We start from the raw sequence: 98,350 nt of genomic DNA on the forward strand, positions 1-98,350 counted from the left end.
GCTTTATATATTTGTGAGTAGTTAAAAATCATTTTTGGTATGGCAAAATTACCGGTATTAATGTATCATTCTGTTACTTCTAAAATAGATGAAGCTAAAGGTTTGACTATACATGTGGATAAGTTGGAAAAACAGTTGCTGTATCTAAAAAATAATGGTTATAAAACGCTTCATTTTAAAGATTTAGATCGTTTTAAAACTGCAAAAGATTTACCAAAAAAATCTGTAATTATTACGTTTGACGATGTGTATGTTAATCAATTAGAATTAGCATATCCATTGTTTAAAAAACATAATCTTAAAGCTTGTTTTTATGTGCCTTTTAAATTTGTTGGTAATAAAAATAATTGGGATGAAGGTAAAAAACCAATAATGTCTGTAGCACAATTAAAGCAACTAGATCCATCTATTATCGAGCTTGGTTGGCATAGTTACGGTCATATTAATTACCAATTATCTTCTATAGATACGATAGCGTTAGATTTAAAATCATGTCAAGAATTTATTAAAAGCAATGAATTTGAGTTGTCCAACACTATTGCTTATCCTTACGGAAAATTCCCTAGAAAAAATCCAATAAATAAACAATTTGAAACCTTGTTAAAAGCAAACCATTTAGATTATGGTTTACGCATAGGTAATAGAATTAATAAGTTTCCTTTTAAAAATAAATATCAAGTACAACGATTAGATATAAAAGGAGAAGATACGTTACTAAAGTTTATATGGAAACTTAAAGTAGGTAAGTTGTTTTAAACTATTTAATCCCTTTTTTTAGTAACATTAATTTGGCATATCTAGAAAATACACCGTAAGCGTTAATGCTAGCAACAGCAAGTCCAGGAATACCATCCATAAAACCGCGTCTTAAAATATAACTACTAAAAAAACGATAAAAAGGTTTGAAAGCTAAATGAAAATAAGTTGCTTTCTTACCTTTTTTAAGCATTTGTTCTGCCTGAAACCAAGCATAACTATCTTTTTTACTAATGTAGTGTTCTAGACCTTTGTAAGTAAAATGAAGTACAGGATTTTTAAGTTGACCAATACTACCATCAATAATCAATTTTTCGTGTACTAAACCTTCAAATTTACAATTAGCACGTTTAACTAATCGTAGTACAGAATCGTAATGATGATACAGAAAACGATTCATATAAAAATGCGGAAAGTTTAGCTTGTATCCAGCATGTTTCGGGTTTTTAATAACCTCTAAAATTTCTTGTTTTAAAGCAAAGGGAATACGCTCGTCAGCATCAATAAACAGTACCCATTCACCAGTTGCATATTGTAAGGCAAAGTTTTTTTGATTAGAAAAATTATCAAATTGTCGTTGTACAACGGTGCAATTATTTTTCTTAGCAATATCTACTGTTTTATCAGAGCTAAAAGAATCTACAACAATAATCTCATCAGCAAAACGTACAGAACGCAAAGCTTTTTCTATATAATTTTCCTCGTTAAAGGTAGGAATGATGACGGATAATTTCTTCATTTAAAACAATAAATAAAAGGCAAATTTACGTTTTTATATTCTTCTTAAACAAAACTAAAGCATGCAATATTTTAAATATGTCTATCTTTGCAATTCAATTTGAAACAATACATTAATGAGTGGTTTACCTATATCTGTAATAATTAGTACTTATAACGCTGAAGCTTGGTTAGAAAAAGTTTTAGAAAGCTATAAATATCAAGACTACGATAACTTTGAAGTTATTATAGCAGATGATGGCTCGCGTGAAACAACTAAGCAGTTAATAGATCGTTTTAAAGCAGATTACCCTGTAAATTTACGTCATATTTGGCATGAAGATAAAGGTTATAGACGCCAAGAGTTATTAAATAAGTGTATCATGCTGACAGAGTATGATTATATTTTAATGACGGATGGAGATTGTATTGCTCGTAAAGATTTTGTATCAACTCATGCAAAATATGCAGAGAAAGGCTACTTTCTTTCTGGTGGTTATTTAAAATTAGATATGCCAACAAGTGAAACCATTGAGTTGAAAGATATTGAAAACGAAAATTGTTTTGATACTAAATGGTTAAAAGAAAACGGAAGTGTAAGTTTTAAACAAGCTTTAAAACTAAACGCTAACGGACTTTGGGCAGATTTTTTAGATGCTACAACACCAACAGGAGCAACATTTAACAACTGTAACTCAAGCGCCTGGAAAGAAGATTTGATTGCTATAAATGGTTATGATGAACGTATGCAATATGGTGGACCAGATAGAGAACTAGGAGAACGTTTATTTAATTATGGAATTAAATCTAAACAAATAAGACATAAAGCAATTGTTTTGCACTTAGATCATCCAAGAGGCTACAAAACAAAAGAGTCTTTAGAGCGAAATTTAAAAATTAGAAAAGCAGTTAAAGACGAAAATCGTACTTGGACAGATTACGGTATTGTTAAAAAATAGTATGCCAAAAATCTCTGTAATTATAAGTACTTATAATCAGCCTAAATGGCTGTATAATGTCTTAGTTGGATATAACCAGCAAACCTTTACAGATTTTGAAATTATTATAGCAGATGATGGATCTACGGATAATACAAAAACTGTAGTAGACAATTTTATTAGTAAATCAAACTTAAAAATTAAGCACGTTTGGCAAGAGGATAAAGGCTTTAGAAAAACAACAATTTTAAATAAAGCCATTTTAAAGTCAAATGCAGATTATTTGCTATTTACGGATGGTGATTGTATTCCTAGAAAAGACTTTGTGCAAACACATTATGATTTAAAAAAAGATAATTGCTTTTTATCTGGAGGTTACTTTAAATTACCAAAACACATTTCTGAAATTATTACTGAAAAAGATATCATCAAGCAATCTTGTTTTGATAAAAAATGGTTATTAGATCATGGTTTAAAATCTTCATTTAAGCTAAATAAATTAACTGCAAAAGGAACAAAACAGTTTCTATTAAATAAGTTAACACCAACCAAAGCTACTTGGGATGGTATGAATGCATCAGGTTGGAAAAAAGATATATTAGCTGTTAATGGGTTTGATCAGAGAATGGAATATGGAGGCGAAGATAGAGAGTTAGGAGAACGTTTAGTTAATAAAGGTGTGAAACCTATACAGATAAGATATAGTGCTATATGCGTACATCTTTATCATGAAAGAGGTTATAAAAATGATAAAGCTATAGCTAAAAACTTAGCCATTAGAAAACAGACAAAAACTAAAAAGACAACATGGACAGAGTTTGGTATAAAACAAACTAGTTAACACGGTAAGCACCAACTTTCCAATAGGTTTGTTCTCTATCTGTTTCAACTTTGTTAAAGTCAAGTTTTTCTATACTTGTATTTGCATCAATAATTTCCCAACAATCTAAACCTTCTTTGTAGATAGAAACTACTAGTAATCCATTAGGTTTAAGTTTACTTATAAATCTATTTAGGACTTCTTTTTTTAAGTTATGATGTACGTAATAATAAGCTTCATTAAAAACAATTACATCATAAGTCTTATTTGGATTGTAATTATGGATATCTGCAACTAAACTAGTAGAATTTGGAAGTTGCTTTTGTTTTGCTTTGTCTATAGAGTTCTTAGAGAAGTCTACATTGTAAAAGTGAGAATAAGTATTTTTATCAAACTTTCCGTTTAAAACAGCTTCTCCTGCACCAAGGTCCAGAATAGTAGGATTTTTAGAAGCGTACTTAGAAATAAATTCAACAATTTTTTGATATCTTAAGTCCTCACGATCGTTATTTAGATAATCCCATTTTCCCTTTTTATATTGTCTATTCCATCTGTTTTTTCTTCTCCAGTGATGAAATCGATCTATTAAGCTTAGTTTACTCACTATCTGTAGAGTTTAATTAATTAAAATGTTGCTTTAAAAAAGCATCTAATTTTGGGATGATAATATCTGGCGTTAATTGTTTATAAAGAAAAGCAGGATCTTCTTCAATTTTTTTACGCTGTTCTCTATCTGTAGAAAATAAATCTGGTTTTTCATCTAAAAGATGAATAGATGTATGTTTTTTACCGTCTTCAAAACTTGCCCAATGTTCTTTTAATACATAAGGAGAGAAAATAGTAAATGTTGGTTTGTTTAAAGCTTTTGCAATGTGAACTGTACCACCTTCATTTGCAATTAATAGATTGCATTTATTCATAAGTAACACAAATCCACGGATACTTTTTTCATAAATATCAAAAATAATTTGTTCTTTGTGTTTACATTGATTGTATATAGTTTGCGCATCTTCTTTTTGATGTGGTGCATAGTTAAATAAAGCATATACATCATAATTTTCGGTTACAAAATCTATCAACTTTACGATATAATTATAAGGCATAGATTTTTGTGGTGTACTACCCAAAATACCAAACATGACTATTGGCTTGTTGTATTGGTTAAGCTTATCGTATTGTTCTTCTTTATCTGTTAAAAATATTTTGGGTTCGTAAACAGGGTTTTTAATATCATAAACCGAAGTCACCAAATGTACTCTGTCTTCAATAGATTTTCCGCAAGGTTTAGACTTTTCTTTTAAAAACGAAATATTGTGTGTGTAAAACGGTAAAGGTGGATTTTTTTCTCGTTTTTTAAATCCTATTCTTGTATTTGCACCTGATAATAAAGTAATTACACGACTTTGAAATTTTGCGTAAGGATCTACAACAATATCATACTTTTTACGTCGTACATTAAAAGCAGTTTTAAGAAGTACGGGTATTTTTTTAAGTTCTTTTTCCTTGATTTCAATAATATTATCAATTGCTGGGTTTTGTTCGATAACACCAGTTGTGTAATCGTAAACCATGTAATCTATTACAGAATCAGGAAATACTTTTTTTAAATTTGTAGCAATTAAAGAGGCTAATAGCACATCTCCAATTCTTTTATTTTGAATGATTAAAATCTTCTTCATCTAAATTGGCTTTTGCCTAAGTGCAAAATATAATTTTATCGGCTTTTATTAAAATTTAGTTTAATATATCTTTGATGCAACTTAAAATTAATTAAAATCATACACTGTCATCCAAAATATCAACATTTAAAATCTGAAATTGAAAATTTAATTAAGGATTTTGATAACAAAGGAGAAGCTGTAACTATTGGCCAACGTAATGTTATTAAATCTTTTGAAGTAAACGGTTTAAAGCTAAATATAAAGTCCTTTAAAAAACCAAATGCTTTTAATAGTTTTATTTACAAATGGATACGACCAAGTAAAGCTAAACGGTCTTTTGAATATGCAAGCAGGTTAATAGATTGTGAAATATCAACACCTTTTCCTATTGCCTATATAGAAGAAACATCTGTTTTTGGATTAAAAAATAGCTATTATATAAGTGAGCATATAAATTATGATTTTGAATTTAGAGCATTAATACACAATCCAAAATTCCCTAAAAGAGAAGAAATATTAAAGAAATTTTCAGAATTCACCTTTAAGTTACATCAAAATAATATTAATTTTTTAGATCATTCACCAGGCAATACGTTAGTTGTTAAAACAGAGCAAGGTTATAAATTCTACCTTATAGATTTAAACCGAATGCGTTTTGAAAACATGACCTTTGATAAGCGTATGCATAATTTTAGACGCTTGTGGTTATCTAAAGCAATGATTAAAGTAATTGCAGAAAAGTATTCAGAATTATATAAAAAGCCTTACCAAGAAACCCATGATTTAATGTTAAAGCATAGTATGGCGTTTCAACATAAAATAAACCGAAAAAAATTGCGTAGATCTGGACGTAAAATGCAATTTAAGTCATAATATAAAAAATCCTAAACTTTAAAGTTTAGGATTTTTTATATTCATTTTGCTATGTAACTTTCATTTAAACAGCCACATCATATTCGCGTAACGCATCATTAAGTGATGTTTTTTTATTAGTACTTTCTTTACGCTTACCAATAATTAAAGCGCAAGGTACGTTATAGCTTCCAGCAGCAAACTCTTTAGTATAACTTCCAGGGATTACTACAGAACGTTCTGGTACATAACCTTTCATTTCAACAGGTTTATCACCAGTAACATCAATAATTTTAGTACTCATAGTCAAAACAACATTAGCACCTAAAACCGCTTCTTTACCAACTCTAACACCTTCTACAACAATACATCTACTACCAATAAAAGCACCATCTTCAATAATTACAGGAGCAGCTTGTAAAGGTTCTAAAACACCACCAATACCAACACCACCAGAAAGATGTACGTTTTTACCAATTTGCGCACAACTACCAACAGTAGCCCAAGTATCTACCATAGTACCTTCGTCTACATAAGCGCCAATATTTACATAACTAGGCATTAAAATAGTGCCAGCAGAAATATATGCACCATGACGTGCCACAGCATGAGGTACAACTCTAATTCCTTTTTCTTTATAACCAGTTTTTAAAGGGATTTTATCATGATATTCAAAAATACCAACTTCTAAAGTTTCCATTTTTTGTATCGGGAAATATAAAACAACTGCTTTTTTTACCCATTCGTTAACTTGCCAACCATCTGTAGTAGGTTCAGCAACACGAAGTGTACCTTCATCTAAAAGCGCTATCACTTTTCTAATTGCTTCAATAGTTGATGTCTCGGTTAAAAGCTCTCGGTTATCCCAAGCAGTTTCAATAATTTGTTGTAAATCTTTCATTTTTTGTAATTTCAATTTTTTGGCGAGCCCTAAAGGTCAGGCTTTACGCTATATCTTTTTTTGCCATATATGGCAGCAAAAAAAGGATGTCGCTTCAATCCTTCACGCAAATATAATTCCTATAAATTAAAATATGGCATAATATTTAAGGTGTTAATCTATAAAACCATAAATTTGCATAAAATTTTAAGATGGCTCAAATATTAGCAATAGATTACGGTAAAGTAAGAACAGGATTAGCAGTTACAGACGATATGCAAATTATAGCATCAGGACTAGCTACTGTAGCTACAAAAGAGCTTTTAGATTATTTAAAGACATATACAGAAAAAGAGAATGTAGAACTTTTTTTAGTTGGAGAGCCAAAACAAATGGATAATACAGCTAGCGAAAGCGAAGCTTTAATTAAACCATTTATTTCTAAACTAAGATCTACATTTCCGCACATTCCTATTGAAAGAGTAGACGAGCGTTTTACCTCAAAAATGGCAGCGCAAACCTTAATTGATAGTGGATTAAAGAAAAAACAAAGACAAAACAAATCTTTGTTAGATGAGGTTAGTGCAACTATTATCTTACAAAGTTACCTTTATAATAAATAATAATTTATGATATTACCTATAGTTGCTTACGGCGATCCCGTTTTAAAAAAGCAAGCCAAAGAAATAACAAAAGATTACCCAAATCTTGACACATTAATAGATAACATGTTTGAAACTATGTATGGTGCATACGGTGTTGGTCTTGCAGCACCGCAAATTGGGTTATCAATTAGAGTTTTTATAGTAGATGCATCACCATTTGCAGAAGATGATGATTTGTCAAAAGAAGAGCAAGAACAATTAAAAGCTTTTAAACGTGTTTTTATTAACCCAACTATACTAGAAGAAACTGGAGACGAATGGGCATTTAACGAAGGCTGTCTTAGTATACCAGATGTTAGAGAAGACGTGTTTAGACAACCAAATATAAAAATACAATATCAAGATCAAGATTTTAATACACATACAGAAGAGTTATCAGGTCTTGCAGCACGAGTATTTCAACATGAGTATGACCATATAGAAGGCGTATTATTTACAGATAAATTATCTGCACTTAAAAAACGCTTAATTAAAGGAAAACTAACCAATATTTCTAAAGGAAAAATAAACGTAGATTACCGAATGAAGTTTCCGTTAATGAAAAAGAAACGTTAAACGTTTGGAAAACCCAAAGTAACATTAGATATTTGCGACCCTTAAAAATAAATTTATGGCTTTAGAAAAAGTTTTAGCAATTTCAGGTAAACCTGGATTATACAAATTAGTAACTCAAACAAGAACGGGCTTTATAGCAGAATCTTTAATAGATCAAAAAAGATTATCTATTGGTATACAACAAAATGTAAGTGTATTAAGCGAGATAGCAATATATACTTTAACCGAAGAAGTGCCTTTAGCAGATGTTTTTAGAAAAATAAGCGAAAAAGAAAACGGACAAGAAACAGCTATTAGCCATAAAGACTCTAAAGATAAGTTAGAAGAATACTTCTTTGAAGTATTACCAGATTATGATGAAGATAGAGTATATGTTAGTGATATTAAAAAAGTAATTCAGTGGTATAATTTACTTGTTAAAAATGATCTTTTAAATTTAGAAGAAGAAGTAACAACAAGTGATGAAGAAGAATAATAAACTTGTTTATTAAAATATAAAAAAAATCCAGCCTTAAAGCTGGATTTTTTTGTGCCAATGTTTTACGCAATAATAAATCATTGTACTTTTACCAAAACCCTTTTTTTATGAATAGTAGACCTGATCAATTAAAAGCATTTGACCGTTTGTTAACCATTATGGATGAGTTAAGAGAACAATGTCCATGGGATAAAAAACAAACCATGCAAACATTGCGTCATCTTACTATAGAAGAAACTTACGAACTAGGTGACGCTATTTTGGATAACGATTTAGAAGAAGTAAAAAAGGAACTAGGAGACCTAATGCTTCACTTAGTTTTCTATGCAAAAATAGGAAGTGAAACCAATGATTTTGATATAGCAGATGTACTAAATACTGTTTGCGATAAACTAATACATAGGCATCCGCATATTTATGGAGATGTAAAAGTTGAAAATGAAGAAGACGTAAAACGTAATTGGGAAAACCTTAAATTAAAAGAAGGAAAAAAAAGTGTTTTAGAAGGTGTACCAAAAAGTTTACCAGCGCTTGTTAAAGCAAGTAGAATACAAGATAAAGTTGCAGGTGTTGGTTTTGACTGGGAACAACCAGAGCAAGTTTGGGAAAAAGTAGAAGAGGAGTTATCTGAATTTAAAGAAGAAGTACAAAACGGTAATCAAGACGCTATGGAAGCCGAGTTTGGAGATGTACTTTTTTCTATGGTAAATTATGCACGATTTTTAAAAATTAACCCAGAAAATGCATTAGAAAGGACAAATAAAAAGTTCTCAAAGCGTTTTGTTTATTTGGAAGAAAAAGCAAAATCTTTAAATAAAGAATTAAAAGACATGACTCTTACTGAAATGGATGTTTTTTGGGAAGAAGCCAAGAAACTGCTATAATTTTTCAAAAAAAATAATTTATAAAAAGTCAATTAATACCTAATTAAGGTTTTAACTATTTGATTTGCTTAAAAATATGTTAAAATCAACTTTTTTATAATCTATAAAAATCCAAAACAATAAATGTATCGTATATAATGCATATGACATTTAATCTTACCTTATTATAGAATAAAGTTGATTAATAGCATACATCATATTAGGTGTCATAGAAAATAAAATTATTTCTTGTAAACGAAGAGAAATAATTGGTTAGTTTAGTTAGGAGCCAAAACCCTATTTCCTCTCAGAAATAGGGTTTGGTTTTTTTATTAGAAAATGTTTCCTATAATTTTAATGATTATGAGTAATAGATTAATTAAATACTATATGATTAATCGTTATCTTTAATTAATATAGAGACTTAATTTTTTTAAGTTTAGTTTGCCAAATGTCTAATTCCTCTTTATGCTTTTTTATGTTTTTATGCACTTCTTTTACTAAAGGATTATCAGATTTAACATTAGTAAAAAACTGTAAATTGTTTTCTAGCTGGTTAATTTCTCCTTTTATTTCATCTACTTTTTTCTGAATGTAAAAACGTTCGTTATCAATTACTTTTTGGTTGTCTGTAGATGATAAGTCTTGAAGTTTATTTTCAAACTTAATCATTTCAGCTTCAGATTTGTTTAAATCTAAGTTTTTAAACAAACCATCTAAAACATTATTAAAGTCACCTTCAATATGTTTTTTATTTCTAGGTACGCGACCTATATTTTTCCAATTATTAATTTGTTCTTTTATAGTAGCTAAGTCTTCTTTTTGGTCTCCGGTTAATTTTAACTCTTTAACTTTGGCTAGTAATGCTTCTTTTTCTTTAAAAGCTTGCTCTTCTTCTGCAGATGCTGCATTACGTTGGTCTTTTATTCTATTAAAATAGTGGTTACATGCAGTTTTAAATTGTTTCCAGATTTTGTCGCTGTCCTTTCTTGGTACATGTCCAATTTTTTTCCAATCTGCTTGGATTTTTTTCATTAAAGGTGTAGTTACTTCAAAATCTTCGTTGTTTTTGTTTTCTTCTGCAATTTTAACAAGTTCTTGTTTTTTCTCTAGGTTAACGTATTGTTCCTTTTTTAAGTCTTTGTAGAACTGATTTTTGTTTCTGTTAAAGGTACGAACGGCTTCTTTAAATTTAGCCCATGTTGCTTCGTTAACTTTAATAGGTACTTTTCCTGCTTTAAAAAACTCTTCCCTTAAAGCTTCTACCTCTTTAATTTTATTTTGCCAACCTTTGTGAGTATTTATATTTTCTGAAGAAATTTGAGCAATCTTGTCTATAATAGCTTGTTTGTTTACAAGATTTTGCTCGTATAATTTATCTAAGCTTTTAAAGTATTCTTGTCTATTTTCATTAATTTTCTTTGTAGCTTCTTTAAATCGTTCCCAGATTGGTTCTCTGTGTTCTCTTGCTACAGGACCAAGCTCTTCTTTCCAGATTTTATGAAGGTTTTGAAGTTCTCTAAAGGCTCTGTTTATATTATCGTCTTTAGCTAGTGCTTCTGCTTGCTCTATAATTTTTGTTTTTTGTTCTAAATTATGTTCAAAATCTTTATCTCTTAAATCTCGATCTAAGTGTAATAAATCATAGAAACGTTCTACATTAAAATGGTAGCTGTTCCAAGCGTTATTATATTTATCTCTTGGTATTGGACCAGCATTTCTCCATTGGTCTTGTAAATCTTTAAATGTCTTATATTTAGAACTCATTGAGTCTTCTGCATCTTCGGTAAGTGCTTTTATTTGCTCAATAATTTCTAGCCTATTATTTAAATTTTGCTTTAAGTTTTTTTCTAAATTTTTGTAGTGTGCAGTTAGACGTTGTTTGTAGTCTTTATAAGTGTCTCTAAAGCTACGTTGTAATGGAGAGTTGTATCTAAAGTCCATCTCTACACCGCCATTACTTAAAAACTCTTCTTTCTTTTCTTCAAGTAAGTCATTAAATTGTTTATCAAACTCTTGTTTTAAGGCATTAACATGTTTGTTTATAGCTTGTACTTTTTCGTTTTTTACCAAACGTTCAAGTTCTATAACCAATTGTTCCATGTTTAAAGACTCATAATCTTTTTCTTCAATATTATGTCTGTCTTTATTGCCTTCATCTTCGGCATCTTCTGCGTTAGAGTCTTCAATTTCATTTAAGACTTTATCATCGTCGTTGTTTGAATTGTCTTTTGTTGTTGGTTGTACAGTTTCTTTTTGTTCTTCCGTTCCGTCTGCGTTTTGCAGGTTATCTAGCTCTGACATCTTTAAAATGTTTTAAAATTTAGATTTTAAAGATAGTAACAAGTTGAAAAACTACAAACAAAATTCTAAGCTATGCGCTATTTATTCCATATTTTCCAAGCTTTTTCTGCTTGAAATACCAACATATCGTAACCATTAATGATTTTTGCGCCTTTTAGTTTTCCGTTTTTTAGAAACGTAGTTTCTGAAGGATTATAAATTAAGTCGAACAAAATATGTTTTTTAGAAATGAAATTATAAGGTATGTCTGGAGCGTTATCTATATTGGGATAGGTGCCTACAGGTGTACAATTAATGATTATTTTGTGGTCGTTTATGATGTCTTCTGTTAAATCTAAATACGTATAATCTGCTTTTGTTGAAGATGTTCTTGAAACAAATTTGTATTTAATCCCTAATTTTTTAAGAACAAACGCAATAGCTTTACTTGCGCCACCAGTTCCTAAAATAAGAGCTTTTTTATGTCTTTTTTTAAGATGAGGTTTAAGTGATTTTTTAAAACCATAACAATCGGTATTATAACCCTTTGTTTTTCCTTTTTTTGAGATTTTTATAGTGTTTACAGCTCCAATTTTTTTTGCTTTTTTATCTAAGCTATCCAATTGAGGAATAATTTCTTCTTTATAAGGAATTGTAACGTTTAAACCTTTTATATCTTGATTTAGTACCTCAGTTTTAAATTGATTTATGTTTTCTATATCAAAATTTTCGTAAGATGCATCTTTAATATCTTCATCTTTAAATTTTATTGAAAAATAATTTTGAGAAAATGAATAGGAGATATCTCTACCGATTAATCCAAATCTACGCATTGGCTTGCCTTGTTTTTTGTCCGTAAAACTCTAAAGCTAAAACTATAGCTATACCAATTATTGTAAAAGCAATAGCATAGTAGGTTTCTGGTGTTAGTTCTGGTAAATAACGTTTGTAATTTTCGATGATTTTTTCTCCTCTTGAGTCTAGTACAAAAGTATTATTATTGGTTTTATAAATGGTTTCTTTAAATGGCCAAACGACGCCTAAAGAGCCAACGATAAAGCCAATTATTGATGCGATAGTTACACTTTTATAATGTTTTAAAATATAATTTAATGCGTGAGAAAACGTGACTAATCCAACTATAGAACCAAGCGTAAAAACAGCTAAAACCTTAAGCATTCTTATGCGCTCTAAATTAGATGTAAAGCTAAAGTCTCCGGTTATAATTTCGGTTACAGTGTCATACAAAGCATTAACAGAGTCTACTAATAGTAACACGTAATTACCTAAAAGTATTAAAATAAAGGAACCTGAAAAACCAGGTAAAGTCATACCTGATACACTAATTATCCCGCAAAAAAACACAAATAATAAATTATCATTTTGTGTTGCAGGATCTAAAAAGCTAATACTTAAACCAATAGAAATACCAATAGTTAATGCTATGTATGTTGTAGGTTTCCAGTCTTTAAAATCTTTACTTATATAATAAATAGATCCAATAATCATCCCGAAAAACACGCTCCATACATAAAGCTGATAGTGGGTTATTAGATAGTCTAATATTTTAGAAACACTAAAGTAACTAATTACCATCCCTAAAAATAAGAGACTTAAAAATCTACCATTTATATAATTATAAAATGATTTAAAACGACCATTAAATAGTAGTTTAAACGCTTTTATATTTACTTTTTGAAGAGAATAAATAAACTCTTCATAAAACCCTGCAACAAAAGCAACCACACCACCAGAAACACCAGGCACTTTGTTTGCTGCGCCCATTCCTAAACCTTTAAGAACTAAAAAAATACGATCTTTTAATGTTCTGGTACTTTGCATTATTCTGGTTTGTTTCCTACTTTTTCAAGTATAAAAATAGTTAAAAATCCTACAACCATTAAGCCAATTGCTAGCGGTAGTTGCGCATTGACTTGATTAATTTCGGCGTAATATGAAGGAGAAATACTTTGCTCTATTACCATTTTGTAACTGTCAAAATTCTGAATAGATTTTTGATAGATACCTAATGTTCCAAAGTTTGATACCGTCTCAAAATCAACAATATTTCCTGTGGTATCTTCCATAACCTTTAAGGTTTTTTTGTAAGGCCAAACTTTGTTTAAAGAGCCTAAAATAAAACCAGTTAATAAAGCCAATGTTAGATTATGATAATTTTTAAAAAGCCATTTAAGAACACGACTAAAAGATAAAAGACCAACTACAGCACCAGATGCAAAAAGGGCTATTTTTTTGATATCAAAATCATGAAATGCATCACTTAAAGTCTTGTAAGCACCTAGAATAACTAAAATAAAACTACCAGAAATCCCTGGTAAAATCATAGCACAAATAGCTATAGCACCAGCAATAAAAAGAAAATAAGAATTAGTATTACTAGCTAAGGACGGTAAACCTGTAATGTGAAAAGCTATAACAGCACCAGCAATAAGAGCAATAATAGTAGATGATGACCACTTTTTTATTTGTTTGCCAACAAAGTAAATGCTTGCAATAATTAATCCAAAAAAGAAAGACCAAATAAGTACAGGATGTTCTTCTAAAAGAAATTTAGCCAATCTCATAAAGGAAATAAAGCTAATTATAATGCCTGTTAAAAGCGCTAATAAAAAATTACCGTTTAACTGTTTCCAGAAAGGAAGAATGCCCTCTTTTTTTAAGGTTTTAAATAAAGAAAAGTCTACATTACTTATAGTTGTTACTAGTTCTTCGTAAATACCAGAAATAAATGCTATAGTTCCTCCAGAAACACCAGGTACAGCATCTGCTGCGCCCATTGCAACACCTTTTAAGCTAATAAAAAGATAGTCTTTTAAACGTCTTTGCATCTTTTATGTTTTAAAGCTTCAAAGGTATGTAAAATTAGAAACAAGATTACGTTATTGTACCTTTTTTAACGCCTTTTGAAAAGTAATAGAGTGATATACTTCAGGAAATAGCTCTTCTATAATAAACAAGAATTCTTTATTAAAAGTCATAGCGTTTTTAAGATGATAACTACCTTTTTCAGTTTCTAAAGCTTTATAGTATATACCGGTTAGTCTAAATTCTATTTCGGCGTTTTCTGGATAAAATTCTGTTGCTTGTATTAAATTTAAACTAGCTGCATCTAATTCTCCTATTTGAATAAGTATATCTGTTCTAGACAACCAGGTGTTTAGTTCGTAATTACCTAATTCTATTGCTTTTTTATAACCTTTTTCTGCTTCTTCTAAAAAGTTAAGTCTTTGATTTATTTGGGCATAAAGTTTCCAATAGATTACATTTTCTGCATCAATATTTATTGCTTTATTGATGTAATATAATGCTTTTTGGTAATTATGTTGCTTTAAATAAAATTTAGTAATTGCAATCCAACCTTTATCTAGTAATGGATCTTCTTTTACTGTTTTGTAATAGTATTGTTTTGCTAAATCTAATTTACCTAACTTTTCATAACAACAACCCATTCTTAATAAAGCAAAGCTAGTTGGATCATCAAGTTCTAGTGTAAGTAAATAGTTTTCTATCGCTTCTTTGTAGCGTTTTAATTTTTCTAAAACCTTACCTTTTTCTAAGTAAGCACCTATAAAGCGGTCATCAGAAATTATCGCAAAGTCAAATGCGCTAAGCGCCTTTTTATAATCTTTAATAGAAAAGTATTGTTTGCCTAATTGATGCCATGCAACTTCACAATAAGGATTAGAATTTAAGTATTTATTTAAAAATGTAATTGCTTCTTCATTTTCATTTAAAAAATCAAAGCAGTATATAATATTATATAATGAAGAATAGTCTTCTGGTTGTTCTTCTAAACAACTCATAAAGCTTTGCTTGGCTTTTTCAAAGTCGTCTAAAAGCAAGTATTCCATGCCTATTAAAGCATGTATTTCTGAAACTTCTTCAGAAAAGTTTAATGCTATTTTTAACACTTTGATTGCGTCTTCATGATTGTCTTCTTTAGAAAGAATATTAGCTTTTTGGATGTACACTTCTTCATTAGATGGCTCTAAAACATAAAGTGCATCTAGTAGTTGATTAGCCTCTTTTAATTTGTTTTCAAAAACATAAACTTCAACTTTAAATAATTTTAAATTAGTTGAAGATGGATGTTGTTCTAAACCTAATTTTATTGCTTTTTTTGCAAGAGCAACTTTACCTTGATTTAGGTAATGATGTATAATGTTTTCAAATTCTTCTGAGTCAAAAAACAATACATTATTTGTTTTTAGCATTGACTCAAATTTATTTAGAGAAACATTATTGTTAGGGCTATCTTGACTGAATTCCATAGGTGTTTTTAATTTCCTCGTAATAAATGTAATGTTCTATTGTACTTTTTTTTAACTTTTAGATGATTTGTTTTTAACAAAGTAATGAACAATTACTATTTTAATTGTTTTTTAGTTGAGCTTTAGTCGGTTAGAAGATAACTTTATTACAGTAATTTATTAAGTATGTCAATAATAATGCCACAGCCTTTTTTAAGCTCGTCTTTACTGATTGTTAGTGGCGGTGTTATACGTATGGCTTTTGGTTCAAATAGTAACCAAAATAGAATTAGACCTTGTTTTTGAGCTTCTAAAACTACATGGTTTGTAACCTCTGCAGACTTCGTAATTGCAGCTAACATTAAACCTCGACCACGCACTTCTTTAATTAAAGGATGTTGTAAAAGAAGGTCTTTTACCAATTTTTCTTTTTCTAAAGTTTCTTGCATTAAATTGCTGTTAACTACTTCTTGTAATGTTGCTAAAGCAGAAGCAGCAATTAAAGGGTTACCACCAAAAGTAGTGATGTGTCCCATTTTTGGGTTGTCTTGTAATAGTGACATATGCTTTTTTGAAGCTGTAAAAGCACCAATTGGTAAACCACCACCAAGACCTTTACCGGTAACGACAATATCTGGGATAACATTATAGTTTTCGAAACCAAAAAGTTTACCTGTTCTACCAATACCTGGTTGGATTTCGTCTAAAATTAATAAAGCGCCAACGCTTTGGCATTTTGCTTTTAATTTAGTTAAGTAATTATTAGTTGGCTCTATAAAACCTGCACCACCTTGAATAGTTTCTGCTATAACAGCAGCAGTTTTTTTAGTAATAAAATCTAAGTCCGTTTCACTATTAAAGTTAATATGATGCACATCAGGTATTAATGGTCTAAAAGGTGCTTTTCTTTCTTCATAATTCATTAAACTTAAAGAACCCATTGTATTACCATGATATGCATTTTTCATAGCAATAATTTGACTTCTTCCAGTAACGCGACGTGCTAGTTTTAGTGCACCTTCAATAGCTTCTGTACCAGAATTTACTAAATAAGTTTGTTCTAACGGATCAGGTAAATGGTCTGCTATAAACTGGCATAAATCTACTGCAGGACCTTGAGCATACTCGCCATAAACCATGACATGTAAATATTGATCTGCTTGCTGTTTTATTGCTTCTATAACTTTTGGGTGACAATGCCCTAAAGTACATGCAGATACACCAGCTACAAAGTCTAAATGAGCATTGTTGTTGGTGTCATATATATAACTTCCTTTGGCATGAGAAACTTCCATACCTAAAGGAAATGGCGACGTTTGCGCTTGATATTTAAAGAATAAATCTTTCAATAGTTTAATCCTTTTTTAAATCAGGTATTTTATTTAGTTTTTTGCCCGTTTTTTCTTTTGAAGTGTCTTTTTTGTTTAAAAACTTATTAGGTACGTTTCTTGACGCTTTTGGTTTTTCGTCTTTTTTAATCAAGTTTTTATCTTCGGCTTCTTGATCTGCTTTTTTTACACGACCAATTAAATCGTCGTTAAAAAATTCTTCTTCGTCATTGTAGGGCTCTAAGCCTTTTATTACTGGTAAATTTAATGGTGGATCATCTACAAAAAGGTCTTCTACAGATGCAGGTCGCTCGTCTTCACGCCAATCAAATCCTCTTAGTTTTCTGGCGTTTGCAGGAAAATCTTCTTCGGTGTAAAGTTTTCCGTCAAATTGACGAAGTTTTCTTAGTTCTGTTAATTCTTTATTCTCAAAATACATTTCAATATCAGCAGATTTTGACTTTTCAATACCTATTAATTCGCCATTTTCATTTCTACTATAATTGATAGATTCAGCATTTTTAAGAATATCAACTTGCTTCAGATTATTTTCATCATCAAAAAGACCGATTAATCGCTTTCCAGAAATTTGGTTGTAACCATCGTCACTTAATGTGTCTTTACTGATGACAAATGCATTATAAAATACAATTAAAGAGTCTAGTTTTTCGGTTTTTGGGTTGGATTTAAGATGAATAGTATCTCCAGTCATTTGGTTTTTTACATTCCAAAGAATAGGCTTTCTTGCTGCTGAAAACGCATCGCCTTTATTCATTCTTGCTAAATTGATTAGCTGTGTTAATCCTGTTTTTTGATCTACGTGTACCGAATCTGCTTTACCGCTAATATCTGATTTGTAAATCTTGGCATTATAATAAGCTCTGGTAATACGGTGTTCTGGTTTACCAGTTACCATCAACGTATCTGCATGCATAAATATGCTATCCTTTTCTTGAAGTGTGATCGCTAATGCACGTTTTGTAATAAAAACAGAGTCTTTTGCACGGTAGACTTCGGCATAGTGACCTTTAACAATACTATTGTTTAATGTATCTGTGACTTTAATATTGTTTGTTGCAGAAGCGAAGTTTTTATTACGGTCAAAATACATGCTATCGCCTTCAAAAACACGATTGTCGTAATCTATTCTTGATTTCTTTACAAAGTAACCAGTGTCAGATTCGGTGTCGTAAAAACCGCGTTCACAATAAATTTTACTTGCAGCATCTTCAATAGTTGATGGTCCGTACATATATGCATGACCTGTATCTGTATAGTAATCTAAAATTTTTGTTTTTAAAGTATATTCTGGATTAACAAGCTTAACGCTATCTTGAAATCTATACTTTTTTCTTGGCATAAAATAGCGTCCAATTTTACTGGTAATTGTTCCAGAAGAATCTCTTACAACTTTACCGCCTGTTTTATAATAAGCTTCTTGTTTAGCACGGTTAAAGTATAAAGTGTCTGTAGTTAGAATAGATTGTGGTTCGGTTAAAATAACATCTCCAGAAGCAAATGCTAATTGGGTTTTTCCTGAATATTCTGCGTATTTTGAATTCAGGTTTATGGTGTCGCCTTGAACCATTTTAACATTTCCGTAGGCTTCAACAAAATCTTCTTTTCCGTAAAAAATGGCTTTGTCACAATACATGTCTATACCATCATGGAAAATATGAATTTGTTGTGCATCATTTCTGGTTAATATTTGTGCACCAGGAAATTTTTCTTCGTCTTTTTCTCCAAAACCAGCGTATTTAATCTCAATAGTTTTGCGTTGTGCAGATGCAAAATAAGATATAAAAACTATTAGAAAGAGTAGGAGATATTTTGTTTTTATTGACTTCAATTTTAATGTGTTTGATGCAAAAATAACGATTTAACTTACTTCGTATTATCAATTAGTATTTATTTAAGACTGAAAAACCTGCTAATTAAATTGTTAGCAGGTTTTTAAATCTTTTTTAAAAGAAATTTTTATCTAAAAATAGTTTGTTTTCTGTCTGGTCCAACAGAAACTATTGTAATAGGAATTTCTAATTCTTTTTCTAAAAATGCGATGTATTCATTAAGTTCTTTTGGTAATGTAGAAGCTTCAGACATCTCAGTTAAATCTTCTGCCCAACCTTTAAACTCTGTGTAAACTGGTTCTACATTTTCAGGTTCGATATTGTATGGTAAATGCTTAATCTCTTCACCTTTATATTTATATGCTGTAGCTACTTTTAAAGTTTTAAAACCAGATAAAACATCTGCTTTCATCATCATTAATTGTGTAACGCCATTAACTTGACAAGCATATTTTAATGCTACTAGGTCTAACCAACCACAACGTCTTGGTCTACCTGTAGTGGCTCCAAATTCATGTCCAACGCGAGCCATAGTTGCGCCGTCTTCGTCAAACAATTCTGTTGGGAAAGGTCCAGAACCAACACGTGTTGTGTATGCTTTAAATATACCAAATACTTCTTTTATTTTGTTTGGAGCTACACCTAATCCAGTACAAGCACCTGCAGCAGTGGTATTACTTGAGGTTACAAATGGATATGTTCCAAAATCGATATCTAATAATGATCCTTGAGCACCTTCTGCTAAAATACTTTTCCCAGATTTTTGAGCTTGAAAAACGTACTCTTCAGAATCTATAAATGTTAAGCTTTTTAAAACGTTTACAGCTTCAAAAAACTCGTTTTCTAATTCTTTTAAATCGTATTCTATTTTAGCGTCGTAAAAATCTATCATAGATTCGTGCTTGTCTGCTAAACTACGGTACTTTTCTTGCCAATTATCTAATTCTAAGTCTCCTACACGTAAACCATTACGACCTGTTTTATCCATGTAAGTTGGTCCAATTCCTTTTAAAGTAGAACCTATTTTTGCTTTTCCTTTAGAAGCTTCACTAGCGGCATCTAGTAAGCGATGCGTAGGTAAAATGATGTGCGCTTTACGCGAAATTAATAATGACTTTTTATAATCTACGTCTTGCTCTGCTAACTTGTCCAATTCCTTTTTAAAAATAACAGGATCTATTACAACACCGTTACCAACTAGGTTAGTTGCGTTTTCATGAAATATACCTGAAGGGATTGTGTGTAATACGTGCTTTTTACCATTAAATACTAATGTGTGACCAGCGTTTGGTCCTCCTTGAAAACGCGCAATAATATTATATTTAGAGGTTAAAACGTCAACAATTTTTCCTTTGCCTTCGTCGCCCCATTGTAAACCAAGTAGTAAATCTACTGCCATTATATTTAGTTGTTTTGTGATTTTTTTCGGTTACCGTAAAAGTATAAAGAGTGTTTATTAATTTCTATATCAAACACTTCTTCTATGGTTTTTTTGATTGCTTGAATGCGTGGATCGCAAAATTCTATAACTTCTCCTGTGTCTTGTAAAATAACGTGGTCGTGTTGTTTATCAAAATATGATTTTTCGTAGTGTGCTTGATTTTTTCCAAACTGATGTTTTCTAACCAAACCACAATCTAATAAAAGATCTATAGTATTGTAAAGTGTTGCACGACTAACACGATATTTTTTGTTCTTCATATTTAGATATAAAGATTCGATATCAAAATGCTCATTACTAGAATATATTTCTTGAAGTATAGCATAACGTTCTGGTGTTTTACGGTGCCCTTTTTCTTCTAAAAAAGCTGTAAACACATTTTTAACGATTTCTTGATTTTTTATGTCCGTATTTGCACTCATAATTATCCGACAAATTTACATTTTTTTTGTGGTTAAATGCTATTTTTTGTTGGATTAAAAGATGTGTTATTAATAGTTATTAACAACTTGAAGATTAAATTCTTGATACCTTATCTATACCGTTAATTTTTTTTAGGTTTTCCATTAACTTTTTTAGCAGTGTATTGTTACGAACCACTACATTTATTTTTCCTGAAAACACGCCATCATCACTACTAAAGTTAATGCTTTTCATATTAACGTGCATGTTTGATGAAATGACTTTAGTAATCTCGTTAACTAATCCTAAATTATCGATTCCTGAAAGCTTTATTTGAGCTGCAAATTCGCGTTGAGAAGAGTCTATCCACTTGGCTTGCATAATTCTATATGCATAATTAGCTTGAAGACTAACAGCGTTAGGACATGATTTTTTGTGTACTTTAATACCATCGTTTATGGTTACAAAACCAAAAACAGGATCGCCAGGAATAGGATTGCAGCAGTTTGCAAATTTGTAATCAAGTTTTTCTTCTTCTTTACCAAAGACTAATAAATCATATTTGTGTGTGATTTCGTCTTTATTAATGTCTTCTTGATTAACGGTTTGCTTTCTGTTAATTTTATTTTTTATAAAACTAACTAAAGCATTACTACGTGATGCAGCATATTCTTTTAATGCTTTACTATCTATGTTTCCTGTACCAACGCGATAAAAAAGGTCTAAACTTGTTTTTAGTTTAAAATGATTAACCATTTCGTTAACCGATTTTTCGTTTAGCTCAATTTTAAGTTGTTTTAATTTTCTTCTTAAAATTTCTTTACCTTCTTCACCAATTATCTTAGTGTCTTCTTTTAGAAGTGATTTAATTTTACTTCTTGCTTTACCTGTAGTAGCGTAATCTAGCCAGTTTGGATTTGGTTTAGCATTTTCTGAAGTGATAATTTCTACACGATCACCACTGTTTAAAACGTGGCTTAGTGGGACTAATTTTCCGTTAACTTTTGCGCCTCTTGTTTTGCTACCTACTTCGGTGTGAATGCTAAAAGCAAAGTCTAAAGGTGTTGCGCCTTTAGGAAGTGATTTTAATTCGCCTTTAGGTGTAAAAACAAATATTTCTTTAGAGTATAGGTTTAGTTTGAATTGTTCTACAAAGTCTACTGCATTTGTAGACGCGTTTTCTAAAGCATCTTGTAGACGGTTAATCCACATATCAAGATTATCGTCGTTATCATCTACGTTTTTGTATTTGTAATGAGCGGCGTAACCTTTTTCGGCTATTTCGTTCATACGTTCACTACGAATTTGTACTTCTACCCATCTGCTTTTTGGTCCAACAACGGTTATGTGTAAGGCTTCGTATCCTGTAGATTTTGGTGAAGATATCCAATCGCGTAAGCGTGTTGGGTTTGGTCTAAAGTGATCTGTTACAATAGAGTATATTTTCCAAGCTAAGAATTTTTCGTTATCACGGTCTGATTTATAGATTATTCTTATGGCAAATTTGTCATAAACCTCGTCAAAAGAAACACCTTGTTTATCCATTTTTTTCTTTATTGAAAAAATAGATTTAGGTCGACCTTTTATAATATAGTTTAAACCTTCTTTATCTAAAGATTTTTTTAATAGATCACTAAATTCGTTTATGTATGCATCTTGCTCTTCTTTGCTTTCTTTCATCTTTAATAAGATGCTGTTGTATACTTCTGGTTCTGTATACTTTAAGCCAAGGTCTTCAAGTTCTGTTTTGATGTTATAAAGTCCAATTCTATGCGCTAGAGGTGCATAAATGTAAAGTGTTTCGCTAGCAATTTTTTCTTGCTTGTCTGGACGCATAGAGTCCATAGTTTGCATATTATGCAAACGGTCTGCAATTTTTATGATAATTACCCTAACATCATCATTAAGAGTAAGTAACATTTTTCTAAAATTTTCTGCTTGTAGAGAAACATTCATGTCTTTTTTTAAAGACGAAATTTTGGTTAATCCATCAACAATTCTAGCAACTGTTTCTCCAAACAGATTTTCTATATCTTTTATGCTATAGTTTTCGTTATCTTCTACGACATCATGAAGTAAAGCTGCAGCGATAGATGTAGCGTCTAGACCAATTTCTTGCGCTACAATTTTTGCAACAGCAATAGGATGAAAGATGTAAGCTTCTCCACTTTTACGGCGTTGATCGCTATGTGCTTCTACAGCAACATTAAAAGCTTTTCTAATTAGTTGTTTGTCTTCTTTAGAAAGTGTGCGGTAGCTAACTTTTAAAAGCTCTTTGTAGGCTTTGGCAATTGCTGCATTTTCTTTTTCAATATCAACCTCTGTCATATAACTATAGCCTTATATTATTAAATGAATGAATATTAAAAATACTACAAAATTGTTAATGTACAAGCTGTAATCGTGTAATTTTAATTGAAACTAAATAGCTTTATCCTAGTAAAAAAAATGAAGTTTTATTTTTCTTTATAAACTTCTACTTCTAATCCCATTCCGTAGTTGTTTAAACCAGCTTTTAAAAGGTTAGAATTATTAATGTTTTTTAAGTCGAATAACACCCATTTTCCGTTATTATGAAAGATTCGTTTTACAAAGGTTTGTTTGCTAGCAATCTTGTCTGTAAATGGTAATAAAGGTCTAAATGTTGTAGAAACTCTAACAATACCTCGTTTTGTTTCGACTTCTTTATATTTTTTGTTGGGTAATAATTTTCCGTCTTTATCGGTATATCCTAATACTTGGATAGATACGAAAATACCATTTTTGGGAATTATTATGTTGCTTCCGGTAACGTCTAATTCAAAAATAGGATCTGTATCTTGATTGGCTATGAATAAAATCTTTTCATAAGTTAAAACATCGCCTGGCAAACCTTCATTATTTTCATAAAAATGAACTCTAAAAAGTGTTGAAAATGGTCTTTTTTCGTGTTTGTCTTTATGGCGTTTGTCCCAATTTTTTGCTTCGGTTTTTATAGGAAGTAAAAGTTTTGAAATTCGTTTTGTGTTTGGCGAATTATTTGGGAAATATACAGCAATTTCACTTTCTATTGTTGGTAACCAGCATTTAAAATAATCTTCGTGACCATTAGGTTTTATAGTTATTATTTTAAATTTCCCTTTGGGTTTCGCTGTGACTATAACTTCTTCTAACATTGACGCCTCGTGAGGCAATTTAATGGTGTCTGTTAGTTTGTTAGTAGCAATTTTTTTCTTCTTATATCCTAAAGCCGAAATTATTAAAGTGTCAATACCTTTATAAAGTTTTTCGCTGTAATAAAATTTGCCTTCTTCGTCTGCAAATGTTCCGTAACCATTACCAAAATCTATGGTTGCAAAAGATACAGGTTGATTGTTTAAACTGTCTTTTACAAAGGTTTGGCTAAAGCCTAATTGTATTGAAATTATGCCAATTAAAAATGATAAGTATTTCATCTAAAAAGAATTCTATTTTAATACCAGCGTTTTTTCTTTTGTTTACTACCTTTTCCTTTTCGTCCTTTTTTGTGCTTACTTTTTTTATTAGACGTATGCACTATAGGTTTTGCTTTTGGGTCTAAAGGATATGGATGATCATCTATAACGTCAAGTTGTAAACTAATTAATTGTTGGATGGTTTTAATATAAGATTTTTCGTCTGCACTACAAAATGAATAAGCTACACCAGTTTGTCCAGCACGTGCTGTACGACCAATTCTATGTACATATGTTTCTGGTATATTTGGTAAATCAAAATTGATTACTGCATCCAAACTGTCTATATCTATACCACGTGCAGCAACATCTGTAGCTATTAAAATGTTAACTTCTTTTTTAGTGAATTTATTTAGCGCTTCCTGTCTTGCACTTTGACTTTTGTCACCATGTATACTATCTACTTTATAACCGTTTTTTAGTAGCGTTTGTTCTAATTTACTAACACCAAATTTGGTACGTCTAAATATGATAATGTGTCCTTTTATAGTGTTACGCAGTAAGTGTAAACACAGTTCTATTTTGTTGCGTTTTGGTACGTAGTATAATAATTGTTCTAACTTTTTTGAAGTTGAAGCGTTAGGTGCAACAAGTATACGTTCTGGATTATTTAAAATGGTTTTTGCTAAATCTTCAACTTTATGAGGTATTGTTGCTGAAAATAAAAGTGTTTGTTTTTCGGTAGGACATAGGCGTTCAATTTTTCTTACATCATCAATAAATCCCATGTCTAGCATTAAATCGGCTTCATCTAAAACCAAAACTTCAACTTGATCTAAATGTAAAGCTGTTTGCTTGTGTAAATCTAACAATCTACCTGGTGTAGCAATTAAAATATCTACGCCTTTTTTTAGTATATCTTTTTGAGGCTCTACCGATGTACCACCAAAAACCACAGTTGTTCTTAGGTTGGTATAAGTAGAGTAGGTCTCGAAGTTTTTTGCGATTTGTACAGCTAATTCGCGTGTAGGACTTACAATAAGCGCTTTAATTTTTTTACCGCGTTTTGGTGCGTCTTGTTGATCAAAAAGTAATTGTAAAATTGGTAATGCAAATGCAGCTGTTTTACCAGTACCTGTTTGCGCAGAAACAACAACGTCTTTTTTATCTAAAATAGCAGGTATTGCTTTTTCTTGCACCAAAGTTGGGTTGTCGTAACCAGCATCTGCAACTGCACGACGTAAAGGTTTGTTTAATTGTAAGTCTTTAAATGACATTAAGCTAAATATTTGCTACAAAGGTAGCTAAATTATTTACGATTATTTAGTGACCTTTACAGTATAGGTTGCAACAACATCATCACCAATAGCTAAATGCACATCGTAAAACCCTTTGTGCTTAAATGTGGTTGAAAATGAAACCATTCCGTGGTCTTCTTTTAGGTTGTTTATTTCAAAGTTTACAGGATTAATTCCAACAAACTGCACTAAGGAAACTTTATCAATATCAATAGATTCTAAAGTTTTAAAACTGAAATTTAGATGCTCTCCTTTTTTTAATTTTACATGCATGTTTTGAGGACTAATAGGAAGTGTTTTGTGTTTAAAAGTTTCACTATAAACTAGCGGAGAAGCTGAGTATTCACTATCAATTAAAGTGTTGTTAAGGAGCCATTTTTTATCTTTAGGAATGTGATTTTTGGAAAATAATATAGGCTCGGTTAAAAAATATCCATCATTATAGTCTTTAATAAAAATATTACCTAAAAAATAACCGCTAGACCAAGTAGCATCGCATAAATACCATTTGTTGTTAAGTTTTACTGCATTCCAAGAATGGTTGACAAGCTCTAAACTTTCTACATTTGCGTCAAAACTTCTACCGTAGCCATTAATAATTTCGCAATCAATATTTGCAAAAAAGCAAAGTTGCTTTATTAAATAAGCGTAACCTGTGCACATTGTTTTTTTGTGTTTAAATAGTTTTTTAAAGGCTTTTTTTAAGTAATCGTTATTCCATTGTGTGTAGCTCAAACTATCATTTTTATGTTTTTTTCTTTTGTGTAACACTTTATCGCTTACAGTTAAATCGCCTTTTATATTGGTACTAACCCAAGTGTAAATTGCTCTAAATTTTTCTACATCTGTATCTAATTTATAAGTTAGCTCATGCGCAAGTAGTGGTAAATTATCTAAGTTTTTACCAATGTTGAGTTTTGCAACATTATCTGCAACAGTAAAATCAATAGATTTAAAATCTGAAACTTGCGCAAAAGCAACATTTAAGATTAAAACAGAAATGATAGTAAGTACATTTCTCATAGCTATTAATCCTTTTTAGATTTGTATAATTTTTTTGAAGATACTTTTCCCATCATTATTACAGAACCAACATCCATATTGATATTTAATTGAATAGTTTGGGCTTTGACTTTTCCGTCTATTACCACTTTTTTAGGCTCGTAACCAACGTAGCTTATTTGTAAAATATCACCTTTTTTTAATGGTTGAGGAAACTCAAAATTACCATCAAAGTCTGTTGTTGTCCCAATAGAAGTACCTTCAAGTAAAATAGTTGCAGACGGAAGTGGTAAACCATCTTGGTCTGAAATTGTACCTTTTATGGTTAAGTTGTCTTTTGCAGAAGTGCTTTCAATCGTTTTGTTTTCAGTAGTTTTTACTTGTGCGTTAGTTGTTCCAAATGTGAAAAAAGATAAACACGCTAATCCAATACCAGTTAACCAACTTAATTTACTTCGTTTTATAGGAATTTGATATGTAGTTAATTGTTCGCTTTTAAATCTTCCGCAAGTATTTGCTGTGTTTTTAGTGTTAAAATAGTTAATAATTTCTTGAGAATTCATTTTAGAAAAATCAATAACTTCTTTGGTGCACGTAGCGCAAAATCCGCCTTTTGCAGTTGGTTTAAATTGGTTGAAATTTTCATTACAAGGAGATTTGATGTTTAGTTTAATGGCATTGTTCATAATAATAAGTTTTAATGTTATACATCAAACTTACTTTTATAACACGCTTTTTAAAATGAATATTGAGTAAACCGTACGTTTGGTTTAGTAAACAAGAGTTTTTGTTTAGCGGTTTATTTTTCTACGTTAGGAAGTAAGTAACTTCTGTAAGCACCAATTAACCCAAAAATAGATAGAATTAGAATCACAATTTCTATAGAAAGTAAAGACACAAGTGCGCTTAATCCGCCAGTTACCAATAAAATTAAGCCAATTATTGTATTGCTAACCGAAACATAATCTGTTCTTTGGTTGCCTTTAGCCATATCTACAATATATGTTTTTCTGCCTAATCTAACGCCGCCATGAGCAATACCTAATATAAAAAAGGATAGAGGATAAATCCAGTTTATTGTTCTAATCGTTTCAAAATAACTAATAATTATAAATATTATTATTCCTAAAACTGAAGCAATTAAAACAGCAATAGCCATTACATTTTTACTTGATTTATCGGCTAATTTTCCCCAAAAAGGCGAGCTGATTATTGATGCAATACCTTTTGCGATAATAAATAAGCCTAATAAATAACTTTCTTTACCAACGTACTTTTGTGCTAAAATTACGTAATACGGAGCAGTTAAAGCAGAGCACAGAAGTAGTGATCTAGCAATCACAAAATTTCTAAAATTAGTGTCTGTTTTTAAAAGTTTTAGTTTTGATATAAAATTAGATTTGTCTTTAGAATCTTCGTCTACATCATTAGGAAATTCTTTAATTCTAGAATAAATAATAGCAGAAATTAACCAAGTTAGAGCAGCAAAAAAGATTAAATAACTGTAAAAATCTATGGTTGCATTGCTTTTGGATTTGTACATAATAAGCAAACCAGCAGCTAGAACTAAAACGCCGGAAACAGAAACAGTGTAACCTTTTAGTCGTCCTCTTCGTGTTTTGGGTATGGTTTTACCAATAATATCTTTAGATGTTAAAGAGCTTAAACTTCTAGCCAAACTAAAAACAATTACTGCAAGTATAATTAAATATCCAGCAGTTTCATTTTTAAAATTTAATACGATAATTCCAATAGAAGCAATTGCTAAAAACTGGATTAATGCACCAATAACCCAAAACCATTTTCTTGTAGAATGTTTGTTAATATAAGAAGCAATAAATATTTGCGGTACCATAGATCCAGATTCTCTAATAGGTACAATTAAGCTTATTAAAAAAACAGGAGCGTTAACATAACTCATTAACCAAGTAAGTACAGTTTTAGGATTACTAAGTGTATCACCAAGCTTGGTAAATACATTACTTAGTAAAATAATGAAGTAATTTTTTGGGACGTTTTTGCAAGCGTCCTCAGTAATATCTTTACAGGTTCGTTTTTCTTTTTCGTTATTTAAAAACTTGTAGAGTTTTTCTAACATGAAATAGGTTGGTTTGTCCTCTAAATTACATTATTTTAAATGATATTATGTTAGAAATTTCCTAAATGAAAAAGCCACTTGTTTTAAAGTGGCTTTTATTTTAATTGCTTTTATATAATCTATAAAAAAGTGTTGGTAAGAACATAAAGTTGAAAAGGACAAATCCAACTACGGTAATGATACCAGCAAAAGGCCAATGCATACTTTTAAACATAAGTCCTGTACTTAAAATAAACAAGGCGATAAAGCCTAAAACATAAACTGATTTTTTCATTTTTTGATTGATTTATAATTAATATTAAGATTGATATTTTAAAATGGTGTCTTTATATTTTGTGTAGAAAAATAAAGGTAATGTGATGAAAATTAGAACAGCAAAGCCCGATACCATAATGATGCCCGCAAACGGAAAATGCATTATTTTGAAAATACTTCCTACTGAAATTAAAACCGCTGTAATAAAACCAATAATAAACAAAAACTTAGTTCGGTTTTTAGCCGATTTAAAATATAATTGTGCATTGGTTTCTTTTTGTAATTGATTGATATTTAGATAACCACCAAATTGATTAATTGCATTTTGATAGGCAATATCAAAGTTGGTTTCTTCTGTATTTTCAATATACGTACAGATATGGTCTAAAATATCTTCTTTAAGTGTTTGGTTTTTTAATCCATACAACTGTAAATTTTTATCTATATAGTTAATTTGTTGTTCTGTAAGTATCATTTTAATGTTGGTTTAGGATTAAAAATTAATGATAATGTGTTTATAAAATCATTGATTTGATTGGTTTGCTCGGCAATAACTTGTTTACCGCTATTAGTTACCGAATAATATTTTCTTACACGTTTGCCAATAAATACCTTTTCTGTAGTTAGTACATTATCCTTTTCTAATTTGTGTAAAATAGGATATAATGCGCCTTCAGAAATATCTATTTTTCCCTTGGTAATGTCTTTTACTTTTTGTGTAATCTCATAACCATACATTTTATCGCTTTGGCTTAAAAGCTTTAAAATGATAGGTTTAAGTGTTCCTTTTGTGAGTTCTTTGCTATACATGTTGCTAATATACATATTTTTTAAATACATTTTAATAAAATGTATTTAATTTTTAAAAATAAAAAAACCACTTCGGTTAAGAAGTGGTTTAAAATCTTCTGCAAAAGCAGAAATAATTATTTTATCATATCGTAGCTACGTTTTATAAAGTCGCTAAGTTCTTTTCCTTTTAAAAGTCCTTGCGATAAACGTGCTAAATCTAAACTTTGATTTATTAAGCGTTCTTTATCCTCTTTTGTTTCGGTATTTAAAATGTCGCTAATTAAATTGTGATTAGTGTTTACAATTAAATTATACATTTCTGGCATATTGCCCATACCAAACATACCGCCGCCACCAGTTTGTTGCATCTCTTTCATACGACGCATAAATTCTGGTTGTGTGATCATAAATGGTGTTGCGTTGCTATCCATAGCTTCTAATTGCACCATAAATTTTTCTGAAGGAATCACTTCTTTCAACAACTCGTCCAGCTGTTTTTGTTGGTCTTCGTCTAATTTAGAAATTGTGTTTTCTTCTTTCTGAATTAACTTATCAATATGATCTGCATCTACACGAGCAAATGAGATATTTTCTTTAGAACCTTCTAATTTTTGCATTAAATGCGAAACAATAGGACTATCTAATAAAAGGACTTCGTAACCTTTGTCCTTAGCAGCTTCAATGTAACTGTGTTGCTCATCTTGATTACTAGCATAAAGGATAATTAACTTATCGTCTTTATCGGTTTGTTTTGCTTTTATTGCATTGTAAAGCTCGTCATAAGTATAATACTTACCGTCTACAGTTGGGTATAAGGCAAAAGCTTCTGCTTTTTCGAAGAATTTTTCTTCAGACAACATTCCGTATTCAATAACAATTTTAATGTCATTCCATTTTGCTTCAAAATCTTCACGGTTACTATTAAATAACGACTTTAATTTATCGGCAACTTTACGTGTAATGTAAGAGCTAATTTTTTTAACTGCGCCATCTGCTTGTAAGTAAGAACGAGACACGTTTAAAGGAATGTCTGGACTATCTATAACACCACGTAGCATGGTTAAAAATTCTGGTACAATACCTTCTACATTATCTGTTACAAATACTTGATTTTGATATAGTTGAATTTTATCCTTTTGTATTTGCATATCGTTAGATAACTTAGGGAAATACAAGATTCCTGTTAAGTTAAATGGATAATCTACATTAAGATGAATGTTGAAAAGAGGCTCTTCAAACTGCATTGGATACAACTCACGATAGAAGTTTTTATAGTCGTCTTCTTCTAACTCGGTTGGTTGTTTGGTCCAAGCAGGATTTGGGTTGTTTATAATGTTATCTACTTCTTTTGTAGGAGCAGGATCGTCTTCTTTAGCATCTTCTGGTTTTGGTAAAGTTTCAGTTTTAGTACCAAATTTAATTGGTATTGGCATAAACTTGTTATACTTCACTAAAAGCTCTCTAATTTTACTGTCTTCTAAAAATTCTTCTTCACCTTCAGAAATATGAAGAATAATTTCTGTACCTCTTTCAGTTTTATCGGCTTCTTCTAAAGTGAATTCTGGACTACCATCGCAAATCCAATGTGCTGCAGGCTCGTCTTTAAAAGATTTTGTGATAATTTCAACTTTATCTGCCACCATAAAAGCCGAGTAAAAACCTAGTCCGAAGTGACCGATAATTCCGCTATCCTTAGCGCTGTCTTTGTATTTGTCTAAAAACTCTTCGGCACCAGAAAAAGCAACTTGGTTAATGTATTTTTCTACCTCTTCGGCAGTCATACCTAAACCTTGATCAATGATGTGTAATTTTTTTCCTTCTTTATCAATTTTTACTTCGATAATAGGATTACCATATTCGGTTTTAGCTTCACCAATGCTTGTTAAATGTTTTAATTTAAGCGTAGCATCTGTTGCGTTACTAATAAGCTCACGTAAAAAGATTTCGTGATCGCTGTACAAGAATTTTTTAATTAAAGGGAAAATGTTTTCTACCGAAACGTTAATATTTCCTTTTGCCATAATATTTTGTTTTATGTTTAGTTTCCGCGAAAGCGAAAAAATATTATTATTTATACATGTTGTATTAGACAACAAAAATGCCAATTAAGGTTGTGTGACAATATGACATAAAAAAACCGTTTAATTTAATTAAACGGTTTTTTGTAATTATGTTGTAATGTTATTTTTTGTTTTTTACATGTTTTTCTAACCATTGATCTTGTTCCCAAAGCATGTGCATAATAGATTCTTTAGCTCTATAACCATGACTTTCTTTAGGTAACATTACCAATCTTACAGGTGCGCCTAATCCTTTTAAGGCATTAAAGTAACGTTCGCTTTGTAAAGGATAGGTACCAGAATTGTTATCTGCAACACCATGAATTAGTAATAATGGTGTTTTCATTTTATCGGCATTCATAAAAGGAGACATTGTGTTGTATATTTCTGGCGCTTCCCAATAGCTACGCTCTTCACTTTGAAAACCAAAAGGTGTCAATGTTCTGTTATAAGCACCACTTCTTGCAATTCCTGCAGCAAAAAGGTTAGAATGAGATAGTAAATTTGCTGTCATAAATGCACCATAACTATGTCCGCCAACAGCAACTTTGTTAGGGTCTATATAACCAAGATTATCTACAGCATCTATTGCAGCTTTTGCGTTAGCTACAAGTTGTGTTATAAATGTGTCGTTTGGTTCTTTGTTGCCTTCTCCAACAATTGGGAAAGCAGCATCGTCTAATACAACATAACCTTTAGTAACCCAATAAATAGGTGATCCCCAATATGGGTAAACAAACTCGTTAGGATTTGCTGTACTTTGGGATGCACTTGCTTTATCTTTATACTCTCTTGGATAAGCCCATAAAATCATTGGGTATTTTTCTCCTTCTTTGTAATCTAATGGCAGGTATAATGTACCTTCTAAATCTAAGCCATCATTACGCTTATAATTAATAACGCGCTTATCTACGCTTTCTAAACTTTTAAAAGGATTATCAAAATCTGTAATTGCTGTAAGTTTATTCTTTTTAATATTTCTAATGTAATAATTAGGGTAATCTGTTTTAGACTCTATACGAACAAGGATGTCTCCTTTTTTCATATCAATTGCAAAGTTTAAACTTTCTAATTTATCTGTGTATTTAGATTTATATAAGCGTTTTGTTTTACCAGTCTTAATATTGTACTCGTCTATAAAAGGAAATTGTCCTTCTTTAGAATAACCATCGCCCATTAGATAAAGATTGTCTCCGTTAATGGTTAATGTGTAGCTACCATATTTGTTTTTTGAAGACACAAAATCTCCTGGATCACTGTATACATCTTGATAATTTCTATCAGAAATTATTTTAGCTTCAGCTGTACTAGGATTAAATAAGTAAGTTTTTAAGTTCCTGGTGTTCCACCAATAATCAAAAGCAATAGCAATATTATCATTACCCCATCTAATACCAGAAAAGCGTTGTTTTGTTTTAAGTATTTCTTTTGGTTGACCATTAAAAGGCGCATCTAATTGATACACTACATCTCTGTAGTCTACTTTTACTTCAGGATCACCTTTGTCTAATGCTTCTGCCCAAACTATTGTAGCGGGTTTGTCGCTTCTCCATTGCATACTGCGTTTCCCTGTTCTTGTAGCCATAAAACCTTTTGGTCTTACTTCGTCTAACGGAACATTGTTTACTGTTTTTACAAATTTACCGTTAACATCGTATATGTTGCTTTCGCTTGGAAATCTAGAATAAGTTACTAAATAAGAGAATGGACGTTTAATTTTTGTGACCATTATATAATTTCCATCAGGAGAAAAACTTATACCTCGATACATATCTGCATCTAAAAAATCTGTAATCTCTCCATTTATGGATAGTTTTTTAATTTCAGAACGCGCTAATTGTTCAAAGTTAAACTCGTCATTAGGTGTTTTTAGTAGGTCTTGATAAGTTCTGTTTTGTGCTTTTGCACCATCACTAACAGAAACGGTTGGACCAGAAGGAACAGCTGTAGCAGTATTTATAAGCTCTTTTCGGTCGTTTGGAAGCATTTTTACAAGAAGGTGTTCATTATCTTTAAACCAATTAATTGTACTTCTCATATTAGCGTTAACATTGGCGTTAGAAATTTTATATGCATTAGCGTTTTCTATATTTACAATCCAAACTTCAACTCCTTTAGGTGTTGTATTTAAGCAAGCTATAAGACTTTCGTCAGGAGACCAACTAAAATTAGATAAACGCGCATTGTCTGGTAAGCCTTTAACTTGTTTAGCCTCTTTGTCTTTAACTTGTTTAACTTTTAAATTTGTATAGTAATTGGTACGACTACCAATGTTAGTAACAGGATTAATTCTTAAACCAGCTAATCTTAGTTCGGTTTCAGAGAGTTCTTCAATAGATTTATATTGGTTACGATATAACAGTACCATGTGCTCTCCTTTGCTATCTATTTGTACACCAGGAGCAAGGTCTGCATCTGCTAGTTCTAAAATTTCTTTAGAAGGTTTTTGATACGTTAAGTTTTGTTGTGCATATCCGTTTAGACACACAAAAATAAGTAGTAGTTTAATTAATGATTTTGCCATTTTATTTGAAATTAATTAGGACTTCAAGATACCTAAAAATGAAATTTATGACTTAAAACGATTTGTTAAACTTGTGTGAAAGACTTATTGGTAAAAATGGTTAATTATAGGTTATTTTAATTATAATTTCTTGAAATACTTTAAATTTGTACCATAAATATTAAGTATATGTACAACTCAAAAATTATTGGAATTGGTAAGTATGTGCCAGATAATGTGGTGACTAACCAAGATTTGTCCAAAATAATGGATACTAGCGACGAGTGGATAACAGAGCGCACAGGTATTAAAGAGCGACGTTGGGTCGTAGAAGGTAGCGATGATACTACAGCTACAATGGGTGTAAAAGCAGCAAAACAAGCTATAGAACGCTCTGGTTTAGATAAAGACGATATAGATTTTATCATTTTTGCAACTTTAAGTCCTGATATGTATTTTCCTGGTCCAGGTGTGCAAGTACAACATGCTTTAGATATAAAAACTGTTGGTGCATTAGATGTACGTAATCAATGTTCTGGATTTATTTATGCATTATCTGTTGCAGATAATTTTATAAAAACGGGTATGTATAAAAACATACTTGTAATAGGTAGCGAGTTACATTCTCACGGATTAGATAAAACCACACGAGGAAGAGGTGTTTCTGTTATTTTTGGTGACGGCGCTGGCGCAGTTGTAGTGAGTAGAGAAGAAGATAATAGTAAAGGAATATTATCTACACATTTACATAGTCAAGGTGAACATGCAGAAGAATTAGTGGTAAAAGCACCAGGTATGGGAACACGCTGGGTTACAGATATAATTGCAGATAATGATGAGAATGACGACAGTTATTTTCCGCATATGAATGGTCAATTTGTATTTAAAAATGCAGTTGTACGTTTTAGCGAAGTTATTATGGAAGGCTTGATAAAAAATAATCTTCAAAAGGAAAATATTGACATGTTAATTCCTCATCAAGCTAATTTGAGAATAGCTCAATTTATACAAAAGAAATTTGGCTTGACAGATGATAAAGTGTTTAATAACATTATGCGTTATGGTAACACAACTGCAGCTTCTATACCTTTGGCTTTATGTGAAGCTTGGGAAGAAGGAAAAATTAATGAAGGTGATACGGTAGTCTTAGCTGCTTTTGGAAGCGGATTTACTTGGGGAAGCGCTATTATTAAATGGTAGTTAAAATAATTTTATAACTGAAAAATCCGAAACTTACGTTTCGGATTTTTTTTATAACTAAACTTAACTAACTAAACTTATGTTTTATAGGTTGAGGACTAATTCAAATAAATATAAAACTTTTGGTTTGCTTTGTTTATTATATGACGCTTAAATCATGTTTTTATTACTCTGATTATCAATGTTTAACGATTATTTAACAATGAAGATGTGTTAAACAAAAAAATATCTTAAAAAAATAGTTTTTTAAAATAGAAAACCCAAAGTCGATCAGGCTTTGGGTTTTCCTTTATTTAGCAAATTTACCTTAACACTAACCATCAACTATTAAGTAAACTGCTAAACTTCTAGAAGATTTTACATAAATCCACCACCACCAGACGATTCGTTGTCATCACGTTGTTTACGTTGTAATGCTCGGTATTTTCCACCACCAAATCTATAAGATAGTGCAACGTTCCAAGTGTTACTTTCCCAATTAAATTGTCCAGTAGAAGGATAAGGTGTGTCGGTATCAAACTCAAACCTCATTGTATTAAATATGTCGTTGTAATTAATGCTTAGAGTGGCTCTATTGTTTTCCATAAAAGAGTAGCGTATACCAGTGTTAACAAAATACATAGGTTTTCTTAAAAACTGAACGCCTTGTTCTTCACCACGATACATAGCAAATAAAGACAAGCTCAAGTTTTTAGTAGCTTTAAAGTTGTTAAACATTCTAAAGTTCCAAACTAAATTTTCGACTTCAGTTTTACGTGTTTCAATATCATCAACTGTTGCTGTACTTAAATCGTTAGCATCAATAAATTCTGTAATACCAGTTTGAGACTGAGAATATAAATCAAAACTCGCGTTAAAGTTCCACCATTTTGTTGGTCTATAGTTGCTAGAAAGTTCTATACCGTATGCAGATGTATTATCAAAATTATCATAAGATAAAATAGAGTTACCGGCAGAAATATTTGTTCTGTCAATTGCTACAAATCTATTTATGTTATCTTCAATTATTCTGTAAAACACGCCAGCAGTAATGCTTCCTTTTTTTAATTGTCTTGTATAGTTTGCTTCTGCAGAGTTGGTAAATTGAGGTTGTAATTCAGTATTTCCAAAAGATGAAACTCTTGGTGTGCTCCATTCTCTAATTGGGTTAACTTGTTGTAATCCTGGTCTGTCAACACGTCTGCTTAGGCTAAATTGATATGAGTTTTTATCTGAAGCAGCATAAGTTAAAAATGCAGATGGATATATTTGAAAATATTCATTTGTAAAAGGTAACACTTGTGTTGTCCCATCTGTAAACATGTTTAAAGCTTCAGCTTCTACTTTTACTTGCTCTGCACGTGCACCAACTTGATAGCTCCATTTTTCGTTAATAGTTTTTCCAAAAGTTATGTAAGCAGAAAAAATATCTCTTTTATAATCAAACGCTGTGCTTGGTGTTGGTATAATTGTACCAGTGCTAGAAAATGTTTGACCAGTAGATTTGTATCCTAAATCGGTATTAAAAAGTCTTGCTTCTGCACCAATTTCTAATTTAGAGTCTTCGTTTATTGGTTTTACATAATCTACGTTTATTGTGGTTTGATCTCTTTCTGTATCAACAAAATCATTGTAATCTGGCGGAAAACTAAAATTGATGTAGTTAAAGTCTGCCACTTCTGTATTAGTAAAATCGTTGTAATCTACTTCAATATCTAAAGTTTCGTTTTCGTCTTTAAAAAGGTGTTTGTAGACAAAGTTGTATTGACCTGAATTATTCTCTGAGTCACTACCAAAAATTTGTCTTTGATATAGATTTTGGTCAGGAAAACTTAAATTGGTAGTACCAACACCATTGCCTTCAAAAATATTTTGATTGGTAAAGAAAGATAATGTGTTGTTATCGTTTAAATAATAATCTACACCAACTTTAAATAAATGAGATTTATTATTGTTGAAAAATTGAAAATCTTGTCTAGAGTTGTCGTTAGATTGGTCGATATATCCAAAATTGTCATATTTACCAATGTTATTACCGTAACTACCGTAAAAGTTGAATTTTCCGTTACGATAATTTAAGTCTATAGAGCTATTAAATTTTGCATAAACCTCATTAGTAAGACCAATGTTTAAATTACCATTAAAACCTAATTTGGTGTTTTTATGAAGTTTAATGTTAATAATTCCGCTCATTCCTTCTGGGTTATATTTTGCCGAAGGATTAGTAATTAACTCGATGCTTTTAATTGCTGTAGATGGTATTTGTTTTAATAATTGAGCAATTGGCACGTTAGATAATTTACCATCTACCATAACACGCACGTTTTCGTTTCCGCGTAAGCTAATATTTCCTGTTTGTTGGTCAACGTTAACAGATGGGATATTATTCATAATATCACTTGCGTTAGCACCAGCGGTTTGTAAATCTTTACCAATGGTAATAACTTTTCTATCTATTTTTTGTTGAATGGTTGAGGTTTCTGCAACAACGGTTACTTCTTCTAAACTTTCAGCAGATTCACTTAAATTAATAGTACCTAGGTTGATGTTTTTATTGCTGTTAGTAATTTCGATAGTTTTACTTTCGGTTTTATAACCTAAAAATTCAATACTTACTATGCTTTTGCCTAATGGTATTTGATTAACATTAAAGCTTCCGTCTTCACTTGTAATTCCGCCAGTTATAATATTTTGATTTACATCTTTTATAACGACATTTACATATGGTAAGGGTTGTTGTAAATTTACGTCTAATACTTTACCGGTAACAGTTCCGATTTTGGGTAAAGTTTTGTCTTGGGCATGTATACTAAAGGCTACCAATAGCATAACAATGGAGAATAGTTTTTTCATTTTTGGTTGTAATGATTATTTGATTGATGAAATTGTTTATGCTATTAAGACTAAATTTTACTTGTATTGTTACGGATAAAATTTAATTTTAAGAATATTTAACATTTATGAATAAAAAAACTTTAGTGCTAGGAGCGTCATTAAATCCAGTGCGTTATTCTAATACAGCTATTAACAAATTGGTAGCTAATAATATACCAACTGTAGCGTTTGGATTAAGAGAAGGAGAAGTGGCTGGTGTTAAAATTGATACAGATTTAAAAATGTATACTGATTTAGATACTGTAACATTATATTTAAATCCAACCAGGCAAAAAGAGTATTATGATTACATAGTAAGTTTAAATCCTAATCGTGTGATTTTTAATCCAGGAACTGAAAATCCTGAATTTTATAAAATTTTAGATAAAAACAATATTGCTTATGAGGTTGCTTGTACGTTAGTTTTGTTGTCTATTAATCAGTATTAAATTTACTTAACCGCGTAACAGTCTACCTTGTCATTGTTTGAGATTGTTAAAAGGTATTTGTTGTTTTTAGTTTTTATTTTCTCAAAAGATTTCACTTGTTTTTTAAAAGGTTTAATACCTAAATTAGATACAGGTGTTATGTTATCTAAGGAATAAAAAGTATAACCTTGAAGCGAGTTGTATTGTCCATGATAGGTAGTTACATTTAAGTTATTACCTCCAATTAGTATTTGTTCTTTGGTGTTTATAGAAATCTTTTCGAAAGAAGTTATTGGTGATAACTGTAATTGAACTGGGAAAGGGACAAATTGATCAAAAGAGCCATTATTGTTTTGTAAAATACCAGATTTTAAATTATCAACATAGAACAGTTGAGCGTTTTTTACAGATTTTGGCGTTAATACTTCTTCTACTGTTTTTAAAGAAAAATCACTATGTTGTACAAATCGTTTGCTTATTACATTCATTTGCGAAGCTAATTCGTCTTTAGTATTTAAAGGGTAATATTGTCCGTCAATATTGTAAGCTATTATAGTTTCTTTAATATTGTTATTGTCAAAATCACCAAAATACATATGTAATGGTTTATCTTTTGTTGCCTTAAACCTTGTGTTTAATCCCCAATTACCTAAAAGTATATCTTTATCTCCGTCATGGTCATAATCGTAAGTTATAGCAGTTTGCCATAAGCCGTTTAGGTTTTCTGGAATTTTTATTAAATCTAAAGAACCGTTATTATTTAAATAAATTTTAGGAGTATCCCATTGACAAGTAACAATTAAATCTTTAATACCATCGTTATTGAAATCTTCCCAAATGGCATCTGTAACTTTTGAAGATAATTTAAAGTTTAGATCTTTTTTAAAATTACCTTTTCCGTCATTAATAAGTATGTAAGATTCAGTAGATTCTCCAAATACATCTGGGTTAGATAGATTGCCTATAAAAATATCTATATCACCATCATTATCATAGTCGTAGGTAACAACAGTAGATGTGTTTAAATAATTGTCTGGAAAGTTAGTAGATTTCTTAAATGTATTGTTTTCGTTTATGTAAAGTCTGTCGTTTTCGTATTTTTTTATTCTATTAGTATTAATTCCAGAACCTACGTATAAATCTAAATCGCCATCTCCGTCAGCGTCAAATAAAGATGCAGAGTTGTCTTCGCAATAAATATCTTCTTCAAAGACGTTATGGTTTTTAGGGTTTAGTTTATATCCATTATTTAAATATAATTTTGAAGATTTTCCTGAAGCGCCTCCTATAAAAATATCTTCATATTTGTTATTGTCTACGTCTGCAACAGCTACTGCAGGTCCTACTGTTGATACTTTATAAGGGATTAATTTTTGGTTGAAAAAGTCATTAAAATTATCTTCTTCATGTTTATAGTTAATTATGTCTTTGTTGGTAAAGACTGTGTTTTCGGTTTTTCCTTTTAAGTAATAATTTTGTGATGTATTGCGGTTAGGAGCATAGTTTATGTTTAAAACCGTGTTTATTTCAGGGTTTTCAATAGTTTGAACTTTTAAGTCTGGCCAAATTATTACTAAAGAGTCGACTTTATTTTCTTCGTTTAAACCAAAATGAAGTTTTTTTTCTGTTGAAGAAAGAAATCCTCTAGATTTAAATAGTTGTTTTAATTGTCTTGTTTTATTAGTGTATACAATTGCTTTGCTACCAATAGCTTCTTTATTTCCTTTTAAAAATTCTAAATCTAAGCTTACAGAGTTTTTTGATTGGTCTGTGTTGTTTTTGTATATGTACGGGTAGTCGTTTAAGTTGTTTGTAATAATATCTAGATCACCGTCGTTATCTAAATCTGCATATATTGCACCGTTAGAAAGTGATGGTGTTTTGTCTATCCACTGACCTGTTTTGATGGTTAATTTTTCAGAATCTCCTTGGTAAATTTCATTTGCAACTTCACCTCTTGGCATTTCATTTATAGATTTAAAAAGCCATTCTAAGCCATCGCTTCTTGATCTGCTTTTAAAAGCATTAGCTACATATTTTCTAAAATCTAATCCGTTAGGTCTTCTTAAGATTCCGTTTGCAATAAATATATCTTGATGACTATCATTGTTAAAGTCTGCAATTAATGGTCCCCAACTCCAATCTGTATTTTCTATATTATTAACAATTGCTGCATCGTAAAAATAAGCACCATTTTGGTTGTTTATTTGAAGCATATTTCTGGAATACTGATTTGAATACCCTAGTCTTTTAAGTTGACTTTGTTTATTAAGCATAGCTTCGTCACCTTCAGTTTCTTTAATTACCTTTTCGTCTTTAGGTAACATATCTAATGTTATTATATCTTGAAGTCCATCGGCATTTATATCTGCAGCATCACTACCCATAGAAAATCTGCTTGTAGCAGTAAAAGCCGATTTTAAAGATTCTTTAAAAGTACCGTCCTTTTGGTTGATATAATAATAATCATCTTCATGAAAATCGTTACAAATATATAAATCATCCCAACCGTCATTGTTGAAATCTGCAAGAGATGCGCTTAATCCGTAACTGTTAGCACCACCATATATATTAGCGTCTTCGCTAACATCTACATACTTACCGTTGTCATTTCTTAATAAAACATCTCCAACTAACGGTGTACGATTAGATCTTATACTTGCTGGACCATGAGATATTGATGTGTGTATTGCGTGATTAACTATATAAACGTCTAAGTCTAAGTCTTTGTCATAATCAAAAAAATACGCTTGAGTAGAATAACCTGTAAAGTCTAATCCGAATTCTTCAGCTTTTTCTGTAAAAGTTCCATCACCGTTATTAATAAATAATTCATTACGACCAGTAAAATCTAATAATCCAGAAACTGAACATAAATAGATATCTAAAAACCCATCATTATTAATATCTACCATAGTAACACCAGTATTCCAGCTAGAATTACTGTTAATATTAGCGCTTTCAGAGATGTCTTCAAATTTAAAGTTGCCTTTATTTAAGTACAGTTTATTTCTGTTTTGGTTAGAAGCAAAATATAGATCAACTAATCCGTCATTATTTATGTCTCCAGCAGCTACACCGCTACCGTTATAAAAATAAATGTAATTAATAATGCTGTGATCGGTGTTTTCAGAAATAATATTTTTAAAGGTAATACCTGTGTTTTCTGGTTGTAATCTCTCTAATAAATATGTTTCTGCTGTGATGTTTTGTTTGTTCTGATCTGTTTTTTTATTACAAGAGAATAATGTAATAATCACTATAAATACTGAGATATATCTTTTCAAAGCTAAAAATCTGTTAATTTATGTTAAATTATTAACACAAACTTAACAAATTATTCTAAAAACAACTAAAACAACTGTGTTTTGTTTAATAAAATGTTAATTATTCTTCTTTTTAAGAATAAGCATTAAACCTAAAAACGTCAAAAAGCCATTAAGTATTAAAATGAAAAAGCCAAACTCAAATCCAAGCCATTTTAAGCTATTTACACTAATAATGTAAGATAGAATAGGAGATAGAATGGCGATTATTGGTATAAATTTATCCTTAACATTCCATTTTGTAAATAAACCAAAAGCATAAAGGCCAAGTAAAGGACCATAAGTGTATCCGGCAAAGACAAACAGTTTAGAGATTACACTTTCGTCTTTTATAATGTATTTAAACGCTATTATAACTAATATTAATAATATTGAAATTAAAACATGTATACGCTTTCTTATTTTTACTTGCTTGTTTTTGTCGTGTTTTTTTTCGATGTCTAAAATGTCAATGCTAAAAGATGTTGTTAAAGAAGTTAAAGCACTATCTGCACTGCTGTAAGCAGCAGCAATTAATCCTAGTAAGAAAAACACAAAAACACCAAAACCTAAATGATTTTTAGCAAGAATAGGGAACAAATCATCTTTATGTGCGTCAATTCCGTTTTGCTGTGCGTAAACAGTAAGTAGTAGTCCTAAACTTAAAAATACAAAGTTAACTACAGTTAAAACTAACGTAAACCAAAACATGTTTTTTTGTGCATCTTTTAAAGATCTACAAGTTAGATTTTTTTGCATCATATCTTGATCTAATCCAGTCATTACAATAGCTATAAATGCACCAGAAATAAACTGTTTCCAAAAATAATCTCCAGATTTAATATCCTCAAAGAAAAATATTTTACTAAGCTCGTTATCATTAACAAAAGCAAAAATACTTTGTCCGCCTAAATCCATTTCAGAACTTACAAAATAGATAGCGACACCAACAGCAATAAGCATGAAAAGCGTTTGTAAGGTATCTGTCCAGACAATTGTTTTTATACCAGATTTAAAAGTATATAACCAAATTAAAGCAACTGTTATACTTACTGTTTGCCAAAACTGAATACCTAAATCATCAAACAAAATAAGTTGTAAAACATTAGCTACTAAATACAGTCTAAAACTTGCGCCTACTATACGAGATATCAAAAAAAACGAAGAGCCAGTTTTGTACGCATAATTACCAAAACGTCCTTCTAAATAGGTGTAAATAGACGTTAAATTCATTTTATAATATAGTGGAAGCAACACCGTGCCGATAACTAAATAGCCTAGCATATACCCAAAAACTACTTGCATGTAGCTAAATTTAGAGGCTTCAATCCAACCAGGGACAGATATAAAAGTTACGCCAGATAAAGAAGCACCAATCATACCAAAAGCCACTACATACCAAGGTGATTGCTTGTTGCCTTTAAAAAAAGCATCGTTTCCAGACTTTTTTCCGGTGAAATAAGAAATTAAAATAAGTACACCAAAATAGGCAGCGATTAATAAAATGATTTGAGTAGATGTCATAAATTAAATTTTCTGCTTGCCAAAATACGAAATAAGTTTTGACTTCAGTTAGTGGTAATTAGTTAGTAGTAAGTAACAAGTGGTTTTACGCTTTACTTAAAGAAAAAGTGTCAATTCATGAAATTCGTGTCTAACTATTAATTTATCCAAAAATGTAAAATAATATCTTGCAATGTCGTAAATTCGCAACTATGGAATTTTCTTCAAAATTATTAGAAAACGCAGTTAACGAAATCTCGCAATTACCTGGTATAGGTAAGCGTACCGCATTGCGTTTGGCACTACATTTATTGCGTCAACCTAAAGAAAATACCCATGGTTTAAGTAAAGCGTTAAACCAAATGGTTGACGATTTAAAGTTGTGTAAATCTTGTCACAATATTAGTGATACCGAGCTATGTGATATTTGCGCAAATCCAATGCGTAAAACAGATGTAATTTGCGTAGTCGAAGATATTAGAGATGTTATGGCAATAGAAAATACAGCATCTCACAAAGGGTTGTATCATGTTTTAGGCGGAAAAATATCTCCAATGGATGGTGTTGGTCCACATGATTTAAACATTTCTAGTTTAGTAGAAAAAGTAAAAAGCGGAAGCGTAAAAGAGCTTATTTTTGCACTAAGCCCAACTATGGAAGGCGATACCACAAACTTCTATATTTACAAACAAATTAAAGAGTTTGAAGTAGAAACTTCTACCATTGCACGAGGTATTTCGGTTGGTGACGAGCTTGAATATGCAGACGAAATAACCCTTGGGAGAAGTATTTTAAACCGAATTCCTTTTGAAAATTCATTAAAATTATAGGCTTTTTTTGAAGTTATCCATCATCATACTTAACTATAACGTGCGTTATTTTTTAGAGCTTTGTCTGCAAAGTGTAGAAGCAGCAATCCAAAATTTAGATGCCGAAATTATTGTTGTAGACAACAACTCTTCAGATGAAAGTTGTACAATGGTAAAGCAAAATTTTCCGAAGGTAAAACTCATTGAAAACAGTGAAAATCTAGGCTTTTCCAAAGGAAATAATATTGGCGTACAACATGCAAAAGGCGAGTATCTGTGTATTTTAAATCCAGATACCGTTGTGCCAGAAGATTGTTTTACAGAGTTATTTGAATTTTCCGAAATTAAAAACGACTTAGGATTATTTGCATGTCGATTAATTGATGGAACAGGCTCATTTTTACCAGAAAGTAAACGTCACATTCCAACACCAAAAGTGGCAATTAAAAAAATGTTAGGCTTTACTAAAAGCTATTATGTAACAGACGTTGAAGAAAATTCTACGGGTATTGTACCAATTCTTGTTGGTGCATTTATGATGGTAAAAACAAGTATATATAAGCAAGTACAAGGTTTTGATGAAGACTATTTTATGTACGGAGAAGATATAGATTTGTCATATAAAGTTACTAAAGCAGGTTACGATAATATGTATTACGGACCAATACAAGCCATACATTTTAAAGGAGAAAGTACATTAAAAGACAGTATTTATGCTAAGCGTTTTTACGGTGCTATGCAGATATTTTATCAAAAGCACTTTAAAAGCAGTGTACTAACCAAGACTATAGTTAATTTGGGTATAAAATTGGCAAAACTCTTTAAAGATAACACTTCCGTAGAAAAAATGCCTGTAGATAGATATGTGTTAATTAGCGATAAAAATTATCCAAAATTGGCAGAAATTTTTAAAAAACCATTCAGAGTTCAAACAAAAACAGAAGTTTTTGAAGCCAATACACAAGTTGTTCTAGATGCAAATTATTTAAGTTTCAAGCAGATAATAACATGTATGTCGACTTCAGAAAAAAACAGAAACATATCATTTAAAATTATCCCAAAAAACTCTAATTTTATACTCGGAAGTAATTCTTCAAAAAATAGAGGAGAAGTTATTCATTTTTAAAAATTCAAATTGATAAATAATAAACAGTAAATTAGGTTATTTTTTATTAATTTTGCAAAACAAAACAATAAAACTACATTTCAATTATTAATATGGCAAGATTTGAACTAAAATTACCAAAAATGGGAGAAAGTGTTGCAGAAGCAACAATTACCTCTTGGCTTAAAGAAGTTGGCGATACTATTGAAGCAGATGAAGCAGTCTTAGAGATTGCAACAGACAAAGTAGATAGCGAAGTACCAAGTGAAGTAGATGGTGTTTTAGTAGAAAAACTGTTTAACGTAGACGATGTTGTAAACGTTGGACAAACCATTGCAATTATAGAAACCGATGGTGACGCACCAGAAACTGCTGCTGCACCAAAAGAAGAAAGCACACCAGAACCAGAAGCGGCTCAAGAAGTTGCAAAAACAGTTGAGGTTGCTAAAGAAACTGCAGAGCCAATTACATCTAACGGAGATCGTTTTTACTCACCATTAGTTAAAAATATGGCTAAAACCGAAGGAATAAGTCAATCTGAGTTAGACGCTATTCCAGGAACAGGTAAAGATGGTCGTGTTACTAAAAACGACATGATGGCTTACCTAGATAATAGAGGTAGCAAACCAGCAACAACACAAGCTGCGCCAGCAACACCACAAAAAACAGAAACGCCAAAAGCAGCACCAAAAACTGCTGCACCAGTTAGCGTAAATGGTGGTGATGAGATTGTTGAGATGACCAGAATGGGCAAATTAATTGCACATCACATGGTAGAATCGGTACAAACAAGTGCTCACGTACAAAGTTTTATAGAAGCCGATGTAACTAACATATGGAATTGGCGTAAAAAAGTTAAAAACGACTTTGCTAAACGCGAAGGAGAAAACTTAACGTTTACACCAATTTTTATGGAAGCGGTAGCAAAAGCGTTACGCGATTTCCCGATGATGAATATCTCTGTTCAAGGTGATACAATTATTAAAAAGAAAAACATTAACCTAGGTATGGCAGCAGCTTTACCAGATGGTAATTTAATTGTACCAGTTATAAAAAATGCAGACCAATTAAACTTAGTTGGTATGGCAAAACAAGTTAATGATTTAGCAGGAAGAGCTAGAGAAAACAAGTTAAAACCAGACGATATACAAGGTGGAACATACACTGTAACTAATGTTGGTACTTTTGGTAGTGTTATGGGTACACCAATTATTAATCAACCACAAGTTGGTATTTTAGCTTTAGGAGCTATACGTAAGGTGCCTGCGGTTATAGAAACACCAGATGGCGACTTTATAGGTATACGTTACAAAATGTTCTTATCGCATAGTTATGACCATCGTGTAGTAAATGGTGCGCTTGGTGGACAATTTGTACAAGCAGTTAAAAATTATTTAGAAGCTTGGGATATTAATAGAGAGATTTAAAAATACCTGCGCAGGCAGGTATCTCAATGATATAAAAAAGCACAACTTTTAGGTTGTGCTTTTTTATATCATGCTTTTAAATTTCGTTTAATGGTCTCGGCTATAAGTAGTTGCGTGGGTTAGCGCTTAACTTAGCAAATACACACCAATTTGAAAATCCGCGAGGATTTTCAGAAGTAGGAGAAAACAAGCAATTACTTATAGCCATTGTTAGCAAACGTTTTTTTATTCTTTTATAAATTTAATTGTATTTCCATTTTTAAATTTCAAGAAATACATTCCATTTGTAAAATTGCTAATATCAATTTGTTCATTGTCAGCAATAATTCCTTTTTTAATTTCATTTCCAAGAATTCCAAAAATGGTATATGGTTCTTTTGAATTTAAATTTGAAATTTGAATAATTTCTTTTGATGGGTTTGGAAATATTTTAATTTTAGTATCATAATTAAAATCATTTAATCCTAATACATTTGAAGCGCTAACTTTTATATCATCAAAAAGCATTTCCTCTTGAGAGCCTAAGGAATTAAAAAGAATTCTAACAGACATAGAATTTCCTGTATTTGGAATTGAGGTTGAAATTATTTGAGAATTTTGGTCAACTAATATATCATTAGCATCAATGTTAATGCCATCTAAACTTGAATCGTAATAAAAACGGGTATCTGTTCCACCACCACAACTTATTATCGTTTGATATGCTCCACCGTCAATAGATATTTGTACTTGCAATATATCATTAGTTTCATACCTATTTCCATCGTTTCCTCTGGGTGCAGCTAGACGAAATTCAAAAGCTAAACCACTAGCTCCAGTAATATCTATTGGATTTGTTTGGATATAATGATCCTCTGCTGAAAAACCAGCTCCATCGTAATCCTCTAATGCTATCACATTTCCAGAAAACCCTGAAGTGGCGTTTCCCAGAGGTAAGCTAGAAGGTATAGCTCTAGTTATATAATCTGCTGCTACAGTCATAAAGTTGACTGAACTCCCAGATGCATTGTATAGTTGGTATGTATCAAAATCAGTTCCTTCAAAATCATTGAAGTATAAAGTGGTTTGAGCATTAGAAAGTGAAGGAATAATAAGCATTAAAGCTGCTAAATTCAAAAAAGTGTAAAATTGTTTCATTTGTTAATTTTTAAAGTTTAATATTTGGTTTTAATGTTTGCTAAAGATTATTAAACGAAGTTAGAACAAAAACTCAATTGACCAAAGGTTTAATTAAACCCATCTCGCAAAGCTTCAATAAAATCTTCCAAACTTTCAATTTGGTTATACACTTTATCATTCACTTTTAAAATAGGAATGTGGTTAACAGAGCTATTGGGTTTTAAGGCTTTAAAGTCTTTAATTAATTTGTTGTAATGTGTTGTGTCTTGATCAATATTATACTCTTGGTAGCCAATTTTGTTTTTGGTTAAAATACGCTTGGCATCAGGACAAATACTGCAATCGTTTTGAGTATAAATTTCAACGGTTTTAGATGTTAGTGCTTTATCTAATTTAGTATCTAACAGCTCAAAATCTTTATCAAATTGTAAGGCGTAAGCCACTTCGTTAATCACTAACGTGTATGTGTATTTACCTTCTTTTTCGTTTAAAATAACCATAGTTAGCACGCGTTGTTTGGACTTTGGTGGTATGGTTTTTAAAATAGGTCTTTCGCTACTGCGTCTAAAATCTTCGGTATCAACTTTTAAAAAAATATCATAAGAGATAGAGTCTGTATTTTCTATATACAACTCATAGCGTTTACCTTTAATTTCTTCAATAAGTTTAACGTGTTTATGGTCATTTTGTGCGTTAGTGCCAATAGTAAAAAGGGTTAAAAGTAAAAGAACTATATAGTTTTTCATTATTTAAAAAGCTTTACAAAGTAAAAGTAACAGATTACATTTATATTTGCATAAATCAAAGCAAAATTCATGCCTTTAAATTTAACAAAACCACTTTGTTTTTTCGATTTAGAAACTACCGGAATCAATATTACAACCGATAGAATTGTCGAAATTTCAATTTTAAAAGTCTATCCAAACGGAAATAAAGAAAGCAAAACTTGGCTAGTTAATCCCGAAATGCCAATACCAGCAGAAGTCTCTGCAATACATGGTATAACTGACGAAAAAGTAGCAAACGAGCCAACGTTTAAGCAATTAGCATCAGAGATTAACAACATGATTAAAGATGCAGATTTAGCAGGTTTTAACTCTAACCGTTTTGATATTCCGTTGTTAGCCGAAGAAATGTTGCGTGCCGATATGGATTTTGATATGAAATCGCGCCTCGCGATAGATGTTCAGACTATTTTTCATAAAATGGAACAACGTACACTTAGTGCAGCGTACAAATTTTATTGCGATAAAACTTTAGAAAACGCACATACAGCAGCAGCAGATACATTGGCAACTTATGAGGTTTTAGAAGCACAAGTAGAACGTTATGAAGATTTAGAAAACAATGCGAAGTTTTTAGCCGAGTTTAGTTCGCGTAAACGTTTTGCAGATTTTGCTGGTTTTATTGCGTTTAATAAAGAGGGACAAGAAGTGTTTAGTTTTGGTAAACATAAAGGAAAATTAGTAACCGATGTTTTAGAAACCGAACCAGGTTATTTTGGATGGTTGTTAAATGCTGATTTTCCGTTGTACACTAAAAAAGTGCTAACCGCAATTAAGCTAAGAGCGTTTAATAATAAGTTGGGTTAGATCAATAAACAATTAACAATAAACAATTAACAATAAATAGTTGTCAGTTGTCAGGTCGAGCGCAGTCGAGACCTAATTTTAAGCTAATAAAATATAAGTCTAAACAATCGTAAACAAAATCTAAAAATCCAACAATCTAGTAATCTAAAAATCTAGTTAATCTAAATATGAAACTAATCTGCATAGGTCGTAATTACACCAAACATATAGAAGAATTACAAAACGAGCGTCCAACAGAACCAGTAGTTTTTATCAAACCAGATACAGCTATATTATTGAAAAAACAACCGTTTTTTATACCAGATTTTTCAGAAGATGTACACTACGAAGTTGAAGTGTTGGTAAAAATAAATCGTGTAGGTAAACACATTGATAAAAAATTTGCCCACAAGTATTATGATAAAGTTGGATTAGGTATAGATTTTACTGCAAGAGATCTACAACAAAAGCTAAAAGAAAAGGGATTACCTTGGGAAAAAGCAAAATCTTTTGATGGAGCAGCAGTAATTGGAAACTGGATGGATAAGTCAGAAATTTCAGATATTAACAACTTGAATTTCAGTCTGCAAAAAAATGAAATTACCGTACAAAAAGGTAACACTAGTCACATGCTCTATAAAATTGACGAGATTATCGAATATGTGTCTAAATATTTTACATTAAAAATAGGAGACATTATCTTTACGGGTACGCCTGCAGGAGTTGGCAAAGTTGTTGCTGATGACGCACTAAAAGGATATATAGAAGACAAAGAAATGTTTTCGATTAAAGTTAAATAAATGGAACAGCATTATAAATTAGAAAGAATAAAAGAGCTAGCAGATAATGACCAAGATTTTATCATGGCATTAGCACAAACATTTTTAGAAGAAGTCCCAGAAGATGCAGCTGTTTTAAAAACCGCGGTAGAAAATAAAAACTACAAGTTATCTTACCAAACAGCTCATAAAATGAAACCAACTGTAGATATGTTTGAGCTTGGTGTACTTAACGATTTAATCGAAGTGCAAGATTGGGGTAAATTTGAACAAACCGATAAAGATATTTCAAGTAAATTAACTATTGTGCTTACAGCAATAGATAACGCAGTTAAAGAAATTAAAGAAGATTTTAATTTATAATGCAAGCCGAAATAATAACCATTGGAGACGAGATTCTCATTGGTCAAATTATAGACACAAATTCAGCTTTTATAGGTAAAGCGTTAAATTCAATAGGAGTATCTGTATATCAAATAACGTCTATACAAGATGAAAAAGAACACCTAATAAAAGCTTTTAAAGAAGCAGAAGAAAATGCCGATATCATTATTATTACAGGCGGATTAGGACCAACTAAAGATGATATTACAAAACATACTTTAGCCGAGTATTTTAATGATATTTTGGTTCAAAATGATAAAGTATTAGCTCACGTAGAGCAACTTTTTGAAAAATATATTACCACACCAATTTCAGATTTAAATCGAAAACAAGCATTAGTACCATCAAAAAGTAAAGTGCTAATGAATAAGTATGGTACAGCTCCAGGAATGTGGATGGAAAAAGGAGATAAAGTTTTTATATCCTTACCTGGTGTTCCCTACGAAATGAAAGCGCTAGTAGAAGATGAAGTACTGCCAAAATTAGCGCACAAATACAAAAGACCATTTATTTTACACAAAACCATTTTAACCTATGGTTTAGGAGAAAGCGCAATTGCACAACGTATAGAACATATAGAAGACCAATTACCAAAACATATTAAACTAGCATATTTGCCTAGTTTAGGACGTGTGCGTTTAAGATTGTCTGGTAAAGGCAACGATGAAGATGTTTTAAATAAAGACATCCAAACGCAAGTTGAAAATATCTTACCATTAATAAAAGATATTTTTGTTGGTTTTGAAGACAATAATAATAGTATAGAACAAATTATTGCTAATCAATTAGTAAAAACTAACCAGACATTGGCAATTGCCGAAAGTTGTACAGGCGGAAAATTAACCCAAACCTTTACACAACATTCTGGCGCATCGGTATATTTTAAAGGCGGATTAGTCACTTATGCTACACAAAGTAAAGTAGATGTTTTAGGTGTAGATCAAGCTATTATAGAAAAACATTCTGTTGTAAGTGAAGCTGTTGCAAAAGCTATGGCTATTAATGTAAGAGAAAAGCTGAATGCAGATATTGGGATATCAACAACAGGTAATGCAGGACCAACAAAAGGAGATTCTGATGCAGAAGTAGGAACAGTTTTTATTGGATTTGCCACTAAAGAAGGCGCAAAAGCCTTTCAATTTAATATGGGTAACCATCGTGAGCGTGTAATAAATAAAACCGTAAATAAGGTTTTAGAACTACTTCAAAAAGAAATTTTTCAAAATTAATTATTTAGCTATTGTCAAATAGTAAATAATTAGTATATTTGCACCTCGATTTTTAATAACACTTTTAAAGTTATATAGTAATGTCAAGAGTTTGTGAACTTACAGGAAAGAAGGCAATGGTTGGAAACAACGTGTCTCACGCAATGAATAAGACAAAGCGTACATTTGGAGCTAATTTAATTAAAAAACGTTTTTATATTCCTGAAGAAGATAAGTGGATAACTTTAAAAATATCTACATCAGCGTTAAAAACAATTAATAAAATCGGTATCTCTGCTGCATTAAAAAAAGCAAGAGCTAACGGATTTGTAAAATAATATTAGCCTAATAGGTAAATAATAGTAATTATGGCAAAGAAAGGTAACAGAGTACAAGTAATATTAGAGTGCACAGAGCACAAAGAGTCTGGTAAACCAGGAACATCTCGTTATATTACAACAAAAAATAAGAAGAACACGCCAGACAGAATGGAGTTAAAGAAATTTAACCCAATCTTAAAGCGTATGACAGTTCATAAAGAAATTAAGTAACATTCTTTATTGCAAAGAATTTAAAAAAGATAAAAGATGGCAAAGAAATCAGTAGCATCGTTACAGACAGGATCAAAAAGATTATCAAAAGCTATAAAGATGGTAAAATCTCCTAAAACAGGAGCTTACATGTTCGTAGAGTCTATTATGGCGCCAGACTTAGTAAACGACTGGTTAAAAAAATAAGAATTGCGCTTTCGCAATCCTATTAAGCTACTTTCTGCCCGAAGGTGGCTTTTTTTATTTTAAAATATTGCGTTTCTTTACACTGTAATTATGACAATTTAGCAGTAAAACTATTTGGCTCTATTATTGTAATTGCATCGCTAACAAACAAATATTAAAACTATATGAGTTTTTTTAAAAGAATATTTTCTTCAGAAAAAAAAGAAACACTAGACAAAGGATTAGAAAAGTCTAGTACAAGCTTCTTAGGTAAGCTAAGTAAAGCAGTTGCAGGAAAATCTAAAGTAGATGATGATGTTTTAGATAACCTAGAAGAAGTTTTAGTGACTAGTGATGTTGGTGTTAATACGACATTAAAAGTTATAGAGCGTATTGAAGAGCGAGTAGCTAAAGACAAGTATTTAGGTACAGACGAATTGAACCGAATCCTACGTGAAGAAATTGCAGGATTACTATCCGAAACCAATTCTGGAGAAGAAACAGAATATACAATACCAAATTTGCCAGCACAATCAAACGGACAAAAGACTCCATATGTGTTGATGGTAGTTGGTGTAAATGGTGTTGGTAAAACAACAACTATTGGTAAATTAGCTTATCAGTTTAAAAAGAAAGGACTTAAAGTTGTTCTTGGTGCAGCAGATACCTTTAGAGCAGCAGCGATAGATCAATTACAAGTTTGGGCAGATAGAGTAGATGTACCGATGGTAAGACAAGAAATGGGATCTGATCCTGCAAGTGTGGCTTTTGATGCTTTACAATCTGGTGTCTCTCAAGATGCAGATGTTATAATTATTGATACTGCTGGTCGTTTACACAACAAAATTAACTTAATGAACGAGTTAACTAAAGTAAAACGTGTCATGCAGAAAGTAGTTGGTGACGCGCCACACGATGTATTACTGGTTTTAGATGGTAGTACTGGTCAAAACGCTTTTGAACAAGCAAAACAATTTACAGCAGCTACAGAAGTAACAAGTCTAGCTGTGACCAAGTTAGATGGTACAGCAAAAGGTGGTGTAGTTATTGGTATAAGTGACCAATTTCAAATACCAGTAAAATATATAGGTGTTGGAGAAGGTATAGAAGATTTACAAGTGTTTAATAAATATGAATTTGTAGATTCTTTCTTTAAATAGAAATTTTTCAACATAAATTATTACAAAAAAAGCCTCTTATTTAAAGAGGCTTTTTTTGTATTTTTATTGAAAACAAAATCATGAAACTAGCTAAATTCCTAATTGTATTTTTTTTCTTATTTAATAGTTGTAAAGAAAACATTAAAACAGTAAAAGAAGACGAAGTTGAAAATGAAATAAGTTCTATTTCTACAAAAGACTTTAGAGAGTTTAAAGTTTTAGATTCAAAATACATATCTAATGCTTCAATTTGGGAGCGATTAAATTCGCAATTAGAAGATTTTTCAGAAGAAAATTATCAGCAATTAAAGCCATTAATTTTAGATCAAGATATACCAACGCTTCAGCAGTATATTATTGATGGCAAACTAACTTATGAAAGTCTTACAAAATTCTATTTATATCGAATTAGAAAATTTGACAGAGAAAATGATTTGGCATTAAATTCAGTAATAGCTGTCAATCCTAATGTGATAATGGAAGCTAAAAATAGAGATGAATCTTTTAAAAATATGGATGTTAACGTACGTGATTTATTGATGTCTGTTTATGGTATGCCAATTCTTTTAAAAGATAATATTAATACCTCAGATATGGTAACTACTGCTGGTGCTGTTGCTTTAAAAAATAATAAAACCGAAGACGCATCAATTGTTAAACGATTAAAAGAAAAAGGCGCGTTAATTTTAGGTAAAGCTAATTTAAGCGAATGGGCATACTTTTTCTGCGGAGATTGTCCTAGCGGTTATAGTGCAATTGGTGGACAAACATTAAATCCATACGGAAGAAGAGTTATTGATACAGGTGGATCTAGTTCTGGTAGTGGTGTAGCGGTAGCGGCTAATTTTTGTTTTGCAGCTATTGGCAGCGAAACTGCAGGGTCAATTTTATCGCCAGCAAGTCAAAACTCGGTTGTAGGTTTAAAACCTACTATTGGATTGGTAAGTAGAAGTGGTATTGTACCTATTTCATCTACACTAGATACAGCAGGACCAATGTCTAAAAATGTAATTGACAATGCTATACTTTTGGATGCTTTAGTTGGTTTTGATAATGCTGATAGTAAATCTATTGAAGCAGGTTCAAGCATTATAAATTATGATGAATTGAAAAATTTTTCTGTAGAAGGAAAACGTTTAGGAGCAATTAAATCTCTTATGAAAGATTCTTTATATCTAAGAGCAGTAAAGGATTTAAAAGCTATTGGTTTTGAAGTAGTAGAAATAGAAATGGATAACGTTGAATTACCAGACTTTATAAGACTGCTAAATTTAGATATGCAAAAAGACTTACCAGAATATTTTAAAACATACGCTGATGCATCTTTAGGTTTTAAAACTATATATGATATTATCGAATTCAATAAAAAAGATTCATTAAATAGTATGCCTTACGGACAGAAGTTATTTGAAGGTGTAGTTGTAGATGAAGCTTCGGTTAATGAATTGGAGGCAATTAAAGAAAAATTAAAAGCCAATGGTAAACTATTTTTTGACAAACCAATGGAAGCAAGTAATTTAGATGCGATTTTGTCAATTAATAATTATCATGCTGCACATGCTGCTGTAGCAGAATATCCAGCATTAACAGTTCCGATGGGATATGAAAAAAATGGAGCGCCTAAAGGAATAACTTTTATAGGGAAACCTCTAACAGAAAATCAGTTATTACAAATAGGTTTTTCTTTTGAAAACAAGACAAAGTATCGTCAGTCTCCAAAAGAACTTAATTAATTACCGCATTAATTTTTTGCCAAAGTTCGTTGTCAAAACCAGATAAACCAAAAGAAGAATTGTCAGGATTAGCAACTTCTCCCATTCTTATTACTACTAGGTTTTTACTAGGTACAACGTAAACTTTTTGATCGTTTTTACCTAAACCAGCAAACATATCTGCTGGTGCATTTGGGATTAATTCACCTGTAAATTCAACTTGCGTTGTTGGTAAGTGAAAGCTTGATTTGCCATTTAACCACCATAAATATCCATAAGCTAAATTAATGTCTTGAGATGTGTTTGTAGCTTGGTTGGTATAGCTTTCACTAATAATTTGTTGGTCTTCCCATTTACCGTTAGCTAACGTCATTAGACCAAATCTAGCCATGCTTCGTGTGTTACTCCAATACACACTTAACGCATTTAAATTTACCCAGCTACCAGTCATTCCTATTTTATCACGTAATTTTTCATTAAAATAGGTATCCCAATCTTGTCCAGTAGCTTGCGCCACAACATCTTGCATTTTTACATATACATTATGATAGGCCCAACGTGATCCAGCATCTGCTAAATATTGAAGATTTTCAGGAGAAACATCATCTCCAGTTTCATCGTCCAAACCAGAAGTCATTGATAATAAATGTTTGCAAGTAATTAGGTTTTCTTTGTTTAATGTAGCGCTTGTCCAACCTGTACCAATATAATCAGAAACTTTATTTTCAATATTTAAAAAACCTTCGTCTTGAGCAATACCTGCAACAGTTGCGGTTAATGTTTTACCTGCGCTTGCCCAATACCAAATACTATTGGCGTTATGACCATTCATATAAGATTCTACCACTATTTTACCGTTATGAAGCATAATAAAACCTTTTGTGTTTTTTTCATCTAAAAAATCTAATAAAGGTTGAAGTTGGCTTTCATTCCAACCTGCTTCTGCTAAAGTTTTAGTTTCCCAAGTGTCTGAATTTATAGGTGGAAAATATAAACTATCTTCATTGGTAGTTGGTGTTTCATCAATTTGATTATTGTCATTACTGCTGCAATTCAGTATTAAAAAAGAAAATGAAAATAGAAAAAGCAGTTTTTTCATAACAGTTTGGTTTTCAACTTTAGACTAAAGTATACAAAAAAGGTTTAATGTCTATTTTTTAATATTATTTCGACACTTAAAAATCGTAAATCATTACGTATCTTTGCCATCCAAAATTAAGGTATGAGAACTAAATCGCTTAAAAAGAATAAAATAAACGTTGTTACTTTAGGTTGCAGTAAAAATGTGTACGATAGTGAAGTGTTAATGGGACAGCTTAAAGCAAATGGAAAAGAAGTTGTACATGAGCAAGAAGGTAACGTTGTGGTTATTAATACCTGCGGATTTATTAACAACGCCAAAGAAGAAAGTGTAAATACTATTTTGCATTATATGCAGAAAAAGGAAGATGGCGAAGTTGATAAAGTATTTGTAACTGGTTGTTTAAGTGAGCGTTATAAGCCTGATTTGGAGAAAGAAATTCCTAATGTTGATCAATATTTTGGGACTACAGAATTGCCTGGTTTACTAAAAGCTTTAGGTGCAGATTATAAGCACGAATTAATTGGCGAACGTTTAACAACAACACCAAAAAACTACGCCTATTTAAAAATTGCTGAAGGTTGTGATAGACCTTGCAGTTTTTGCGCAATACCTTTAATGCGTGGTAAACACAAGTCTACACCAATTGAAGATTTAGTAGTTGAAGCTGAAAAGTTAGCAGCAAATGGAGTTAAAGAATTAATTTTAATTGCTCAAGATTTAACCTATTACGGATTAGATTTATATAAGAAAAGAAATCTTGCCGAATTACTTGAAAATCTTGTGAAAGTTGAAGGTATAGAATGGATAAGATTACACTATGCATTCCCAACTGGTTTCCCGATGGATGTTTTAGATGTTATGAATCGCGAGCCAAAAATTTGTAACTATTTAGATATTCCTTTACAGCATATTTCTGATAAGATTTTAAAAAGCATGCGTCGTGGTACAACACAAGAAAAAACAACCAAGTTGTTAAAAGAGTTTAGAGCTGCAGTACCAGAAATGACTATACGTACCACTTTAATAGTTGGTTATCCAGGTGAAACAGAAGAAGATTTTGAAACCTTAAAACAATGGGTAACAGATATGCGCTTTGAGCGTTTAGGTTGTTTTACTTATTCTCACGAAGAAAATACACACGCGTATAATCTAGAAGATGATGTGCCAGAAGATGTAAAACAAGATCGTGCAAATCAAATTATGGAAATACAGTCACAAATTTCTTGGGAATTAAACCAAGAAAAAATAGGACAAACCTTTAAAGTGGTTATAGATCGTAAAGAAGGCAATTATTTTGTTGGTCGTACCGAGTTTGATAGTCCAGATGTGGATAACGAAGTGCTAATCGACGCAACTACAACTTACCTTAAAACTGGTGACTTTTATAATGTTAAAGTTGTAGAAGCAGAAGATTTTGACTTGTATGCACAAGTTGTAGAATAGTTTAAGACTTGTCTAAGTTCCTACTAATTTTTCTAATGGCGCTTTCAATAGATTTTTCGGGTTCAATAATATTATATTCGCCCCAAAATTCTGGGTCAGTAAAACCAGAAACTTCATCTTGAAGGATACTAGATGGTCTTAATCTTTTATTTTCATTAGAACTTATAGTGTTGTTGTCTAAATTCCAATCTGTAATAGCCATTTCACTATTTAATGTGTATTTGCTATTAAAAAGTTTACCCTTCCAATCTACTATAAAAGTTAACAACATATTGCTGTAACTGTAATACCACTTTCCGTTTTTAACTCTGTAAGTTACTTTGTAATTAGCTTCTGTAGGAGTTATCTCGACTCTATTAGGTTTTTTCTTTACAAAAAATGAAGATGCTTTAGCTTTGTTTTCAACATTTAAGTTGTAATCAGCACTTGTAAGTGCGTAAGTTTGAGAATCTATATATAGTTTGCCATAGTAAAGCGGCATAGTATAATTAGAGTTTTGTTTAAAGTTAACAACGTAAACCATTCTGCCATTTTTTTCAGTTGATTGTTCAAAACTAAAATCATAGTATTTTATAGTTTCATTATTAAAAACATAATCTGGGTATTTGATCATATCTGCGTATAAAGATCCAAATGGTCCACCTTGTAGCTTTAAAGCAAGAGTATCTAATCTGTTGTAGTTGGTCTGCTTTCTGGACTTTATTAAGGTTATTTTATCAGATTTATAATTAGTGTAAGGTTGTTTTTCTATGCTTACAATAGCTTCTGCTAGAGAAGCATTTCGGTTTCTCTTTTTTATGGATTCACGATAAAAACCTGTCATATACGCGTTCTCTGTTAAATAATTTTCACCTTTTAAGGATAGTGTTTTTTTTACTAAATCATAAGCGTCTTTAGGTCTTACAATATCAACAGAAGCTAATATGGTTGCTGCTGGTGCTAGGTATATTTTAGCATTATCATTATCTATTTCAGATAGCTTTACTTTTTGCTGTTTATAACCTAAAAATGAAATTATTAAACTTTCATTTAGTTGATTTTTTGGTACTTTGATAGAAAATTCTCCTTCTTTATTAGTAATAGTACTAATATTACTGTTTGTAAGCGATACATCTGCTAGAGCTAATTCTTTTTTGTTGTTTTGGTCTAAAACAACACCTTTATACTCCATTAAATTTTGAGAATAACTTACCGAAAAATAGAACGTAGCAAGTAATAAAAATAGAGCTTTTGAGGTGTTAAATTCAATCTTTTTCATAATATTTTTATTTAAAGTGCTATCTATAAATATACGTAAAAAAGCAACATGAATTATAAGGATTTATGTTAATTTTAAGACAAGTAATAGTCCTTTGTGTGTTATATTTGTAGTAGAATTTTTTACTTATGCCAACAGACTGTATTCCATTTAAAGACACAGGATATTTTTCTACTTTAATAACCGATTATCTCTCAGAAAAAGAAGAGTTAAAACCATTTTATAATCGTTTTCCTAATCTTCAAAATTTTAAGTTTCAAATAGAAGAAAAGAAAGCGTCATTTCCTTTAGAAAATAGAAAGGTACTTGCAGAGACTTTAATAGATCAATATCAGTCTTTTGATACGTCGTTACAAACTTTAAACAATATTGAAGCACTGCGTAAAGACAACACGTTTACGGTAACTACAGGTCATCAACTTAACTTGTTTACAGGACCTTTATATTTTTTATATAAAATTATTTCAACCATAAATCTTACTAAAAATTTAAAAGCAACCTATCCAGAGTATAATTTTGTTCCTGTCTATTGGATGGCGACCGAAGATCATGATTTTGAAGAAATTAACTATTTTAATTTAAACGGAAAAAAAATAAGATGGAATAAAAAGGCATCAGGTGCAGTTGGCGAATTATCTACAGAAGGTTTGCAAGATGTTTTAGAGGTATTCTCTCAAGAGTTAGGACTTGGTAATAATGCAAATAAACTAAAGCAATGGTTTGAAAAAGCATATTTAAAACATAGTAATTTAGCCGAAGCAACTTTATTTTTAGCAAATCAACTTTTTAAAGATTATGGATTAGTAATTGTTGATGCCAATCACAAAAAATTAAAGCAATTATTTGTTCCTTATATAGAAAAAGAACTTGTAGAGCAAACGTCTTTTAATAAAGTGATGCAGACCAATGCTGAAATTGAAAAAACGTCAGAAAACTATAAAATACAAGTAAATCCAAGAGAAATTAATCTGTTTTATATAGAGGAAAATCTAAGAGAACGTATTGTTTTTGAAGATGAAACTTACAGCGTATTAAATACAAATATTACTTGGACAACTCCTGAAATTAAAGAAGAAATTAAAAATCACCCAGAACGTTTTAGTCCAAATGTAATTTTACGTCCGTTATATCAAGAAGTTATTTTGCCAAATCTATGTTACATTGGCGGTGGCGGAGAATTAGCCTATTGGTTCCAATTAAAAGAAAATTTTAAGGCAAACAATGTAGTTTTTCCTATGTTATTATTACGTAATTCGGTACTGTTAAAAACCGAAAGGCAAGCCAAAAAACTAGACAAACTGAATATTAATAATGCTTCATTATTTTTAAAGCGTGATACATTCATAAATAAACGTGTACGTGAAATTTCAAATATAGATATCGATTTTTCACCTCAAATAAAGCATTTAAAACAACAGTTTGAAGATTTATATGCTTTGGCAGAACAAACCGATAAATCGTTTATTGGCGCAGTAGATGCGCAAAGACGTAAGCAAATAAAAGGCTTGGAGCACTTAGAAAAACGTTTGCTTACAGCACAAAAAAGAAAACTAAAAGACCATGTGCAGCGTATTACAGATTTGCAAAATCAACTATTTCCAAATCAAAGTTTGCAAGAGCGTAGCGTAAACTTTTCCCAATTTTATTTAGAGTATGGAGATAGCTTAATACCACAATTAATTAATAATTTAGAGCCTTTAAAAAGCGAATTTTTAGTTCTTCAATTACAAGATAATGCATAAAATAGATATAGATTTAGTAGAAATGACGCTAGACGTCATGAAATACACAATAGACCGAATCTCTAAAACAGAAGATGTTATCGGTAAACCTCAAAAAGCAGAAACTTTAAAAGCTTTAGTAGGAGAAACTATTACAGAAAAAGGAATTGGAGGCGAAACCGCATTTAACATGTGGAAAAAACACTTAATGCATGCTAATGTAAAAATTGATCATCCACGTCATTTAGCTTTTGTACCAGCATCACCAACAAGAGCTGCAGTAATGTTTGATTTAGTAACATCAGCGTCAAGTATTCATGGTGCGTATTGGATGGAAGGTGCAGGAGGTATTTTTTGTGAAAACGAAGCTATGAAGTGGATTGTATCCTTAACCGGTTTACCAGAAGGAGCGTTTGGGGTATTTACAAGTGGCGGTACTGCAGCTAATTTATCTGCAATAGTAACTGCGCGCGAATATTGGAGAAGCTTAAATGATCAAAATAAAAACGAAAAAGGATTAATTATAACCTCTATTGGTGCTCACTCTTCAATAAAAGCTATGGCAAAAGTGGTGGATGTAGATGTTTTACTGGTAGAAACAGAAGATAGATTAGAAGGAGACGCTTTGCAAAGTACCATTAACAGCTTAACCCAGCACCAACGTCAACGTTTATTTGCAGTTGTTGCAACTGGTGGTACAACAAATGCCGGTATTATTGATGATTTAAGTGCAATTGCAGATATCTGTCAAAAAGAAAAGTTATGGTTTCATGTAGATGCTGCATATGGTGGAGGCGCTTTGGTGGCAGATTCTGTTAGACACTTATTTAACGGAATTGAACAAGCAGATAGTATCACAATAGATCCTCATAAATGGATGTTTTCTCCGTATGATTGCGGAGCAGTAATCTACAAACAACCTGAATTAGCAAAAAAAGCACATTCTCAAGAAGGTTCTTATTTAGAAATTTTTAAAGATGAAGGTGCGCATGGATTCAATCCAACAGATTATCAAATACAATTAACACGTCGTGTTAGAGGTTTGCCTCTTTGGTTTAGTTTGGCTACACACGGTACAGATAGATATAAAGAAGCTGTAGAACGTGGTATAGAATTAGCTAATATAGCAGGTAAAATGATAGAAGATTATGATCATGTAGAATTGGTTAGAGAGCCAAGTTTATCATGTGTATTGTATAGAAGAAAAGGTTGGAATCCAGAAGACTATCGTAATTGGACATTTACAAACCACGATAAAGGTTTTGCATTAGTGACTCCTACAAAATGGAAAACAGGCAATACTTTTGAAACCGTCTCACGTTTCTGCTTTATTAACCCAGATACAACAGAACAAGATATAAAAGCAATTTTAGAATCGATGTTTTAGTTGATAGTTTTGTTAAAAAATAAGTTGAAATTTAATATCACATAAATAGTAATTTTCAACGCAATTATTATTTTTGTGCATGCAACACGACAAAGTACTTATTTTAGATTTCGGATCGCAATACACACAACTAATTGCGCGCAGAGTTAGAGAACTTAACATCTATTCCGAAATACACCCATTTAACAAAATACCCAACAATTTAGAAGACTACAAAGCGGTAATACTTTCTGGTAGCCCAATGTCTGTAAGATCAGAAGATGCATATCATCCTGACTTATCAGATATAAGAGGTAAAAAACCAATGCTAGCGGTATGCTACGGTGCACAATATTTAGCACATTTTTCTGGTGGCGAAGTAGCAGAATCCAATACGAGAGAATACGGTAGAGCAAACTTAAGTTACGTTGAAGAAAACGAAACTTTTTTAGAAGGCATACATATTGGTAGTCAAGTTTGGATGAGTCATAGCGATACAATCAAGATTTTGCCAGAAAATGGTGTGCTTTTAGCAAGTACACACGATGTGCAAAACGCAGCTTATAAAATAGAAAATGAAACAACTTACGCTATTCAATTTCATCCAGAAGTATATCATTCAACAGATGGAAAATTACTGCTAGAAAATTTCTTAGTAAAAATAGCAAAAGTTAATCCAGATTGGACACCAAATGCTTTTATAGAAGAAACTGTAGAAGATTTAAAAACAAAGTTAGGTAACGATAAAGTAGTTTTAGGATTATCAGGTGGTGTAGATTCATCTGTAGCAGCAATGCTTTTACACAAAGCAATAGGTAAAAACCTATATTGCATCTTTGTAAATAATGGATTATTACGTAAAAACGAATTTTCAGACGTATTAGAACAATACAAAGGAATGGGCTTAAATGTAAAAGGTGTAGATGCTTCGGCACGCTTTTTGGATGCCTTAAAAGATGAAAGTGATCCAGAGAAAAAACGTAAAGCTATTGGACGTGTATTTATCGAAGTTTTTGATGACGAAGCTCATTTAATAGAAGACGTAAAATGGTTAGCACAAGGTACCATTTATCCAGATGTGATAGAAAGTGTTAGTGCAACTGGCGGACCAAGTGCAACAATAAAAAGTCATCATAATGTTGGAGGATTACCAGACTTTATGAAACTTAAAATTGTAGAACCATTAAAAGAATTGTTTAAAGACGAAGTAAGACGTGTTGGTGCATCAATGGGTATGGATAAAAACCTTTTAGGTCGTCATCCATTTCCAGGTCCAGGTTTAGCTATCAGAATTTTAGGAGACGTAACAGCAGAAAAAGTTCGTATATTACAAGAGGTAGATGCTATTTTTATCAACGGATTAAAACAAGCAGGATTGTATGACAAAGTATGGCAAGCAGGCGCCATGTTACTTCCGGTAAACAGTGTAGGAGTAATGGGCGATGAACGTACTTACGAAAAATGTGTAGCATTACGTGCTGTAGAAAGTACAGACGGTATGACTGCAGATTGGGTAAATTTACCATACGAGTTTTTACAAAAAACAAGTAACGATATAATAAATAAAGTAAAAGGCGTTAATAGAGTAGTTTACGACATTAGTAGTAAACCACCAGCAACAATTGAGTGGGAATAAACAAAAAATCGTCACTTCGAGTGATTTTCGAAGTATGAGAAAATAGTATCGAGAAGAATGGCGTTACCACAAGGGTCGGGCTTTCACTACTCGCTTCCCAACAAAAGTTGGGAGAGCTCAAACAAACCGTTCAATCCCTAACGCACTTTTACAACGTATAATTAGATATGAGAAAATTACTATATATTTTAGGCTTATTAATGGTCTTTAGCTGTGCTTCCGCGAAAGCGCAAAATTACAAAACCCATAAAGTCCAAGCAGGAGAAACTTTAGAGCAGATAGCAAAGCAATACAACGTCTCAAAATCTTCTGTTTTAGCCTTAAATCCTGATGCAAGAAAAGGGTTAAAAGTAAGTTCTGTTTTAATAATACCAAAACAAGGTGTAGTTGTTAAAGAACCAGAAACCAAAACAAAAGAAACAAAAACGCTGTTAGGGTTTAAAACTCATAAAGTAAAACGAAAAGAAACGCTTTACAGTTTATCTAAAGAATATAATGTAACTCAAGAAGATATTAAAAAGCACAATCCAGAATTGTATGCTAACAATTTGCGTAAAGGCGACCGTATAAAAATTCCAGAATATAAAATTGTAAAAGAAGTTGTTGAGACTAAATCGCCTTTAACAACATATACTGTTCAACCAAAAGAAGGAAAATGGCGTATTGCTTATAAATACGGAATTACGGTACAAGAACTTGAAGATTTAAATCCTGCTATGAATGATGTTTTACAACCAGGTGATGTTGTAAATGTACCAAACAAAGAAGCTGAAACCATAAAAGAAGTAGACGAAAAGTATAGCTATTATACAGTTTTGCCAAAAGAAGGTTTTTATCGTATTAAATTAAAAACTGGGTTAACCCAAGAAGACCTTGAGAAATTAAACCCTGAACTAGAAGAAACTGGATTAAAAGAAGGTATGGTTTTAAAAATACCTTTTAAAGGAAGTAACTCGACAATAGAAGGTGTTGTAAGTAGCATGACTACAAATGCAGGAAAAGTAGATTTAACAAAAAGTAATATTAATCCTGAAACTAAAAAGATAGCAATCATGCTTCCTTTTGGTTTAAATAAGGTAAATACAGATTCTATTTACGACACCAAAAAACAAATCGAAACAGATAGATATTTAAGTGTGTCTTTAGATTTTTATACAGGTGTAAAAGTAGCGTTAGATTCTTTACAAGAATTAGGAGTAAACCTAAAAGTTGATGTGTTTGATACGCAAAATAGAGAAAGCGAAGTGGCTTCAATTTTAAGAAGAAATGATTTTTCAGAAACTAGCGCAGTCATTGGACCAATGATGAAAGATAATTTTAACACAGTAGCTTCACAATTAAACAATCAAAAAATACCCGTAGTTTCACCATTAACAAAAACGGTAAATTTAGGAGACAATGTTTTTCAGTCAAGACCATCTGAAGACATGATGGAAACAGCTATAATAAATCATTTTAAAGCAGACACGACAGCACATATCATTATCATATCAGACAAAAAAAACAAATCGGTTAGTGATAAATTAAAAAGAGAGTTTACAAGAGCATCAGTTTTATCTTCAAGAACAGAAAGAAAAACAGGAAAAGATGCGTATTATGTATTAGATCAAGATATAATTAACGTGTTAAAACCAGGAAAAAATGTGGTGTTTTTAGAAACAGACAATCCAGGTTTTGTATCTAATGTTTCCAGTTTATTAAATTCAAAAATTGTAACAGGTACAGATATAATCTTAACCACTACAAAAATGGATAAAAAAGCTTTTGAAGACGAAGAAGTAAGAAACACACACTTATCTAATCTTAACTTTACCTATTCAGATATAAAAAAGTCTTACAACGAAGACGAAAATAATAGCTTTGCAAAGCGCTACAAAAGTATTTATAATGAATTACCAAATAGTTATGCAACAAGAGGCTTTGATATAACTATGGATGTAGTGTTACGTTTAGTTACATCAGAAGATTTATATATGTCTGCAAACCAATACCCTTTAACAACCTATGTAGAAAATAAGTTTGCTTACAAGAAAAAGTTATTTGGCGGTTATTACAATGATGCTGTTTACTTAGTAAAATACAGTGATTTAAAAATAGTAGAAGTTACCGAGTAATTTTTTAATTAACTTAGCGTTAATTGGTTATGTTAAAATTTATTTCAATTTTAAGTTTGTTTATTCTATTTCAAAGTGATGTCATAGAAGAAGTTTCTTGGAGTGAAAATTACAAATTAACTTGGTCAGATTTTAAAGGAGCACCAAATAATCAAACAGATGCTGTAGCTATCACAGCTTCAGGTATTACTTTTAGCTATTCTATAAAGAAAACATCAAATAAGGTGCATAGTTTTAAAACATTGGTTAAAGCTTATTTTTATCCAGAGCATTCGTGGTGTAAAAAAGAAATGGTAGATGATAATATTTTAAGACATGAACAACTTCATTTTGATATTACAGAGTTACATGCCAGATTATTTAGACAACAAATAGCTAAATTAAAGCCAAGTTTAGACATAGATAATCAGTTAGACCAATTACATCAAAGTATTAATAAGCAATTATCTTTAATGCAAAATTCTTATGATGAAGAAACTAATCATTCTATAAATACCGAAGCACAAATTAAATGGCAAGAAAGTGTTGCCAAACAATTAAAAACTTTAGAAAAATTTAAATCTAAATCTTAGTGCTAGAGCCAGACAAAGACTTTCTCATAAAATTAGCACATACTAAAATGCCTTTTGGTAAGTATAAAGATAGGTATTTAATAGACTTGCCAGAACATTATGTAGTTTGGTATTATAATAAAGGTTTTCCAAAAAATAAATTAGGACAAATGCTAGAAACTGTTTATACATTAAAAGTAAATGGACTAGAATATTTGGTAAGAGAGATACAGAAAAGATACTCAAAATAAATCCTAAATTCATCCTAAGTTTTCAACTAAAAATTGTAAATTTGCCCGCGTTAACAACGCAACATGACAACTAAAACTAAGTACATATTTGTAACCGGAGGTGTAACTTCTTCATTAGGAAAAGGTATAATCGCAGCATCTCTAGCCAAGTTACTTCAGGCGCAAGGTTATAAGACAACAATTCAAAAATTAGATCCTTACATTAACGTAGATCCAGGAACTTTAAACCCATACGAGCATGGCGAATGCTATGTAACCGATGATGGTGCAGAGACCGATTTAGATCTTGGGCACTACGAACGTTTTTTAAACGTACCAACTAGCCAAGCTAATAATGTAACTACTGGTCGTATATACCAAAACGTAATAGAACGCGAACGTCGTGGCGAATTTTTGGGTAAAACCGTACAAGTAGTACCTCATATTACAGACGAGATTAAACACCGAATCCAGATTTTAGGTAACTCTGGAGATTACGATATAGTTATTACAGAAATAGGAGGAACTGTTGGTGATATAGAGTCTTTACCTTATGTAGAAGCAGTAAGACAATTAAAATGGGATTTAGGCGAAAACAATGCAATTGTTATACATTTAACGTTAGTTCCTTTTTTATCTGCAGCAGGAGAGCTTAAAACAAAGCCAACACAGCACAGTGTTAAGACTTTAATGGAAAGCGGTGTACAAGCAGACATATTGGTATGTCGTACTGAGCACGAATTACCAAGTGATTTAAGACGAAAGTTAGCCTTATTCTGTAATGTTCGTGAAGAAGCAATCATACAATCTATAGATGCATCTACAATATATGATGTGCCTAATTTAATGTTGGATCAAGGTTTAGATAAGGTTGTTCTTAAAAAGCTAGCCTTAAAAAGTGATGTGCCAGATTTAACAAAATGGAATAAGTTTTTACAACTTCATAAAAATCCAAAATCAGAAATTACAATAGGATTAATAGGTAAGTATGTAGAGTTACAAGATTCTTATAAATCTATTTTAGAAGCTTTTATTCATGCAGGAGCAGAAAATGAAGTTAAAGTAAATGTAGAATCTGTACACTCAGAATATCTAAACGAAGACAATATTAAGATGAAATTATCTCATCTTGATGGTGTACTTGTTGCACCAGGTTTTGGAGAACGTGGTATAGAAGGGAAAATAGACGCTATTAAATTTGTAAGAGAAAACAATATTCCGTTTTTAGGAATTTGTTTAGGAATGCAAATGGCTGTAATAGAGTTTTGTCGTAATGTACTAGGATTAAAAGATGCTAACTCAACAGAGATGGATCCTAAAACATCTAATCCAGTAATAGACATTATGGAAGACCAAAAAAACATCACCGATATGGGCGGAACAATGCGTCTTGGTGCTTGGGATTGCCATATAGAAAAAGATTCTATTGCATACAATGTGTATCAAACTCAAGATATAAAAGAGCGTCATAGACATAGATACGAGTTTAACAGCGATTATAAAGAAAAAATAGAAGCTGCTGGATTAAAAACTACAGGTTATAATCCAGAAACTAAATTGGTAGAAATTGTCGAAAACCCAAGTCATCCTTGGTTTGTTGCTGTACAGTATCATCCAGAATATAAAAGTACAGTTGCAAATCCACATCCATTATTTGTGGCATTTGTAAAAGCTAGCTTAAAACATCATAACACAAAATAGTGTCACTTTGACATTAAAATAAAAAGTGGTCGTATATTTGACCAAAATTTTAGACCTGCTAGATTTTATTAAATTTGGCAGGTCTTAAACTGAAGAACAGAATGGAAGAAAAAAAACTAGACATTAATTCGATAATTGGATTTATTTTAATTTTCGGAATTTTATTATTCATGATGTGGCAAAATGCACCATCTGAAGAAGAATTAAAAGCGCAAGAGGCAGAGAAGCAAGCGCAAATAGATGCTCAGAAAAAAGCTGAAGCTGAAAAAGAAGACACAAAAGTAGTAACAGAAACAGATTTTACAGAAGCAAAAGATTCTGCTCAGGTAGCTGCATTACAATCTAAAATAGGTGCATTTGCTTATTCTGTAGCAACAGCAACATCTTCAGAAAAAGAAATTAATGTTCAAAACGAAGTTTTAGATTTAAAATTTAATACAAAAGGAGGACATCTTTCAGAAGTTAGATTAAAACAATTTGTAGATTTTGATTCTGTTCCAATTTACATAGTAAAAGATGGTAATTCGGTATTTAATCTTCAATTTCAAACAACAGATAACCGTACTTTAAATACTAAAGATTTATACTTTCAACCAACAGTTACAAAAAGTGGAGCCAACACTATTGTGTCTATGAAGCTTAAAACTGCTCAAAATAAGTTTTTAGAATACAATTACGTTATTAAGCCAAACGAGTACATGGTAGATTTTACCATAAAATCTCAAGGTATAGAGACAGATATTAATACATCTAACCCAATTACTTTAGATTGGTCTCAAAAATTATACAGACACGATCAAAGTATTTCTTACGAGAATAGATACACACGTTTAACTTACCAAAACGATGGTGATGTAGATAAATTATCACAAATGAGTGATGATGATGAAACTGTAGACGAGCTAGAATGGTTAAGTTACAGACAGCACTTTTTTAGCACAATTCTAGTAGCAGATCAACCTTTTAATAATGTTGCATTACGTTCTAAAAATCTAGTTGAAGACGAAGAAGTAGATTCTATTTACACAAAGCAATTTGCAACAAAATTAGATTTACCGTTAAGCGGAGCAAATTTAAACAGTAATTTAAAATTATATTACGGTCCAACAGATAGTCAAATCCTAAAACAATACGAAGGTAATATTGTAGAAAGTATCCCGTTTGGATGGGGAATTTTTGGATGGATTAACAAGTTTTTATTCATTCCATTATTTAGTGGTTTAAGTAGCTTCTTACCTTATGGTATAGCAATTATTGTAATGACGGTTTTAATCAAATTAGCCATGTCTTTTGTGCAATACAAACAGTATTTATCACAAATGAAAATGAAAATTTTAAAGCCAGAATTAGAAGCTATTCGCGAGAAGTACAAAGACAACAAGTTAAAAGCGCAACAAGAAACTATGGCGCTTCAAAGCAAAGCAGGCGCTAGTCCTTTAGCAGGTTGTTTACCAGCATTAATCCAAATGCCAGTGTTTTATGCCTTGTTTATGTTTTTCCCAACAGCATTTGCTTTAAGACAGAAAAAGTTTTTATGGGCAGACGATTTATCATCGTATGATGTTGTGGCAGAATTACCTTTTAATATTCCATTATATGGTGATCACGTTAGTTTATTCCCGATTTTGGCAGCAATTGCTATTTTCTTCTACATGAAGTTAACTACTGGGCAAAACCAAATGTCTGCGCCACAACAAGAAGGCATGCCAGACATGACAAAGATGATGAAGTACATGATTTACTTTGCACCAATTATGATGCTTATTTTCTTTAACCAATATGCATCTGGTTTAAGTTTGTACTACTTCATTTCTAACTTAATTAGTATTGGTATTTTATTAGTCATCAAGAATTTTATTTTAGATGAAGACAAAATCCATGCTAATATCCAAGTGAAAAAAGCGCAGCCTAAAAAGGAAAGTAAATTTCAAAGAAAGATGAAAGAAATGATGGAGCAGGCTGAAAAGCAAAAACAAATGCAAGAGCAACAAAAGAAGAAACGTAAATAGTATTTATAATTTCAAAAAATAAAAGCTGTCAAAAAAATAAATTAAATTTGGCAGCTTTTTTGTTATAACAAAAATGGCTGCATTTCGTTAACCAATAATAGTTGTAGCTTAAATTCCGCGAAAGCGATATAATATTTAATAATGAAACACTTTTTAACCCTTTTAATTTTTACTTTATCATCAACATTTATGTTGGCACAAGAGTTTAACCAATTTGATAGCAACGGTAAACGTCACGGAAAATGGAAAAAGAACTTTGAAGGCACAGAAGTATTAAGATACGAAGGACAATTTGAACATGGTAAAGAAGTTGGTATGTTTAAATTTTACCAAAATCTTGAGAATAAAGCTGTTTTAGCAGCAACACGTACGTTTAAAAAAGATTCAGACATTGCTCTAGTTGTATTTTATACATCTACTGGAAACAAGGTTAGTGAAGGTGCAATGCGAGGAAAAACTTATGTAGGTAAATGGTTATACTATCATAAAAATAGTGATCAATTAATGACTTCAGAATTTTATAATAATAAAGGAAAATTAGAAGGCTTAAGAACAACATATTACCTTAACGGAAATGTGGCAGAAAAAGCAAACTACAAAAACGGAAAACTAGATGGATTATCGCAATGGTTTTCTGGAGAAGGCGTTTTAATTAGAGAATATACTTATAAGGACAATATGTTACATGGTGCTTACAAATCTTATGACGAAAAAGGAAGCTTAATATTAGAAGGACAATACCAAAATGATTACAGACATGGTATCTGGAAAACTTACAAAGACGGTAAGCTTATTGAAGAAAACGACTTTACTAGACGCAGTAAAAATCCATATAAGAACAATAAAAAAACGCCTTAATTAAGGCGTTTTTTTTTATGAATAAACTGTTTATTTCAATTTATTCAACTTAACATCAATCATCTAAAAACTATTGTGGCGGTAAAATAACGTTATTGTCAATTACGTGAACAACTCCATTTACTGCTTGTATGTCAACTAAGCTAGTAACTATATCACTTACTCTTCCATTAGCATCTGTTAAAGTAAAGTTTGTAGCGTCTGCTGTAATATCTCCTCCTAGTGTAGTAACAGTTCCGCTAGTTAACATAGAAGACTGTATATTACCACTTACAATGTGATAAGTTAGAACAGCATCAACAGTAGATGTTGGTATATCTGTTAAAGCAGACACATTTAATTCGGTTAATAAGTTTCCAAAAGCATTATCTGTAGGAGCAAAAACTGTAAAAGGACCAGCTTCTGCATCAGAAACAGTGTTTATGTATGGTACGGTAGGCATACCTGTATCTGCATATTGTAAAGCAGCTACAAGATTAGATAATGCAGGATTGGTAGTAGCAAATGTTGCTATAGTAGGTAAATCAATTACAGTGTCTACTGTGTGAATAATTCCGTTTGTACCTACAATATCTGCTGTTTCTACTGTAGACGCACCATTAAACATAACACCATTAGAAGTGCTAAAGTAGATGCTTAAGTTATTCATGTTAGGTCCAGAAGCGTTTGTATTAGAATAACCTTCTCCTAAAGCTACTAAATCTGTAGAAGTGATTGCGCCACTAATGACATGATTTAATAAAATTTGAGATAATACAGCTGTATCAACATCAGCAAGTGCTGCACCATCTAAAAATGTTGCAAATGCTGTATCATCTGGAGCTAAGACAGTAAAAGGTCCTGTTCCTGATAATACATTCACTAAGTCTCCATCTGCAGCTCCTAAAGCAGCAACAAGATTAGAATAATTTGTGTTATTAACCGCATGATCAACAACTGTAGGTAATGTAATTACTTTATCAACAACATGAACAATTCCATTAGATGCTTCTACATCTGCAACTGTAACTTCTGCACCATTATTAAAAACAACACCGTTATTCGTGTCAAACAGAAGACTAATTTTATTGTTAGAAGGACCATCTGCTAAAGTATTAGTATAACCTCTACCCATACCTGTTAAATCTGTAGATGTTACAGTACCAGAAATAACGTGGTTAAGAAGTGTTTGTGTTAACGCTTCGTCAGGTATGTCTTGTACTGTAGCCCAACCGTTATCAGACAAAAATTCTGCAAAAGCTTCGTCTGTAGGTGCTAAAACAGTAAAAGGTCCTGGTCCACTAAGTGTTGCAGCTAGGTTTGCTTCAACAACAGCATCAACTAAACTTGATAAATTAGGATTAGATTGTGCTAATTCTACAATGTTTAGAGGTTGTTCATCAATAATAATAGTTCCGTCATCGTCATCACTACATGACCAGAAAACGATAGTTGTTAATAATAACAACGATAAAAGTTTTAAATTTTTCATAGCAATTTTTATTGGTTTGTAAATTTTGTTTAACAAATCTAAAAAATGTTTAAACAGAATGTATCTAATATTTTGTTAAAATTTTTAATTGTTTGTTTTTCAGCTTTTTAGTAAACGTATAATTAGGTCTTATTGATTGAATTTGAGTTTAAAAAATGACGTATCTTTGCAATCCAAAAAAAGATTTTAGATGAAAAAAAGAGTTGTTGTAGGACTTTCAGGAGGTGTAGATTCTAGTGTTGCTGCTTATTTATTAAAGGAGCAAGGTTATGAGGTTATAGGTCTTTTTATGAAAAACTGGCATGACGATTCTGTAACAATATCAGATGAATGTCCTTGGCTAGAAGATAGTAACGACGCGATGTTAGTTGCAAATAAACTAGATATACCTTTTCAAACTGTAGATTTAAGCGAGCAATATAAAGAACGTATTGTAGACTATATGTTTAATGAATATGAAAAAGGTCGTACACCAAATCCAGACGTACTTTGTAATAGAGAAATCAAATTTGATGTCTTTATGAAAATTGCTTTAGACCTTGGTGCAGATTATGTAGCAACAGGTCATTATTGCAGAAAAAGCACGATTGAAAAAGACGGAAAAGAAATTCATCAACTTTTAGCAGGTAAAGACGATAACAAGGATCAATCTTATTTTTTATGTCAATTATCTCAAGACCAATTAGCAAAAGCATTATTCCCGGTTGGCGAACTTTTAAAACCAGAAGTTAGAGCAATTGCTAAAGAGCAAGACTTAATTACAGCAGATAAAAAAGACTCGCAAGGTTTATGTTTCATAGGTAAAGTGAGATTACCAGAATTTCTTCAACAACAATTAAAACCTAAAGAAGGAGTGATTGTTGAGGTTGAAAAATCTAACGAAATTTATAACCAAACACAGCCAGACTTCAACAATAAATTAGAAGAATTAGACTACTTAAGTCAGAAAAAAAGCTACGCGTTAACCGATGGAAAAGTGGTAGGTAAGCATCAAGGCGCACATTATTTTACAAAAGGACAGCGTAAAGGATTAGCGGTTGGAGGAACTGTTGAACCTCTTTTTGTGATTGAAACCGATGTAAATGAAAACGTAATTTACACAGGGCAAGGTAAAAATCATCCAGGTTTATTGCGCAATGTGTTATTTGTGTCTAATGACGAATTACACTGGATTCGAGAAGATTTAGCAATTAATGAAGGTGAAACGATGCAGGTTAAAGCTAGAATACGTTACAGACAACCTTTACAAGATGCTACATTATACAAAGTAGATTCTGGTTTGTATGTCGAATTTAAAGACGCGCAATCTGCAATTACCGAAGGTCAATTTGTAGCTTGGTATTTAGATGAAGAATTAGTTGGTTCCGGAGTTATTTCTTAAATTGCAGTAACTATAAATGGTTACTGAAATGAAGCAGACTTTACTTATAATTGCTTTTCTAATAAGCTATTCAGTTTTTGCTCAAGAACACGCTTGGGTTTATCTTAACGACAAGCCAAATAGTGCAACTGCGTTAGCAAATCCAATTTCAATTTTAACTCAAAAAGCGTTAGACCGTAAAGCAGCACACAACGTTACTGTAGATTATAATGATGTACCTGTAGACGAAGGATATATTACTCAAATAAAAGCCCAAACAGGAATTACAGTTCTTGCTAAATCCAAATGGCTAAACGTGGTTCATGTATTAGGAACCGAAACCGATATTAATGCCTTAACAGGATTAACTTTTGTTGATCATATCGAATTTGCAGATGATAATCTTAATGCAAGGCAATCTCAAAATCAGAATAAATTTAATATCGAAACAAGCCAAACGGTTTTTAATTATGGAAGCGCAGCAAATCAAATAGAAATGTTTAATGGCGACGATTTGCATCTTGCAGATTTTACAGGAACAGGAATGACAGTAGCTGTTTTAGATTCAGGTTTCCCAAATGTGCCAACCATGTCAGGATTTAATCGTTTAAATACAAATAACGGAATTTTGGGCGGATATGATTTTGTAGACAGAAATCCAAACGTGTATGCGTACACAGGAAATGCTCACGGAACATGGGTTTTAAGTGATATGGCTGGTTTTGTACAAGACCAATTTGTTGGTACTGCTCCAGATGCAGAATATTATTTATTTAGAACCGAAAACGCAGCTACAGAAACACCAATAGAAGAAACACTTTGGGTTGAAGCTGCAGAACGTGCAGATAGTTTAGGTGTAGATGTTATTAACACATCGCTTGGTTATACGACTTTTGATAATCCAAATTATAGTTATACTCCAGCCGAAATGGATGGTCAAACCGCGTTTATAACTCGTGGCGCTAATTTTGCAGCCCAAAAAGGAATGTTGTTGGTTAATTCTGCAGGAAATTCAGGTAATTCTTCTTGGCAAATTGTTGGTGCGCCAGCAGATTCGCCTAACGTATTAAGTGTTGGTGCAGTCAATGCATCTGGTAATTACGCGTCGTTTAGTTCTCAAGGTAGTAGCGCCCAACCAACACAAAAACCAGACGTTGTAGCGCAAGGTCAGGCAAGTTTTGTAATCAACACTAATGATAATCTTATAACACTTAACGGGACATCGTTTAGTGCTCCAATATTAGCTGGCGGCGTTGTATGTTTGTGGCAAGCATTACCAACATTAAACAATCAGCAAATTATGCAATTGGTTCGTGAGTCTGCATCACAATACAATAATCCTGATAATTTTTTAGGTTATGGTATTCCTGATTTATCATTAGCATTAGCCAATGGATTGTCTTTGGTCGAATTTCAAAATGAAACTACTAAACTAAAAGTATATCCTAATCCAGTAAATAATTTATTGTATGTTGAAATTCCTAGCCAATATGACACTGCAACCGTAAAATTATATGATATTTTAGGAAAAAAAGTGCTTGAAAAAACAGTGTCTTCAACACAGAAAAAAATCAATGTAAGTAATCTATCTAAAGGTGTTTATTTAGCAAAAATTGAAGCTAACGGATTAAGTATCACCAAAAAAATCATAAAAAACTAGAAGTAAAATCCAATTCACCTCGAGCGCAGTCGAGAGGTCATAAATCAACAACTCAATAATAAAAATGCAAAATAGAATTACAGACTTATTCAATATTAAATATCCAATAGTACAAGGCGGAATGATTTGGAATAGCGGTTGGCGATTAGCTTCTGCTGCAAGTAATTCAGGAATTTTAGGTTTAATAGGCGCAGGAAGTATGTATCCAGATGTGCTAAGAGAACATATTCAAAAATGTAAACAAGCAACCGATAAACCTTTTGGGGTAAACGTGCCAATGTTATATCCTAACATTGAGGAAATTATGAATATTATTGTTGAAGAAGGTGTAAAGATTGTATTTACTTCTGCTGGAAACCCAAAAACTTGGACTAAATGGTTGCAAGACAAAGGAATAACCGTCGTACACGTAGTTAGTAGTGTAAAATTTGCATTAAAAGCTCAAGACGCTGGTGTAGATGCTGTTGTTGCAGAAGGTTTTGAAGCTGGCGGACATAACGGTCGTGACGAGACAACAACACTTACGCTAATACCAATGGTTAAAGAACATTTAAAAATTCCTTTATTGGCAGCAGGCGGTATTGCAACAGGAAAAGCCATGCTTGCATGTATGGTTTTAGGCGCAGATGGCGTACAAGTTGGTAGTCGTTTTGTGGCGAGTACAGAAAGTAGTGCGCATCAAGCGTTTAAACAAGTAGTTGTAGATGCCAAAGAAGGCGATACGCAATTAACTTTGAAAGAATTAGCGCCAGTAAGATTAATAAAAAATAAGTTTTTTAATGATGTTGAAGCATTGTATAAATCAGCACCAACACCAGAACAACTTAAAGAATTATTAGGTCGTGCTCGAGCAAAAAAAGGAATGTTTGAAGGCGATTTAGATGAAGGTGAACTTGAAATTGGACAAATTTCAGGATTAATTCATGACATAAAACCAGTTGCTGAGATTGTAAAAGAGATGGTTGAAGACTTTGAAATGGCTAAAAAAGAAGTGGCTAATTTTTAAGTGAATTTAAGTTGATTTCTTATAAATAAATTTTCTCAAACCACTACTTTTGCAAAATGGTTTTGAGCAATTACACAAAAGAATTTAAGTACAATTGGCAACTAGCAGCACCAGTCATGTTAGGTATGTTAGGACATACCTTTGTTAGTTTTATAGACAATATTATGGTTGGTCAACTAGGTACGGCGCAGTTAGCAGCAGTATCTTTAGGTAATAGTTTTATGTTTATAGCTATGTCTTTAGGTATTGGTTTTAGTACAGCCATTACTCCTTTGGTAGCCGAAGCAGATGGAGCAAACGATTTTGCTAAAGGAAAATCTGCTTTTAAACACGGATTATTTTTATGTACTGTTTTAGGTGTATTGTTGTTTCTGTTAGTGTTTTTTGCCAAACCATTAATGTATTTAATGAAGCAACCAGTTGAGGTTGTAGAATTAGCTATTCCGTATTTAGATTTGGTAGCATTTTCTTTGATACCATTAGTCGTCTTTCAAGCATTTAAACAATTTAGTGATGGATTGTCTTTAACCAAATATCCAATGTATGCCACTATAGTAGCTAACGTGGTTAATGTTGGTTTTAACTATGTGCTTATCTTTGGTAAGTTTGGTTTTCCAGAAATGGGTATAGTTGGTGCAGCTTATGGTACTTTAATTTCTCGTTTTGTAATGGTAGCACATATTTGGTGGTTGTTAAAAGGACGAGAAAAATCAAAACACTTTGTTACCAATATTAAAATATTGGTTTTAGACAAAGCAATGATTAATAAACTCATTGGTCTTGGTGCACCAAGTGCAATGCAAATGTTTTTTGAAGTTGCCATTTTTACAGCAGCAATCTGGTTAAGTGGCTTGTTAGGTAAAAATCCGCAAGCAGCAAATCAAATTGCTTTAAATTTAAGTTCTATGACCTTTATGGTTGCAATGGGATTAAGTGTAGCGTCTATGATTAGAGTAGGTAACCAAAAAGGACTTCAAAAATATTTTGAGTTACGTCGTATTGCATTCTCATTATTTTTATTAGGATTTATTTTTGCGGTAGTTTTCGGAATTTTATTCTTGATTTTTAATGAAGCTTTGCCAAAACTATACGTAGATTTTGATGATGTTATTAATTTTAAAGATAATACTGAAGTTGTCACAATAGCATCACAGTTACTAATTGCGTCGGCTATTTTTCAAATTAGTGATAGTTTACAAGTTATTGTTTTAGGCGCCTTACGTGGCTTGCAAGATGTTAAAATACCAACATTAATTACCTTTATTGCCTATTGGTTAATAGGTTTTCCTATAAGCTGGATTTTAGGAAAAGAAGATGCGTACGGAAGCTTTGGAATTTGGATTGGCTTATTAGCAGGCTTAACTAGTGCAGCAATTTTATTGTTTATTAGGTTTAATTATCTTACAAAAAGATTAATTTTGAATTCAGCTAACAACTAAAAGCTAATAGCAAATACAATGGAACTACCAAAATACATATTAGGCGACAATACAGATTTTCCAAACGCTATATTTGTAATACATACCGATTTTCCTCGGTTTATTATTAATTTAGAAGACGATGAAGTAGAATGGCTTGAAGATTTTGATCAACATGATGAAAAAGAATTAGAGCTAGAAATGGAAAATTTAATCAACGAAGCTACTGCATTTTATGACAGAGAAGTAGCACGATACGAAGACTAATTACATGTTAGAACAAATATTAGAATTAGATAAACAAGTTTTTTTATTCCTTAATAATCTAGGTAATCCTTCTTGGGATGGATTTTGGATGTTTTATACAGATAAATTGCATTGGATTCCTTTTTATGCAGTGCTTTTCTTCTTTATGTATAAAAAAAGAAATGATAAATCCATTATTCTAACCGCTGTAGTTATTGCTTTAATGATCCTGTTTACAGATCAAATTACAAACTTATTTAAATATGGTTTAAAACGACCAAGACCTTGTCACGAAGCAGATCTGATAGATGTTATGCGTCTAGTTAAATCTTGGTGTGGTGGAGCTTATGGTTACTTTTCTGGTCATGCTAGTAATAGTATGGCAGTAGCTATTTTTTCAGGTTTTATGTTAAAACAGCGATTTAAATATTTAATATATATACTAATTGTTTGGTCTTTAGCAATGGGTTATAGCCGTATATATATTGGTGTGCATTATCCGTTAGATGTTTTATCAGGTATGATTTTTGGCGGATTTTCAGGTTATATGTTCTATAGATTTGAAAGCTACTTACATAAACGCTTTACGCTAAGGTAATTTTTATTTTCTTTCTAGTTCGTAATAATCAAAAGTTAATCTGTCTCTGTATTGCCTGCTATCTGGCTCAGCTTCATTTAAATCATAATGATTTACCTTTTTAACGTTGAAATAGGAGCTTAAAAATGAAATTTTTTCTTCTGAAAGACCATAAGTTAATAATCCAAATTTTGAGTCCTTTGGAAGATTTTCAATAGTATTCAAATTAATAATTGTCGGAATCTTTTCGCCATATTGCCAAACGGTTTCAGGCGTTGCTTCACCTAAGCTATAAGTTTTAATATCGTTGATTTCATTTTGCTTCAATAACCTTGATACGGGTTTATAATTTTTGCTAGTAAATGTTTTAAATACAGGTAAACCAAACACAAAAAGACTCGCAAAAAAGACTACTGTTAATAAGAATACGTGCTTAATTTTCTTTTTGTATAGTTGTAATAAAATAAAAAATGAAATAACTATGGAAACTAGCCCGAAAATTGAAAAAGCAACAATGTTATTATGAAATTGCTCATAAAATAAATAGGCTAATCCAAAAGGTGAAACTATACCGATAATAGCAATTAATGTAAAATTGAAGTATACAGGTAAAGTTTCTTTCTTATTGTTTAAGTACTTAAATTTTCGAATTAAATACTCTATGTAAAATCCTGTGTTTAATGCTAACGGAATTAAGACAGGCATTAAATAACGTGACTTTTTTTCAGGAATTATTGATAGTAAAATTACAGCAGCAATAGTCCATAAAAACGTGAATTTATAAGCTCTGTAATGTATTGCTCTGCGTTTCATATATGGATACAATAATCCTATAAATGCTGGAATTGTCCAAATTCCGCTTTGCGTAAAAAAGCTCCAATAATAATAGAAAGGTCTAACATTGTAGCTTGTCCAATTAGCGGTTTCTTTACTTGTTATAGCTTCAAAAGTATGAGGATCTTCTAATCTTACATAAAGATACCACCAACCACCTAAAATAACAGCAAGAATTAATATGATTATAAAAGGAATAATTTTAGCTTTTAAGTTTTTATAATTGAAAGAGAAACTAAAAGCAATTATAAAGGGTAATAATAACGCGTAAAAAGACACAGGACCTTTGCTTAATAATGAAGCAGCAATACCTAAACTTGCTAAAAAAAGGTGTTTCCAATTAACCGTTTCGCTTTTAAATAGTAGAAATAAATAGTAAATAGCAATCATCATAAATCCGTGAGTAAAAATATCCCAAGGCGCTTCTATAGTAATACCTATAACGTAAAAAGATGTGATTAATATTAATGCATTTATTAAACTATGTGCTCTACTTTTAAGTATGAATTTTGATAATTTATAAGTAAAAACACCTAAAATCATAACCATTAATATAGCAGGTAAACGCATTCCAAATACACTTTTAACACCAAAGATTAATGCAGATAAAGCAGTAATCCAAGTTGGTAATGGTGGTTTTTGATAACGTGGTACACCATTCATAGTGGTTAATAACCAATTGTTATCTGTAACCATTTCTCTAGCAGTAATAAAATTACGCGCTTCCATAATAGTTACCTGCATACTGTCTAAGTTAGGCAATAACATAATTGCAATAAAAAGACATAGTAAAATTAATGGATAGTTTTTTAAAAGTTTAGGCATCTTGCTTTTTTAAAATTAAAAGATTTCTAACATAAATAGTTGCACCTAGTAAATGACCAACTAATAATACAGGATCTTTTCTAAATATAGCATAAATCAAAATAAGTAAAGATCCAACTAAGCTTAGTGCCCAAAACCCAAAAGGAAGTGAAGATTCTTTGTTTTTTTCAGAATACATCCATTGGTATATAAATCTTAAAGTAAATACTATTTGAGACACTATTCCTAAAATTAATAACCATAACGGAATAGCTTCATTTTTAAAAAGCTTAACTGTGTCAATTTCGTTATTGTTAAAGTAGAAAATAGTTACAAATACAGGCATAAATAATAATATCCAACGCATAAATATTGGATATTTTTTCCATTGATTTTGTAACTGAAGATTTCTTATATAAATATAATATGTAAGACCTTGACCAAGCATAATTGCAAAATCATTACGTAAGTAACCATATATAAAAAGTAAAAAGGAAGCTATTAAACTAAGTGTCCAAAATAGAGTAGGTGTAATGACTTTTTTTTGTTTTTCGCTAGTAATCCATTGTATAATTAGCCTAGAGGAAAATAGGATTTGAGCTAAAAAGCCAATACTATATATTAACCATTTACTCATTTATTTTTTCTTAGCAACTTCGTAATTAATGTACTTTTTCTTCATCCATAAATAAGCAAAACAATCCATTAAAGGACCTAAAAGCCTATTCCAAAGTCCAAATTTAGCTTGACCTGCAATACGAGGGAAATGCTGAACAGGTACTTGCTTTATAGTTCCGTTTTGCAACAAAATCATAGCAGGTAAAAAACGATGTAGACCTTTAAACATAGGAATGCGTTTGGCGTAATCTGTTCGTATTACTTTTAATGGGCAACCAGTGTCATCCATACCATCTTTTGTAAAAGCACGTCTTATACCGTTAGCAATTTTAGACGACATATTTTTAACAAAACTATCCTTACGGTTGGCACGTACACCAGTTACTAATGCGTTGTCTTTAATATGTTCTAAAAGCAGATTGAAGTCTGATGGCGCCGTTTGTAAGTCAGAATCTATATAACCAACCAAAGGTGTGTCTGCATGATCAAAACCAGCTTTTATCGCAGCGCTTAATCCTCTATTTTCTTTAAAAAGAATATAGAAAAAAGCATCATTACGAGTGCAAATATCTTCTATTAATTGCTGGCTTTTGTCTTTAGAGCCATCGTTAACAAATAATATTTTGGTGGGTTTACTAGCTATTTTTGTGTAAGCTAAAAGCTCTTTTTCAACTCTAGCTAAATTATCCTCTTCGTTATAAACAGGAACGATAATCGTAAATTCGTAACTCATTATGCTTTGCTTAGTCTTGCAAAAGTATTATTTTTTATCAATAGCAATTTATGTTTCACTTAAAAGTTGTTATTTTGTAAAACATTTCAAAATTTTTTATGAAGATATTAGTCACTGGAGCAGTTGGTTTTATAGGTTCTCATACAGCAGAAAGACTCCAAAAAATGGGGCATGAGGTTGTTGGAGTAGATAACTTTAATGATTATTATAGTTTAAAATTAAAGCAATTAAATGAAAAAGCTTTAAATGAAAAAGGGATAACAGTTTTAAAGTTAGATTTAAGAGAAATTACAGATATAAATAAGCTGCCAAAAGACATAAATTATATCTTCCATTATGCTGCACAACCTGGTATATCCTCAACATCTACTTTTGAAGATTATTTTACAAATAATGTTATAGCAACAAAAAATTTAATTGATTATGCTTTACAATTAGAAGATTTAAAACTGTTTGTAAATATCGGGACATCTTCAATTTATGGCTTAGAGGCTACGTTTCCTGAAGATGTTGCACCAAAACCAGCATCTCATTACGGTGTAACCAAATTAACAGCAGAGCAATTAGTGCTTCAAAAAAGTAGAGAACAGCAGTTTAAAAGCTGTTCTTTAAGACTATATTCTGTAATAGGACCAAGAGAACGTCCAGAAAAAATGTATACTAAACTAATCGCTTGTGGTTTAAATGGTGAAGCTTTTCCTTTATATGAAGGTAGTGATAAGCACTTACGAAGTTTTACTTATGTAGGAGATATTGTTGATGGAGTAGTAAGCGTTATAGGAAATGAAGACAAAGTAAATGGCGAAATTATTAATCTTGGAACAGAAGTAGAACATACTACACAAGATGGTATTGATGCTGTAGAAAAAGTTTTAGGAAAGCCAATTAAAATTAATATTATAGCCAAACGAGCAGGTGACCAATTACGTACAAAAGCTAATATTGATAAAGCTAGAAAACTACTTAATTATAACCCGAAAACTACGCTACTAGAATCAGTAGAAAAACAAGTAGAATGGTATAAAGCTAACTTTTAATTTTTTAAGTTTAATAAATATTCAGCTGCAACAAAAGGAGTAGTTTTATTAGCTTCAATTAAAGTTAATTGTTTTTGTAACTCTATTTTTATGGTTGGATGATTAAAGAAGTCACTCTTTAATTGTTCTTCTATAGTTTGAATTAACCAGTATTTATTTTGCTCATTACGCTTTGAGCTAAAGTAATTATTAGATTTTGTAATTTCTAAATACTCTTCTATAACTTTCCAGATATCGGCAATACCTTCATTTTGTAAACCACTACATAAAGTTACTTTTGGTTGCCAATTAGAAGCTTTTGCAGGATAAAGATGTAATGCGCGGTTAAATTCTACTTTAGCTAGCTTAGCAGCTTTAAGATTATCGCCATCTGCTTTGTTAATAGCAATAGCGTCTGCCATTTCAATAATACCACGTTTAATACCTTGTAGCTCATCTCCAGCACCAGCTAATTTTAAAAGTAGAAAGAAATCTACCATGCTGTGTACAGCGGTTTCACTTTGCCCTACACCAACAGTTTCAATAATAATAGTGTCAAAACCAGCAGCTTCACAAAGCGTAATAGTTTCTCTAGTTTTTCTGGCAACACCACCAAGCGATTCTCCTGAAGCCGAAGGACGTATGTAGGCATTTTCATTTTTAACTAAAGATTCCATACGCGTTTTATCACCTAAAATACTTCCTTTAGTTAAAGAACTACTTGGGTCTACAGCTAGTACTGCAACCTTTTTGTCTTGTGCAGTTAGATAATTACCAAAAGCTTCAATAAATGTACTTTTACCTACACCAGGTACGCCGGTAATACCAATTCTCACGGATTTGTTAGCATGAGGTAAACAAGCTTTAACAATTTGATGTGCTTGTTCTTGATGTTTGGTGTGTTTACTTTCTATAATTGTAATAGCTTGACTTAAAGCTGTAATATTTCCATCAAGAAGCGAGTTAATTAAGTCTTGTGTGTCCCTTTTAGATTTGCGTTTTGCTTTTAATTTAGAAACAGCTTCGGCATTAGTAATTTCAGAAGATGTAACACCTTCTTGTTCAGATAACGCTGATTTTTTTATTTCTTTTTTAGCCAAAAGTGAATTTATTTATGTTGAAATTATCTATTTAAAGGAATTTCAATTTTTACATCATCCCAAGCCATTGTCATTTTTAAGTCGTCTGTAGAGTTATCAAAAGCAATCGTAAATTGTTCTACAGGTTTATCTAAATCCTTGACAGGCACTTCTGCTTCAATAACATCAAAATTTGGATCCCACATAGGTTCCATTTTTTCATTTACTCCCCATTCGTATTGCTTAGAATTAAACATTACTTTCCAAGTATCCTCCATAGGAACAGTCCAAATGGTGTATTTTCCTTTAGGTAGATACATGCCTTGTACGGTTAAATCTTGATTAGTTTCAAAAGTAGTAGCTTCGTTTGCTCCAGTACGCCAAACTTGGTTAAATGGTACTAATGCTCCAAAAACTTCACGATCACGTTTTGAAGGACGATTGTAAAACACTTCTAAATTTAAATCGTCTACTTTAAAAGCAACTGTTTTTGGTGGACTTAAACGTTGTTCAAAAACACCGGTTTTAGTAAAAAATTGATAGCCTAAAACAAGTACAGCTATTGCAATTAGGGCATATATTATCCACTTTAAAAATTTATTCATTGTAGAATTAAGGATTTATTGAATATAAAAGTATAGCAAATTTATTGAATATAAGTATAACGAAAAATTAATTTAGATGTTATCTTTATTCTCTAAAATAAGAATAGCGTAATGGATTTAAATAAGATTTTAGATGCTTCAAATCAAGAAGAAATTTTTGTAGTTGATCATTCAATTTCAATTAATGATTATGTTGCAATAGATTTGTCAAAACAGAATGAAGATTTAAAGTTATTTGATGTGTCTTCTTCTAAAGCGTGGGAGGTTTATATTAATAATTATCTTAAAAAAGCTAATAAAAAAGTAGCATATGGTGGCTATTTAGAGCATAGAAATCTTTATGACCGTAGTGATTACTTTTCTTCTCAAACCGAAGAAGCGCAACGTAATATTCATTTGGGTTTAGATTTATGGTGTCCTGCAGGAACAGATATGCTTGCTGCTTTTAATGGAGTAATCCATAGCTTTAATGATAATACTAATTTTGGAGACTACGGACCAACCATAATTTTAGAGCACAGCTTAGGAAATGATAAGTTTTATACACTTTATGGTCATTTATCGCGTGCTTCAATTAAAAAAATTAAAGTTGGTCAAAGTGTAAAACAAGGAGATATTATTGCACAATTAGGAGATGCAAAGGTAAATGGAGATTATGCGCCGCATCTTCACTTTCAAATTATAAAAGATTTACAAGGTAAAGAAGGAGATTATCCTGGTGTTTGTAGTGCTAAAGAATTAGAGTTTTATAAACAAAATACAATAGATCCAAAACCAATACTAGGATTGGTTTAATCAAATTGATTTAAATCTCTTTTTATTCTTGCTTCTGTAGGAATAAGTAGAGCCAAATAAACAATTAATAATATTCCAAAAAGAAGAAATTCTGGATAGATTAATAAAATTAAAAAAGCTGCGCCTTCCAAAATTGCCCATCTTATTATTGATGCAGATTGATAACTAACCAATTTTTGTTGTACAGAAAGGTTGTTATCTATTTTAGAAACAAAATGTTTAAATAATAGATTGCTAACTATAAATGCAGCTATTGGGATAAATAAATAAATGTAATTTTTACTGTTAACTGTTGGGAATGATAACTCTGTTAAATTCCCTAAATCTCCTAAAAAGTAATACGCCAAAATTAATCCTGCAATTAAAGTTAGATGAATGATTTTAAAAATCTTTAACTGTTGCTCCATATTTTTATGATCTAATTGTTTCTATTTTTCCATAAATGTGACGTCTTGCTAAAGGTTTACCAAATAAAAATCCAGCTATTACACTAATACCATCTGCAATATAAAACCATGTTGGAGAAGGAATCATAAACCAATTAGCAATTGTAGCTACAACCATAAAGCCAGCGACAATATATGCAGGAATTATAGATGTTTTAGCAATAAGTCCTGCTATAAACATACCAACAGCTATCCCAAAACCATGTGCGATGATAACAGCTATCATAGAGCCACGAGGAATAAGATCTATATTGTTTTTTATCCATTCCATATCCAAAGGTTTAGCGCCTTCAGGATAAGGGAACAAAGTATGACCTAAGGTTTCAATAAGATAAATAGATAGACTTGCAGCTATAATACCAGCAATTGTGGCTAATATTTTTCTTAGCATAATTAAAGATTTTAGTTAGTTAAATAAAAATACAAAAAAATCCCAAAGCATTACACTTTGGGATTTTTAATATGATTTAGTATATATTATTTATTCATTTACCAAAACCCATTCGCCTTTAGCAATTAATGGTTCTGCTTGTTTGTATTTAAGGGTTTTGTTTTCGCCACTCATTACATTTTTTATAGTCACTCTGTCATTACGACCAATTTTTGGTTGCTCTCTAACAATAGTTTCAACAACTTGTGGTTGTTGTTGTGTGTTACCAGCAGCTCTATTTTGGGCAGCACGTTCGTCTAAATTAGGAATTTCTTCCTTTTCAGTTTTTAGATTCTCTTTTTGACGTACTTGTTTTGCTTCACTAATAGCATTAGTTGTTTCTGTTGGTAATTCACCTTTAAATAAGAATGAAATTACATCTTTATTAACTTGAGAGATCATGCTTTTAAACAATTCAAAAGCTTCAAACTTGTAAATTAATAATGGATCTTTTTGCTCGTGAACAGCTAATTGAACCGATTGTTTTAACTCGTCCATTTTACGTAAATGAGTCTTCCATGCATCATCAATAATGGCTAATGTGATGTTCTTTTCAAAGTCGGTAATTAATTGTTTCCCTTTACTCTCGTAAGCTTTTTCTAAGTCAGTCACAACTTGTAACGTTTTAGTGCCATCCGTAAAAGGAACAACAATACGCTTGTAACGATCACGTTGATTTTCGTATACGTTTTCTATAACAGGGAAAGCAATTTCGGCGTTGCGTTCCATTTTATTTTTATAGTGATCAAAAGCTGTTTTATAGACGTTTTGGGCAATCTCTAAAGCAGACATTTTGTTAAACTCATCTTCACTAATTGGTGAAGACATAGAGAAGAAACGGATTAATTCAAACTCGAAGTTTTTGTAATCGTTAGCATCTTTATTGGTCTCTGCAATTAACTCAGAAGTATCATAAATCATGTTAGCTAAGTCTACACGTAAACGCTCTCCAAATAATGCGTGGTAACGACGTTTGTAAACTACTTCACGTTGCGAGTTCATTACATCATCATATTCAAGAAGACGTTTACGAACACCAAATTGGTTTTCCTCCACTTTTTTCTGTGCACGCTCAATAGATTTTGAAATCATAGAATGCTGAATCACTTCACCTTCTTGTAATCCCATTCTATCCATCATTTTGGCAATACGCTCACTACCAAATAAACGCATTAAATTATCTTCTAAAGATACATAGAATTGCGAGCTTCCTGGATCTCCTTGTCTACCGGCACGACCACGTAACTGTCGGTCTACACGACGCGAGTCATGACGTTCTGTACCAATGATGGCTAATCCACCAGCAGCTTTAACTTCGTCACTTAATTTAATATCTGTACCACGACCAGCCATGTTTGTTGCAATGGTTACTTGTCCTGGTTTACCAGCTTCAGCTACAATATCTGCCTCTTTTTTATGAAGTTTTGCGTTAAGTACATTATGAGGTACTTTTCTTATGGATAGCATTTTACCTAGTAACTCAGAAATCTCTACACTAGTTGTACCAATAAGTACTGGTCGACCTGCTTGAGATAACTTAGTAACCTCATCAATAACAGCGTTATATTTTTCGCGTTTTGTTTTATACACTAAATCTTCACGGTCATCTCTTGCAATGGGTCTGTTAGTTGGTATTTCAACTACATCTAATTTGTAGATTTCCCAGAATTCTCCAGCTTCTGTTACCGCAGTACCTGTCATACCAGCTAGTTTGCGATACATACGGAAGTAGTTTTGTAAAGTAATAGTTGCAAAGGTTTGCGTAGCGTCTTCAATCTTTACATTTTCTTTAGCTTCGATCGCTTGGTGTAAACCGTCTGAATAACGACGACCATCCATAATACGACCTGTTTGCTCGTCTACAATCATTACTTTGTTATCCATGACTACGTATTGAATGTCTTTTTCAAACAATGCGTAAGCTTTTAACAACTGGTTTAAGGTGTGGATACGTTCTGATTTAATAGCAAAGTCACGGAATAAGTCTTCTTTAAGATTAGCTTCTTCTTCGCTAGATAGATTTTGATTTTCTATTTTAGCAATTTCTACACCAATTTCTGGCATGACAAAAAAGTCTGGATTGTCTTTACCTGAAAGATAATCTACACCTTTGTCTGTTAATTCTATCTGATTATTTTTTTCTTCAATAACATAGTATAATTCCGCGTCTACTCTTGGCATCTCACGGTTATTATCTTGCATGAAGTAGTTTTCTGTTTTTTGAAGTAATTGTTTTACACCTTCTTCACTTAAAAACTTAATTAACGCTTTATTTTTTGGCATACCACGGTACACGCGTAATAATTGAAAACCACCTTCTTTAGTGTCTCCGTCAGCGATAAGTTTTTTAGCATTGGCTAAAACCGTAGTTAAATATTTACGTTGTACACTAACAATATCTTCTACTTTTGGTTTTAATAATGTAAACTCGTGTTCGTCACCTTTTGGTACCGGACCAGAAATGATTAATGGTGTACGTGCATCGTCAATTAAAACCGAATCTACCTCATCTACAATAGCGAAGTGGTGTGGACGTTGTACTAAATCGCCAGGTGCATGCGCCATGTTATCACGTAGGTAATCAAAACCAAACTCGTTATTGGTACCATAAGTAATATCTGCGTTGTAGGCTTTACGACGTGCATCACTGTTAGGTTGATGATAATCTATACAGTCTACACTTAATCCATGGAATTGGAAAATAGGAGCCATCCAAGCGCTATCACGTTTAGCTAAGTAGTCGTTTACTGTTACTAAGTGTACACCTTTACCAGCAATAGCGTTAAGGTATACTGGTAAGGTTGCTACAAGCGTTTTACCTTCACCAGTTTGCATTTCGGCAATTTTACCTTGGTGCATTGCAACACCACCAATTAACTGTACATCGTAATGTACCATATCCCATGTTACTTCTTTACCAGCAGCATCCCAAGAATTTGCCCAAGTTGCTTTATCTCCTTCTAGAGTAACGTAGTTATGTTCTCCAGAAATTAAACGGTCAAATTCGTTAGCTTCAACGGTAATTGAAGTATTATCTTTAAAACGTTTTGCTGTTTCTTTAACAACAGCAAAAGCTTCTGGAAGGATGTTGTTAAGTACATCTTCTGTAGCGGCGTAAGCATCGTCTTTAATTTTATCAATTTCTTGATAGATATCTTCTCTTCTGTCTATGTCATCAGATGCTTCTGCTTCTTGTTCTAATGTTTCGATTTGAGAATAGAATGGCTGACGTGCTTCGGCAATTTTTGCTTTAAACTCTGCAGTTTTTGCTCTAAGCTGATCATGCGATAAGGCTTCTAGAGCACTTTCAAAAGATTTGATTTTTTCAACTATTGGCATGATGGCTTTTACGTCTTGTTTAGACTTATCACCAACAAATACTTTTAGTATAGAATTTAAAAAATTCATAATTTAATTTGTATTAAGTTGAAATCTATTGAAGCAGCAGTGTGCTGAGCCAAAGATTTCATTAGCTTTTGGTTTTTAGTATGTTAGTTCTGTGCTAATTAGGGCATACAGAACTAAGCCTTTTTAAAAAAGGGCTTAAATATACGTTTTTAGCTGTGTAAAGCTAAATTTTAAGCACAAAAAAAGCCTCTATGTTGAGACTTTTTATGCTTTATTTATTTTAGTATTCGTCCTCATTCCAGAGGTAATCTTCGTCAGTTGGATAATCTGGCCAAATTTCTTCGATAGAATCGTAAGAATCTCCTTCGTCTTCAATAGATTGTAAGTTTTCAACAACTTCTAAAGGCGCACCTGTACGGATTGCGTAATCGATAAGTTCGTCTTTGGTTGCTGGCCAAGGTGCATCACTTAAATAAGATGCTAATTCTAATGTCCAATACATTCTTTTATCGTTTTAATTTTTTGCAAAAATAAATTTTTAGTTCAAATAGTCAAGAAAAAAGTGAATTATTTTTTCAGTATAAATAGGAACGTTTGTTTTTATTTAAACTACTTGACTTTTAGGTCTTTTGCAGTATTAATAAATGCTTTAAAGGTTAATTTATTCTGTTTTTTTAGGAATCCATTTTACCTCATCTGCTTGTAAGTCTTGTGACAACTTTCGTGCCAATACAAAAAGATAGTCAGATAGACGGTTTAGATAGGTTAGTGTTTCTGGTTGAAATGGTTCTAAATCGTTAAGTGCTGATGCTAAGCGTTCTGCACGTCTGCAAACTGTGCGTGCAATGTGACAGAATGACACGGTTTGATGTCCGCCAGGTAATACAAAATGTGTCATTTGTGGTAATTGCGCATCCATACTATCCATTTCTTGTTCTAAAAAATTGATGTCAGCTTCATTTATTTTAGGGATGTTTAAGCGCTCTTTACCATTTTTTAAAGTGGCTTTTTCTGGATCTGTTGCTAATATAGCGCCAACAGTAAATAGTTTGTCCTGTATATTTATTAAGGTGTCTTTGTATTTTTGATTTATGTCTTGGTCTCTTATTAAACCAATATAGCTGTTTAGTTCGTCGACAGTTCCGTAGCTATCAATACGTATATGATGTTTAGGTACGCGTGTACCACCAAATAAAGCGGTTGTACCTTTATCTCCTGTTTTTGTATATATTTTCATAGTATCAAATTTAGGAGTTTAAAGTTTAAAGTGAAAGTTTTTTAGAAGATTAGATGTTTAGATTGCTCGATTGCTCGATTGCTCGATTGCTCGATTTTTAGAAGATTAGATTTTTCGAGTATTAGATTATATGAGATTTTTACTAACTACTACTTACTCTTGTGTGATTTCTCGTTGTGCTCGAAATGACTTAGGGATACTTCTCGATACAATGCCTCATACTTCGGCATCACTCGAAGTGACGGTTTTTAGATTACTCGATTTTTAGATTGTTGAATTTTTAGATGTTTGCTAACTGCTAACTGCTAACTCTAAATTCTAATAGTAAAATGTTCTTTGGCTTGTTCTTTTCTAAAGCTTACAAATCCCCAAAAAAAAGTGTCTATAGTAACTGTAACTTGCGGATGTTTTTTTATTGTTTCCCAAGCTTCTGTCATTCCTTTTGACCAATAAATGTCATCAAAAATAAAAATGGTATTGTTATTAATTGTAGGTAATAACATATTGAAATACTCTATAGTTGCTTCTTTTTGGTGGTTGCCGTCAAAATAGATTAAATCATATGTGTTTGATGTTAATGTTGGAATAACCGCTTTAAAATCTCCTGTTAATGAAGTAATGTTATTTAAGCCTAATTTATTAAAATTGTCTTTAGTAAATTTTGAAATATTTGGACAACCTTCGATAGTAGTAATTTGTGTTTTTGGGTTACCTAAACTTATGGCATGTGTAGCAATACCCATAGATGTACCTAATTCTAAAACTTGGTTGAATTTAAAATAACGAGATAATCTGAAAAACAGTTTAGCTCTTTTAACTGTTGTGCCAGCATTTTTAGTAATGTCTGATACTTTTCTTGTATTAGATTTATCTACTTGAGAGCCAGCACCTAAATCTGTGACTTCTATAGTTGTTTTATTTTGAAGTAAGTTTTTTCGATAAGTTTTTAGTTGATTGTAGGTGGAGTATTTTGTCTTGTCATAAAAGCATTTTGTCACTAAATCATAAACAAAAGGAGAGTGGACACCATGTTGATTTTTAGAGCGTAATAAGAATTTTATATAGGCTATGATTAGTTTTCTCATTAGGAGTAATTTGGACGTGATAAATATAGTAGTTTATTCTTTAGCTTCTCGATACAATGCCTCATGCATCGGCATCACTCGAAGTGACGATTTTTTAGATTACTGGACTATTAGATTTTTGGATTATTAGATATTTACTAACTGCTAACTCTTCCTTGGTCTGAGTACATCTAGTTTTATGCTTTTTGTGTGATTTCTCGCTGTGCTCGAAATGACTAAAGGATTTTTTATAGTCATCAGTTATCAATCATCAGTTATCAGTTATTAATCACTAGTTTTACTCATTTTCCATTTTTTCTGCAAGTTCCAACCAACGTAATTCTTTTTCTTCTATACTATCTATAATCGTTTGCATTTTGTTAGAGAGTTCTGTGATTTGGTCTTGTGTTAAGTCAGGATTTAAGAATTGTTGTTCTAATTCTTTTTTATCAAACTCTAGGGATTTAATCTTACTTTCTAAGTTTTTATATTCTTTTTGTTCATTATAAGACAGATTACTATTGCTGTCTTTTTTCCAAGTTTTCTTTTCCTTTTTATCTTCAGAAGCTATTTCTGGTGGTTTACTGTCTTCATAAATGCGGTAATCTGTATAATTACCAGGGAAATCTTCAATTTTACCTTCACCTTTAAAGACTAACAGATGGTCTACAATTTTATCCATAAAATAGCGGTCGTGAGAAACCACAATTAAACAACCAGGAAAATCTAATAGAAAGTCTTCTAAAACATTAAGTGTGACTATATCTAAATCGTTAGTCGGCTCGTCTAAGATTAAAAAGTTAGGGTTTTGAATTAAAACGGTGCATAAGTATAGACGTTTACGCTCGCCACCACTTAGTTTTTCGACAAAGTCGTATTGTTTTTTACGGTCAAACAAGAAACGTTCTAATAATTGTTGCGCACTAATTTGACGTCCTTTTTTTAGTGGAATATAATCACCAAATTCTCTAACAACATCAATTACTTTTTGTCCCTCTTTTGGATTAATTCCTGCTTGAGTGTAGTATCCAAATTTAACTGTTTCTCCAATAATAATCTTACCGCTATCGGGTTGTGCGGTTTGCGTAAGGATGTTTAAAAATGTGGATTTACCAGTTCCGTTTTTACCAATAATTCCAACACGTTCACCTTTTTGAAAGTTGTAGCTAAATTGGTCTAAAATGATTTTGTCTTTAAAAGATTTTGAAAGTTTTACTAACTCTACAATCTTACTACCTAAGCGCTCCATGTTTATCTCTAACTCGACAACATGATCTTTACGGCGTTGGTGTGCTTTGTGTTTTATTTCGGCAAAGTCGTCTATTCTAGATTTAGATTTGGTGGTACGTGCTTTGGGTTGTCTACGCATCCAACCTAGCTCTTTTTTATAGAGTTGTTTTGCTTTATTAACTTCGGTTTGTTCTCTTAAAATACGTTCTTCTTTTTTCTCTAAGTAATAAGAATAGTTGCCTTTATAGGTGTAAAGCTCTCCGTGATCTAATTCTATTATTTCGTTGCAGACACGTTCTAAAAAATAACGGTCGTGCGTTACCATAAACAAGGTGATGTTTTCTTTAGCAAAGAAGCCTTCTAACCACTCAATCATTTCTAAATCAAGATGGTTGGTAGGCTCATCCAGGATTAATAAATCTGGTTTATTGATTAATGCGTTTGCTAAGCTTAGACGTTTTTTTTGTCCACCAGATAAGTTATTTACTTTTTGGTCTAAGCTGTCTAGTTTTAACAAGAAAAGAATTTGCTTGTATTGAGTTTCAAAATCCCAAGCTTGATGCCTTTCCATTTGCTCAAACGCTGTTTGGTAAGCTTCTGTGTCTTCTGGATTTTGTAAAGCTTTTTCGTAATTAGCAATAATGTCTAATATAGGGTTATCTGCATTAAATATAGTTTGCTCTATAGTTAAATTAGGATCTAGATTAGGTTCTTGCGGTAAAAATGCTACTTTTATGTCTTTACGGTAGATAATTTGACCAGTATCTGGAGCGTCAAAACCAGCTAGAATATTAAGAATGGAAGTTTTTCCGGTACCATTTTTTGCTACAAATGCAATTTTTTGATCCTTGTGTACACTAAAAGAGAGGTCTTTAAACAATGTACGCTCTCCATAGGATTTAGAAATATTTTCTACAGTTAAGTAATTCAAAGTGTTCTTTTTTGCAAAGATGGGAATATTAGTTTTAAGTTGAAAGGCGAAAGTTTGTGGATTTGGTTTTTTGTTGCTTCTCGATACAATGCCTCATGCTTCGGCATCACTCGAAGTGACGATAGCTCGATTGTGGATTGTTAGACTATTTGAGATTTTTACTCATTGGTCGTGTGAGATTTCTCAGTCGTACCTCCATCGAAATGACAAAGGATAAATTCATTTTATTTAATAATTTGAAAAGTGTGTTATTATTCATCTTCATGCTTCTAACTATGTGCTTCAAGCTTCTTGTGTGATTTCTCAGTCGTGCCTTCTTCGAAATGACTTGGAGATGCTTCTCGATACGATTTGCTTATTTTTATTTATGACTTGAAGTGACTATATTTTGATTGTTGGGTTTATAGATTATTGGATTGTTTGAGATGTTTACCAATAATTAATTTACAATTGCTAATCTATAATTTTAGTAAAACAGTTAAGCGGTTGAAATGTTCGGTAAAAGTTTTATTTTTCAGGTTGAAAAACTATATTTGTCACTTATCAAATGCCTCTATATGAAGCCACTTATTGCTTGTTTACTGCTTGTTTTAGTTCTTTTTAGTTCTTCTTGTATCACAAACAAAGACGTTGTTTACTTACAAAACAAAGGGACAATAGCAAATGACTCGTTACAGATTAAAGCGTTAGCACAACCGTACCGTGTGCAGATAGATGATATTTTAAGTATTAACGTAAAAGCTTTAGATGAAGAATTGGTAAAGATTTTTAACCCAACTAATACTAATGCTGTAGGTAATATTGGACAGTCTGAACAAGGTCTTTACTTTAATGGTTTTACTGTGGATTTACATGGTAATATCGAATTTCCAATATTAGGTGAGATTAACGTGTTAGGATACACTGTAGAAGAAATAGAAGATAAGGTAAAGGATTTGTTGCTAGAGAAGTATTTTAAAGAAACAGCGCAAATCTTTGTGACCGTAAAACTAGCAGGTTTAAGATATACCACACTTGGTGAAATTGGTAATAAAGGGACACAGGTATTATATAGAGAACGCGTTAATATACTTGAAGCGGTTGCTAATGCAGGTGATATTGCACAAACAGGAGATCGTAAAGATGTACTAATTGTTAGGCAATATCCTGATGGACAAAAAATACATCATATAGATTTGACCGATATAGCTGCAATGGAATCTGAGTTTTATTATATACAGCCTAATGATATTATTATGGTTAAACCTTTAAAACGAAAGGCTTTAGGAGCAGGTCAAACCGCAACACAAACTATAACTACGGTAGCAAGTATCTTTTCGGTATTAGTTAGTACTTACTTTTTAGCAAGAAATTTATAATATGGAAAATCAAGTCCAAGAGCAAGATGTGCAAATGTTTGATTTTAAAGCTTTTGTTTTTAGAGCTTTAAGTTATTGGAAGTGGTTTTTGTTGGCTTTAATTGTTGGAGTCTATATTGTATATCAACAAAATATAAGAGAAGAGTTTCCTTATACATTAGACGCTAAAATTACGGTGCAAGATGATAAAAATCCGTTATTTACTTCTAATACAAGTTTAATTTTTAATTATGGTGGTATTTCTGGTAAAGTACAAGAAGTGCTTCTTAATTTAAAATCTAGAGAACATCATGAAAAGGTCGTAGATAGTTTAGATTTATATTTAAGTTATTTGACTCAGGGACGTTTTTATAAAACCGATATGTACGGCAGTGTTCCTTTTAAATTTGTTGGGTTAGATAGCGCATATCAGGTTTTAGGACATCCTATTAAGGTAGAGTTTGTTGATGCTACTTCTTTTGATTTATCTTATGATTTTGGTGAAGCAGAAACTATTGCAACTCAGAATTTTGTGAGTAAAGAAGTGAAACGTTTGCCAGTAACTCAACCAACATTAAAAAAACGCTATCAAATAGGCGAGTATATTAATTTGCCTTTTTTAAAAGGAAGTATTGAATTACGTGAAGATTTTAGTATACCTGTAGGTAAAACTTATTTTATTAAATATACTAGTTTTAATAGTGCGGTTTCTGGCTTTTTAAGATCTTATGTTGTCGTTAATGAAGAGCGTTCACCTTTACTTAGTATTAGGCTAACCAATAAAAATAAGGCTAAAATAGTTGATTATTTAAACACCTCTATATACATATTAGATCGTGATCAGCTAGAAAAGAAAAATCAGTATGCGGTTAATACTATTAATTTTATTGATAAACAGTTGTCTAGGGTAAAAGGGGATTTGACAAAAAAGGCAGACTCTTTAAATGAGTTTAAACGTGATAAAAAGCTATATAATCTAGAAAACGAAACGGGTGAACTATCTAGTAAAATTACTAATTATGAGACGCAAAAGGAAAGTTACGAAAAGCAGCTAATGTCTTACGACTTGCTGAAAAACTATTTAGAAACTAGTGATGATTTTACTAGTTTTCCTGCGCCAGTTATTGAAGGTATTAGTGATGGGAATATACAAGGGTTAATTTCTCAAATGATACAAATTTCATCAGAAAAATCTAAATTAGAATATTCTGTACGAGATAATGTGTCCATTTTTGATGATTTAAACCGTCAAATTGATGGCTTAAAAAAAGTGATGTTTGAAAGTATTTCTTCAGCAAAAACTAATATCAGGTATCAAATTCAATCTATAAATAATAAGATTTATAATGTAGAGCGCGAGTTTTCTACTTTACCAGAAAGTCAGCAACAATTACAAGCCATAGAGCGCGAGTATTTGTTAAGTCAAAACACTTATAATTTGTACTTAGCAAAACGCGGTGAGGCAGAATTGGTTAAAGCTTCTAATGTATCTGATATTAACTTGTTAGAACCAGCTAAAGATACGGGTCAGGGTAGAGTGACTAGAAACTTAAATATACGATATGTTTTTGCAGTTTTAGGCGCTTTAATCCCAATACTAATCCTTGCTTTTTTAGTGACGTTTTTTGATCATAAGTTGCATAGTCCAAACGATTTAAAAGACTTAACTAAAATCCCTTTACTAGGTGTAGTTGGTAAAAATGAAAGTGAAAATAACTTAGCTGTACTTAATAAACCAAAATCTGCTATAGCAGAAGCGTTTAGAGCTGTACGTTCTAGCTTACAGTTTATGTACAAAAAACACGATGTAGAAGGTACAAAAACAGTGATGCTTACTTCTTCTATTAGCGGAGAAGGTAAAACCTTTTGTTCTATTAATATAGCTTCTGTATTTGCTCTTAGTGGTAAGAAAACTGTGTTGGTAGGTTTAGATTTGCGTAAGCCTAAAATATTTGGAGATTTTGACATTGATAATAACATTGGTGCGGTTAATTACTTGATTGGTCAGATGTCTTTAGAGGAAGTTACCCAAAAGACTATGATGGAAGATTTGGATGTTATTACCTCTGGACCGATACCACCTAATCCTTCTGAGTTATTGATTGGTGAAAAAATGGATACGCTTATTGAAGAGCTTAAAGCTAAGTATGATTATATTATATTAGACACGCCTCCTGTTGGTCTAGTTGCAGATGCGCTAGAACTTATTGAATACGCTGATGCTACCTTATATGTTGTGCGTCAGGATTACACCAAAAAAGATATGTTACAACTGATTAAAGATAAACATCAAAAAGGAGAGGTGAAGAATATTAGCTTTTTATACAATTACTTTAATCAAAAAGGAACATACGGTTACGGTTATGGTTACGGTTATGGTTACGGTTATGGTGCTTATGGTAATGGATATCATGATAATGGACCTAAGAAAGCATCTTTGCTGGATAGGATGAAAAGGATTTTTAGAAAGTAGATTTTTAGATTATTCGATTGTTAGATTGCTCGATTACTCGATGCTTCGAATTTTAGATTCTTCGCTTTGCTCTGAATGACATGTTGTGTTGATTTTTGGATTTGATTAGAAGAGCTTCTTTTGTGATTTCTCAGTCGTGCCTTCTTCGAAATGACTTAGGGATGCTTCTCGATACTATTTACTCATGCTATATAAATCACT

At 31.6% G+C, this 98,350-nt stretch carries 86 protein-coding genes; 42 read left to right on the forward strand and 44 right to left on the reverse strand.

The genetic code is table 11. The features are described 5' to 3' along the window. Positions 1-39 precede the first annotated feature (39 nt). Entirely contained in the window at positions 40-756 is a 717-nt protein-coding gene (locus ACEQT4_RS01955; protein ID WP_370225758.1) for a polysaccharide deacetylase family protein, read from the forward strand. Between the two features lies 1 nt (position 757). Here the strand turns inward: ACEQT4_RS01955 and ACEQT4_RS01960 are convergent, their stop codons facing one another. Then, positions 758-1,495, reverse strand: a complete 738-nt coding sequence (locus tag ACEQT4_RS01960; RefSeq protein WP_027880136.1) for a glycosyltransferase family 2 protein — start codon at positions 1,493-1,495, stop codon at positions 758-760. Between the two features lie 115 nt (positions 1,496-1,610). Here ACEQT4_RS01960 and ACEQT4_RS01965 point away from each other — a divergent pair, with 115 nt between their 5' ends. Together ACEQT4_RS01965 and ACEQT4_RS01970 are read left to right on the forward strand one after the other, a co-directional pair. Beyond that, entirely contained in the window at positions 1,611-2,432 is an 822-nt protein-coding gene (locus ACEQT4_RS01965; RefSeq protein ID WP_370225759.1) for a glycosyltransferase family 2 protein, read from the forward strand. A 1-nt stretch (position 2,433) separates the two neighbouring features. Next, on the forward strand, positions 2,434-3,252 hold the full coding sequence (locus tag ACEQT4_RS01970; protein WP_370225760.1) for a glycosyltransferase family 2 protein: 819 nt from the start codon (positions 2,434-2,436) through the stop codon (positions 3,250-3,252). Here the strand turns inward: ACEQT4_RS01970 and ACEQT4_RS01975 are convergent. Further along, entirely contained in the window at positions 3,245-3,835 is a 591-nt protein-coding gene (locus tag ACEQT4_RS01975; protein WP_370225761.1) for a trans-aconitate 2-methyltransferase, read from the reverse strand. The genes ACEQT4_RS01970 and ACEQT4_RS01975 overlap by 8 nt on opposite strands. Positions 3,836-3,851: 16 nt before the next feature. Continuing rightward, complete coding sequence (locus ACEQT4_RS01980) at positions 3,852-4,910, reverse strand: glycosyltransferase family 9 protein (protein WP_370225763.1); 1,059 nt, start codon at positions 4,908-4,910, stop codon at positions 3,852-3,854. Between the two features lie 291 nt (positions 4,911-5,201). On the opposite strand from ACEQT4_RS01980, the gene ACEQT4_RS01985 reads away from it, so the two are divergent. Continuing rightward, the gene (locus tag ACEQT4_RS01985; protein ID WP_370225830.1) at positions 5,202-5,765 is read left to right on the forward strand and encodes a lipopolysaccharide kinase InaA family protein; all 564 of its coding nucleotides are present in this window, start codon (positions 5,202-5,204) and stop codon (positions 5,763-5,765) included. A gap of 64 nt (positions 5,766-5,829) precedes the next feature. Here the strand turns inward: ACEQT4_RS01985 and ACEQT4_RS01990 are convergent, their stop codons facing one another. Further along, the gene (locus ACEQT4_RS01990; RefSeq protein WP_027880130.1) at positions 5,830-6,645 is read right to left on the reverse strand and encodes a 2,3,4,5-tetrahydropyridine-2,6-dicarboxylate N-succinyltransferase; all 816 of its coding nucleotides are present in this window, start codon (positions 6,643-6,645) and stop codon (positions 5,830-5,832) included. Positions 6,646-6,836: 191 nt separating this feature from the next. On the opposite strand from ACEQT4_RS01990, the gene ruvX reads away from it, so the two are divergent. The 4 genes from ruvX to mazG all read left to right on the forward strand — a co-directional run bounded on the left by ruvX (position 6,837) and on the right by mazG (position 9,206). After that, on the forward strand, positions 6,837-7,247 hold the full coding sequence (gene ruvX, locus ACEQT4_RS01995; protein ID WP_027880129.1) for a Holliday junction resolvase RuvX: 411 nt from the start codon (positions 6,837-6,839) through the stop codon (positions 7,245-7,247). A gap of 6 nt (positions 7,248-7,253) precedes the next feature. Further along, on the forward strand, positions 7,254-7,844 hold the full coding sequence (def, locus tag ACEQT4_RS02000; RefSeq protein WP_370225764.1) for a peptide deformylase: 591 nt from the start codon (positions 7,254-7,256) through the stop codon (positions 7,842-7,844). 55 nt (positions 7,845-7,899) lie between these two features. Beyond that, on the forward strand, positions 7,900-8,319 hold the full coding sequence (locus ACEQT4_RS02005; protein WP_304143187.1) for a DUF5606 domain-containing protein: 420 nt from the start codon (positions 7,900-7,902) through the stop codon (positions 8,317-8,319). 110 nt (positions 8,320-8,429) lie between these two features. Further along, the gene (gene mazG, locus ACEQT4_RS02010) at positions 8,430-9,206 is read left to right on the forward strand and encodes a nucleoside triphosphate pyrophosphohydrolase (RefSeq protein WP_370225766.1); all 777 of its coding nucleotides are present in this window, start codon (positions 8,430-8,432) and stop codon (positions 9,204-9,206) included. 390 nt (positions 9,207-9,596) lie between these two features. Here the strand turns inward: mazG and ACEQT4_RS02015 are convergent, their stop codons facing one another. The 20 genes from ACEQT4_RS02015 to ACEQT4_RS02110 form a co-directional block, all read right to left on the reverse strand. Beyond that, positions 9,597-11,489, reverse strand: coding sequence for a DUF349 domain-containing protein (locus ACEQT4_RS02015; RefSeq protein ID WP_370225767.1), 1,893 nt, complete (start codon positions 11,487-11,489; stop codon positions 9,597-9,599). A 77-nt stretch (positions 11,490-11,566) separates the two neighbouring features. Continuing rightward, positions 11,567-12,301: a shikimate dehydrogenase gene (locus tag ACEQT4_RS02020; RefSeq protein WP_106679351.1), complete on the reverse strand. Its 735-nt coding sequence runs from the start codon at positions 12,299-12,301 to the stop codon at positions 11,567-11,569. Beyond that, positions 12,294-13,310: a DUF368 domain-containing protein gene (locus ACEQT4_RS02025; RefSeq protein WP_370225768.1), complete on the reverse strand. Its 1,017-nt coding sequence runs from the start codon at positions 13,308-13,310 to the stop codon at positions 12,294-12,296. Before ACEQT4_RS02025 ends, ACEQT4_RS02020 begins: the two co-directional genes overlap by 8 nt. Next, a complete protein-coding gene (locus ACEQT4_RS02030; RefSeq protein ID WP_370225769.1) occupies positions 13,310-14,317 on the reverse strand; it encodes a DUF368 domain-containing protein in 1,008 nt (335 codons plus the stop codon). Before ACEQT4_RS02030 ends, ACEQT4_RS02025 begins: the two co-directional genes overlap by 1 nt. 51 nt (positions 14,318-14,368) lie before the next feature. Further along, the gene (locus tag ACEQT4_RS02035) at positions 14,369-15,760 is read right to left on the reverse strand and encodes a tetratricopeptide repeat protein (RefSeq protein WP_372521199.1); all 1,392 of its coding nucleotides are present in this window, start codon (positions 15,758-15,760) and stop codon (positions 14,369-14,371) included. A 146-nt stretch (positions 15,761-15,906) separates the two neighbouring features. Beyond that, positions 15,907-17,088, reverse strand: coding sequence for an aspartate aminotransferase family protein (locus tag ACEQT4_RS02040; protein ID WP_370225772.1), 1,182 nt, complete (start codon positions 17,086-17,088; stop codon positions 15,907-15,909). Between the two features lie 4 nt (positions 17,089-17,092). Next, positions 17,093-18,916, reverse strand: a complete 1,824-nt coding sequence (locus ACEQT4_RS02045) for an OstA-like protein (protein ID WP_106679363.1) — start codon at positions 18,914-18,916, stop codon at positions 17,093-17,095. Between the two features lie 128 nt (positions 18,917-19,044). Continuing rightward, positions 19,045-20,316: an adenylosuccinate synthase gene (locus ACEQT4_RS02050; protein WP_027880119.1), complete on the reverse strand. Its 1,272-nt coding sequence runs from the start codon at positions 20,314-20,316 to the stop codon at positions 19,045-19,047. A gap of 5 nt (positions 20,317-20,321) precedes the next feature. Continuing rightward, the gene (locus tag ACEQT4_RS02055; protein ID WP_027880118.1) at positions 20,322-20,780 is read right to left on the reverse strand and encodes a Fur family transcriptional regulator; all 459 of its coding nucleotides are present in this window, start codon (positions 20,778-20,780) and stop codon (positions 20,322-20,324) included. 94 nt (positions 20,781-20,874) lie between these two features. Beyond that, positions 20,875-23,088, reverse strand: a complete 2,214-nt coding sequence (locus ACEQT4_RS02060; RefSeq protein WP_027880117.1) for a bifunctional (p)ppGpp synthetase/guanosine-3',5'-bis(diphosphate) 3'-pyrophosphohydrolase — start codon at positions 23,086-23,088, stop codon at positions 20,875-20,877. A 128-nt stretch (positions 23,089-23,216) separates the two neighbouring features. Continuing rightward, positions 23,217-24,194 carry a carboxypeptidase-like regulatory domain-containing protein gene (locus tag ACEQT4_RS02065; protein ID WP_370225774.1) on the reverse strand — a complete coding sequence of 326 codons (978 nt, stop codon included), beginning with the start codon at positions 24,192-24,194 and terminating at the stop codon, positions 23,217-23,219. Positions 24,195-24,211: 17 nt separating this feature from the next. Next, complete coding sequence (locus tag ACEQT4_RS02070; RefSeq protein ID WP_370225775.1) at positions 24,212-25,450, reverse strand: DEAD/DEAH box helicase; 1,239 nt, start codon at positions 25,448-25,450, stop codon at positions 24,212-24,214. Positions 25,451-25,492: 42 nt separating this feature from the next. Then, complete coding sequence (locus ACEQT4_RS02075; protein ID WP_370225777.1) at positions 25,493-26,494, reverse strand: transglutaminase domain-containing protein; 1,002 nt, start codon at positions 26,492-26,494, stop codon at positions 25,493-25,495. A 5-nt stretch (positions 26,495-26,499) separates the two neighbouring features. After that, a complete protein-coding gene (locus ACEQT4_RS02080) occupies positions 26,500-27,159 on the reverse strand; it encodes a carboxypeptidase-like regulatory domain-containing protein (protein ID WP_370225778.1) in 660 nt (219 codons plus the stop codon). Positions 27,160-27,272: 113 nt separating this feature from the next. Further along, positions 27,273-28,571, reverse strand: a complete 1,299-nt coding sequence (locus ACEQT4_RS02085; RefSeq protein WP_370225779.1) for an MFS transporter — start codon at positions 28,569-28,571, stop codon at positions 27,273-27,275. A gap of 100 nt (positions 28,572-28,671) precedes the next feature. Then, on the reverse strand, positions 28,672-28,845 hold the full coding sequence (locus ACEQT4_RS02090; protein ID WP_169558271.1) for a hypothetical protein: 174 nt from the start codon (positions 28,843-28,845) through the stop codon (positions 28,672-28,674). Positions 28,846-28,869: 24 nt separating this feature from the next. Continuing rightward, positions 28,870-29,301, reverse strand: a complete 432-nt coding sequence (locus ACEQT4_RS02095; RefSeq protein ID WP_027880111.1) for a hypothetical protein — start codon at positions 29,299-29,301, stop codon at positions 28,870-28,872. After that, positions 29,298-29,666 carry a PadR family transcriptional regulator gene (locus tag ACEQT4_RS02100; RefSeq protein WP_317173460.1) on the reverse strand — a complete coding sequence of 123 codons (369 nt, stop codon included), beginning with the start codon at positions 29,664-29,666 and terminating at the stop codon, positions 29,298-29,300. Before ACEQT4_RS02100 ends, ACEQT4_RS02095 begins: the two co-directional genes overlap by 4 nt. Positions 29,667-29,752: 86 nt before the next feature. Then, on the reverse strand, positions 29,753-31,639 hold the full coding sequence (htpG, locus tag ACEQT4_RS02105) for a molecular chaperone HtpG (protein ID WP_106687186.1): 1,887 nt from the start codon (positions 31,637-31,639) through the stop codon (positions 29,753-29,755). A gap of 160 nt (positions 31,640-31,799) precedes the next feature. After that, positions 31,800-34,202 carry an alpha/beta hydrolase family protein gene (locus tag ACEQT4_RS02110; RefSeq protein WP_370225781.1) on the reverse strand — a complete coding sequence of 801 codons (2,403 nt, stop codon included), beginning with the start codon at positions 34,200-34,202 and terminating at the stop codon, positions 31,800-31,802. Between the two features lie 168 nt (positions 34,203-34,370). On the opposite strand from ACEQT4_RS02110, the gene ACEQT4_RS02115 reads away from it, so the two are divergent. Then, positions 34,371-35,381: a 3-oxoacyl-ACP synthase III family protein gene (locus tag ACEQT4_RS02115; RefSeq protein ID WP_106679376.1), complete on the forward strand. Its 1,011-nt coding sequence runs from the start codon at positions 34,371-34,373 to the stop codon at positions 35,379-35,381. Between the two features lie 357 nt (positions 35,382-35,738). Here ACEQT4_RS02115 and ACEQT4_RS02120 read toward each other — a convergent pair whose 3' ends face one another. After that, entirely contained in the window at positions 35,739-38,213 is a 2,475-nt protein-coding gene (locus tag ACEQT4_RS02120) for a TonB-dependent receptor domain-containing protein (RefSeq protein ID WP_370225782.1), read from the reverse strand. 107 nt (positions 38,214-38,320) lie between these two features. On the opposite strand from ACEQT4_RS02120, the gene ACEQT4_RS02125 reads away from it, so the two are divergent. Beyond that, positions 38,321-38,683 carry a CoA-binding protein gene (locus ACEQT4_RS02125; protein ID WP_106679382.1) on the forward strand — a complete coding sequence of 121 codons (363 nt, stop codon included), beginning with the start codon at positions 38,321-38,323 and terminating at the stop codon, positions 38,681-38,683. A gap of 2 nt (positions 38,684-38,685) precedes the next feature. Here ACEQT4_RS02125 and ACEQT4_RS02130 read toward each other — a convergent pair whose 3' ends face one another. Both ACEQT4_RS02130 and ACEQT4_RS02135 read right to left on the reverse strand, forming a co-directional pair. Continuing rightward, positions 38,686-41,949: a VCBS repeat-containing protein gene (locus ACEQT4_RS02130; RefSeq protein WP_370225783.1), complete on the reverse strand. Its 3,264-nt coding sequence runs from the start codon at positions 41,947-41,949 to the stop codon at positions 38,686-38,688. 96 nt (positions 41,950-42,045) lie between these two features. Then, positions 42,046-43,491 (reverse strand): sodium:solute symporter, encoded by a 1,446-nt coding sequence (locus tag ACEQT4_RS02135; RefSeq protein ID WP_370225785.1) that lies wholly within the window; start codon positions 43,489-43,491, stop codon positions 42,046-42,048. A gap of 191 nt (positions 43,492-43,682) precedes the next feature. Here ACEQT4_RS02135 and recR point away from each other — a divergent pair, with 191 nt between their 5' ends. The 3 genes from recR to ACEQT4_RS02150 all read left to right on the forward strand — a co-directional run bounded on the left by recR (position 43,683) and on the right by ACEQT4_RS02150 (position 46,811). Then, the gene (gene recR / locus ACEQT4_RS02140) at positions 43,683-44,300 is read left to right on the forward strand and encodes a recombination mediator RecR (protein ID WP_027880102.1); all 618 of its coding nucleotides are present in this window, start codon (positions 43,683-43,685) and stop codon (positions 44,298-44,300) included. Positions 44,301-44,307: 7 nt separating this feature from the next. Next, positions 44,308-45,405: a glycosyltransferase family 2 protein gene (locus ACEQT4_RS02145; RefSeq protein ID WP_370225786.1), complete on the forward strand. Its 1,098-nt coding sequence runs from the start codon at positions 44,308-44,310 to the stop codon at positions 45,403-45,405. A gap of 92 nt (positions 45,406-45,497) precedes the next feature. Beyond that, positions 45,498-46,811 carry a dihydrolipoamide acetyltransferase family protein gene (locus tag ACEQT4_RS02150; RefSeq protein WP_370225787.1) on the forward strand — a complete coding sequence of 438 codons (1,314 nt, stop codon included), beginning with the start codon at positions 45,498-45,500 and terminating at the stop codon, positions 46,809-46,811. A 225-nt stretch (positions 46,812-47,036) separates the two neighbouring features. On the opposite strand, the gene ACEQT4_RS02155 is transcribed toward ACEQT4_RS02150, so the two are convergent. Both ACEQT4_RS02155 and ACEQT4_RS02160 read right to left on the reverse strand, forming a co-directional pair. Further along, positions 47,037-47,948, reverse strand: coding sequence for a T9SS type A sorting domain-containing protein (locus ACEQT4_RS02155; protein ID WP_370225789.1), 912 nt, complete (start codon positions 47,946-47,948; stop codon positions 47,037-47,039). Positions 47,949-48,037: 89 nt separating this feature from the next. Beyond that, entirely contained in the window at positions 48,038-48,676 is a 639-nt protein-coding gene (locus tag ACEQT4_RS02160) for a glutaredoxin family protein (protein WP_370225790.1), read from the reverse strand. A gap of 69 nt (positions 48,677-48,745) precedes the next feature. Between ACEQT4_RS02160 and ACEQT4_RS02165 the strand changes: the two genes are divergently transcribed. From ACEQT4_RS02165 to ACEQT4_RS02205, 9 genes are all read left to right on the forward strand, one after another. After that, positions 48,746-49,522, forward strand: a complete 777-nt coding sequence (locus tag ACEQT4_RS02165; RefSeq protein WP_370225791.1) for an exonuclease domain-containing protein — start codon at positions 48,746-48,748, stop codon at positions 49,520-49,522. A 167-nt stretch (positions 49,523-49,689) separates the two neighbouring features. Further along, entirely contained in the window at positions 49,690-50,301 is a 612-nt protein-coding gene (locus tag ACEQT4_RS02170) for a fumarylacetoacetate hydrolase family protein (protein WP_223076350.1), read from the forward strand. Further along, the gene (locus tag ACEQT4_RS02175) at positions 50,302-50,643 is read left to right on the forward strand and encodes a hypothetical protein (RefSeq protein WP_027880096.1); all 342 of its coding nucleotides are present in this window, start codon (positions 50,302-50,304) and stop codon (positions 50,641-50,643) included. Next, positions 50,643-51,893, forward strand: a complete 1,251-nt coding sequence (locus ACEQT4_RS02180; protein WP_370225793.1) for a competence/damage-inducible protein A — start codon at positions 50,643-50,645, stop codon at positions 51,891-51,893. The genes ACEQT4_RS02175 and ACEQT4_RS02180 overlap by 1 nt, the downstream gene beginning before the upstream one ends. 80 nt (positions 51,894-51,973) lie before the next feature. Beyond that, positions 51,974-52,210, forward strand: coding sequence for a 50S ribosomal protein L28 (gene rpmB, locus ACEQT4_RS02185; protein ID WP_027880094.1), 237 nt, complete (start codon positions 51,974-51,976; stop codon positions 52,208-52,210). Positions 52,211-52,240: 30 nt separating this feature from the next. Then, positions 52,241-52,423, forward strand: a complete 183-nt coding sequence (gene rpmG / locus ACEQT4_RS02190) for a 50S ribosomal protein L33 (RefSeq protein ID WP_027880093.1) — start codon at positions 52,241-52,243, stop codon at positions 52,421-52,423. A 36-nt stretch (positions 52,424-52,459) separates the two neighbouring features. After that, positions 52,460-52,609, forward strand: a complete 150-nt coding sequence (locus ACEQT4_RS02195; RefSeq protein ID WP_081653195.1) for a DUF4295 domain-containing protein — start codon at positions 52,460-52,462, stop codon at positions 52,607-52,609. A 164-nt stretch (positions 52,610-52,773) separates the two neighbouring features. Next, a complete protein-coding gene (gene ftsY, locus ACEQT4_RS02200; protein WP_027880092.1) occupies positions 52,774-53,748 on the forward strand; it encodes a signal recognition particle-docking protein FtsY in 975 nt (324 codons plus the stop codon). Between the two features lie 80 nt (positions 53,749-53,828). Continuing rightward, positions 53,829-55,481: an amidase family protein gene (locus ACEQT4_RS02205; RefSeq protein ID WP_370225795.1), complete on the forward strand. Its 1,653-nt coding sequence runs from the start codon at positions 53,829-53,831 to the stop codon at positions 55,479-55,481. Here ACEQT4_RS02205 and ACEQT4_RS02210 read toward each other — a convergent pair. Continuing rightward, positions 55,474-56,559, reverse strand: coding sequence for a serine hydrolase domain-containing protein (locus tag ACEQT4_RS02210; RefSeq protein WP_370225796.1), 1,086 nt, complete (start codon positions 56,557-56,559; stop codon positions 55,474-55,476). The two genes, ACEQT4_RS02205 and ACEQT4_RS02210, sit on opposite strands and share 8 nt — an antisense overlap. Before the next feature lie 123 nt (positions 56,560-56,682). On the opposite strand from ACEQT4_RS02210, the gene rimO reads away from it, so the two are divergent. Next, the gene (rimO, locus tag ACEQT4_RS02215; RefSeq protein ID WP_027880089.1) at positions 56,683-57,987 is read left to right on the forward strand and encodes a 30S ribosomal protein S12 methylthiotransferase RimO; all 1,305 of its coding nucleotides are present in this window, start codon (positions 56,683-56,685) and stop codon (positions 57,985-57,987) included. A gap of 1 nt (position 57,988) precedes the next feature. Here the strand turns inward: rimO and ACEQT4_RS02220 are convergent, their stop codons facing one another. Continuing rightward, complete coding sequence (locus ACEQT4_RS02220; protein WP_370225797.1) at positions 57,989-59,245, reverse strand: carboxypeptidase-like regulatory domain-containing protein; 1,257 nt, start codon at positions 59,243-59,245, stop codon at positions 57,989-57,991. Positions 59,246-59,373: 128 nt separating this feature from the next. Here ACEQT4_RS02220 and bshC point away from each other — a divergent pair, with 128 nt between their 5' ends. From bshC to ACEQT4_RS02265, 9 genes are all read left to right on the forward strand, one after another. Continuing rightward, positions 59,374-60,987 (forward strand): bacillithiol biosynthesis cysteine-adding enzyme BshC, encoded by a 1,614-nt coding sequence (bshC, locus tag ACEQT4_RS02225; RefSeq protein WP_370225799.1) that lies wholly within the window; start codon positions 59,374-59,376, stop codon positions 60,985-60,987. Beyond that, positions 60,980-62,353: an aspartate aminotransferase family protein gene (locus ACEQT4_RS02230; RefSeq protein WP_370225800.1), complete on the forward strand. Its 1,374-nt coding sequence runs from the start codon at positions 60,980-60,982 to the stop codon at positions 62,351-62,353. Before bshC ends, ACEQT4_RS02230 begins: the two co-directional genes overlap by 8 nt. 79 nt (positions 62,354-62,432) lie before the next feature. Then, positions 62,433-63,968: a glutamine-hydrolyzing GMP synthase gene (gene guaA / locus ACEQT4_RS02235; protein ID WP_370225802.1), complete on the forward strand. Its 1,536-nt coding sequence runs from the start codon at positions 62,433-62,435 to the stop codon at positions 63,966-63,968. A 167-nt stretch (positions 63,969-64,135) separates the two neighbouring features. Continuing rightward, positions 64,136-66,082, forward strand: coding sequence for a LysM peptidoglycan-binding domain-containing protein (locus tag ACEQT4_RS02240; RefSeq protein WP_370225803.1), 1,947 nt, complete (start codon positions 64,136-64,138; stop codon positions 66,080-66,082). Between the two features lie 29 nt (positions 66,083-66,111). Then, on the forward strand, positions 66,112-66,654 hold the full coding sequence (locus ACEQT4_RS02245) for a DUF922 domain-containing protein (protein WP_370225804.1): 543 nt from the start codon (positions 66,112-66,114) through the stop codon (positions 66,652-66,654). Then, on the forward strand, positions 66,654-66,884 hold the full coding sequence (locus ACEQT4_RS02250) for a DUF3820 family protein (protein ID WP_027880082.1): 231 nt from the start codon (positions 66,654-66,656) through the stop codon (positions 66,882-66,884). Before ACEQT4_RS02245 ends, ACEQT4_RS02250 begins: the two co-directional genes overlap by 1 nt. Before the next feature lie 63 nt (positions 66,885-66,947). Next, on the forward strand, positions 66,948-68,564 hold the full coding sequence (locus tag ACEQT4_RS02255) for a CTP synthase (protein ID WP_370225806.1): 1,617 nt from the start codon (positions 66,948-66,950) through the stop codon (positions 68,562-68,564). 101 nt (positions 68,565-68,665) lie between these two features. Next, a complete protein-coding gene (gene yidC / locus ACEQT4_RS02260) occupies positions 68,666-70,573 on the forward strand; it encodes a membrane protein insertase YidC (RefSeq protein WP_370225807.1) in 1,908 nt (635 codons plus the stop codon). A gap of 141 nt (positions 70,574-70,714) precedes the next feature. Then, positions 70,715-71,431: a toxin-antitoxin system YwqK family antitoxin gene (locus ACEQT4_RS02265; RefSeq protein ID WP_370225808.1), complete on the forward strand. Its 717-nt coding sequence runs from the start codon at positions 70,715-70,717 to the stop codon at positions 71,429-71,431. Between the two features lie 70 nt (positions 71,432-71,501). Here ACEQT4_RS02265 and ACEQT4_RS02270 read toward each other — a convergent pair whose 3' ends face one another. Beyond that, positions 71,502-72,902, reverse strand: a complete 1,401-nt coding sequence (locus ACEQT4_RS02270) for a fasciclin domain-containing protein (RefSeq protein WP_370225809.1) — start codon at positions 72,900-72,902, stop codon at positions 71,502-71,504. Between the two features lie 190 nt (positions 72,903-73,092). On the opposite strand from ACEQT4_RS02270, the gene mnmA reads away from it, so the two are divergent. From mnmA to ACEQT4_RS02300, 6 genes are all read left to right on the forward strand, one after another. Then, positions 73,093-74,283 (forward strand): tRNA 2-thiouridine(34) synthase MnmA, encoded by a 1,191-nt coding sequence (gene mnmA, locus ACEQT4_RS02275; RefSeq protein WP_370225811.1) that lies wholly within the window; start codon positions 73,093-73,095, stop codon positions 74,281-74,283. Between the two features lie 28 nt (positions 74,284-74,311). Further along, positions 74,312-75,922, forward strand: a complete 1,611-nt coding sequence (locus ACEQT4_RS02280) for a S8 family serine peptidase (RefSeq protein ID WP_370225812.1) — start codon at positions 74,312-74,314, stop codon at positions 75,920-75,922. Between the two features lie 64 nt (positions 75,923-75,986). Next, the gene (locus tag ACEQT4_RS02285; protein ID WP_106679435.1) at positions 75,987-76,928 is read left to right on the forward strand and encodes a nitronate monooxygenase family protein; all 942 of its coding nucleotides are present in this window, start codon (positions 75,987-75,989) and stop codon (positions 76,926-76,928) included. 56 nt (positions 76,929-76,984) lie between these two features. After that, a complete protein-coding gene (locus ACEQT4_RS02290; protein WP_027880074.1) occupies positions 76,985-78,367 on the forward strand; it encodes an MATE family efflux transporter in 1,383 nt (460 codons plus the stop codon). A gap of 18 nt (positions 78,368-78,385) precedes the next feature. Continuing rightward, positions 78,386-78,613, forward strand: coding sequence for a hypothetical protein (locus tag ACEQT4_RS02295; RefSeq protein WP_027880073.1), 228 nt, complete (start codon positions 78,386-78,388; stop codon positions 78,611-78,613). 4 nt (positions 78,614-78,617) lie between these two features. Beyond that, positions 78,618-79,190: a phosphatase PAP2 family protein gene (locus tag ACEQT4_RS02300; RefSeq protein WP_106679443.1), complete on the forward strand. Its 573-nt coding sequence runs from the start codon at positions 78,618-78,620 to the stop codon at positions 79,188-79,190. 3 nt (positions 79,191-79,193) lie between these two features. Here ACEQT4_RS02300 and ACEQT4_RS02305 read toward each other — a convergent pair whose 3' ends face one another. From ACEQT4_RS02305 to ACEQT4_RS02315, 3 genes are read right to left on the reverse strand one after another with little or no spacing between them, the layout of a single operon-like run. Continuing rightward, on the reverse strand, positions 79,194-80,828 hold the full coding sequence (locus ACEQT4_RS02305; protein ID WP_370225814.1) for an ArnT family glycosyltransferase: 1,635 nt from the start codon (positions 80,826-80,828) through the stop codon (positions 79,194-79,196). Beyond that, positions 80,821-81,444 (reverse strand): lipid-A-disaccharide synthase N-terminal domain-containing protein, encoded by a 624-nt coding sequence (locus ACEQT4_RS02310; protein WP_027880070.1) that lies wholly within the window; start codon positions 81,442-81,444, stop codon positions 80,821-80,823. Before ACEQT4_RS02310 ends, ACEQT4_RS02305 begins: the two co-directional genes overlap by 8 nt. After that, complete coding sequence (locus ACEQT4_RS02315) at positions 81,445-82,158, reverse strand: glycosyltransferase family 2 protein (protein WP_027880069.1); 714 nt, start codon at positions 82,156-82,158, stop codon at positions 81,445-81,447. It abuts the gene before it with no gap. Positions 82,159-82,256: 98 nt separating this feature from the next. On the opposite strand from ACEQT4_RS02315, the gene ACEQT4_RS02320 reads away from it, so the two are divergent. Then, positions 82,257-83,195 (forward strand): NAD-dependent epimerase/dehydratase family protein, encoded by a 939-nt coding sequence (locus ACEQT4_RS02320; protein WP_370225815.1) that lies wholly within the window; start codon positions 82,257-82,259, stop codon positions 83,193-83,195. Here the strand turns inward: ACEQT4_RS02320 and meaB are convergent. Both meaB and ACEQT4_RS02330 read right to left on the reverse strand, forming a co-directional pair. After that, positions 83,192-84,274 (reverse strand): methylmalonyl Co-A mutase-associated GTPase MeaB, encoded by a 1,083-nt coding sequence (meaB, locus tag ACEQT4_RS02325; protein WP_027880067.1) that lies wholly within the window; start codon positions 84,272-84,274, stop codon positions 83,192-83,194. The two genes, ACEQT4_RS02320 and meaB, sit on opposite strands and share 4 nt — an antisense overlap. Positions 84,275-84,297: 23 nt before the next feature. Continuing rightward, positions 84,298-84,858, reverse strand: coding sequence for a DUF2911 domain-containing protein (locus tag ACEQT4_RS02330; RefSeq protein WP_370225817.1), 561 nt, complete (start codon positions 84,856-84,858; stop codon positions 84,298-84,300). Between the two features lie 111 nt (positions 84,859-84,969). Here ACEQT4_RS02330 and ACEQT4_RS02335 point away from each other — a divergent pair, with 111 nt between their 5' ends. After that, entirely contained in the window at positions 84,970-85,653 is a 684-nt protein-coding gene (locus ACEQT4_RS02335; RefSeq protein WP_370225818.1) for a peptidoglycan DD-metalloendopeptidase family protein, read from the forward strand. On the opposite strand, the gene ACEQT4_RS02340 is transcribed toward ACEQT4_RS02335, so the two are convergent. From ACEQT4_RS02340 to ACEQT4_RS02370, 7 genes are all read right to left on the reverse strand, one after another. Beyond that, a complete protein-coding gene (locus ACEQT4_RS02340; protein ID WP_370225819.1) occupies positions 85,650-86,060 on the reverse strand; it encodes an MFS transporter in 411 nt (136 codons plus the stop codon). The genes ACEQT4_RS02335 and ACEQT4_RS02340 overlap by 4 nt on opposite strands. A gap of 4 nt (positions 86,061-86,064) precedes the next feature. Further along, positions 86,065-86,490: a hypothetical protein gene (locus ACEQT4_RS02345; protein ID WP_370225821.1), complete on the reverse strand. Its 426-nt coding sequence runs from the start codon at positions 86,488-86,490 to the stop codon at positions 86,065-86,067. Between the two features lie 90 nt (positions 86,491-86,580). After that, positions 86,581-89,937: a preprotein translocase subunit SecA gene (gene secA / locus ACEQT4_RS02350; protein WP_370225822.1), complete on the reverse strand. Its 3,357-nt coding sequence runs from the start codon at positions 89,935-89,937 to the stop codon at positions 86,581-86,583. Positions 89,938-90,157: 220 nt separating this feature from the next. Continuing rightward, on the reverse strand, positions 90,158-90,379 hold the full coding sequence (locus tag ACEQT4_RS02355) for a DUF2795 domain-containing protein (protein WP_006989959.1): 222 nt from the start codon (positions 90,377-90,379) through the stop codon (positions 90,158-90,160). A 159-nt stretch (positions 90,380-90,538) separates the two neighbouring features. Then, on the reverse strand, positions 90,539-91,114 hold the full coding sequence (locus ACEQT4_RS02360; protein ID WP_370225823.1) for a cob(I)yrinic acid a,c-diamide adenosyltransferase: 576 nt from the start codon (positions 91,112-91,114) through the stop codon (positions 90,539-90,541). A gap of 311 nt (positions 91,115-91,425) precedes the next feature. Then, positions 91,426-92,199 (reverse strand): O-methyltransferase, encoded by a 774-nt coding sequence (locus ACEQT4_RS02365; protein WP_370225824.1) that lies wholly within the window; start codon positions 92,197-92,199, stop codon positions 91,426-91,428. Positions 92,200-92,476: 277 nt separating this feature from the next. Next, positions 92,477-94,339, reverse strand: coding sequence for an ABC-F family ATP-binding cassette domain-containing protein (locus ACEQT4_RS02370; protein ID WP_370225826.1), 1,863 nt, complete (start codon positions 94,337-94,339; stop codon positions 92,477-92,479). Between the two features lie 557 nt (positions 94,340-94,896). Here ACEQT4_RS02370 and ACEQT4_RS02375 point away from each other — a divergent pair. Further along, positions 94,897-95,697 (forward strand): polysaccharide biosynthesis/export family protein, encoded by an 801-nt coding sequence (locus tag ACEQT4_RS02375; protein WP_370225827.1) that lies wholly within the window; start codon positions 94,897-94,899, stop codon positions 95,695-95,697. Between the two features lies 1 nt (position 95,698). Beyond that, positions 95,699-98,149, forward strand: coding sequence for a polysaccharide biosynthesis tyrosine autokinase (locus tag ACEQT4_RS02380; RefSeq protein ID WP_370225828.1), 2,451 nt, complete (start codon positions 95,699-95,701; stop codon positions 98,147-98,149). Positions 98,150-98,350 lie beyond the last annotated feature (201 nt).

The organism is Mesoflavibacter sp. (assembly GCF_964226795.1).
GTDB lineage: Bacteria > Bacteroidota > Bacteroidia > Flavobacteriales > Flavobacteriaceae > Mesoflavibacter > Mesoflavibacter zeaxanthinifaciens.

Coding starts and splice junctions, on each gene's coding strand:
- ACEQT4_RS02025 (WP_370225768.1), bottom strand. CDS start 13,310: ATGCAAAGTACCAGAACATTAAAAGATCGTATTTTTTTAGTTCTTAAA.
- ACEQT4_RS02355 (WP_006989959.1), bottom strand. CDS start 90,379: ATGTATTGGACATTAGAATTAGCATCTTATTTAAGTGATGCACCTTGG.
- ACEQT4_RS02280 (WP_370225812.1), top strand. CDS start 74,312: ATGAAGCAGACTTTACTTATAATTGCTTTTCTAATAAGCTATTCAGTT.
- ACEQT4_RS01960 (WP_027880136.1), bottom strand. CDS start 1,495: ATGAAGAAATTATCCGTCATCATTCCTACCTTTAACGAGGAAAATTAT.
- ACEQT4_RS02310 (WP_027880070.1), bottom strand. CDS start 81,444: ATGAGTAAATGGTTAATATATAGTATTGGCTTTTTAGCTCAAATCCTA.
- ACEQT4_RS02125 (WP_106679382.1), top strand. CDS start 38,321: ATGAATAAAAAAACTTTAGTGCTAGGAGCGTCATTAAATCCAGTGCGT.
- ACEQT4_RS02300 (WP_106679443.1), top strand. CDS start 78,618: ATGTTAGAACAAATATTAGAATTAGATAAACAAGTTTTTTTATTCCTT.
- ACEQT4_RS02205 (WP_370225795.1), top strand. CDS start 53,829: ATGAAACTAGCTAAATTCCTAATTGTATTTTTTTTCTTATTTAATAGT.
- ACEQT4_RS02255 (WP_370225806.1), top strand. CDS start 66,948: ATGACAACTAAAACTAAGTACATATTTGTAACCGGAGGTGTAACTTCT.
- def (WP_370225764.1), top strand. CDS start 7,254: ATGATATTACCTATAGTTGCTTACGGCGATCCCGTTTTAAAAAAGCAA.
- htpG (WP_106687186.1), bottom strand. CDS start 31,639: ATGGCAAAAGGAAATATTAACGTTTCGGTAGAAAACATTTTCCCTTTA.
- ACEQT4_RS02070 (WP_370225775.1), bottom strand. CDS start 25,450: ATGTCATTTAAAGACTTACAATTAAACAAACCTTTACGTCGTGCAGTT.
- ACEQT4_RS02020 (WP_106679351.1), bottom strand. CDS start 12,301: ATGCGTAGATTTGGATTAATCGGTAGAGATATCTCCTATTCATTTTCT.
- ACEQT4_RS02065 (WP_370225774.1), bottom strand. CDS start 24,194: ATGAAATACTTATCATTTTTAATTGGCATAATTTCAATACAATTAGGC.
- ACEQT4_RS02155 (WP_370225789.1), bottom strand. CDS start 47,948: ATGAAACAATTTTACACTTTTTTGAATTTAGCAGCTTTAATGCTTATT.
- ACEQT4_RS02080 (WP_370225778.1), bottom strand. CDS start 27,159: ATGAACAATGCCATTAAACTAAACATCAAATCTCCTTGTAATGAAAAT.
- ACEQT4_RS02175 (WP_027880096.1), top strand. CDS start 50,302: ATGGAACAGCATTATAAATTAGAAAGAATAAAAGAGCTAGCAGATAAT.
- ACEQT4_RS02075 (WP_370225777.1), bottom strand. CDS start 26,494: ATGAGAAATGTACTTACTATCATTTCTGTTTTAATCTTAAATGTTGCT.
- ACEQT4_RS02360 (WP_370225823.1), bottom strand. CDS start 91,114: ATGAAAATATATACAAAAACAGGAGATAAAGGTACAACCGCTTTATTT.
- ACEQT4_RS02240 (WP_370225803.1), top strand. CDS start 64,136: ATGAGAAAATTACTATATATTTTAGGCTTATTAATGGTCTTTAGCTGT.
- ACEQT4_RS02160 (WP_370225790.1), bottom strand. CDS start 48,676: ATGAAAAACTATATAGTTCTTTTACTTTTAACCCTTTTTACTATTGGC.
- ACEQT4_RS02150 (WP_370225787.1), top strand. CDS start 45,498: ATGGCAAGATTTGAACTAAAATTACCAAAAATGGGAGAAAGTGTTGCA.
- ACEQT4_RS02285 (WP_106679435.1), top strand. CDS start 75,987: ATGCAAAATAGAATTACAGACTTATTCAATATTAAATATCCAATAGTA.
- ACEQT4_RS02305 (WP_370225814.1), bottom strand. CDS start 80,828: ATGCCTAAACTTTTAAAAAACTATCCATTAATTTTACTATGTCTTTTT.
- mazG (WP_370225766.1), top strand. CDS start 8,430: ATGAATAGTAGACCTGATCAATTAAAAGCATTTGACCGTTTGTTAACC.
- ACEQT4_RS02330 (WP_370225817.1), bottom strand. CDS start 84,858: ATGAATAAATTTTTAAAGTGGATAATATATGCCCTAATTGCAATAGCT.
- secA (WP_370225822.1), bottom strand. CDS start 89,937: ATGAATTTTTTAAATTCTATACTAAAAGTATTTGTTGGTGATAAGTCT.
- ACEQT4_RS02090 (WP_169558271.1), bottom strand. CDS start 28,845: ATGAAAAAATCAGTTTATGTTTTAGGCTTTATCGCCTTGTTTATTTTA.
- ACEQT4_RS02340 (WP_370225819.1), bottom strand. CDS start 86,060: ATGGAGCAACAGTTAAAGATTTTTAAAATCATTCATCTAACTTTAATT.
- ACEQT4_RS02005 (WP_304143187.1), top strand. CDS start 7,900: ATGGCTTTAGAAAAAGTTTTAGCAATTTCAGGTAAACCTGGATTATAC.
- ACEQT4_RS02315 (WP_027880069.1), bottom strand. CDS start 82,158: ATGAGTTACGAATTTACGATTATCGTTCCTGTTTATAACGAAGAGGAT.
- ACEQT4_RS01965 (WP_370225759.1), top strand. CDS start 1,611: ATGAGTGGTTTACCTATATCTGTAATAATTAGTACTTATAACGCTGAA.
- ACEQT4_RS02195 (WP_081653195.1), top strand. CDS start 52,460: ATGGCAAAGAAATCAGTAGCATCGTTACAGACAGGATCAAAAAGATTA.
- ACEQT4_RS02110 (WP_370225781.1), bottom strand. CDS start 34,202: ATGGCAAAATCATTAATTAAACTACTACTTATTTTTGTGTGTCTAAAC.
- ACEQT4_RS02095 (WP_027880111.1), bottom strand. CDS start 29,301: ATGATACTTACAGAACAACAAATTAACTATATAGATAAAAATTTACAG.
- ACEQT4_RS02180 (WP_370225793.1), top strand. CDS start 50,643: ATGCAAGCCGAAATAATAACCATTGGAGACGAGATTCTCATTGGTCAA.
- guaA (WP_370225802.1), top strand. CDS start 62,433: ATGCAACACGACAAAGTACTTATTTTAGATTTCGGATCGCAATACACA.
- ACEQT4_RS02050 (WP_027880119.1), bottom strand. CDS start 20,316: ATGGCAGTAGATTTACTACTTGGTTTACAATGGGGCGACGAAGGCAAA.
- ACEQT4_RS02245 (WP_370225804.1), top strand. CDS start 66,112: ATGTTAAAATTTATTTCAATTTTAAGTTTGTTTATTCTATTTCAAAGT.
- bshC (WP_370225799.1), top strand. CDS start 59,374: ATGCCAACAGACTGTATTCCATTTAAAGACACAGGATATTTTTCTACT.
- ACEQT4_RS02365 (WP_370225824.1), bottom strand. CDS start 92,199: ATGAGAAAACTAATCATAGCCTATATAAAATTCTTATTACGCTCTAAA.
- ACEQT4_RS02060 (WP_027880117.1), bottom strand. CDS start 23,088: ATGACAGAGGTTGATATTGAAAAAGAAAATGCAGCAATTGCCAAAGCC.
- ACEQT4_RS02230 (WP_370225800.1), top strand. CDS start 60,980: ATGCATAAAATAGATATAGATTTAGTAGAAATGACGCTAGACGTCATG.
- yidC (WP_370225807.1), top strand. CDS start 68,666: ATGGAAGAAAAAAAACTAGACATTAATTCGATAATTGGATTTATTTTA.
- ACEQT4_RS02270 (WP_370225809.1), bottom strand. CDS start 72,902: ATGAAAAATTTAAAACTTTTATCGTTGTTATTATTAACAACTATCGTT.
- ACEQT4_RS02380 (WP_370225828.1), top strand. CDS start 95,699: ATGGAAAATCAAGTCCAAGAGCAAGATGTGCAAATGTTTGATTTTAAA.
- ACEQT4_RS02165 (WP_370225791.1), top strand. CDS start 48,746: ATGCCTTTAAATTTAACAAAACCACTTTGTTTTTTCGATTTAGAAACT.
- ACEQT4_RS02030 (WP_370225769.1), bottom strand. CDS start 14,317: ATGCAAAGACGTTTAAAAGACTATCTTTTTATTAGCTTAAAAGGTGTT.
- ACEQT4_RS02290 (WP_027880074.1), top strand. CDS start 76,985: ATGGTTTTGAGCAATTACACAAAAGAATTTAAGTACAATTGGCAACTA.
- ACEQT4_RS02375 (WP_370225827.1), top strand. CDS start 94,897: ATGAAGCCACTTATTGCTTGTTTACTGCTTGTTTTAGTTCTTTTTAGT.
- rpmB (WP_027880094.1), top strand. CDS start 51,974: ATGTCAAGAGTTTGTGAACTTACAGGAAAGAAGGCAATGGTTGGAAAC.
- ACEQT4_RS01980 (WP_370225763.1), bottom strand. CDS start 4,910: ATGAAGAAGATTTTAATCATTCAAAATAAAAGAATTGGAGATGTGCTA.
- ruvX (WP_027880129.1), top strand. CDS start 6,837: ATGGCTCAAATATTAGCAATAGATTACGGTAAAGTAAGAACAGGATTA.
- ACEQT4_RS02320 (WP_370225815.1), top strand. CDS start 82,257: ATGAAGATATTAGTCACTGGAGCAGTTGGTTTTATAGGTTCTCATACA.
- rimO (WP_027880089.1), top strand. CDS start 56,683: ATGAGAACTAAATCGCTTAAAAAGAATAAAATAAACGTTGTTACTTTA.
- ftsY (WP_027880092.1), top strand. CDS start 52,774: ATGAGTTTTTTTAAAAGAATATTTTCTTCAGAAAAAAAAGAAACACTA.
- ACEQT4_RS02085 (WP_370225779.1), bottom strand. CDS start 28,571: ATGTTAGAAAAACTCTACAAGTTTTTAAATAACGAAAAAGAAAAACGA.
- ACEQT4_RS01970 (WP_370225760.1), top strand. CDS start 2,434: ATGCCAAAAATCTCTGTAATTATAAGTACTTATAATCAGCCTAAATGG.
- ACEQT4_RS02345 (WP_370225821.1), bottom strand. CDS start 86,490: ATGCTAAGAAAAATATTAGCCACAATTGCTGGTATTATAGCTGCAAGT.
- ACEQT4_RS02100 (WP_317173460.1), bottom strand. CDS start 29,666: ATGTATTTAAAAAATATGTATATTAGCAACATGTATAGCAAAGAACTC.
- ACEQT4_RS02055 (WP_027880118.1), bottom strand. CDS start 20,780: ATGAGTGCAAATACGGACATAAAAAATCAAGAAATCGTTAAAAATGTG.
- ACEQT4_RS02120 (WP_370225782.1), bottom strand. CDS start 38,213: ATGAAAAAACTATTCTCCATTGTTATGCTATTGGTAGCCTTTAGTATA.
- ACEQT4_RS02210 (WP_370225796.1), bottom strand. CDS start 56,559: ATGAAAAAACTGCTTTTTCTATTTTCATTTTCTTTTTTAATACTGAAT.
- ACEQT4_RS01990 (WP_027880130.1), bottom strand. CDS start 6,645: ATGAAAGATTTACAACAAATTATTGAAACTGCTTGGGATAACCGAGAG.
- ACEQT4_RS02335 (WP_370225818.1), top strand. CDS start 84,970: ATGGATTTAAATAAGATTTTAGATGCTTCAAATCAAGAAGAAATTTTT.
- ACEQT4_RS02220 (WP_370225797.1), bottom strand. CDS start 59,245: ATGAAAAAGATTGAATTTAACACCTCAAAAGCTCTATTTTTATTACTT.
- ACEQT4_RS02115 (WP_106679376.1), top strand. CDS start 34,371: ATGTACAACTCAAAAATTATTGGAATTGGTAAGTATGTGCCAGATAAT.
- ACEQT4_RS01955 (WP_370225758.1), top strand. CDS start 40: ATGGCAAAATTACCGGTATTAATGTATCATTCTGTTACTTCTAAAATA.
- ACEQT4_RS02015 (WP_370225767.1), bottom strand. CDS start 11,489: ATGTCAGAGCTAGATAACCTGCAAAACGCAGACGGAACGGAAGAACAA.
- ACEQT4_RS02170 (WP_223076350.1), top strand. CDS start 49,690: ATGAAACTAATCTGCATAGGTCGTAATTACACCAAACATATAGAAGAA.
- ACEQT4_RS02295 (WP_027880073.1), top strand. CDS start 78,386: ATGGAACTACCAAAATACATATTAGGCGACAATACAGATTTTCCAAAC.
- mnmA (WP_370225811.1), top strand. CDS start 73,093: ATGAAAAAAAGAGTTGTTGTAGGACTTTCAGGAGGTGTAGATTCTAGT.
- ACEQT4_RS02265 (WP_370225808.1), top strand. CDS start 70,715: ATGAAACACTTTTTAACCCTTTTAATTTTTACTTTATCATCAACATTT.
- recR (WP_027880102.1), top strand. CDS start 43,683: ATGGAATTTTCTTCAAAATTATTAGAAAACGCAGTTAACGAAATCTCG.
- rpmG (WP_027880093.1), top strand. CDS start 52,241: ATGGCAAAGAAAGGTAACAGAGTACAAGTAATATTAGAGTGCACAGAG.
- ACEQT4_RS02135 (WP_370225785.1), bottom strand. CDS start 43,491: ATGACATCTACTCAAATCATTTTATTAATCGCTGCCTATTTTGGTGTA.
- ACEQT4_RS02035 (WP_372521199.1), bottom strand. CDS start 15,760: ATGGAATTCAGTCAAGATAGCCCTAACAATAATGTTTCTCTAAATAAA.